This window comes from Microbacterium sp. NPDC079356 (genome assembly GCF_049545465.1).
GTDB classification, from domain to species: Bacteria; Actinomycetota; Actinomycetes; order Actinomycetales; family Microbacteriaceae; genus Microbacterium; species Microbacterium gawkjiense.
This window is the reverse complement of the sequence record NZ_JBMWDN010000001.1, coordinates 52,871-167,309: the sequence shown is the minus strand read 5'-3', so window position 1 is coordinate 167,309 and position 114,439 is coordinate 52,871. Positions and strand designations below refer to the sequence as shown.

The window sequence follows — 114,439 nt, the reverse complement described above, 5'->3', positions numbered from 1 at the left end:
GCTGATGCGGTGCAGCACCTTCGGGAGTGAGGACTTCATCCGTGTCCCCTGCCCGGCGGCGAGGATGACGACGGCGAGGCGGGGGTCGAGCGCGTTCTCGGTCATGCTCCGCCGCCAGGACTCGAACCTAGACCTCACAGCTCCAAAGGCTGTCGTGCTGCCATTACACCACGGCGGACCGCGGCGCTCCGGGGTCCGGTGGCCGCCCGACAAGTCTGCCATGCGCGCGGGCGGCCCACCTCGGACACGGGCGCCGCAGCCGCTCTGCGATGATGAGGGGATGGCTCCCGAACACGACGAGGTCGACCGGATCGTGAGCGCCTGGATCGCGCAGCGACCCGATCTGGACTTCTCGCCGCTCGAGGTGCTCTCGCGGGTGGACCGGCTGTCGCGCCACCTCGACCGCGCCCGTCGCGAGGCCTTCCAGCGCAGCGACCTGGAACCGTGGGAGTGGGACGTGCTCTCGGCCCTCCGCCGCGCGGGCGAGCCGTACACCCTCAGCCCCAAGCAGCTGCTGCAGCAGACGCTCGTCTCGAGCGGCACGATGACCAACCGCATCGACCGGCTCGTCGACCGCCGCCTCGTCGTGCGAGCGGCCGACCCCGGCGACGGCCGCGGTGTCTTAGTGACCCTCACCGAGGAGGGACGGGATCGGGTGGATGCCGCGATCACCCGCCTCGTCGACGCCGAGGCCGAGCTCCTTGGCCAGCTCTCGCGCGCCGACCGGGACCGGCTCGCGGCGCTCCTGCGCAAGCTGAGCCTCGGATTCGACGTCTGATCCGCGATGGCGATGCGCGCACCCCTTCCCGTCCGTGACGGGGTCGGTCCCACGCGTCTGCGCGTGCCGCGGACCGGGCCCTGGGCGACCATCGCGGACTACGTGACGGGCCGGTTCGCGCACATCGACTCGGAGATCCTCCTCAGCCGCTTCGACAGGGGCGACGTGGTCGCCTTCGACGGCACGCGGCTCACGCGGGAGACCCCGCTCGGGGCGGAGGACTTCATCTGGTACTACCGGGAGCCGCCCGACGAGCCCGACATCCCGTACGAGGTGACGGTGCGCCACCTCGACGACGATCTGCTCGTCGTGGACAAGCCGCACTTCCTCCCGACGACGCCCGGCGGCGGCTTCCTGCGCAACTCGGCGCTCGTCCGACTGCGACAGCGGTTCGACAACCCGGATCTCACGCCCATCCACCGCCTCGACCGTGCCACCGCCGGTCTCGTCATGTTCTCCGTGCGCCCCGCGACCCGCGGCGCTTACCAGACCCTGTTCGCCGACCGGGCCGTCGACAAGGTCTACGAGGCCGTCACCGCCGTCCCCGCCGGCGGGATGCCGGAGCTCCCCCTCGTCATCCGTTCGCACCTCACGAGCTCCCGCGGGAGCCTGCGGGCGATCGTGCACGAGGACCGTGAGCCGAACGCCGAGACGCGCGTCGAGGCGATTCGGGTCATCGCCGACCGTGCGCACCTGCGGCTGCATCCCCGGACCGGGCGCATGCATCAGCTCCGGTCGCACCTCGCCGGGATCGGTCTCGGGATCCTCGGCGACCGGTTCTACCCCGACCTGCTCGACGAGGCGCCCGACGACCCCGACCGCCCGCTGCAGCTCCTGGCACGCGAACTGCGCTTCGTTGACCCGCTGTCGGGCCGTCCGCGCGAGTTCACGACCGGGCTCCGCCTGCGCGAGGCGCCGCCCGCCTGATCAGCCGAGCTGCTCGCTCAGCTCGAACCAGCGCTCCTCGGCCTCGGCGACCTCGGCCTCCATCGCGGTGATGCGCTGCATCTTCTCGCCGAGCCCGACGTAGTCGGCCTGGTCGTGATCGGCCAGCGCCGTGCGGGCCGTAGCGATCTGATCGCTCAGTTTCGCGATGCGGCGCTCGAGGCTCGTGACCTCCTTCTCGGCCGCGCGTCGCTCGGCTCCGCTGAGAGCGGATGCCGGTGGTGCCGCGGCATCCGCCTGTCGTCCCGCCGTGGGCGCCGCGCCCGTCGCCTGCGGCTGAGCGGCCCGCAGGCGCAGGTACTCCTCGATCCCGCCGGGCAGGTGCCGGAGCGTGCCACCCATGACGGCGTACTGCTGATCGGTGACGCGCTCCATGAAGTAGCGGTCGTGCGAGACGACGATGAGGGTGCCCGCCCACGAGTCGAGGAGGTCCTCGATGGCGGCGAGCATGTCGGTGTCGAGGTCGTTCGTCGGCTCGTCGAGGATGAGGACGTTCGGCTGGTCGAGGAGGATCAGGAGGAGCTGGAGTCGGCGCTTCTGCCCGCCGGAGAGATCTCTGACCGGCGTGGAGAGCTGAGCCGACGAGAAGCCCATGCGCTCGAGCAGCTGACCCGGCGTGAGCTCCTGCGCCTTCGACCCGGCCCCGAACGTGTACGTCGTCCGCAGGCGCGAGACGACGACGCGGACGGGCTCGTCGAGATGCGGGTCGAGCTCGTCCATCCGCTGCGTGAGGGTGGCGACCTTGACCGTCTTGCCGTGCTTGACGCGTCCGGCGGTCGGCTGGACGGCACCGGAGACGAGGCCCAGGAGCGTCGACTTGCCGGCCCCGTTGACACCCAGGATGCCGGTGCGCTCCCCCGGCGCGATGCGCCACTCGACGTCGCGCAGGATCTCGCGGCCGTCGTAGCTGACCCCCGCGTCGAGCAGGTCCACGACGTCCTTGCCGAGCCGTGCGACGGCCAGCGATTGCAGCGAGACACGATCGCGGATCTCGGGGACGTCGGCGATGAGCTCGTTGGCGGCGTCGATGCGGAACTTCGGTTTGCTCGTGCGCGCGGGGGCACCCCGGCGCAGCCAGGCGAGCTCCTTGCGGGCGAGGTTCTGCCGGCGCGCCTCGATCGAGGCGGCCTGCCGGTCGCGCTCGACGCGCTGCAGGATGTAGGCCGCGTAGCCGCCGTCGAAAGGCTCGACGATGCGGTCGTGCACCTCCCACGTCTTCGTGCAGACCTCGTCGAGGAACCACCGGTCGTGGGTGACGACCATGAGCGCACCCGAGGCCGCCGACCACCGTCGCTTCAGGTGCTCGGCGAGCCAGGCGATGCCCTCGACGTCGAGGTGGTTCGTGGGTTCGTCGAGCGCCAGGACGTCCCAGTCACCGGTGAGCAACTGCGCGAGGGCGACACGACGGCGCTGACCGCCCGAGAGCGTGCCGATGGCGGCATCCCAGTCGAGGTCCGAGAGGAGACCCGCGATGACGTCGCGCACGCGCGGGTCGCCGGCCCACTCGTGCTCGGGTCCGTCGCCGACCACCGCGCGACCCACGGTGAGGTCGTCGGGCAGCACGTCGGTCTGCTCGAGCACACCGATCGTCACTCCGCCGCGCACCGTCACGCGGCCGGAGTCCGGCTCGCGCCGCCCCGCCAGCATCGCCATGAGGCTCGATTTGCCGTCGCCGTTGCGGCCGACGATGCCGATGCGGTCGCCCTCGTCGACGCCGAGCGAGACGCCGTCGAAGACGACCTTGGTCGGGTACTCCAGGTGCAGGGCCTCGGCCCCGAGAAGATGTGCCATCGCCTCCAGGCTACGCGGCGCGGGGTGGGTGCATGCTCAGTACCAGAAGCTCAGTCGCGGCGTGGTGGTCGAGGCGAACACGCGGGCGAGGCGGTGCGCGTCGTCGGTCCCGATGCGTCCCGCGCGGGCGAGGGTGACGGGCGAGACGCCGCCGAGCAGGATCGCCGACAGCTCTGCGACCCCCAGCGTCGCCCGCGGGACGCCGAGGGGCGCCTCGTCGACCACGTCGACGCCCGGCTCCTCCCCCGCCGACAGGACGAACGTGCCGTCGGCGATCCCGAGCGGATCGGTGACCTCGAGCGCCACCGCGTCGTCGACGTCGTACCCGCGGGCCGCGAGCACCGTCGGGACGTCGAGGATGCGCAGGTAGTGGTGGTCCGCGATGGTGATGCGGGCGGCGCGCTGGTCGGCGATCATCCACCAGAGCGGCTCGTCGATCGAGAGCTCGCTGGCCCGGACGGTACCGATGAGATCGAGCGAGAGGAGGAAGCGCCAGAGCCCGGCGTAGGCGGCATCGGTCACCGCCAGGAGCTGGTGCACCGTGGCGTTCGAGGCGGACCAGTCGTCGTCGTTCTCGCTGACCGAGTACAGCGCGACACCCTCGACCTCGCCCTCGGGTGAGCGGTACTGCACGGCGCGGAGTCGCTCCGGCTTCTCGGCGTCGGGCCGCGTACCGTACGTGCGGTCCCAGTGCCCGCCCGGCATCGCGATCTCGCCGGGCGAGGCGAGCCGCGTGCGCTCGTGCAGCGCGGCGGCGGCATCCCTCGCCTGCTCGCGCGTGACGTAGTCGAGCCGGCCCGGTGCGACAGGCCCGATCCACTCGGCGCGGCGCGTCCGGATCTCCCACGAGGTCGCCGCTGCGGCGGGGGCGAAGCCGAACCGGCCGTAGATGCCGGACTCGCTCACCGTCAGGCCCGCGATCGGCGCGCCCTGCGCCACGGCGGTGCGCAGCTCCCCCGCCATGACCCGCGAGAGCAGACGCCGGCGGCGGTGCGTGGGCGCGACGGTCACGGCGCTGATCGCGCACATCGGAATGGCGGCACCGCCGGGCACGGTGAGCTCGGCGATCCACGACGCGAACGTCGTGACCGGCTCGTCGGGCTGGACGGCGGCGGGGTCGTACACACCGATCTTGCGACGGTAGCGGCTGCGCGCGAAGGCCTCGCCACGCTGCAGGTCGTTGCGTTCGCCGTCGAGGAAGCCGCGGGCCACGGCATCCGTCCACCGGCCCGACGCGGCACGGTCGTCGTCGCCGACGCGGTCGATGCGGAGGCCGTCGGCCTCGATCGCCGCGCGGAGGGTCTCGTCGAGCGGAGCGGAGTGGAAGGCGTCGCCGAGGGAGGTCATGCGTCCCAGGCTACGGGGAGCCGCCGACGCGCGTCAGAGGATCCGCGTGCCGGCGACCGGTCCCGTGACCGCGTGGGAGGTGTGCCCCTGCTCGGCCAGACGGGCCGCGATCCCGTCCGCGTGCGCCTCGTCGGCCGCGAGGAACGCGACCGTCGGGCCCGATCCCGACACGAGTCCGCCCAGGGCCCCGGCGGCCAGGCCCGCGTCGAGCACGTCGGCGAGAGCCGGACGCAGGTGGACGGCGGCCCACTGGAGGTCGTTGCGGATCGCGGCGGCCAGGGCCGCGGCATCCCCCGACCGCAGGGCGCGCAGCACCGCGGGATCGACCTCCGGCATGAGGCGCCCGGGACGGATGTCGGCCGTCTCACGCAGCCGGTCGAGGGTGCCGTAGACCTCGGGGGTCGAGAGCCCGTCGCCGTCGGTGACGAGCACCCATGCGAAGCGGCCGCGGCCGAGCGCCGGGGCGAGCTCGTCGCCGCGCCCGGTGCCGACGGCGGTGCCGCCCAGCAGCGCGAAGGGCACGTCCGCGCCGAGTCGCGCGCCGAGCGCGTGGAGCTCGGCGGTCGACAGGCCGGCGTCGATCAGCTCGTTGACGGCGACGAGGGCGGCGGCGGCATCCGCCGACCCTCCGCCCATGCCGCCCGCCACCGGGACGCCCTTGTGGATCTGCAGACGGATGCCGCCCTCCCAGCCGACCGCCTCGGTCACGGCGCGCGCCGCGCGGAGCGCGAGGTTGCGCTCGTCGAGCGGGACGCCCGACACGTCGACGTCGCCGGTCACGGTGAGGTGGAAGCCGTCGTCATGCGAGGCCCAGAGGTCCTCGAACAGCGAGACCGCCTGGTAGACCGATGCGACCTCGTGGTAGCCGTCGTCGCCGACGGCTCCCACGTCGAAGAAGAGGTTGAGCTTGCCCGGCGCGCGCACGTGCACGCGCCGGGCCGGGTCGATGCTCAGGCTCACGCGTTCGCCGAGTCGGCCCACAGGTCGACGTCGATCGCACCCGAGAGCGCGTCGATACGAGCGAGCTCGTCGTCGTCGAACGGGGCGCCCTCGGTCGCGGCGAGGTTCTGATCCAGCTGCTCGGGCCGCGAGGCTCCGATGAGCGCCGACGTCACGACATCGTCGCGGAGGATCCACTGGATCGCCATCTGTGCGAGCGTCTGGCCGCGCTGCTGAGCGATGTCGTTGAGCCCGCGCAGGGTGTCGAGCGCCTTCTGGTTGAGCTGCCCGTCGGGCAGCGAGAATCGGCTCTGCGCCCGGTCGGCCGTGCCGTCGCCGAGGTACTTGTCGGTCAGCAGGCCCTGCGCGAGCGGCGTGAACGCGATCGCGCCCATACCGGCGGCGCGCAGCGAGTCGGTCAGACCGTCCTCGACCCAGCGGTTCAGGATCGAGTAGGAGGGCTGGTGGATGACCAGCGGCGTCCCGAGGTCCTTCGCGACGGCCACCGCCTCCTCGGTGCGCTCGGCGCTGTACGACGAGATCCCGACGTAGAGCGCCTTGCCCTGCCGGACGAGGGTGTCGAGGGCACCGATCGTCTCCTCGAGGGGAGTCACCGGGTCGGCGCGGTGCGAGTAGAAGATGTCGACGTAGTCGACGCCCATCCGCTTCAGCGACTGCTCGGCGCTCGCGATGAGGTACTTCCGCGAGCCGTTGTTGCCGTAGGGGCCCGGCCACATGTCGTATCCCGCCTTCGACGAGATGAGGATCTCGTCACGGTAGGGCGCGAAGTCCTCGCGCATCATGCGCCCGAAATTCGTCTCGGCGGACCCGAACGGCGGGCCGTAGTTGTTCGCCAGGTCGAAGTGGGTGACGCCCCGATCGAAGGCGTGGCGAAGCAGAGTACGCTGGTTGTCGAAGGGGATGTTGTCCCCGAAGTTCCACCACAGTCCCAGCGAGATCGCCGGCAGATACAGGCCGCTCGAGCCGACCTGGCGGAACGCCCCCGCATCGTAGCGGGAGGATGCCGCCTGATAGGGGCGGTGGGTGTCGCCGTTGCGCGACGAAGGGAAGCGGTCCGCGTAGTCGGTCATCCCCCCAGGCTATCGACGATGGGCACCCGAAACGTCGGTGAAACGACGGAGACCTAGTCTTGCCCGACCGGAGACGCACACAAAGGGAGAACATATGGCGCGACTGACTGCACTGCCGACCGAGGGTGGTTCCTGGACCGCTCTCCTCGAGCGCGAGGACATCGTCCTCATCGGAGGCATGCTGCACCTGCGCCATGACGACACCACCCCCGAGCAGGCCCGCATCGACGACCTGCTGCTGATCGCCGACACGCTGGCGGATGCCGGCATCCCGCACCTCCTCATCCGTCACTCGGGCTCCGTGCCGGGCCTCGTCGTCGACCTCGCCCACCGGGCTCGCGCCCTCGCCGCGCTCTCGGACCGTGCCGTCACCGAGCCGCTCTACGCGAAGGCGAAGGGCGGCACGCCGGTGCCGTTCGGCGAGCTCCGACTGCGCGCCTCGGGTCCCGCCTCGGTGCGGGTGTTCCGACCGCGCGTCGCCGGCGAGTTGCGCTACGGCGCCGGCTACGGCGTGCGCGTCGAGTTCTGGCGCTTCGGCGAGGAGCTCGTCGAAGCGCCCCACGCGAACGACCTCACGCGTCGCGTGTTCGCCGCCGAGGACGTCGAACCGGCCACGGTGGAGCGCTACGGGCGCACGTGGCAGACCCTGGACGGGATGTTCGACCCGCACCCGGGCGAGGTCACGCATGAGATCGACATGGTGTTCTCCTGGGTCGACGGGTCGTCGTCGGAGTTCCAGCGTCAGCGCGCCGCGCAGCTCTCGGAGTACGTCGTCGGCGACGGCGACGACGGTCCCGCCCGCTACCGCCACGTCGACGAGCTGCGCTACGCACTGCGGAGCGTCCACATGTACGCGCCGTGGGTGCGTCGCATCTTCATCGCGACCGACTCCCCCGCCCCGGCGTGGCTGCTCGACCACCCCAAGGTGACGATCGTCCGCAGCGAGGAGTTCTTCGAGGACCCCGCCGTGCTCCCGACGCACAACTCGCACGCCGTCGAGGCGCAGCTGCATCGCATCGAGGGCCTGTCGGAGCACTTCCTCTACTCCAACGACGACATGTTCTTCGGGCGGCCGCTCTCCCCGGAGCTCTTCTTCTCCCCCGCCGGCGTCTCGTCGTTCGTCGAGTGCGACGTCCGCATCGGCACGGGCCCGCGCCGCGTCGCCCGCAGCGGGCACGACAACGCGCTGCGCCTGAACCGCGAACTGCTGCAGGAGCGCTTCGGCCGCACGATCGTCCGCGACCTCGAGCACTGCGCCGCGCCCCTGCGCCGCAGCATCATGTTCGAGCTCGAGCGGGAGTTCCCCGAGGAGATCCGGCGGACGGCGGCATCCCGCTTCCGTTCCGCGACCGACGTCTCGGTGACCAACTGCCTGTATCACTACTACGCGCAGTTCACCGGCCGGGCGATCGCCTCGACGGCACCGCGGGTGCGGTACTTCCAGACCACGCAGGCGGCGTCGCTACGGCGCATGGAGAAGCTCGCCGAGCGCGGCGACGTCGACATGTTCTGCCTCAACGACGGCGGCGACCACGAGGTGCCCGAGCCCGTCCGGGTGCGGGCCGTGACGGGGCTGCTCGAGCGCCTCTTCCCGATCCGTGCGCCGTGGGAGGACCCGGCCGTCAGTGCAGCGCCGGCACGCCCGGTCGAGCTGCACGCGTGACCGACCCGCTGACACCGGCTTCCCGCAGACGACGCTGAGCCTCGTCCGGGTCGATGTACTCGAGCGGCGCGGAGGCGTCGATCGGGACCACCGAGTGGACGACGGTGTCGTCGTAGACGTGCACCATGTTGTACGCCTGGGCGCCGTCCTGCGGCCGCGTGCCGCCGACCGGGACCGTGAGGTCCTGCGCGTAGCACGTCGATGAGGCGACCGAGACGGGGATGCCGGCGAAGGTCGCGAACGTCGAGTAGTGCAGGTGGCCGGCGATGATCGCGCGCACGTCCGTGCCGCGCACGACCTCGGCGAGCCGGCGCTGGTCGCGCAGCTCGACGCTCGCCGCGAGCGGCAGCACGCTCGGGACGGGCGGGTGGTGCATCGCCAGCACGGTGCCGAGCGGCGCCGGGGTGGCGAGGACGTTCCGCAGCCAGCGCAGCTGGGCGGCGGAGAGCTCGCCGTGGTGGTGGCCGGGCACGCTCGTGTCGAGCGTCACGATGCGGAGGCCGTCGAGCTCGTCGACGCGGTCGTAGGGCGCCGTCGGGTCGGTGGGGGTGTCGTCGAGCAGTCGGGAACGGAACGCGCCCCGGTCGTCGTGGTTGCCCATGACCCAGAGCAGGCGGGCGCCCAAGCGCTCGGCGAAGGGCTCGACGAGGGCGCGGATCGCGTCGTACGCGGCGGCCTCGCCGAGGTCGACGAGGTCGCCGGTGAAGACGACGGCGTCGGGGGCGATGCCGCTGGACTCGATGGCCCGGAGGGCGGCGGTGAGCGAGGCCTCGCCGTCGACGCTGTCGAAAAGGCGGGGGCCGGGACCGCGCAGGTGCGTGTCACTGAGGTGGAGCAGGATCCGTTCGGCGGCCGGATGCTCGGCGCGGCGCATGGTCACTTCTTCCGTCGGTGCGGAGGCTCGGGTACCCCCGCCTTGCTCCGAAATGTTACCGGCATGTTTCGGGAACGCGCGGTGAACGACGCGCGAAGACCTCGCGACCGGATGCCGCCGGCTCAGGCGCGGGCGATGCGGACGAAGTCCTCGATCGTGAGTTCCTCGCCGCGCGCGGTGGGTGCCACGCCGGCGCGCTCGAGCACGTCGCTGGCCGCCGCGGAGGAACCGCCGAGGACGCCGGAGAGGGCCTGGCGGAGCATCTTGCGACGCTGCTGGAACGCGGCGTCGACGATGGCGAAGGTGCGGAGTCGCTCCTCCTCGGTGCCGCGGGCATCGGAGTCGCGCTCGAATCCGACGAGGACGCTGTCGACGTTGGGGACGGGCCAGAACACCTGACGCGAGACGGTGCCGGCGAGACGCCAGGTGCCGTACCAGGCGGCCTTGACGCTCGGGGCGCCGTAGACCTTCGAGCCCGACGGCGCCGCGAGGCGTTCGCCGACCTCGGCCTGCACCATGACGACGCCGCGCTGAATGGTCGGGAAGTGCTCCATGAAGTGCAGGAGCACGGGAACGCTCACGTTGTACGGCAGGTTCGCGACCAGGACGTCGGGGTCGCCGGGGAGCTCGCTCACGCGCAGGGCGTCCTCGGCGACGACGGTGAGCGCACCGTCGGGCACGCCGTGCGCCGCCGCGGTGGCGGGCAGACGCTCGGCGAGGCGGTGGTCGATCTCGACGGCGGTCACCGGCGCGCCGGTCTCGAGGATCGCGAGGGTCAGCGACCCGAGGCCCGGCCCGACCTCGACGACGCGGTCGGCGGAGGTGACCCGCGCGGCGGTGACGATCTTGCGCACCGTGTTCGCATCGACGACGAAGTTCTGCCCGAGCTTCTTCGTCGGGGTGACGTCGAGGTCGGCGGCGAGGGCGCGGATCTCGGCGGCTCCGAGGAGGGTGACGGGCATGGGTTCCAGCCTACCGGCGCCCCGTCCCGCCCCTCAGCCGGCCGCGGCCCGAGCGGCGGCCGGCAGCGCCTCGACGATCCGGCCGATCGCGGCGTCGTCGTGCGCGGCCGTGACGAACCACGCCTCGAACGCCGACGGCGGCAGCGAGACACCGCCCTCGAGCATCGCGTGGAAGAAGCGACCGTAGGCGTCGGCATCCTGCGACGTCGCCGTCGCGTAGTCGGGCACGCCGTTCACGACGGACTCGCCGAAGAAGATGCTGAAGAGGGTGCCCGCCCACTGCACGACGTGGGGCACCCCGGCATCCGTCAGAGCAGCGGATGCCGCGTCCGCGACGGTGTGCGCGACGGCGTCGAGCGTGCGGTACACCGCGTCGTCGGCGTGCGTGAGGGTCGCGAGGCCCGCGGCGACGGCGACCGGGTTCCCCGACAGCGTGCCCGCCTGGTAGACGGGACCGGTGGGCGCGAGGAGGTCCATGATCTCGGCGCGACCGGCGACCGCGGCGACGGGGAGGCCGCCGCCGATGACCTTGCCGAAGGCGATGAGGTCGGGCACGACGTGCTCCCCCGCCGCCTCCAGCACGCCCGCGTACCCCGAGCGCGACGAGCGGAACCCGGTGAGCACCTCATCACTGATGAGGAGCGCGCCATTCCGATGGGCGATCTCGGAGAGGAACGCCGTGAAGCCCGGCGCGGGCGGGACGACGCCCATGTTGGCGCCGGCGGCCTCGGTGATGATCGCGGCGATCCGGCCCTCGTGCGCGCGGAACACCTCTTCGACGGCGGCGCGGTCGTTGTAGCCGATGACGAGGGTCTGCGCGGCGATGGGCGCAGGCACGCCCGCGGACCCTGGCAGGGCGAGGGTCGCGAGGCCCGAGCCGGCCTGCGCGAGCAGGCCGTCGGAGTGCCCGTGGTAGTGCCCGGCGAACTTGATGAGCAGGTCGCGCCCGGTGGCGGCGCGGGCGAGACGGATCGCCGTCATCGTCGCCTCGGTGCCGGTCGAGACGAGCCGGATCTTCTCGGCGGCGGGGACGCGCGAGCGGATCTCCTCGGCGAGCTCGGTCTCGGCCGCCGTCGGCGCACCGAATGAGAGCCCGCGCCGGGCGGCCTGCACCACCGCGTCGATCACGGCAGGGTGCGAGTGACCCAGCAGGGCGGGCCCCCAGCTGGCGACGAGGTCGACGTAGTCGCGACCGTCGGCATCCGTCACGTAGGCGCCCTGCGCCGACACCATGAACCGGGGGGTCCCGCCGACCGACCCGTAGGCGCGGACCGGTGAGTCGACACCGCCGGGGATCACTCCGCGGGCGCGGTCGAACAGCTCCTGATTGCGGCTCATGCGAGTTCCTTCCCGGCGCGCAGCCAGTGCGCGACCTCGACGGCCCAGTAGGTGAGGATGACGTCGGCGCCGGCACGGCGGATGCCGACGAGGCTCTCGCCGATGGCGCGCTCGCGGTCGATGAGACCGGCAGCGGACGCGTGCTCGATCATCGCGTACTCCCCCGACACCTGGTACGCCCAGACCGGCACGTTCGAGCGGTCCGAGACCCGGGCGAGCACGTCGAGGTAGGGCATGGCGGGCTTGACCATGACGACGTCGGCACCCTCGGCGATGTCGACGAGCGCCTCCTCGACACCTTCGCGCGCGTTCGCGGGGTCCATCTGGTAGGTCCGGCGGTCGCCCTGGAGGGTCGACTCGACGGCGTCGCGGAAGGGACCGTAGAACGCCGAGGCGTACTTCGCCGAGTAGGCGAGGATCGCGACGTGCGCGAAGCCCGCGGCATCCAGTCCTGCGCGGACCGCGGCGACCTGGCCGTCCATCATCCCCGACAGTCCCAGCACGTCGGCGCCGGCGCGGGCCTGCGCGACACCCATCTCGGCGTAGACCTCGAGGGTCGCGTCATTGTCGACCGAGCCGTCGGCGGCCAGCAACCCGCAGTGACCGTGGTCGGTGAACTCGTCGAGGCAGAGGTCGGCCTGCACCGTGAGGCGTCCGGCGGCCGCGCGCGCGGCGACTGCGATCGCGCGGTTGAGGATCCCGCTCGGATCGGTGGCGCCGCTGCCGACCGCGTCGCGGACGGCGGGGACGCCGAAGAGCATGATCCCGCCGAGGCCTGCGGCCGCCGCCTCGTCGACGACGTCGGCGATCGCGTCGAGTGGATGCTGCGACACCCCCGGCATGCTCGCGATCGGCTGCGCCTCGGTGATGCCCTCCTTGACGAAGACCGGCAGCACGAGCTGCGAGGGCACGAGGTGGTGCTCGGTGGCGATGCGGCGCAGCGCCGGCGTGCCGCGCAGACGGCGCAGGCGACGGGTGGGGAACGAAGTCATGAGGACTCCTTGACGGGGAGGTGGGCGTCGAGCTCGGCGATCAGCGCGTCGATGCTCTGGGTCTGTGCGGTGTGCCCGACCGTGAATCCGAGGACGGCCGCGTCGCGCGACGTCCCCGGTCCGATCGAGGCGACGAGGGTGGATGCCGGGAGCCGCCCGACCTGACGGCGCAGCTCCCTGCCGACGCTCAGCGAGGTGAGCAGGACGACGTCGATGCCGCCGGAGCGGAGCGCGTCCGCGACCTCCGGTTCGAGGTCGACGCCGACGGTCCGGTAGGCGATGCAGACGTCGACGGCGAAGCCGCGCACCTCGAGCTCGTCGCTGACGACGGCCTGGGCGAGGTCGCTGCGCACGACGAGCGAACGCCCGGTCGCGGCGGGATCCCGGTCGGCGCACCACTGGGCGGCGAGGGCCGCGGCCGAGGACGCCCCGGCGGGGACGAAGTCCACCTCCCACCCGGCCTCGGTCAGGGCGCGCGCGGTGGCCCTGCCGACGGCGGCGATCCGGGTGGTGTCGGGGATCCGCACCCCGTGCTGCCGCAGCTGCTCGACGCTCGCCGCGCTGGTGACGAACAGCCAGGCGTACGCCCCGGCCGACAGCGCGGCGAAGGCGCGGTCGCGTGCGGCGGTGTCGCGTGGGGCGGCGGAGGAGATGAGCGGTGCGACGACGGCGTCCGCGCCACGGGCGTGCAGGTCGGCCGCGACGCGGTCACCCCAGGCCCCGCCCCGGGGGACGAGGACGCGGGTACCGCGGAGTCCTCCCGAGGTCATCGGGAGGTCCCCGCGAGGTCGGCGAGGTCGGCGGCACCGCCCTCGAGGAGCTCGGCGACGACGTCCGCCGCGGCCGCGTCGACGTCGACGTGCGGATCGAGGCGGCGCGAGGCGGCGACCGACCGCGAACCGTCCTCGGCGTAGACGTGCGCGACGAGCGTCACGACGTCGCCGCGATGCTCCGCGTCGATCGCGACGGGGGCGGCGCACCCCGCCTCGAGGCGGCGCAGAACGGCGCGCTCGAGGTGGGCGGCCAGGGCGGTGTCGGCGTGCTCGATGCGGCCGACGGCGTCCGCCACGACGGTGTCGCCGTCGCGGATCTCGACGGCGAGCGCCCCCTGGGCGGCCGAGGTCGGCCAGTCGAGCACCTCGGTGATGGCGCTGTCGCGACCGATGCGACGGAGCCCCGCCTCGGCGAGGACGATCGCGTCGTACTGCCCGTCGGCGACCTTGCGGAGCCGGCTGTCGACGTTGCCGCGGATGCCCTCGACCACGAGGTCGGGGCGGCGCGCCCGCAGCTGGGCGACACGACGCGGCGAACCGGTGCCGACGCGCGCGCCGGCCGGGAGCTCATCGAGGGCGAGGCCGTCGCGCGAGTGGAGGATGTCGCGCTGGGATGCCCGCACGGGGACGGCGCCCACGACGATGCCGGGGTACGGCGCGGTCGGCAGGTCCTTCATCGAGTGCACGAGGAAGTCGCACTCGTCCCGCAGGAGCGCGTCCCGCAGCGCCGTCGCGAACACGCCGGTGCCGCCCATTTGGGCGAGCGGCCCGGTGAGGACGTCGCCCTCACTGGTGATGGGCACGAGTTCGACGTCCCGCCCGGATGCCGCGGCCACCGCATCCGCCACATGCTGCGACTGGGTCGTCGCCAGCAGGCTCGCGCGGGTGCCGAGGCGCAGGGGGGCGCTCACGGCGCCACACCCGACAGTGCGGGCTGGAAGCCGAGTCGCTTGTTCTCGCAGCATCCCGGACGGCACACGTCGTACCAGGGACCGAGGTCGGTGACGGCGGGGCGCTCCGCGGCGGGGGTGCCCTTCAGGCGCTCCTCGACGAGGTCGACGAGACCCGCGACGTAGTCGGGGTGGGTGCTGGGGGTCGCGGTGCGGACCGCGACGAGTCCGAGCTCTTCCGCCGTCTCCATCGCCTCGGTGTCGAGGTCCCACATGACCTCCATGTGGTCGCTCACGAACCCGAGCGGCACGATGAGCACGGCCTTGCGGCCACGGCCCGGCAGCTCCTGCATCGCGTCGTTGATGTCGGGCTCGAGCCACGGCACCTGCGGCGGGCCGGACCGGCTCTGGAAGACGAGCTGCCACGCGCCCGGGAACCCGAGCCGCGAGACGATCTCCTCGCCGACCGCGAGGTGCTGCGCGACGTACGCGCCGCCGGGGCCGAAACCGCGCTCGGGCGGGCCGGAGCGGTCGGCGTCGGAGGTGGGGATGGAGTGCGTCGAGAACAGGATCTCCACTTCGTTCTCGAGGTCGGTGATCCCACGCTCGGCGAGTTCGGCGATGCCCGCACGGATGCCGTCGACGAAGGGCGCGACGAACCCGGGATGATCGAAGAACTGGCGCACCTTGTCGATGTGGATGTCGGTCTGGTGTCCGGTGGCCTCGACCGCGTCCGCGAGGTCCTCGCGGTACTGCCGGCACGACGAGTACGAGCTGTACGCGCTCGTCGCGATCGCCAGGAGCTTCCGCCGGCCGTCCGCGACGGCCGCGTCGATCGCGTCGGTGACGTACGGCATCCAGTTGCGGTTGCCCCAGTAGACCGGCAGGTCGAGTCCCCGTGCGGAGAGCTCGGCGTCGAGGGCGGCCTTCAGCTCGCGGTTGTGCTCGTTGATGGGCGACACCCCGCCGAAGTGGCGGTAGTGGTGCGCGACCTCCTCGAGGCGTTCGTCGGGGATGCCGCGACCCGCCGTGACGTTCCGCAGGAACGGGATCACGTCGTCCTGGCCTTCGGGACCGCCGAAACCGAGGAGGAGGATGCCGTCGTAGGCGACGGGGACGGTGGCGTGGGGCTCACCGGCGCACGTGCCCTCGGTCGCGTTCGGGATGACGCAGCCGTCGGCGACGACCACTCCCGATGCGCGGGGCGGCTTGGGACGGAACTCCGCGCCCGGGGACCCGATGTTCTGCGCGCTCATGAGAGCACCTCCGCCAGTTCGTCGATCTCCACGCGCCGCCCGGTGTAGAACGGCACCTCCTCGCGTACGTGACGCCGTGCGTCGGTCGCCCGCAGCTCGCGCATCATGTCGACGAGGCTGATCGGGTCGTCGCTCTCGAGCGGCAGCAGCCATTCGTAGTCGCTCAGGCCGAACGTCGACACGGTGTTCGCCACGACGTCGCGGAAGGCGGCGCCCTTGCGGCCGTGCTCGGCGAGCATGCGCGAGCGCTCGTCCTCGGGCAGCAGGTACCACTCGTAGCTGCGGACGAACGGGTACACGCAGAGCCAGCCGCGGGGGTGCTCGCCGCGCAGGTAGCCGGGGACGTGCCGCTTGTTGAACTCCGCCTCGCGGTGCACGCCCATCGCGCTCCACGCGTTCGTGAAGGCCGCGAGCACGGGGGTGCGGCGGAGCTCGCGGAGGGCTTTCTGGACGGCGGCCGGGTCCTCGCCGTGCAGCCACACCATGAGGTCGGCCTCGGCCCGCATCCCGGTGACGTCGTAGAACCCGCGGAGGGTCACCTCGGCGGCGGGCAACGCGTCGACGACCGCTCGCAGCGTGTCGATGTCCGCCGTGGAGGCGGCGGCGCGCGGACGGGGGCCGGCGAGGATCGCGAAGAGCGTGTAGCCGAGGCCGGGGGCTGACACATCGTCAGCGGACATGACGTACTCCTTCGGAGGGGGTGGGGTGGGACAGCAGTTCCGCCGCGAGGGCGCGAGCGTGAGGGATGACCGAGGCGAGGCCGGTGCCGGCGGCGACCGCCCCGATCAGACGGATGCCGCGCGAGGCGGCGGCGGTGCGGACGGCTGCCTGCACCTCCGGCGTCACGACCGCATCCGACCAGGAGACCGGCACGACCTCCCGCACGTCAGCGGTGTTGACAGCGACGCCCGTGAGGGTGCGGACGGCCGCCGCGACCTCGGCGGGGGTGTCGAGCCCGCCGGCGCCGGCATCCCGAGCTGACAGCCGGACGACGTGGACGCCAGCGGGCACGGCGGCCGCGGCCCACTCCCACTTCGCGTCGACGTGGGTGAGGGCCTTCGCGGCCGAGGGCACGTCGGGCGCGGCGATGACACCGGACCCGACCGGGTGACGATCGAGCGCAGCCGCCGCGACGGCGGCGACGACCAGGCGGACGGGAGCGGCCTCGGGCGCCGTGACGCCGAGCAGGCCCGCGGCGGACACGGGGCCGGTCGCGAGGACCACCTCGCCCGCCGTCAGCGTCTCGCCGTCGAGGACGACCTCGGCGCCCGCCGACGTCGGCCGGATCCCAAGGACGGGCGCACCGGTGCGGATGACGGCGCCCGCGCGGAGTGCCGCGATCTCGAGCTCGGCGGCGAGGCGCCACAGGCCTCCTTCGACGCCGCGCACAGCGGAGCCCGCCCGGGCCTGCGGCGCGAGGGTGTCGACGGCGGCGGTCAGCGACCCGAGCTCGCGGAATCGCTGCCAGAGGGCCGGGTTCAGGGCCGAGAGGGTGACCGCTCCCGCGCTCTGCGAGTAGACGCTCGCGCAGAGGGGTTCGACCAGACGGGCGGTGACGGCCGGTCCGAACCGGGCCGTCGCGAGCTCGGCCAGCGTCGGCTCGGTCCCCTCGAACATCCGCGGGTCGAGCGGGAGGTCGCGCTCCTGCGCCGCACGACGGGCACCGGCGCGACCGAGGACGCGGGTGACATCGGCCGCCGTGGGGTCCGCCGGCATCCCGATCACCGCCCGTCGGGGCAACGGTGCGCGTCCGACGCGCCCCATCCCCCGGCGGAACGCGACGTGCGCCCCGGCGGGCCGGGGCGGGGCGAACTGCACGGCCAGTCGGGCGTCGGCCGCGAGGTCGGCGACGCCGGTCGTGCGGGTCGCGAAGGACTCCGCGCCGAGGTCGAGCTCGACTCCCGCGACGACCCCGCGGCGCAGCATCCCGCCGACGGCGTCGCCGGCCTCGAGCACGACGACGTCGCGGCCGGCGCGGGCGAGCTCCCACGCCGTGGTCAGCGCGGCGACACCGCCGCCGACGATGACGACGTCGTGACGGCGGAGGGCTCTGGTCACGGCGCCCGCCAGTCGTGGACCGTCCGGACCACCGCCGAGATGGCGTCGGGGTCGGCCTCCATCGGCACGCCGTGACCGAGGTTGAACACGTGTGCGCGGGCGGCGAGACCGGCCTCGAGCACGCGGTGCACACCCGCCGTCCGCACCGGCTCGGGCGCGAACAGCAGTGCGGGGTCGAGGTTGCCCTGGATCGTCAGGTCGCGGCCGATGCGGCGACGCGCCTCGTCGAGCGGGACCCGGTAGTCGACGCCGAGCGCATCGATGTCGGGGGTCGCCATGTCGGCGAGGATCTCGCCCGTACCGACCCCGAAGTGCACGAGCGGCAGCCGGTCGACGCCCTCGGGCAGCGGCAGCGCCCGGGCGTGCGAGAGCGCGGCGACGGATGCCGGGAGCACCGACGCGCGGTAGTCGTCGGGGTTCAGCCCGCCCGCCCACGAGTCGAACAACTGCCCCGCGCTCGCGCCCGCCTCGATCTGGAGGGCGAGGAAGCGGCCGGTGACCTCGGCGAGCCACATCGTCAGGTCGTGCCACGCGGCCGGGTCCTCGTGGATGAGGCGTCGGGCGGCGAGGTGGTCCTTCGACGGGCCGCCCTCGACGAGGTAGGCCGCCAGGGTGAACGGCGCGCCGGCGAACCCGATGAGCGGCAGCGGCTCGCCGCGCTCCTCGGACAGGTCGGCGAGCATCGCGGTCGTGCGGCCCACGGCATCCGCGATGACCTCCCCGCGCTCGGTGACGAGGGCGGGGTCGATCGCGACGGTGCGCGCGATGTCGGCGGGCGTCCGCAGCGGCTGGGAGAAGACCGGACCGCGACCGGCGACGATCTCGACGTCGACGCCGATGAGGGCGAGCGGCACGATGATGTCGCTGAAGAAGATCGCCGCGTCCACGCCGTGACGGCGCACCGGCTGCATCGTGATCTCGCTCGCGAGCGCCGGGTCGAGGCATGCGTCGATCATCGATCCCTGCGAGCGGAGCGCGCGGTACTCGGGGAGGGATCGCCCCGCCTGCCGCATGAACCAGACGGGGGTCGTCTGAGGGCGATCGCCCAGCAGCGCGCGGACGAGACGGGACTCGCGGGTGCGCGCGGCGATGAGGGGGTGGCTGAGGCCGGGAATGATGGACTCCTCGAATCGGTTAATCGATATACTAATCGTGATCCAAGGGGGTTCTCCGCACCGTGCTCGTCTGCCTGACCGCGCATCAGCGCTCCACGCCGTTCGATTCCCTCGAGCGGCTCTCGACGGTCGGAGACGACCTCGCCGAGCGCCTGTCCGCGGTCCACGAGTCGGTCCGCGGGGCGGTCGTGCTCGCGACCTGCAACCGGTTCGAGGCGTACTTCGACCTCGCCGAGGAGCCCGACCTCGCCTCACCCGTCCCCGCGATGGATGCCGCGATGGAGGCGATCGCCGGCGCCGCCGACATGGACTACCGGTCCCTCCGCGAGAACGTCGACTTCGCCCACGGCAACCAGGTCGCCCACCACCTCTTCACGGTCGCGTCGGGACTCGACTCCGTCGCCGTCGGCGAGGACGAGATCGCCGGGCAGGTGCGACGCGCCCTCGAGGCCGCGCGCGGCCGCGGCCTGACGACCGCGCCGCTCGAGCACCTCTTCCAGCGCGCCACCGAGACCTCCCGCGCCGTCAAGAACACGACGCGGCTCGGTGAGTCCGGGCGTTCGCTCGTCCGTCTCGCTGTCGACCTCGTGAGCCCCCGCGTCGACTGGGCGACCGCCCGCGTCCTCCTCGTGGGCACGGGACGCTACGCCGCGGCGGCCCTCGCCGCCCTGCGAGCGGTCGGGGCCACCGACATCCGCGTGCACTCGCGGTCGGGGCGCCAGAAGTTCGCCAATCGCGAGCACCTCGTCCACGTCGGCGTCGACGATTACGCCGCCGAGGCCGCAGCCGCCGACATCGTCGTCACCTGCACGGCGACGACCGACACCTTCGCCCTCGACGCCTTCTCTCACGCGACCGCCCGCGCCGGGAGCACCCGCGCGCAGGTGATCATCGACCTGGGCCTGCCCCGCAACGTCGACCCCGAGGTGGCGCTGCTGCCCAGCGTCGAACTCCTCGACCTCGAGACCATCCGACTGCACGCCCCCGTCGACGAGGCCGAGACCGTCGGCCAGGCGCGCGAGATCGTCCAGGCCGCCGCCAAGCGGCACGCCGCCGCCCGGCGCGTGCACGAGGTGTCCCCCTCGGTCGTCGACCTCCGCCGGTTCGTGCACGGCGTGCTGGACGAGGAACTCACCCGCGCACGACGGCGCGGCGACTCGGCCGAGGTCGAGACGGCGCTCCGCCACTTCTCGGGCGTGCTGCTGCACCAGCTCATCGCACGCGGCCACACGCTCGCCTCCTCGGGCGCCGGTCCCGAGTGGGCCGAGGCGGTCCGCACCGTGCTGCCCGGGTCGCGCGAGGGCGCCTCACCGGACGAGGGCGAGCAGCCGTGAGCGCGAGCGTCACGCTGAAGGACATCGCGCGCGCCGCAGGCGTGTCGACGGCGGCCATCAGCCAGGCGCTCAACGATCGCGGCAGCATGCGACCCGAGACGCGGGAACGCATCAAGGCCATCGCCGCCGAACTCGGTTACGTCCCCAACCGCCACGCCGCGGCGCTGCGCAGCGGCCGGACGATGACGGTCGGGTTCGTCATGGGCGACGACCCCGACGACGACCGGCGCGGCGAGCTCCAGCGCGCGCGCAAGCTGACCTCGCTCGTCCGGGCCTCCGCGGCCCACGGTTTCACCGTGACCGTCCTCCCCGACTCGACCCCCGACCTCATCGCCGGCACGACGCTCGACGCGCTCTATGTGCCCGATGCGCGCGGCAACCGGGAACTCCTGCTCGCGGCCATCGCACGCGGCATCCCGATCGTCGCGGACGACCAGTTCGTCGACGGATCGCGCGGACTCAGCATCCGCACGGGGTACGACGTTGCCGTCCGGGCGGGACTCGACGAACTCGAACGCGCCGGCGCCCGCCGCATCGCCTTCCTCACCGAGGACGGCGGCGCCCCCCGCGACGAGATCGGACGCGCTGCGTACGAGATCTGGTGTTCGGTCCGCGGCCGCGAGCCGCTGGTGCGCGCCGTCGACGCCTCGCGGCGCACGCTGCCGCGCCTCATCACCGACGTCCTCGCCGACGGTGCGGACGCGATCTTCGCCGGAGCCGAGGACGGGCCCGACGTCTACCTGCAGCTCGAGGAGATGCGCCTCGTCATCCCCCGCGACGTCCAGCTCGTCGCGCTCTGCTCCACCGACTGCGCCGTCAACCGCCGCCTCGGCGTGACGCACGTCTGCATCCGTCCCGACCTCGCGGCCCAGGCGATGTTCGACACGCTCCCCGGCGCTCTGCTCGATGACGGCCCGCGGGTGGTCGACCTGCCGTGGGAACTCGTGCCGGGGTCGACGACGCGCCCGCCGATGGCCGTCGCGCTGCCTCAGTCCGTGAAGGCGCCGTAGACCTCGAGCGTGTTCTGCGCGAGCTGTGCGCACAGTTCCTCGAGGGGCATACCGAGGCCGGCGGCCAGGAACCGCACCGTCACCGGCACGAGGTACGGGGCGTTGGGGCGGCCGCGGTGCGGTGTCGGGGTGAGGAAGGGCGCATCCGTCTCGACGAGGATCCGCTCGCGCGGGGTCACGGCGAGAGCGTCCCGCAGGTTCTGCGCGTTCTTGAACGTGACGTTCCCGGCGAAGCTCAGCCAGTAGCCGCGGTCGGCGCAGTACCGGGCCATGTCGGCATCGCCCGAGAAGCAGTGGAAGACGGTGCGCTCCGGCGCGCCGACCCGCTCGAGGGTCTCGAGGACGGCCTGGTGCGCGTCGCGATCGTGGATCTGCATCGCGATCCCGTGCCGCTTCGCGATGTCGATGTGCGCCTCGAAGCTCGCGACCTGGGCGGGGATCCCGTCCTCGTCGGTCCGGAAGAAGTCGAGACCCGTCTCGCCGACCGCCCGCACGCGCGGCTGCGCGGCGAGCTCGTCGATGACGGCGATCGCCTCGTCCAGCCGCCCGGCGGCCGCGTACGCCGGCGCCTCGTTCGGGTGGATCGCGACGGCGGCCAGCACCGCGGGGTGGGATGCCGCGGCCCACGCCGACCAGCGCGAGGACTCGATGTCGCCCCCCGCCTGCACGACGCCCACGACGCCGACCTCCGCGGCGCGGGCGAGCTGCTCGTCCAGGCCGCGCGGCTCGTCGCCGTCCTCGATCTCGAGGTGCGCGTGGTTGTCGTAGACGGCGACCGGGAGGGGCTCCGGCGCATCCGGCCATCGAACGTCGCGCGCGGACTGCTCGCGCTGGCGGACGTAGGTGCTCGGGTCGTCCGTCATGCGCTCTGCTCGACGCGCGGGAACAGCGGCGCGAGCGTGCCGACGCGGGTACCCGCCGGCAGCTGCCCCCACGTGCCCGCCTCGCGCAGCGGCTGCGCCGTCAGCTCGCCCGGAGCGCCGAGCGCGCCCCAGAGGGTCGCCGTCGACTGCGGCATGACCGGCGAGAGGAGCACCGCGAGCGCGCGGAGCCCCTCGGCGGCCGTGTAGAGCACGGTCGACAGCCGCTCGCGCTTCGCCTCGTCCTTGGCGAGCGCCCACGGCTCGTTCTCGGTGATGTAGCCGTTGAGGTCATCGACGATCCGCCAGATGGCTGCGATCGCCTCGTCGGGACGGAACGCGGTCATCGCGGCGTCCGCGGCGGCCGCGGCATCCGCCACCGTCCGCTGCACCCGGAGGTCGATCTCGGTGGGCTCGCCGGCGGTCGGCACGAGGCCGTCGAAGTACCGGCCGATCATGGCGACGGTGCGCGAGGCGAGGTTGCCGAAGCCGTTCGCGAGCTCGGCCTGATAGCGCGCCGAGAGGTCCTCCCACGAGAACGAGCCGTCCTGGCCGAACGCGATCGCGGAGAGGAAGTAGAACCGGTAGGCGTCGGAACCGAAGACATCGGTGATCTCGGTCGGTGCGATGCCGGTGAGCTTCGACTTCGACATCTTCTCGCCGCCGACGAGCAGCCAGCCGTGGGCGAAGATCCCCTTTGGCACCTCGAGACCGGCGGCCATCAGCATGGCGGGCCAGATGACGGCGTGGAAGCGGAGGATGTCCTTGCCGACCACGTGGTAGGCCGGCCACCGCCGCTCGAACTCCGCCGGGTCGTCGCCGTAGCCGACGGCCGTCGCGTAGTTCAGGAGCGCGTCGACCCACACGTAGATGACGTGCGACTCGTCCCACGGCACCCGGATGCCCCAGTCGAACGCGGACCGCGAGATGGAGAGGTCCTTCAGCCCCGACCGCACGAACGAGACGACCTCGTTGCGGGCGGAATCGGGACGCACGAAGTCGGGCTGGCTCCGGTACAGCTCGAGCAGCCGGTCCTGGAACTCGCTGAGCTTGAAGAAGTAGTTCTTCTCCTGCAGCAGCTCCAACGGCTTCGAGTGGATGGCGCACACCTTGAGGCCCTCGAAGGGACCCGTGCCGTCGACGATCTCGGCCTCGGGCTTGAACTCCTCGCAGCCGACGCAGTACAGCGCCTCGTACTCGCCCGCGTAGATGTAGCCGCTGTCGTAGAGGGCCTGCACGAATTTCTTGACGCGCTCCTCGTGGCGCGGCTGCGTCGTGCGGATGAAGTCGTCGTTGACGACGTCGAGGGTCTTCAGCAGCGGGAACCACGACTCCTCGACGAGCTTGTCGACCCACTCCTGGGGGGTCACCCCGTTGGCCGTCGCGGCGCGGAGCATCTTCTGCCCGTGCTCGTCGGTGCCCGTCAGCATCCAGGTGTCATCGCCTGCCTGCCGGTGCCAGCGCGCGAGGGTGTCCACCGCCACCGACGTGTACCCGTGCCCGATGTGGGGCAGATCGCTCGGGTAGTAGATGGGGGTGGTGATGTAGAAGGAGCCGCCGGAAGTCACCTGGAGATTCTACGGGCGACACGGCGGGCCTCCGCCGATCATGACGGGCGCTCAGGCGCTGGCGCGGGGCACGAGGGTCGTCGGGAGGACGATCGACTCCCCCGCGCCGCCGTCGATGACCTCGAGCAGCACCTCGACCATCCGGCGCGAGATCTCCGTCCACGGCTGGCGCATCGTCGTGAGGGGCGGATCGGTGGTCGCCGCGAGCCCCGAGTCGTCGAAGCCCGCGACCGCGACGTCGTCGGGGACACGCCGGCCCGCCTTGCGCAAGGCGGCGATCGCGCCGACGGCCATGACGTCGGATGCCGCGAAGACCGCGTCGATGTCGGGGGCGCGCTGGAGCAGACGCGTCATGGCGGCCTCCCCGGCGTCGCTGGAGTACACGTCCTGCTCGACGAGCGCGGAGTCGAACCGCTCCCCCATCTCGTCGCGGAATCCGAGGAGGCGGTAGCGTCCGCCGGGGGTGTCGTCGGGGCCGGTGATGATCGCGATCCGCTCGTACCCGCGGTCGAGCAGGTGCCGGGTCATCGCCCGCGCGGAGGCCTCCTCGTCGACCGAGACGGTCGGGACGTGCGCACGGTCGCCGAGGGGCACGCCGGAGCAGACGGTGGGCACGCCCGCGCTCGTGAGGGCGGCCAGCAGCGGGTTGGACTCGTGCGAGGAGATGAGCAGGACGCCGTCGACGTGACCGGCGCGGACGTAGCGCTCGATGTTCGCGTACTGCGAGGGGTGCTCGGCGATGAGGAGCACGAGCGTCATGTCGCGGGCGGCGAGCGCCTCGGTCGCTCCGCGCAGCAGCAGGGCGAAGGTGGGGTCGGCGAACAGGAGGTGCTGAGGCTCGGTCAGGAGGAACGCGACGGAGTTCGCCCGGCCCGTCGCGAGCGCGCGGGCGGCGTGACTGACGGTGTAGCCCGTCGCCTGGATCGCCGCCTCGACCGCGATGCGCGAGGCCTCCGAGACCCACCGGCCGCCGTTGATGACCCGGGAGACGGTGCCGTGCGAGACACCGGCGACCTCGGCGACGTCGCGGATGGTGGGACGTCTGCGCTCGGAGGGGAGGACCACGCGCCGACTCTATACCCGGTGAGGCGCTCGCTCCGTCACGACCTGGGACCGGTCACAGTTCGGTAACGGGGCCGGGGTCGCGCGCGACGGCCGCATAGACTCCGAACGAACCTGTAACCGGTCCCAGACCCAATCCCTGGAGGCCGCGCCGTGACACGCCCGATCGATGAGGATGGCACCCGAGCATGACGAGCCCCGCCTGGCCGCGACTGGAGGGCATCGCCTACGGCGGTGACTACAACCCGGAGCAGTGGCCGCGCGAGGTCTGGAACGAGGACGTGCGCCTCATGCGCGAGGCGGGCGTGAACCTCGTCAGCATCGGGATCTTCTCGTGGGGGCTCCTCGAGATCCGCGAGGGCGAGTTCGACTTCGGGTGGCTCGACGACGTCATCGCCCTGCTCCACGCGAACGGCATCGCCGTCGACCTCGGCACCCCCACCGCCTCTCCCCCGGCCTGGTTCTTCGCGCAGTACCCGGACGCCCGCGCCGTCACGAAGGACGGCGTCCCGCTCGGCTTCGGGGCCCGCGGCATGGTCTCGCACTCCGCTCCCGAGTACCGCGCCGCGATCGCCCGCATCGCCGGCGCCCTCGCCGAGCGGTACGGCGACCACCCGGCCGTCGTCCTGTGGCACATCCACAACGAGTACGGCGTCCCCGTGGGCGAGGACTTCTCCCCTCACGCCGTCCGCACCTGGCGGCGGTGGCTGCAGGAGAAGTACGGCACGATCGCCGGGCTCAACGCCGCCTGGGGCACCGCCTTCTGGGGTCAGCACTACGAGGAGTGGGACCACGTCGGCGCCCCCGCCACCGCACCCTCGACGATCAACCCGGCACAGAAGCTCGACTGGGCCCGCTACACCGACGCGATGCTGCGCGAGTGCTTCCGCATCGAGAAGGACGCGATCCGCCGGCACGCGGCGCAGCCCATCACGACGAACTTCATGGCCAACCAGCACCACGGCGTCGACCTCTGGGCCTGGGCCGACGAGGTCGACATCGTCTCGGACGACCACTACCTGTGGGCCGCCGATGAGGAGGGCGAGATCGGACTCGCGATCGCCGCGGACCTGTCCCGCTCGGTCGGGGGCGGGAAGCCCTGGATCCTCATGGAGCACTCGACGTCGGCCGTCAACTGGCAGCCGCGGAACGTCGCGAAGCGTCCCGGCGAGATGGCCCGCAACTCGCTGAGCCACTTCGGCCGGGGGGCCGACGGCATCCTCTTCTTCCAATGGCGCGCCGGACGATCGGGCGCCGAGAAGTTCCACTCCGCGATGCTCCCCCACGCAGGCGTCGAGTCCCGCGTCTTCCGCGAGGTCGTCGACCTCGGCGCGAAGCTGGGGCGTCTCGCCGAGGTGCAGGGGGCGCGGGTCCACGCCGACGTCGCGGTCCTCTGGGACTTCGAGTCGTTCTGGGCGCAGGACCTGGAGTGGCGCCCGTCCGAGGACGTCAGCCACGACGAACGCATCCGGGCCTTCTACGAGCGGCTGTGGCGCGACGACCTCACGGTCGACTTCGCCCTCCCCGGTCACGACCTCTCGCGCTACCGCCTGGTCGTCGTGCCCTCGCAGTACCTGTTGACCGCCGCGGATGCCGCGAACCTCACCGCCTACGTCGCGCAGGGCGGCACGCTCGTCGTCTCGTTCTTCTCGGCCGTCGTCGACGAGAACGACGCCGTCCACCCGGGCGGGTACGGCGCCGTGCTGCAGGACGCCCTCGGCGTGCGCGTCGAGGAGCACCTGCCGCTGCGCCACGGCGACGTCGCCGGCATCCGCTTCGGGGACGAGGACTTCGCGGCCGACGTCTGGCAGGAGGACCTCGTGCTGGCCGGCGCCGAGGTCCGCGCCGTCTACACCGACGGACCCGCCGAGGGACGCCCGGCGGTCACCCGCCACGGGCACGGCGAGGGCGTGGGCTGGTACATCAGCACACGACCGGATGCCGAGGGCCTCCGCGCCATCATGCGCGAGGTCTACGCCGACGCCGGCATCGCGATCCCCGCCACCCCCGACGGCGTCGAGACGATCCTCCGCCGCGGCGACGCAGCGGACTACCTCGTCGCCATCAACCACGGCACCGACGAGGTGTCGCTCACGACTTCCGGAACCGACCTGCTCACGCAGGCCGAGATCCGGGACACGCTGGTGCTCCCCGGGGGCGACGTCGCCGTCGTCCGTGTGGCGCACACAGCTCCCCGGGGCGATCGATGACCGATCGTCCCGCGACGGGACACCGTCGAACGCACTGAGAGAAAACCCGTCGCGGCCACCCGGCTGCGGCGATCACACACCGGTCGTGACGGCGCGACCTCGCCAGAGGCCCGCCGGATCGACCACATCCGGAAGGAAGATCCATGCGCAAGATGGGTATCGGCCTCGCCGCACTGGCGGCGGGCTCCCTCCTGCTGGCCGGCTGCGCGAGCAGCACCGGCACCGCCCCGGCTCCCGCGGAGTCGGAGGCGCCGATCGACGCGAGCGGTGTCACCCTCACCGTCTGGACCGACGAGAACCGCAAGCCGGCGATCGAGGCGGCGGCGAAGACGTTCGAGGACGAGACCGGCGCGAAGATCGAACTCGTCCAGAAGAACTTCGAGGACATCCGTAACGACTTCACCAACCAGGTCCCCACCGGCGAGGGCCCCGACATCACGATCGGCGCGCACGACTGGCTGGGCAGCCTCGTCCAGGCCGGTGTCGTCTCGACGATCGACCTCGGCGAGTCCGCGGCGAACTTCGAGAAGGTCGCCACCGACGCGTTCACCTACGACGGCCAGACCTACGCACTGCCGTACTCGCTCGAGACGATCGCGCTCATCCAGAACACCGACCTCGTCGGTGAGGACGCCCCGGCGACCTTCGACGACATGATCGCCGCGGGCACCGAGTCGGGCGCCGAGCGTCCGTTCGTCATCAACACGGCGGGCCAGACCGGTGACGCGTACACGATGTACGGCCTGCAGACCTCGTTCGGTGCGCCGGTGTTCGTCCAGGACGACTCGGGCTCGTACACGAGCGAGATCGGCATGGGCGGCGAGGCCGGCACGGCGTTCGCAACCTGGCTCGGCGAGCACGGCGAGAAGGGCTCGGGCGAGATCTCGACCACGATCGACTACGACACCAACAACGAGCTCTTCGCCTCCGGCAAGGCCGCGTACACGATCCAGGGTCCCTGGGCCGTCGAGACGCTGACCGCGCAGGGCGCGAAGATCAAGGTCAACCCGATCCCCTCGGCCGGCGGCGAGACCGCATCGCCGTTCGTGGGCGTGCAGGGCTTCTACATCTCCGCCGAGAGCAAGAACGCCCTCGTCGCGCAGGAGTTCCTGACGAAGTACCTCGCCACGTACGACGCGCAGAAGGCCCTCTACGAGGCCGACCCGCGCATCCCGGCGTGGTCCGAGCTCGCCGAGGAGGTCTCCTCCGACCCCGTGATCGCCGGCTTCGTCGCGTCGTCGCAGAACGGCGTCCCCATGCCGAACATCCCGCAGATGGGTTCGGTCTGGGACCTGTGGAACGCCGCCCAGGTGCAGATCATCAAGGGCGCCGACCCCGCGGGGACGTGGACCAAGATGGTCTCCGACCTCGAGGCGACGATCGGCTGACATCCGTCCGGGGGCGGGGCGCATCACCCCCGCCCCCGGGCACCACTTTCCTCGAGAGGGAGACGACATGACGGCTCTGCAGAGCCCCGCCCCGCCGGAAGAGGCGTCCGCGCCCGCCGAGTCGCACGCCCGGCGCTGGTCCGGTCCCGGCTGGGGCTTCCTGGTCAAGCTGGTCCTGATGGGCCTCATCAACGCGGTGGGCCTGCTCGGCATCATCGCCGCGTTCCAGGCGGAGTCCTGGATCGTGTTCGGCGTCGCGGTCGCGCTGCTGCTCGCCGCCGACGTCGTGTACTTCACCAAGCGCGCGCTGCCGCTGAAGTACCTGCTCCCGGGACTGTCGTTCCTGCTCGTGTTCCAGGTCTTCATCTTCCTGTACACCGGCTACATCGCCTTCACGAACTACGGCGCGGGCCACATCGGCTCGCAGGAGCAGGCGGTCGCCGCCTCCCTCGCCCAGGGCGAGCGCCGTGTCGAGGGCGCGCCCACCCTCCCCCTCACCGTCGTCGAGCGCGGCGGCGAGCTCGGCTTCGCCGTCGTCGAGGACGGCGAGATCCTGGCGGGCTCCGCCGACGAGCCGCTCAGCGCGGTCGGCCCCGCCCCCGCCTCCGGCGCCGCGACCCAGGTGCCCGGCTGGAACGTCGTCCCGCGCAACCAGATCATCGGCGACCAGGCGACGCAGCAGGCGGTCGTCGACCTCCGCGTCCCCGTGTCCGACGACCCGAACGACGGGTCGATCCGCACACGCGACGGGTCGAGCGGCGCGGTGTACCTGTCGACGATGACGTGGGATGCCGAAGCGCAGACCATCACCGACAGCGCGACCGGCCTCGTCTACCACGCGACCCCCACCGGCAACTTCGTCGCCGACGACGGGACCGCCCTCCCGACCGGGTGGGTCGTGAACGTCGGGTTCGCGAACTTCGTCGAGCTGTTCACCAACCCGGCGATCCTGGAACCCCTGGGCCTCGTGACGGGGTGGACCTTCGCCTGGGCGGTCCTGTCGGTGCTCATCCCGTTCGCGATGGGCCTCGTCTTCGCCCTGATCTTCAACGATCCGCGGGTGCGGGGGCGGAAGGTCCTGCGGACGCTGTTCATCCTCCCGTACGCGTTCCCCGCCTTCATGTCCGCGCTGCTGTTCCGCGGCATGTTCAACGCGGAGTTCGGCGTCATCAACGAGTTCTTCTTCGGCGGCCAGAACATCGACTGGCTCGGCGACCCGTGGCTCGCCCGCGCCGCCGTGCTCTTCGTCAACGTCTGGCTGACCTACCCGTATTACTTCCTGGTGTGCACGGGTGCGCTGCAGGCGCTGCCGCAGGACGCGCTCGAAGCGGCCTCGATCGACGGCGCCGGCCGGTTCCGCCAGCTGCGCGCGATCATCCTGCCGCTCGTGCTCGTCTCGACGGCGCCGCTGCTGATCTCGTCCTTCGCGTTCAGTTTCAACAACTTCACGATCATCTACATGTTCAACAACGGCGGGCCGGCGATCCCCGGCGCACCGTACGCACTCGGCTACACCGACATCCTCATCTCCGCGATCTACGACATCTCCGGAGTCTCCGGCGGCGCGGCCGACTACGGCCTCGCGAGCGCCCTGTCGATCCTCGTGTTCCTCGTCGTGGGCGTCGTGTCGGCCCTCGCGTTCCGTCAGACCAAGAAGCTCGAGGAGTACCAGTGATGTCCGCTCCCTCCACCGCCGCCACCACCGCGGCGATCACGACCGGGTCCGCTCGCTCCGCCCATCCCGCCGCGCGGCGCCCCGGTCAGCGCAAGCGCTGGGTGCTCGAGGTCGGCTGGAAGTACCTCGTGGCCGCCGGCATCCTCTTCTACGCGATGTTCCCGCTCGTCTACGTCCTGTCGGCGTCGTTCAACCCGAACGGCACCCTCTCGGCGGCCAACGCGCTCTTCTCGGTCGTCGACATCGGCAACTACACGGCGCTCGGCGGCACGAGCTACTGGGCCTGGTACGGCAACACCCTGCTCGTGGGCGGCGCGTCCGCGGCGGGAGCCGTCCTCATGGGCGCGGCGGCGGCGTACGCGTTCTCACGGTTCCGCTTCGCGGGGCGGCGGGTGAGCCTGACGGCGCTGCTCATCGTGCAGATGTTCCCGCAGGCGCTCGCGTTCGTCGCGATCTTCCTCATGCTGCTGACCCTCGGCGAGGTGTTCCCGGTGCTCGGGCTCAACTCCAAGCTCTCCCTCATCTGCGTCTACCTCGGCGGCGCGCTGGGCGTGAACACGTTCCTCATGTACGGGTTCTTCAACACGATCCCGATGGAGATCGACGAGTCGGCGAAGATCGACGGCGCGACGCACGCGCAGATCTTCTGGCGCCTCATCATGCCGCTGGTGACTCCGATCCTCGCGGTCGTGGGGCTCCTCGCCTTCATCGCGGCGTTCGGCGACTACATCATCGCGAAGATCGTGCTCGTCTCGGAGGACAACTGGACACTCGCCGTCGGCATGTTCCAGTGGGTGTCGAACCAGCTCGCCAGCAACTGGGGACTGTTCGCCGCGGGGGCGATCCTCGCCTCGGTGCCGGTGCTCGCCCTGTTCCTGTCGCTGCAGCGCTACATCGTCGGCGGGCTGACCGCCGGGTCCGTCAAGGGCTGAGCGGCTTCTTCGCCGCGACGGCGGCCCGGTAGAGGTCTCGCGAGGGAAGTCCCGTCTCGCGCGAGACCTCGCCGGCGGCATCCTTCAACCGGATGCCGGAGGCCACGAGCGCCTGCACCTGGGCGAGTGCGTCGTCCTCGCTGACCGCGCGGACGCTCGCCCCCTCGACGACGACGACGATCTCGCCGCGGACGCCGGCGGCGGCCCACTCCGCCAGCTCACCGAGCGGACCGCGCACGACCTCCTCGTGCAGCTTCGTCAGCTCGCGGCAGACGGCGGCGCGACGGTCCGCGCCGAACGCCTCCGCCATCGCGGCGAGCGTGTCGGCCAGGCGGGACGGCGCCTCGAAGAAGACCATCGTGCGGGCCTCGGAGGCGAGCGCACCGAAGACCGTCCGCCGCTCCCCCGCCTTGCGCGGGGCGAACCCCTCGAACGTGAACCGGTCGGTCGGCAGCCCCGCGAGGGCGAGCGCCGTGATGACCGCGCTGGGACCGGGGAGCGCCGTCACATCGACGCCCTGCTCGACCGCCGCCGCCACGACCGCGTACCCGGGGTCGCTGACCGTCGGCATGCCGGCGTCGCTGAGCAGCAGGACGTCCTCGTCGGCGGCGAGTGCGACGAGTTCCGCGGCGCGCTGCTTCTCGTTGTGGTCGTGCAGGGCCACCAGGCGGGGGCGGTTGGCGATCCCGAGCGCCTGCAGCAGGCGCTGCGTCGTCCGGGTGTCCTCGGCGGCGACGATCGTCGCCTCCTCGAGGGCGGTGCGCAGCCGCCCCGTCGCGTCGCCCAGGTTGCCGATGGGGGTCGCGGCGAGGATCAGCACCGCCCCAGCATAGGCTGGTCGCCGTGAGCTCGACCGCGGAACCGCTCCTGCCCGCGATCCCCGCGCGGCAGCGGTTCGGCGTCCGTCTCGACGATGCCCGGCGGCGACTCGCGGCCGACGTGATGCTCCGTCGCCGACTGGCGTGGCTCGCCCCGCTGGCGGTCACCCTGCTCGCCGGCATCCTGCGCTTCTGGAACCTCGCCCACCCGCACGCGATCGTCTTCGACGAGACGTACTACGTGAAGGATGCCTGGAGTCAGTGGAACCTCGGGTACGCGGCCACCTGGCCAGACGGCGCCGACGCCCGGTTCACGGACGGCGAGACGGACATCTTCCTCGACGCGCCGAGCTTCGTCGTCCATCCCCCCCTCGGCAAATTCCTCATCGGGGCGGGGATGGCCCTGTTCGGCCCGACCTCATCGTTCGGGTGGCGGTTCGCCGTCGCCGTGGCCGGCACCCTCGCCGTCCTCGTCCTCTACCTCATCGCCTGGCAGCTGACCCGCTCGGTGCTCTTCAGCTCGGTCGCGGGCGGCCTGATGGCGATCGACGGGCTCGCGATCGTGATGAGCCGGGTGGCGATCCTCGACATCCTCCTCACCTTCTTCGTGCTGCTCTCGGTCTGGTTCGTGCTGATCGACCGCCGGCGTCACCTCGACCGGCTCGCCGAGGCGATGCGACGACGGGATGCCGCGGGCCGGGCCGCGTGGTGGGGCGCCGTACGGTGGGGGCGGCCGTGGCTGTTCGCCGCGGGGATCGCCGGCGGCGCGGCGTGCGGCGTCAAGTGGTCGGGCGCGTGGGTGCTGGCGGCGCTCGGACTCTACGTCGTCGTGAGCGACGCGCTGGCGCGGCGACGGCTCGGCATCCACTTCTGGCCGGCGGATGCCGTGCGGCAGGGAGCCGCGGCCTTCGTGATCCTCGTGCCGGTGGCGGTCCTCGTCTACCTCGCCTCGTGGACCACGTGGCTCACGACCGACGGCGGCTACGAGCGGCACGCCGTCGACGCGAACCCGGCCCGTGGGTTCTGGTCGTGGGTGCCGCTGCCGCTGCAGAACCTCTGGCACTACCACCGGACGATCTACACGGCGACGGCGGAGATCACCTCGTCGCACCCCTACGCGAGTCCGGCGTGGCAGTGGCCCCTGCTGCTGCGGCCGACGTCGATGTACGCGAACAGCACGGCCGACGGCGTCGCCGGGTGCGCGAGTGCACGCGGCTGCATCGAGATCCTCTACTCGATGCCGAACCCGCTGCTGTGGTGGCTCGGGGTGCTCGCCGTGCTGTGGCTCGCCGTGCACGGCGTCCGCACGCGCGACTGGCGCGCGGGGATCGTCCTCGTCGCCGTCGCTGCGACGTACGTGCCGTGGCTGTTCTACCCGAGCCGGACGATCTTCCAGTTCTACACGGTGCTGATCCTCCCCTTCCTGATCCTCGCGCTCGCCTTCGCGCTGCGGGAGATCGCCGGGTCGCCGCAGGCCGACCCCGACCGGCGGGCGGTCGGGCGCCGCACGGTGCTCGTCATCCTCGGCGTCATCGTCGCGGTCTCGGCGTTCTGGTACCCGCTGTGGTCGGCGATGCGCATCCCGTACGAGTTCTACTGGGTGCACAACTGGTTGCCGGGATGGGTCTGAGCACCACCCGTCAGTAGGCTGGGGGCGTGTTCCGCTACCCCACCCCGACGCTCGCCGCCGAGGCGGGGTACGCCATCGCGGGCGACCGCTTCGCGATCCTGCTCGGTTCCGGTGTCGCCGAGGGCGTCATCGCCCGGCTGTGGAACGCCGCCGCCGCCGACACCGCCGTCCTCGAGGACGTGCTGAGCGTGCTCGTCGCGGGCGGCATCCACGACCTGCCCGACTTCGCCGTCGCGGAGTTCCCCGACGACGGCGCGGATGCGGTGCGCGTCGCCGTGCGCGGTGCCGCGATCGTCGAGACCTCCGACCGCACGCGCGTCTCGGGCGCCGATGCGCGCACGTGGATCGAGACGGCGCTGGCGGGGGCCGTCGGCATCCGTCTGGCGCTCGGATCCGGACGCACCGGCGGCGACCTGCTGCCCCTGGGTCTCGGCGTCACGCGCGCCGACGAGCTGTCGTGGGGACGCCCCTTCCCCGCCGGGCGCGAGCCCGATGCCGACGTGACCCCGGCCGCCGCGGGCGAGGCGCCCCGCGGGACGGCGGCGCCCGTGACGGTCGCGATCCCGACCGTCGACCCCGCCGCGCCCGCCCCCCACGCCGCACCCGCGCGCGGCGAGGAGATCGACGTCCTGCAGACGATCTCGGTCGACCGCAGCCTGTTCGCGCGTCCGTTCGACGACGACGAGGAGTTGGAGCTCCCCGACTTCCTCCGCGAGGACGAGCGGCCGGCCGCCGTCGCCGACGCGCCCGACGACCGGACGCTGTTCGGGTCGCGACGCGGATCCGCTGCGACGGCGTACGCGCTGCGACTGCCGGGAGGGCGCAGCGTGCCGCTCGACCGTCCCGTCGTGCTCGGCCGCAGCCCGCGACCCGCACGCCACCCGGGTGCCCGGATCGAACCGGTACCCTCGCCGCGTAAGGAGATCTCGGGGACGCACCTCGAAGCGGTCCTGGACGGCGACACGCTCGTGGTGCGCGACCTGGACTCGACGAACGGCACGATCGTCCGGCCGCCGACGGGCGCTGCGGCGCTCCTGCGCGGCGGGGCGGCGTCGCGGGTGCCCCTCGGGACCGAACTCGACCTGGGTGACGGCGTGACGGCCGTGTTCGACACCGCCGGACCGCTGACGGCGGGATGACGCACGGCGTGTCCAGCAGGCTCCCCTCCACCCCGCCCGGACTGTCGGGCTTCACCTACGTGCGGCCGCTCGGCGCGGGCGGCTTCGCGGACGTGTTCCTGTTCGAGCAGAACCTGCCCCGCCGTCCCGTCGCCGTGAAGGTGCTGCTGGAGGACATCGTCGACGAGAACGTGCTGCGCATGTTCAACGCCGAGGCCGACGTCATGGCCCGCCTGAGCGCGCACCCCTCGATCCTCACGATCCACGAGGCCTCCGTCTCGGCCGACGGCCGTCCCTACCTCGTCATGGAGTACTGCCCCACGTCGCTGACCCACCGGTACCGCCGCGAGGAGATCCCCGTCGCGGAGGTGCTGCAGCTCGGCGTGAAGATCGGGTCGGCCCTCGAGACCGCCCACCGGGCGGGCCTGCTGCACCGCGACATCAAGCCCTCCAACATCCTCGTGACGGCGTTCGGGTCCCCCGTGCTCTCCGACTTCGGCATCGCGGCCGCCGTCGAGGGCAGGCCCGACACCGAGGAGGTCTTCGCGATGTCGGTGCCGTGGTCGGCGCCCGAGGTCGTCGACGAGCGGGTCTCCGGCTCCATCGCCGCGGAGGTGTGGAGTCTCGGGGCGACGGTCTACTCGCTCCTGGCCGGCCGCAGCCCCTTCGAGCGTCCCGGCCGCGGGCAGAACACCCGGGAGCAGTTGAAGGCCCGCATCCGCAAGGCGGTCTACACGCCGGTGAGCCGCGCCGACATGCCGCCCGAGCTCGACGCCGTCCTCGCGCGCGCCCTCAGCCGCGACCCCGCCGCGCGCCACCCCTCGGCGGCGGCCTTCGCGCACGACCTGCAGATGATCCAGCACCGGATGGGGCTCCCGCACACCCCGCTCGAGGTCGCCGTCGACGAGTGGGCGTCCGCGGGCGCCCACGTGGATTTCGCCGACGACCGTCCCCGCGGTCCCGTGCGGCCGACCGTCGCCCACGCGTCCGCGCGTCCCGAGCGCCGACGCGCCGCCTCGCCGCGACGCCCGGACGAGGGCACGGTGCTCGCGGGCGCCGAATCGGCCCCGCGGATGCGCCGCGGAACCGTCGTCGCCCTGGCGATCGGCGGGATCGTGCTGGCCGGCGCCGGCGCCGGGGTGACCTTCCTCCTCCTCGGCGGGGCGGGCTGAATGTCCTCACCCCAGCCCGACCGGCCTCGCGTGCGCCGATCGACGTGGATCGGCGCCGGTGCGGTCGCCGCGATCGTCGCGGTGGTCGGCACGCTCGCCGTCGTGTGGCCCGGCTACGACGCCCAGCAGACGCCCGTCGAGGACCCGACGGTCTGGGCGCTCCAGACCGGCGCCGGCAGCGGCTACGCCCGGGTGAACCTCGACCTCGCCGAGGTCGACACCGTCAAACAGGTCGTCAACGGCACCCAGGTCGCGCAGACCGCCGACCGGTTGTTCGTCTTCAGCGAGGGCGGCTCGGCGTTCGCCGACGTCGATCTCGCTCAGCCCGCCGACCTGACCGGTGAGGACGAGGACGCCTCCTCGCCGACACCCGCCGGCACAGTCGAGATCGTCTCCGCGGGCGACGCCCTCGTCTACCGCACGGAGGGCGGCGGCGTGTTCGGGGCGACGCTGTCGGGAGGCGGCGCCGCCTCGCCGATCGACCCGTACGCCGAGGTGGAACGAGAGCCCGGCGAGCAGGCGCCGCGCTTCGCGGCATCCGCCGTCGCGGTCGACGCCGACGGTGTCGTCTACGCCTACTCGGCGGCCGAGAGCGTGGTCGTGCGCGCCGAGGCGGCGACCGGTCGCATCCTGGGGCAGGACCCGACCCCGATCTCGCCCGTCGACGCACAGGTGAGCGCCGTCGACGGCCGCTGGGTGCTGTACGACGTCGCGACCGGCGAGGTCGCCGTGCAAGACCGCGACGACCTCGCCGACACGACGCCCGTGAGCGGCGCGGTGCTGCAGCGCGCCGCGACCTCGGGGGACGCCGTCGTCATCGCCGACCCCGGCGGCGTCACGCGGATCCCCCTCGGCGCGGGCGATCCCGAGCGCGTGCTGGACTCCCCCGGCCTCGGCACGCCGGCCGTCCCCGTGGCCTCGGACGGCGTCGTGCACGCCGCGTGGCTCGGAGACGGCGCCGGCGGCGGCACGCTGTGGTCGAGCAGCCGTCCGGCCGAGACGACGCCGCTCGACTACGCCGGCGCGGACATCGGCGACGGGGTCGACCCGGTCTTCATCGGCAACGGCTCGCGCCTGGCCCTGAACGATCGCGGCTCCGGCTGGGTGTGGCGTCTGCCCGACGGCGCGCTCATCCCGTCGTCTCAGCAGTGGCGGGTCGAGGACACCAGCGAGGCCGCGCCGCAGAACGACGATCCCGTCGAGCGGGTGCTCGACCCGAAACCCCCCGTCGCCGTCGACGACGCGTTCGGGGTGCGCGCCGGCTCGGTCGCTCTGCTCCCCGTCCTGCTGAACGATCACGACCCCAACGAGGACGTCCTCAGCATCGACGTCGGCGCCATCGAGGGGGTCGACGCGGCGTTCGGCTCCGTCGCCGTCACCGGCGCCGAGCAGCAGCTGGCGTTCCGCGTCGCGCCCGAGGCGACCGGGACCACGAGCTTCCGCTACCGCGTCACCGACGGCACGACCGCCGGCGGTCGGCTCTCCGAGTACGCGACCGTCACCCTGCGGGTCGTCGCGGAGGAGGACAACGCGGCGCCTGTCTGGTGCGGGGTGGAAGGATGCCTCGCCACCTGGCCCGCCCCGTCCGTGGCTCCCGGCGGCACGGTGTCGGCCGACCTGCTGCGCGGCTGGGTCGACCCCGACGGCGACCCCGTCTACCTCGCCGGGATCGAGGGCGCCCCCTCGGTCGGGACGGCCACGACCTCGCCCGAGGGCGAGTTCACCTACCAGCATCCCGATCCGAGTGCGACGGAGGCCGCCAGCATCCCCGTGTCGGTCGTCGTCTCGGACGCGCGCGGCGCGACGACGACGCAGGCCGTCACGATCCGCGTGACCCCGGCACCCGAGCTGCGCGCAGAGTCGTTCGCGGCGACGGGTGTCGTGGGCGAGCCGCTCGACATCGACCTCTCCCCCCACGTGAGCGGCGCCTCGGGCGCGCTGACGATCGGCTCGCTCGTCGCCCTCGACACCGCGCGCACGACCGTGACCCCGAACGCGTCGGCGTTGCGGATGACCTTCGACGCCCGCGAGGCGGGGTCCTACGTCGTCCAGTACTCCGTCCGCGACGGCGCGGGCGAAGCCTCCGCCCTGGCTCGCATCACGGTCCGCGACCCCGACGACACCGTCGTGACGACGCCCCCGTTGACGGCGTTCGTCCGCCCGGGCGAGGACACCACGATCGACGTGGCGTCGGCGGCATCCAATCCCGCCGGCGTCGTCCTGCTGCTCGAGGACATCCGCCCCGACAGCGACCCGACCGCCGCGCTCAGCGTCGACCTCGTCGGCCAGAGCCTGCTGCGGGTGAGCGGCACGACCGACGACGGCGGCCCGGGCCGCCTCGGCGTCGTGCGCTACGGGCTCACCGACGGCCGCGACGGCGGCGCTCCCCTGGCCGAGGGCGAGGTCACCGTCATCCTGCTGCCGGCGGGATCCGCCGAACCGCCCATCGCCGTCGACGACACGGTGACGGTGCGCGGCGGCACGCAGATCGACATCCCGGTGCTGGAGAACGACCACGCCCCCGCCGGCGCGCTCATCGCGATCGATCCGTCGTCGATCGTGAACGAGACCGGCGGCGGACTCGCCTTCGCCTCGGGGCGGATGCTGCGCTACCTGGCGCCCCGCGAGGCGGGCACCTACGCGCTGACCTACACGATCTACCGCCTCGGCTTCCCCGAGGTGGTCGACACCGCCCGGGTCACGGTGACGGTCACCGGCGGCGACGACAACCGCGACCCCGTCCCCCGCACCCTCGAGGGAAGGGTCGTCGCGGGCCAATCGGTCGCGATCGCGTTCGACCGGTACGGGGTCGACCCCGACGGCGACGACGTCGCGCTCGACGCCATCACGACCCAGCCCGCCGAAGGCTCGGCGACGATCTCGGCCGACGGCCGGTCGATCGTCTACACGAGCCGCGACGGCGCCGCGGGGCAGGTGCGGTTCCAGTACCGGGTGAAGGATGCCCGGGGTCGCACGGGTACCGGCGAGGTGCGCATCGGGGTCATCGCCCAGCAGAGCGACCCGAGCCCCGTCACGTTCAGCGACTACGTCCAGGTGCAGGCCGGAGCCGCCAGCACCGTCGTCATCCGCCCGGCCGACAACGACGTGGACCCGTTCGGGAGCACGCTCGACCTGACCGGCGTCACGCCGAACGCGCCCGAGGACAGTCCCGAGTACGCCGCGCTGGCCGAGCGCATCGCGGTCGCCGACGACGGCGCCGTGACCGTCGTGGCGGGGACGGCCCTCGGAACCTTCTCGTACTCGTACGAGGTGTCCAACGCCGACGGCGACACCGCGATCGGGCTGCTCGTGGTGAAGGTCGTCCGCGACCCCGTCCCCGATCATCCCGTGATCTCCGACACCGTCCTCTCGATCGAGGACCGCGACGGTTTCACCCGTGGCGTCGACGTCCTGAGCGGCCGGGTCGCCTGGAATGCGGGAGACCCGTCGGGACTGTCGCTGCGGCTGTGGGGCGAGCAGCGGGACCTCCGCGTGTCGGGCTGGCGGATCTCGGGGCCGCTCCCCGAGCGCACCCGGCTGATCCCCTTCACCGTCACGGGGACCGCGTACGACGGCACCGAGGTCACGACGTACGGCTTCCTGCGGGTGCCCGGGACGGACGACATCCGGGTGGCCCTGCGCGCGGACGTCGACCCGCTGCGCGTGCGCGAGGGCGAGAGCGTCGATACGGACGTCGCCGACCTCGTGGCGCTGCCGGCCGACGCCGTCCTCGTCGTGGACGCCGACGGCACGAAGGCCGGTGGGGCGCGCGCGGACGCCTCCTGCCGCGTCGTGTCGGGCACCGTCGTGCGGTATACGGCCGGGCGCGGCGCACCCTGGCGGGATTCCTGCATCGTGGCGGCCCGCGTGGCCGGCCAGGACCAGCCGACGTATCTCACGATCCCCGTCGAGGTCGAGGCGGAGATCCCGCAGCCGTCGCTGCGCAGCGCCTCGCTCGCCGTCCGTCCCGGCCAGACCCAGGCGTACGACCTCACCCGGATGGTGCGGTGGGCGGGCGTCGCCGACGAGGACGCCCTCGTCTTCGACGTCGCCTACCGCGGGGACCAGTTCGAGGTGGCCGCCGACGGCGCCGTCGTCTCGGTGACGGCCCTCGACGAGGCGCGTCCCGGCCGCGAGGAGCAGGTGCGGGTCTCGCTCCCGAGCCACCCCGACGCGAGCCCCGCGAGCCTCGTGCTCACCGTCGGCCCGTCCCCCTCGGCGCTCCCGCGCGGCGGATCGGCGGTGCAGACCTGCTCGCAGTCCGACGGGCGCTCCTCGTGCACGATCGAGGTGATCGGCGCCGACGGCGAGGTGAACCCGCTCCCGGGCACGCCCCTGCGCGTGGTCGCGGCGTCGAGCGCCGGCAACTGCGACGGGGTGAGCTTCGCTCCCGCGGGCGACCGCGCGGTGCGGGCGAGCTGGCGATCGGATGCCGAGGGGGCGGCGCGCTGCGCCGGGACCTTCGTCGTCGAGGACGCCCAGGGCCGCCAGTCCAGCGGCGATCGCAACGGGTCGGTCGTGCTCGACCTGCGGGGACTGCCCGCCGACCCCACCCGACTGGAATGGACCGCCTACACGGCGGATTCGGTGACCCTGCGGGTGACCTCGGATGCCGCCTCCTACCCGGCCGTCGAGGGGTACCGGATCACGACGGGCGGCCGCGACGTCGCCTCGTGCCCGGCCTCGGGCAGGTGCGAGCCCATCGCCGCGCCCGTGGGCGAGCAGCGGGTCTACGAGGTCCGGGCGGTCAACGCCGTGGGCACCTCCCGCGGGACGGCCCGCACCGAAGCGTGGTCGTACCGCCCCCCGGCGCGGCCGACCGGAGCGAGCTTCGACCCCGTGCCGAACGGCCGCGACGGCGGACGCGCGACCGTCACGATCACGGGGCTCGACGACACGACCGGGAGCGTGCGACTGCAGGGCGGCGTCGCCGGCAGCGCCACCCAGCCGGTGCGGGACGGCACGGCGGTCTTCACGGACTACCGCATCGGCTCGAACGAGGCGCAGACCCTGACGGCGACCCCGCTCACGGAGTTCGAACTGCCCCGCGTCGCCGGCGGGTCGAGCGAGGGGCGCTCCCTCGACCTGCGCGCCCACGGGGTCGGAGCCCCGACCGTGACCCTCACCCAGACGACGACCTCCGACTCCATGACCGTCACGGCGCAGGTCACCGCCGAGGGCGACGGCACCGAGCCGCTGTTCGGGTTCAGCGACGAGTCGGCCGCGGCCTGCACCCCCGACAGCCGCGAGTCCCGCCGGACCTTCCCGGCGGAGCCCTTCCGCTCCAAGACGGTCTACGCCTGCGTCACGAGCACGTATCAGGGCCGCGACGGCTTCGGGGTGACCACGGGCGAGATCACCGCCCGACCGACGGGAAACGTCAGCGCACCGGGTGAGCTCACCTACACCGTGTCGCCCACCCCGACCGGCGACCAGAGGTCGGGGTTCACCTATGCGGCGAGCGCCCACAGCGATCCGGGCGCGCCGCCGTTCGAGGACGCGCGCCTGCGGTACCTCCGCAACGGGCAGGTGGTCGACGCGTTCGCCCCGCGTCTGAACGAGCCCGGCGACCGGTGGACCGCGCAGTGGTGCGACACGTTCGTCGGCATCGAGGTCGAATGCTCCGACCCGACCCCCATCGTGCCCGCCCGCGGCAGCGCCGACTGGCCCGTGTTCGTCGCCACGAGCGACCTGCCGTCGTGCCGGTCCGACGAGGACACCCCGGACTGGTTCCCGAGCGGCATCGGCGGAGACGTGGCATCCGTCCGCAAGGATGTCACCGAGGGGGAATCCGGAGTGCAGCGGGTGGAGTACACGATCGTGTGGTCCGGAGCGCTCCGCGAACTCGATTCCGTGAGCGTCGGCGTGGACTGCGAGCAGATCCCGCCGCCCGCCGAACCTCCCCCCACGGACCCGGATCCCACCGACCCCACCGAAACCACGCCGCCGGGCACGGAGGGACCATGACCTCCCCCGCCACGCGACCCGAGAGGACCGAGATGACGATCACCCAGGAGCAGAGCGCCTGGTTCGCCGACACCTTCACGAAGCTCGTCGACAACGTCGAGCAGGTCGTGCTCGGCAAGCGCCACGTCATCGAGCTCGCCTTCACGGCGATGATCTCCGAGGGGCACCTGCTGCTCGAGGACTACCCGGGGACAGGCAAGACCTCGCTCGCCCGCGCGATGGGGCGCTCGGTGCAGGGCACGAGCTCCCGCATCCAGTTCACCCCCGACCTCCTCCCCGGCGACGTCACGGGCATCACCGTCTACGACCAGCGCCGCGGCGAGTTCGAGTTCCACCAGGGACCGATCTTCGCGAACGTCGTGCTGGCGGACGAGATCAACCGCGCCTCGCCCAAGACGCAGTCGGCGCTGCTCGAGGTGATGGAAGAGGGCCACGTCACCGTCGACGGCGTCACGCGCGGCGTCGGCGTCCCCTTCCTCGTCGTCGCCACCCAGAACCCTGTCGAGCAGGCCGGCACCTACCGGCTGCCCGAAGCGCAGCTCGACCGTTTCCTCATGAAGACCTCGCTCGGCTACCCCGACCGCGCCGCGACCATCCGGATCCTCGACGGGTCCGGCGACGGCCCGCGCGAGGTCGGCCCCGTCATCACGCCGCAGGGCGTCGTCAGCATGGCCGACATCGCCCGTGGTGGCTACCTCAACCCCCTCGTCCTGGACTACATCGCACGCATCGTCGAGGCCACCCGGCTCGCCCGCGAGGTGCGCCTGGGCGTGAGCGTGCGCGGCGCCCTCGCCCTCACGAAGGCGGCCCGCACGTGGGCGCTCGCGCACCGCCGGACCTACGTGACCCCGGACGACGTCAAGGCGCTCGCCGTCCCGGTGCTCGCGCACCGGTTGATCCTCGACCCCGAGGCGGAGTTCGACGGCGTCACCGCCGAGGCGGTCGTCGGCCAGGTGCTCCTGGACGTCGTGCCGCCCTCGCAGCAGGAGCGCGCCGACGACCGCGGTCAGCGAGAGAACGTGTGAGTTCGTCCACCGAGTCGCGACTGACCCGGACATCGGCGGCGACCGGGTACACCCGCACGGGCTTCGAGGCCGGACGGGGCACCACCGTCCTCGCCGTCCGGAGCCTGCACGGGTGGCGCCGACTGCTCCGCGCGGCCGCCCGTGTGGGGCGCTCCGTCGCTGACACCGTCTCGCCCGCGGGCTGGGTCGTCGTCGCCGTGGCGGTGATCGGACTCGCCGCCGGCCTCGCCTTCGGGCTGCTCGAGTTCGCCGTCGCGGGCGGGGCGGCGGCGCTCCTGCTGCTCCTGTCGGTGCCGTTCCTGTTCGGCGCGCGCGCCTACGAGGTGACCCTGCGCCTCGCCCACGACCGCGTCGTGGCGGGCACACCCGTCGAAGGGCAGCTCGTCGTGGCGAACGTGGGCCGCCGGACGGCCCTGCCCGGTCGCGTCGACCTCCCCGTCGGCGACGGGCTCGTCGACGTCCACGTCCCCCTGCTGCGACCCCGGCATGAGGTCGCCGAGACCGTCGTCATCCCGACGCGCCGACGGGGCATCGTGACGGTCGGCCCCGCGCGCACGGTCCGCGGAGACCCCCTCGGCATCCTCACCCGCGAAGCGACGTGGCAGGAGACGCACACGCTCTACGTGCACCCGGTGACGACGGCGCTGCGCAGCTCCGCGACCGGGCTCATCCGCGACCTGGAGGGAAGCCCCTCGCGGACGATCGTCGACGCCGACTTCTCCTTCCACGCGCTCCGCCCCTACGTCCCGGGCGACTCCCCCCGCCAGGTGCACTGGAAGTCGACCGCCAAGACGGGCGCCATGATGGTGCGCCAGTACGAGGAGACCCGCCGCTCCCGCATGATCCTCGTGGTCGGGCGCGGCGGCGACGAGTTCGCCGACGACGACGAGTTCGAGCTCGCGGTCAGCGCCGCGGCATCCATCGGCGTCCGCGGGATCCGCGACGGCCGCGACGTCGCCGTCGTCACCGGTGCCGAGATCCCCGAATTCGCGCGCGGCCGGATGCGGACCTTCCGAACGCTCACGACGATCTCGACCCGGACCCTGCTCGACGACTTCGCCGGGCTCGACCGCGGCGTGAACCCGAGTCCGCTGCGCGAGGTCGCCTCGCTCGCCTCGACGCGCCACGGCGACGCGTCGATCGCCTTCCTCGTCTGCGGATCGCCCCTCACCCCGACGCAGCTGCAGAGCGCCGCGCTCGCCTTCGGCCCCGAGGTGACCGTCGTCGCCCTCGTGTGCGCGCCGACGGCCGAGCCCGGCATCCGGCGGCTCGGCAGCATGACCGTCATCTCCATCGGGCTGCTCGACGACCTGCGTCAGCTGCTCGCGAAGGGCGCGCAGTCGTGACCGCCCCCGTCGAGGTCGTCCCGCCGCGCCGGGCCCGGCGGCGCCGGAACCCGTCGCGTGCGGGCTTCTTCGTCGGCCAGGCGCTCGTCCTCGATCTCGTCCTCGCCGTCGGGGCCGTCGCGACCTGGCCGATCTACCGCGGCACCGCCCTCGTCGTCGCCCTGACCTTCGGCATCGCCGCCGGTCACCTCGTGGCCGCCCTCGGCACCCGCTGGCGCTGGTCGGGCTGGTGGGTCGCCCTCGCCGCCCTCGGCGCGTACATCGCGCTCGGGGTGCCGGTGGCCGCGGCGGTGTCGCTCGCCTCGCCCGACGCCGCCGTGGACGCCCTCGTCGACGTCGCGACCGCCCCCGTCACGGGGTGGAAGGACCTGCTGACCCTCGAACTCCCGCTCGGGTCGTATCAGGCGACACTCGCCCCGGCCCTCTTCCTCTTCCTCGGCTGCACGGTCGCCGCGCTGTCGATCGCGTGGCGCAGTCGTCGGCGGTGGATGCCGGCGGTCACCCTCGCGCTCCTGCCCACCGTCTTCGGGGTCGCCTTCGGCGCGCGCTCGCTCGCCTCGCCCGTGCGGGTCGGCCCGGTCGCGGTGCAGCCCGAGACCCTGCTCGGTGTCGCCGCGATCGTCACGGCGCTCGTCGCGGTGGTGTGGCGGTCCGGTCACGACCGACGCCGGGCCCTCGCCACGGCGGCCGCCGCCTCCGGGGTGGCGCGCGGCCCGGGCGGCCGCCGGCGCGGGCTCGCGGCGCGCGTCGGGACCGCGACGGGCATGGTCGTCGTGGCCGCGGCGGTCGCCGCACTGTGGGGGCCGTGGGCGCTCGCGGACCAGCCGCGCGAGGTGGCGCGGAGCGTCGTCGACCCGGTGCTCGAGCTCGAACGCGCGCCGAGCCCGCTCGCCGCGTACCGCGCCTCGTTCGGCGACGACCGCTTCGACGAACCCCTCTTCACCGTCTCCCCCGCCGCCGGCGCCGAGCGGGTACGGCTCGCGACGCTCCCCTTCTACGACGGCCGGACGGTGCGCGCGGTCGACCCGCAGGCGGGCCTCACCGACCCGGCGACGGCGTTCACCCGCGTCCCGTCCCGGCTCGACCCGGCCGGCACCGGCGAGATCGCCGTGACGGTGCGCATCGACGCCGGCACGGGGATCTGGGTGCCGACCGTCGGCGACCTGCGCGCCGTGTCGTTCGATGGTCCCCGCGCGGCGGTGCTCGCGGACGGCTTCTTCCACAACGCCGCCACGGGTGCCGCGATCGAGATCGCGGGGGACGGTTTGCAGACCGGGGACGCCTACCGGCTCGCCGCATCCCCCTCCGAGGCGGCGGGACCGGTGGCATCCCTCACCCCGTCCCGCAGCGGGCCGTCCCTGCCGGCGGAGGTCGTCCCGGCCCCGCTGACGGAGTGGATGGAGAGCCAGGATGCCGGTACGGGCGGCGCGGCCCTCGAGACGCTCGTGGACCGCCTCCGCAGCCGCGGCTACTTGAGCCACGCGCTGCAGCTGCCGGGAGGCTCCGTCCCCGCCTGGATGCGGGAGCTCGGCGGGGCCGGCTTCCAGCCCTCCCGCGCCGGGCATTCGGCCGACCGCATCGGGACGCTGTTCACGCAGCTGCTCGAGCGCGAGGCGCAGGCTCCGGGCGGCACCGACGCCGACCTCGTGGCCGCCGTCGGCGACGACGAGCAGTTCGCGGTCGCGGCGATGCTCATCGCCGACCAGCTCGGGTTCGACGCCCGGGTCGTCGTGGGGACGCGGCTCGCTTCGGACGAGGACCTGCCCGTGTGCGACGAGGGACGGTGCCGCGGCGGCGATCTCGCCGCGTGGATCGAAGTGGCGGATGCCGCGGGGGGCTGGCTCCCCGTCGACGTGACCCCCCAGCACGAGAGCTTCCCGTCTCCCGATCTCGAGCAGCGGCGCGATCCCGAGAACCCGACCGAGGTGAGCCGGGAGGACGCCGAGCCGGTGCTCCCCGCCGACGCGTCGCCCTCCGACGGCGATCAGAGCGCCCCCGAGGCCGCTCCGCAGGAGCGAGACCTGTCGGCGCTGTGGGCCGCGGTGCGCATGGGCGGCGTCTCGCTGCTCGCGGTGATCGTCCTCGTCGGCCCGCTCGTCACGATCCTCGCCGTCAAGGCGCTGCGGCGGCGCGGCCGCCGGCGCGGCGACGTCGCCGCGCGCTTCACCGGCGGCTGGGACGAGTACGTCGACACGGCGGTCGACCACGGGTACCCGGCCCCCGCCCATCTGACGCGCCAGGAGCTCGCGCGCCTGTTCGCCGGCGACGCGGAGGAGGCGGCGGGCACCCGCCTGGCGACGTGGGCCGACCGGTCGGTCTTCGACGTGGTGCCGCCGACGGCGGCCGAGAACGAGGAGTTCTGGCGGATCGTCGCGGCCGAACGCGCGCGCTTCGCGGCGGAGAAGGGCTTCTGGGCGCGGCTGCGCGCGCGCCTGTCGCTGCGTTCCTTGCTCCCGCGCGGACGGGCCGCGCGCCGATAGGGTGTGCGGTGCGGGATCGACGGAATCGATGACGGAGGGCCAGGACGGATGCAGAGCATGACCACGGAGATCCCTCTCGCGACGACGGCTGCCGAGGCGGCCGGAGCCGCCGCCGGTCTCGCCGTCGCGTCGCTGCTGGTGGCGTTCGTCCAGCTCGTCCTCGCCGCCGGTGTCTACGTGTGGACCGCCCTCGCGCTGAGCGCCGTCTTCCGGAAGGTCGACCGACCCGCCGCGCGCGCCTGGATCCCGGTGCTGAACCTCTGGACCCTGTTCGAGGTGGCCGGGATGAAGGGATGGTGGGCGGCGGTCCTCGTCGGCGGGGGCCTGCTCACCACGATCCTCGCCTCGGTCCTCAACGCGGTGTTCGTCGCCTCGGCGCAGAACGCCGCGTTCGGCGGCTCGGGCGGCGACGCCGCCGGGGCTCTCCTCGGCGCGACGGTGGTGCCCCTCGTCCTCGTGCTCCTTTTCGCGGCGGGAGCGATCATCCTCCTCGTCCGAATGATGGGCCCCCTGAACCGCGGGTTCGAGCGGGGCGGCGGGTTCGTCGTGCTGGGCGTCCTCCTGTTCCCCGTCTGGGCCTCGGTCATCGGGTGGGGCTCGGCGCAGTGGCACGGCCTGCCACGCGCCGGACTGCCGCCGACGCCGTTCGCGGGCGACGCGCAGCCGGCGACGGCCGCGGCATCCGTCCCGTCGGACACGACCGCGTTCGCGCCGCCCTCGACGACCCCCTTCCCCGCCGCCGCACCGGTCACGCCGTGGTCGCCGCCGCCGCTCGCGCCGGCCCCCTCCGCGGCTCCCGCCGCCACGCCGGCGACCCCGGTGGCGCCGCTGCCGCCCGCCCCCGCCCCGGCGGCGACCGAGGTCGAGGAGCACACCGTGCTGGCGGCGCACCGACGCCCGAGCGCCGCGCTGCGGCTCCCGAACGGGCAGACGGTCCCGCTCACCGCCGATCTCGTCGTCCTCGGGCGCAATCCGACGCCCCCGGCGCAGGCGCCCGGTGCCCAGCCCGTCCCCGTCGACGACGCCACCCGCACGGTCTCGAAGACGCACGCGCTGCTGCGCCGCGGCGAGGACGGCTGGAGCATCACCGACCTGTCCTCGACCAACGGCGTGATCGTCGGCGACGGCGACGCCGAGATCGCGGTGGGCACGCCGGTCCCCGTCTCGGGGCGGTTCCTCCTCGGCGACGCGGAGCTGTTCCTCGACGTGGGAGCCCGATGACCTCCCCCCGCCCGCTGCACGTCGAGGTCATCAGCGGATCGCTCACCGACACCGGACTGCGGCGTCGGGTGAACGAGGACGCGCACCTCGCGAGCTTCCCCGTGTTCATCGTCGCCGACGGCATGGGCGGTCACGAGGCGGGTGACCGCGCCGCGGCCGCTGTCGTCGACGCCTTCCGGGGGTTCGTCGGCCGCAGCGACGTCGCGCCCGAGGAGGTCGCCGAGGCCGTCCACGCCGCCCACCGCGCCGTCGGCGCGATCGCCCGCGGCACCACCCGCGGCGCCGGGTCCACGCTCACCGGCGTCGTGGCCGTGCAGCAGGGCGGGGAGCCCCGGTGGCTCGTCGTCAACATCGGCGACTCCCGCGTGTACCGCCTGCTCTCCGAGCGCCTGGAGCAGGTGACCGTCGACCACTCCATCGCGCAGGAGATGGTGGATGCCGGGCGCCTGACCCGCGACGAGATGTCGACGTTCGAGGGACGCAACGTGATCACCCGCGCCGTCGGCGGCGAGCGCAGCCCCGCCGACTTCTGGCTGCTGCCGGTGGTCACCGGGGAGCGCATCCTCATCTGCTCCGACGGCCTCTCGGGCGAGATCACCGACGAGGCGATCCGGGCGGGCCTGCTGAGCGGCGCGTCCCCGGCGCAGACGACGGGGGCGCTCATCGCCCAGGCGCTCGCCCACGGCGGCCGCGACAACGTGACGGCGATCGTCGTCGACGTGGTGGGGGGCGGCATCCACCCCCGCCTCGAGGACACGACCGGCGGCCTCGTCACGAGCGAACCCGCGACCGGCACGATCGAGGTCGAGACGGTGCCGTCGCGGCGGAGACGCCATGACTGACCCGTTCGAGGACGAGACGCGCCTCGCGCCCCGCACGCGCCGCGAGCTGCGGGCCGAGCGCGACGACGACACCCGGCTCGTCGCACGTCGGGCCGAGACGGGTCCGGTCGCGGCACCGGAGGACACCGACGAGACGCTCCTCGCCGAGCGGCGCACCGACGAGGGCACCCGGGCGACGGCCCGACGCGTCGGGCCCACGACGACGGCGGGAACGTCCATCGCGCACGGACGCGCCGACACGCCGCGGACCGCGTCGGCGCCGGGCACGCTCGTGTCGCAGCCGGTCTACGCGCCTCGGCGCGGCGAGCCCGCCGCACGCGTCGTGCGGACCCCGGTCGCGCCCCCGGTGTCCCCGGCGCCCGCACCGGCGCGCCGGTCGCGCGCAGGGCTGCTGCTGCTCGTCGGCCTCGTCGGCACGGCGGTCGTCGCCGGTGCCGTCTGGGGCATCGTCGTGCTCGTTCAAGGGGGAATGTGATGACGGAGGACATCGAGATGACGGCCGAGACGGAGGCCGCCGAGCTCGGGATCGAGTTCTGCGGGGAGTGGTTCCACCCGACGCCGGGTGAGACCTTCTCCATCGGTCGCGACGCGGACCTCGTCATCGACACGAACCCGTACCTGCACCGCCGGCTGCTGGAGATCGAGTCGTCGCAGGGCATGTGGTGGCTCACCAACACGGGCCGGTCCATCTCGGTCGCGCTCGCCACGGCCGACGGCGCCTACCAGGCGATGCTCGGTCCGGGAACGCGCGTGCCGCTCGTGTTCCCCGAGCTCGTCGTCATGTTCACGGCGGGCGCGTACACGTACGAGTTCACGATCCGCAACGGCGCCGCCCGCTTCACGGGACGCACGTCCCCGCTCGAGGGCGACAGCACCGACGGCGGCACGACGATCGGCGCGGTCCCGCTGACGGCCAGCCAGCGACTGCTGCTCATCGCCCTGTGCGAGCCGATCCTGCGCGGCGGGATGATGGGATCGAGTCAGATCCCCACCTCGGCGAAGGCCGCCGAGCGCTTGGGCTGGCCGCTCACGACGTTCAACCGCAAGCTCGACAACGTGTGCGACAAGTTCGACCGCGAGGGGGTGCAGGGCCTGCGCGGCGGCGCCGGCAAGCTCGCGACGAACCGGCGTGCGCGCCTCGTCGAGCACGCCGTCCTCTCGCGCCTGGTCACGGCGGCCGACCTGCCGCTGCTGGACGCCCCGCAGACCGCCGACCGCTGAGCCGGGTCCGGCAGGCGGCGGGCGACCGCCGGCATCCGCCCGCGCGATAGCATCGAAGGCTGTGTCCGCACCCGCCCCCGTCCTCTCGTATCCCCCGGAGCTGCCCGTCAGCGCCGCGCGGGACGAGATCACGCGCGCCATCGCGGAGAACCAGGTCGTCATCGTCGCCGGCGCCACCGGATCGGGCAAGACGACGCAGCTGCCGAAGATGTGTCTCGAACTCGGCCGCACGCGCATCGCCCACACGCAGCCCCGCCGGATCGCCGCCCGCTCGATCGCCGAACGCCTCGCCCACGAGGTGCAGGTGCCGCTCGGTGGGGCGATCGGCTACAAGGTCCGCTTCACGGACGAGGTGACCGACGCCACGCAGGTCACGCTCATGACCGACGGCATCCTACTCAACGAGATCCACCGCGACCGTCTGCTGCACCGCTACGACACGATCATCGTCGACGAGGCGCACGAGCGCTCGCTCAACGTCGACTTCCTGCTGGGGTACCTCGCCCGCATCCTGCCCGAGCGTCCCGACCTGAAGGTGATCATCACCTCCGCGACGATCGACCCCGAGAGCTTTGCGGCGCACTTCGCCGCGACCGCGCCGGACGGCGAGCGCGTGCCCGCCCCGATCATCGAGGTCTCGGGCCGCACCTACCCCGTCGAGATCCGCTACCGCCCGCACGACACCGCGTCCGAGGACGACGTCGACGGGCTGCTCGCGGCCCTTCGAGAGCTCGACCGCGAGCCCGACGGCGACGTGCTCGTCTTCCTCCCCGGCGAGGCCGAGATCCGCGACGCGATGGACGCCGTCCGCGGCCTCTACGCGAAGGATGCGCGTCCCACCGAGGTGCTGCCCCTGTTCGGCCGGCTCAGCTCCGCCGAGCAGCACCGCGTGTTCGAGCCGTCCGCGGTCGCCGGGGTGCGGCGGCGGATCATCCTCGCCACGAACGTCGCCGAGACGAGCCTCACGGTCCCCGGCATCCGCTACGTCGTCGACGCCGGCACGGCGCGCATCTCGCGCTACAGCGTGCGGTCGAAGATCCAGCGCCTGCCGATCGAGGCGATCTCGCAGGCCTCGGCGCAGCAGCGCTCGGGGCGAGCCGGCCGCACCTCGGCGGGCATCGCGATCCGCCTCTACGGCGAGGACGACTTCACCGCGCGGCCGGAGTTCACCGAGCCCGAGATCCTCCGCACCTCGCTCGCGTCGGTCATCCTGCAGATGCTCTCGCTCGGGTTCGGCGACGTCACGGAGTTCCCGTTCCTCACGAAGCCCGACAGCCGCGGCGTGAAGGCCGCGGTCGAACTGCTCACCGAGCTCCGCGCCGTGACGGGGCGCGCGGGCGCGCTGCGGCTGACGGGCCTCGGCCGGCGGATCGCCCGTCTGCCGATCGACCCCCGCTTCGCGCGGATGCTGCTGGAGGCCGAGAAGCTCGGCGTCTCGCGCGACGTCCTCGCGATCGTCGCGGGTCTGTCGATCCAGGACGTCCGCGAACGCCCCGAGGAGCGCCGGGAGGAGGCCGACCGGCTGCACGCCCGGTTCGTCGACCCGACGAGCGACTTCCTCACCCTGCTGAACCTCTGGAACCATCTCCGCGAGCAGCAGCGCGAGCTGGGTTCGAGCGCGTTCCGGCGCCTGTGCCGCAGCGAGCACCTCAACTACGTGCGGGTGCGGGAGTGGTTCGACGTGCACCGCCAGCTGAGCACGCTGTCGCGCTCGGGCGCCCCGAAGGACGCGCCCCGCGGCACCGCCGGCGCCGCCGACCCCGATGCGCTGCACCGCGCGATCCTCTCCGGGCTCCTGTCGCACATCGGCATCCTCGACACGCGTTCGGTCACGACCGATCCCGCCAAGAAGAACGCCCGCAAGCCCCTCCCGCAGTACCGGGGTGCCCGCGGCGCCTCGTTCGCGATCTTCCCCGGTTCGGGCCTGCGCAAAGCCTCACCCGACGCCGTCATGGCCGCCGAGCTCGTCGAGACCTCGCGCCTGTTCGGCCGGACCGTCGCGGCGATCGACCCCGCGTGGGCCGAGGACCTCGCCGGCGATCTCGCGCACCGCAGTCTCAGCGACCCGCACTGGTCGAAGGATGCCGGTGCCGCCGTCGCGGCCGAGAAGGTGACGCTCTTCGGGGTCGAGATCATCCCGCGCCGGCGCGTGCAGCTCGCCCGCCGCGACCGGGACCTGGCGCGCGAACTGTTCCTGCGCCACGCGCTCGTCGAGGGCGAGTGGAACAGCCAGCACCTCGACAAGCGGCTCACCGCGTTCGAGCGCCGCAACGGCGAGCTCCGCCGCCAGCTCGAGCGCATCGAGGAGCGGGAGCGCCGCCGCGACATCCTCGTCGGCGACGAGGCCGTGTACGCCTTCTACGACGCGCGCGTGCCGCACGACGTGTTCGACGTCCGCTCGTTCGAGGCGTGGTGGCGCGAGACGCAGCCGCGCACCCCGAAGCTGCTCGACATGACCGAGGCCGACCTCCTCGGCGAGTCCGCCCGCACCGACGAGCGCGACTTCCCGGCGCGCTGGCGTCAGGGCGACCAGGTGCTGTCGGTCGCCTACCGGTTCGAGCCGGGCGCCCCCGACGACGGCGTCAGCATCGTCGTGCCGCTGGCCCTCCTCGCGCAGCTGCGCCCCGACGGTTTCGACTGGCAGGTGCCCGGGATGCGGGACGAGCTCGTCACGGCGCTCATCAAAGCGCTCCCGAAGGCGATCCGGCGCCACGTCGTCCCGGCCGCGGACTGGGCGGCGACCCTCGGCGACGAGCTGCGCGGCTCGGGGCCGGAGGACACCGACGGACTCCCGGCATCCACCCTGCGCGCGGCGCTCGCCGCACGCATCCAGCGCGTCGCGCACCAGCCGGTGACCGAGCGCGACTTCGACCTCGAGCGCGTGCCCGCCCACCTGACCGTCTCGTTCCGCGCCGTCGACCAGCGCGGGCGCACGGTGGGGTCGTCCCGCGATCTGCGCGAGCTGCAGGGCCGCCTCGCCGGTCGCGCCCGCGAGTCGGTCGCCCGGTCGCTCAGCCCGAAGAGAGGGCCGCAGCCCTCGGCACCCCCCGCCGCGGCCGTCGCGGCCGCGAGCGCGCCGATCGAACGCACGGGCATCACGACGTGGGACGTGGGCGACCTGCCGGCCGTCGTCGACACGAAGGTCGCCGGCGGTGTCGTCCGCGGCTACCCCGCCCTCGTCGACACGAAGGACGCCGTGTCGCTGCGGATCGAGGCGACCGCCGAGCGCGCGGCCGAGCTGACCCGCGCGGGCGCGCGGCGCCTGCTGCTGCTCGCCGTCCCCTCCCCCACGGCCTACGTCATGGACCACCTGACCGCACCCGAGAAGCTGGCCCTCGCGGCGTCGCCGTACCCCTCGGCGAAGGCGCTGATCGAGGACGCCCGGGTCGCCGTGGCCGACGCCGTCATGGGCGACGCCGTCATCCGCACCGAGGCCGCGTTCACGGCCGCCCGCGACGCGTTCTCGAGCCGCGTCGTCGACGAGCTCTTCCAGGCGGTGTCGCTCGCCGCCCGCATCCTCACCCTGCAGCGCGACGTCGAACGCGCCGTCAAGAACCAGAACTCGATGACGCTGCTCGCCGCCCTCGGCGACGTGAAGGGTCAGCTCGCGGCGCTCCTGCACCCGGGCTTCCTCTCCCGCGCCGGCACCGCCCGTCTCGCGCACCTGCCGCGTTACCTGCAGGGGGCGAAGGACCGCGTCGACGCCCTCTCCGACAACCCCGGCCGCGACCGCCAACGGATGACCGAGTACGAGCGCGCCGCAGCCCTATTCGCGGATGCCGGGGGCACCCTCCCGCTCCCCACCGGCGCTCCCGCGCACCTGGTCCACGCGCGGTGGCTCCTCGAGGAGTTCCGCGTGAGCCTGTTCGCGCAGCGCCTCGGCACCGCCGAGCCGGTGTCGCTGCAGCGGATCTCGAAGGCGCTCGCCGAGCGCGGCTGAACTCAGCCGGCCCGCAGCAGGTCGCGGTAGAACTCGATCCCCCGCAGCCACGACCCCACGCGGATGCGCTCGTTGTGCGAGTGCAGGGCCTCCCGCTCGCCGCGCGTCAGGTGGAACGGCGTGAACCGATACACGTGATCGCTGATCGCGGTGAACCACCGGCTGTCGCTGGCGCCGAGCTGGATGTAGGGCGTCGGGAGGACGTCCTCCCCGAGCGCCGACGCGGTGGCGGCGACGAGGCGGTCCCACGCGGGTCCCGTCCACGGCGACACCGGCGAGGGCTCCGAGGCCGACGCGACCTCGACCTCGACGTGGCGGTCGGCGATGACACGACGGATGCGGGCGGCCGCCGACGCGGCCGTGTCGCCGGGCAGCAGCCTGACGTTCACGCTCGCCCGGGCGGAGGTGGCGAGGACGTTCGCCCCCGCGGCGCCGGCGAGCTCGGTCACCACCGCCGTCGTCCGCACGAGGGCGTTCAGCTCGGGACCGAGCCGCGGGAAGACCTTCGCGAGCAGCCGTCCCGTCACGCCGATGCTCGCGAAGACGGGCCGCAGCGGGCCGGTCGTGTGCGGGGCGACGGTCTCGAACATCGCGCGCACGGGCGGCACGAGACGCGTCGGAAACGGCCGGCGGTGCAGCCGCAGCACCGCCCGCGCGAGCCGCGCGGTGGCAGGGTCGCGCGGCGGGGTCGAGGCGTGCCCGCCGAGCTCCCGCGCGGTGAGGTGCACGGTCATGACGCCGCGCTCGGCGACGCCGATCACGGCGGTGGGCACGTGCACCCCGGGGATCGCGCCCTCGACGACCGCGCCGCCCTCGTCGAGCACGAGCGAGGGCCGCACGCCGCGCTGCCGCAGGACCTCGACGATGGCCTGGGCGCCGTCGCCGGCGACCTCCTCATTGTGGCCGAAGGCGAGGTAGACGTCCCGCTGCGGCGTGAACCCCTCGGTGACGAGGGCGTCGACGGCTTCGAGGATCGCGACGAGAGCACCCTTGTCGTCGACCGCGCCGCGCGCGTGGATCTCGGCGTCGTCGCCCGCCCCGACCGTCTCGGCGCCGAACGGGTCGCGGTCCCACTCGTCCGCGACGACCGGCACGACGTCGATGTGCGCCATGAGGACGAGGGGAGCCGCGGCATCCGCTCCGCGCCAGCGGTAGAGCAGCGAGTATCCGCCGACGACCTCGCGCTCGAGCCCGCCGTGGAGCGCGGGGTAGAGCCGCTCGACGGCGTCCCGGAAGCGGACGAACGGTGCACCGTCGGCATCCGGTTCCCCCGGCGGCATCGACACCGTCGGGATCCGCAGCAGCTCGCGGAACCGGTCGAGGGCGGCGGCGTCGGGACGGGTCACGATCCGACTCTAGATCCGGTGCGCACGCTGCGCCGATAGGCTCGGGCGATGACCTCTCTTCGCTGGGGAATCCTGGCCACCGGCGGCATCGCGCACGCCTTCACCTCGGACCTGAAGACGGCGGGGCGCACCGTCACCGCCGTCGGCTCGCGCCGGCTCGACTCCGCGCAGGCGTTCGCGGAGCAGTACGGGATCCCCCACGCCCACGGATCGTACGAGGATCTCGTCGCCGACCCCGAGGTGGACATCGTCTACATCGCGACCCCGCACAGCCACCACCTCGCGGGCGCCGCGCTCGCCCTCGAGCACGGCAAGCACGTCCTCATCGAGAAGCCCCTCACGCTCGACGCCGACCAGGCCGTCGCGATCCGCGACCTCGCCGCCGATCACGGTCTGCTCGCGATGGAGGCGATGTGGACCCGCTACCTCCCCCACATGGTGCGCCTGCGCGAGATCCTCGCCGACGGCGTGATCGGCGAGGTCCGCCTCGTGAGCGCCGACCACACCCAGAACATCACCGACGACCCGAGCCACCGTCTCAACGACCTCGCGCTCGGCGGGGGCGCGCTGCTCGACCTCGGCATCTACCCGGTTTCGTTCGCCTGGGACGTCCTCGGCGCACCGGCAGAGATCCGCGCCACGGCGCAGCTGGCCGCGACCGGGGCCGACACCGACGTCGCGATCGCGATGGTGCACGCGAACGGCGGCGTGTCCTCGCTCCTCACCTCCTCGCGCGCGGCGGGCGCCAACGCCGCCCAGGTCGTCGGGACGAAGGGGCGCATCGAGATCGACGGCGTCTTCTACGCGCCGACCACGTTCCGCGTGTTCGGGGCGGACGGGGCGCTCGTCGAGGAGTTCCGCACCGAGATCGACGGCCGCGGCATGCAGTTCCAGGCCCTCCACGCCGAGCAGCTCGTCGCGCAGGGGCGCACCGACGGCGACATCCTCCCGATCGACGAGAGCGTCGCGATCATGGGCACGCTCGACGAGATCCGCCGGCAGATCGGCGTCGTCTACCCGCGCGGCTGACGCCGCGGCTCAGGCCGGGTCGCCGAGCTCACGGCGACGCCGGGCGAGTTCCGCGCGCAGCCGCTCCTCCTCGATCTCGCGCTCGAGGTCGGCGAGCTGCTGCTCGGTCGAGCGGGACTCGTGCGCGCGCACCGGCGGCGGGGCGGGTTCGCTCGCCCAGGGGGCGAACTGCGGCGGACGGCTGACCTCGCGCCGCGGGTACTCGCGCCCGATCGCGAACCACAGCACCGTCCCGAGGAACGGCAGCAGAATGACGACGAAGAGCCAGACCGTCTTGGGCATGTGCTTCACGAGGCTCTGATCGCGCGTGATGATGTCGACCAGCGCGAAGATCATCCCGGCCAGTACGACGAGCGAGACCAGATAGGGCATGCGCCCGAGCCTATGAGTCAGCGGTGAACGACCGCATCCCCTCCTCCGCGTCGGGAAGAGGGGATGCGGTGGGCCGGGTTCAGCCGGTGGTCAGGGCACCGACGAGGCCGCTCACGACCATGTAGAGACCCACGGCGCCGCCGCAGATCCACATCGTGATCCGCGCGGTCGTCGGACCGGGTCGGTCGAGGTCGCCCGTGGGCAGATTCTTCGCCATCTCAGTGGCCTGCCCGACGCTTGTTGTAGACGTCGAAGGCGACGGCGAACAGCAGCACGAGACCCTTCACGGCCTGCTGCCAGTCGATGCCGATGCCCATGATCGACATGCCGTTGTTCAGGACACCGATGATGAGACCACCGATGATCGCGCCGCCGATCGTGCCGACACCGCCCTGCACCGCTGCGCCGCCGATGAAGGCCGCCGAGATCGCCTCGAGCTCGAAGCCCTCACCCGCCTTGGGACCGGCGAGGTTGAGGCGCGCGGTGAAGATGAGGCCCGCCAGTGCGGCGAGGACACCCATGTTCACGAAGAGCCAGAAGTCCACCCGACGCGTCTTGATGCCCGACAGCTCCGCCGCGTGGCGGTTGCCGCCGATGGCGTAGATGTGACGGCCGAAGACCGTGCGGTTCATCACGATGCCGTAGACGAGCACGAGGACGGCGAGCACGATCAGGGTGACCGGGATGCCCTTGTACGAGGCCAGCGCGAGGGTGAACCAGCCGATGACGACCGCGACGAGCGCGAGCTTGGCGATGAACCAGATGAGCGGATCGACGTCCTGGTCGTACTTCTGGCGGCCGAGGCGCGTGCGGACCTGCTGCACCGCGAGGGCGACGATGGCGACCGCACCGATGACGAGGGTGAACAGGTCGGGGTCGGACTCGCCGAACAGCCCCGCGAGGAAGCCGTTGCCGAGCGCGCGGTACTCCGTCGGGAACGAGCCGATGTTCTGGTTGCCGAGCACCACGAGCGCGAGGCCGCGGAAGATCAGCATGCCCGCGAGGGTCACGATGAAGGCGGGGATGCCGACGTACGCGACCCAGAAGCCCTGCCAGGCGCCGACGAGGGCACCGATCAGGAGCGACAGGATGATCGCGACGCCCCAGGGCAGTCCCATGTCGACCGCCAGCACACCCGACACGGCGCCGATGAAGGCTGCGACGGACCCGACGGACAGGTCGATGTGGCCGGCGATGATGATCATCACCATTCCGATCGCCAGCACGAGGATGTACCCGTTCTGGACGACCAGGTTCGACAGGTTCTGCGGACGCAGCAGGATGCCGTCGGTGAGGATCGCGAACAGGACGACGACCGCGATCAGGGCGATGAAGATGCCGTTGCGGCCGAGGTCGGACAGGACCGTCGCCAGCCAGCGGGTGACGCGGTTGTCGGACGGATGGATGCCGCCGCCGGCGGCGGTCTCCGTGGAAGTGGTGTTGGACATGTGTGTCTCCTGCCCCGTCAGCGGGGCTTCTCCATGGTCATGAGTTTGAGGACGTGTTCGGGGGTGGCCTCGCTGATCGGCATCTCACCGGTGATCCGACCCTCCGACAGCGCGTACACGCGGTCGGAGATGCCGAGGAGTTCGGGGAGCTCCGACGAGATGACGATGACGCCCTTCCCGGCGGCGGCGAGCTTGTTGATGATCGTGTAGATCTCGTACTTCGCTCCGACGTCGATGCCGCGGGTGGGCTCGTCGAGGATGAGCACCTCGGGGTCGGAGTAGATCCACTTCGACAGGACGACCTTCTGCTGGTTGCCGCCCGAGAGCTTCCCGGTCTTGGCGAGCACGGTCGGCGCCTTGATGTTCATGCTCTTGCGGTACTGGTTGGCGACGGCGAACTCCTCGTTGTCGTCGACCAGCCCCGCCTTCTCGAGCTTCTTCAGCGACGCCATCGAGATGTTCCGCTTGATGTCGTCGATGAGGTTCAGTCCGTAGGTCTTGCGGTCCTCGGTGGCGTACGCGAGGCCGTTGGCGATCGCCTCCGACACCGTGCGCGTGCGGATCTCCTGGCCGCGCATGAAGACCTTGCCTGAGATGCGGGTGCCGTAGCTGTGGCCGAACAGGCTCATCGCGAACTCGGTGCGGCCGGCGCCCATGAGGCCGGCGATCCCGACGATCTCGCCCGCACGAACCGTGATCGACACGTCGTCGACGACGACACGGGTCGGGTCCTGCGGGTGGTGCGCGGTCCAGTTCTCGACACGCAGCAGCTCGTCGCCGATCTGCGGTTCGTGGTCGGGGTAGCGGTGCTCGAGGTCGCGACCCACCATGTCCTTGATGATGCGGTCCTCGGTGACGTCGGACTTCGCGATCGTCTCGATCGTCTTGCCGTCGCGGATGACCGTGACGGCGTCGGCGACCTTCTTGATCTCGTTCAGCTTGTGGCTGATGATGATCGACGTGATCCCCTCCTCGCGGAGGCTGAGGATCAGATCGAGCAGGTGATCGGAGTCCTCGTCGTTCAGCGCGGCGGTCGGCTCGTCGAGGATGAGGAGCTTGACCTCCTTCGAGAGCGCCTTGGCGATCTCGACGAGCTGCTGCTTGCCGACACCGAGCTGGTTGACCTTCGTGGTGGGGTTCTCGCGCAGTCCGACGCGCTTGAGCAGCTCCGCCGCCTCGAAGTTGGTCTTGTTCCAGTCGATGAGACCGCCGGCGCCCGTGCGCTCGTTGTTGAGGAAGATGTTCTCGGCGATCGAGAGGTAGGGGCTGAGGGCGAGCTCCTGGTGGATGATGACGATGCCGCGCGCTTCGCTGTCGCGCAGGCTCTTGAACTCGACGACGTCGCCGGCGTAGTGGATCTCGCCGTCGTAGGTGCCGTGCGGGTAGACACCCGACAGCACCTTCATGAGCGTCGACTTGCCGGCGCCGTTCTCGCCGCAGATGGCGTGGATCTCGCCGCGCTGGACGGCGAAGTTGACGTTCGACAGCGCCTTCACGCCAGGGAACGTCTTGGTGATGCCGCGCATCTCGAGGATGGTCTCGGTCACGATCTCCGACTTCCGTGAGGGATGGATGGGGGTGCGTCGGCGGCGAGGCGAACCTCGCCGCCGACGCGGATGGTCAGTGGCGGACCCGGGTCAGAGACCCAGCTCCTCCGCCGTCCAGTAGCCCGTGTCGACGAGCGCCGACTGGACGTTGTCCTTGACGACCGGGACCGGGGCCAGCAGGTACGACGGGACGACCTTGACGTCGTTGTCGTACGTGGTGGTGTCGTTGGTCTCGGGCTCTTCGTCGTTGAGCACGGCGACGGCCATGTCCGCGGCGACCTTGGCCAGCTCGCGGGTGTCCTTGAAGATCGTCGCGTACTGCTCGCCGCTCAGGATGGCCTTGACCGAGTCGACCTCGGCGTCCTGACCGGAGATGATCGGCCACTCCTCACCGACGGAGTAGCCGGCGTCGGCGAGAGCCGAGATGATGCCGCGCGAGATGCCGTCGTAGGGCGACAGGACGGCGTCGACCTGCGTGCCGTCGCTGTAGTTGGCCGTGAGGATGTCCTCCATGCGGCTCTGCGCGGTCTCGCCGTCCCAGCGGAGCGTCGCTGCCTGCTCGATGCTCGTCTGGCCCGACTTGACGACGAGCGTGCCGTCCTCGATGTAGGGCTTCAGCACGTCCATCGCGCCGTTGAAGAAGAAGAACGCGTTGTTGTCGTCCAGCGAGCCGGCGAACAGCTCGATGTTGAACGGCCCCTTGGGCGCGTCGTCCAGCTTGTTGCCCTCGAGGTCGGTCAGGCCGAGACCGTTGAGGACCGTCCATGCCTGCTGGTTGCCGACGAGCTCGTTGTCGAACGTCGCGTAGTAGTCGACGTTCTCGGTGCCCTTGATGAGGCGGTCGTAGGCGATGACGGGGATGTCGGCATCCGCCGCGTTCTGCAGGGCCTCGGTCAGCGTCGTGCCGTCGATCGAGGCGACGATCAGCGCCTCGGCGCCCTTGGTGATCATGTTCTCGATCTGCGAGACCTGGGTGGGGATGTCGTCCTCGGCGTACTGCAGGTCGACCTTGTAGCCCTGGTCCTCCAGTGCCTTCTTGACGGCGTCGCCGTCCTGGATCCAGCGCTCGGAGCTCTTGGTCGGCATCGCGACGCCGATCAGGCCGCCGTCCCCGCCGCCCTCGTTGCCGCCGCCGCTGGTGCCACCGCCGTTGCCGCCGGCGCATGCCGTGAGTGCGAGGGCGCCGGCTGCGAGGCCGACGAAGATGATCCTCTTGAGTTTCACTGTGATTCCTTTCCCGTTGACTTCGGTGTCGTGGTGTTCGGTTGGTGCATGACCCCTGCCGGGGTCCTGTGGGTGGTGGCCGCGCCCGGTATCGGGCTACCGGCGGCCGTCGGTGATCGGTTCCCGCAGGTCGCGAGCGCGGCCGGAGAGGTCCGCGATCGTCTCGGGCGAGAGGGGCTCGGTGGGTCCGCCGACCGCGGCGAGTGCAGCGGTGCGGGCGACGCCTTCGAGCACCTGCGCGACACGGGCCGCCTCGCGGGCGGAGCCGGCCGCGCAGAAGGCGCCGAGACCTGCGACGAGGACGACGGAGGCGCCGTCGCCGCGGAGCGCCTCGACGAGCGCCGCCGGGTCGACGCGGGGCCCGGCGAGGACAGGCACCGTGCCGCCGAACTCGCGGGCGGACTGGGCGGTGACGCAGGGGATCTCCTGCCCGCGTGCCGCCCAGGCGGCCGCGTGGCCGGTCTCGAGGTGGACGAGGGCCATCGTGTCCGGGAGCTCGCGGAGCACCGTCGCGTAGAGCGCGACGTCGGCGGGGCGCGCGCCGCCCTCGCCGGGCGTCCCGGCCACGGGGGTGCCGGCGAGGGTGAGGACCATCATCCGCTCGGGCGCGAGGTCGTCGTCCGCGTCCGCGGGTCGGGTGACGAAGAAATCCGCGTCGGGGACGCGCTCGCACAGCGTGGCCGAGACCAGGCCACGGCGGGACAGGTCGACCAGGAGGGATGCCACTCGCTCGCGGATGCGGGCGACGGCCACCTCGGTCTTCACCCCGCTCACGTAGCGCTCGTCCTTCGACGCCATTGCCGACTCCCTTGTCCTGCGCGGTCCGATTCACTCGGCCGGGTGACGGCCATGTGACCGTTCACATCGGAGACTATGCACCCAAGGCCGCGGTGATGTCAAACACGACGCGCCGAAGGGGTCAGAGTCGGGCGACCGCCGCCGTCGACGACCGGACGACGAGCTCCGGCGTGAGCATGGGAAGCGCTGCGGACCCCGCCTCGTCGAGCAGGATCTCGACGCACCGGCGGCCGAGTTCGGCGAAGTCCTGACGCACCGTCGTAAGCGGCGGCCAGAAGTGGCCCGCCTCGGGGATGTCGTCGAACCCGACGATGCTGATGTCGCGCGGACAGTCCAGGCCCTCGTCGCGCACGGCGTGCAGGAGCCCCAGCGCCATCTGGTCGTTGGAGGAGAAGATCGCCGTGAAGTCGCGGTATCGCAGCAACTCGCGCCCGGCGTAATAGCCGAAGTCGGCGGTCCAGTCCCCCAGGATCGGCGCGGTCGTGGCGATGTCCCACGCGCTGATCTCCTCGAGGAAGCCCGTCATGCGGGCCTCCGCCTCCATCCAGTCCTGCGGCCCCGCGAGGTGGTAGATCGAGCGATGGCCCAGTTCGATCAGGTGGCGTGTGGCCAATCGGGCGCCCGCGACCTGGTCGACGGCGACGGAGTGGCCCGCGTCGGGATCGGTGGACTGCAGCGTCACGAACGGCACGTCGACGGCGTGGGCGGCGATGGCCCGGATGACGCGCACCTGGGGCGCGATCACGACGAGGCCCTCGACGGACTGGGCCATGAGGTGCGAGATGCCGTCGGGGATGGACTGGGGGTCGCCGGGGTCGATGTTCGCCGTCGACACCCAGTAGCCCCGCGCCTGCGCGGCCGCTTCGATCGCGGCGATGGAGGAGGCCGGGCCGTACTGCGTCGCCGACGCCGCGAGCACGCCGATGGTCCGCGATCGGCTCGTCACCAGCGCACGGGCCGCGCGGTTCGGGCTGTACGAGAGGTCCCGCATCGCCGCCAGAACCCGGTCCCGCGTCTCCGGCCGGATGCTGGGGTGGTCGTTCAGGACGCGGGACACCGTCTGGTGCGAGACCTCCGCGAGGCGCGCGACATCGCGGATACTCGGTCTCCGGCCGGCGGCATCGTCGCTCATCGGGCCCCTCGCTGGATGTTCACGGTCACATCGATTCGACGCCATTATGCACGTCCCGACCTCCAGGGCACCCTACTCCCCTGTCGTGACGGGGCCTCGCGTGTGACAAGGCGGCCTGTCACATCGCACCCGCCGCCGCCTAAGCTGACCGCATGTCCGACCTCTCGCGCCACCTGCCCCTCAGCAACCGGGAGCGCACGGACGAGTCCGCGGTGACGGGCGACTGGAGAGTGGCGCTCGCCGACGTCGTCGTGCTCGCAGCGGGCCTCGCGCGATCTCAGGACGACGCCGACCGTTTCCTCGCCGAGGCCGCTCTGGGATCCTCCGCGGGGACACCGCTCCCCGAGGTGGCGGCGGAGATCCGCGGCGGCCGGCGCCGCCGCATCCGCTCCCTCGTCGACGCGACACGCGCCCTGCTCGTCCTCGCGGGCGATCGCCCGATCACGCTCCCGCCCACCCTGAGCGGGGCCGTCGCGCTGTATGCCGTCACACGCATGCCCTTCGAGCGGCGCGCCGCCGTCGCCGGGTCGACTCTCTCCGCGGACGACGCCGGGTGGGCGCTCGGGCGCGGTCCGGTGCGGACGGCGTCGGCCCGCGACATCCTCGACTTCGTCCTCGGTCTCAGCGACACGGTTCCCGGAACACCTGGCGGCCCCAAGCTGTAAGACTGGGGGGATGCCGGATTCCTCCACTCCTCGCGTCGCGGTCTACCTCGACTTCGACAACATCGTCATGAGTTGGTACGACCGGGTGCACGGTCGCAACAGCTACTCGCGGGACCGGCAGCGGATCGCCGCGGACCCCGACGAGAAGGAGATCGCCGACCGTCTCGCGGCGGCGATGATCGACGTCGGCGCGATCATGGACTACGCCGCCTCGTTCGGCACCCTCGTGCTCACCCGGGCCTACGCGGACTGGTCGTCGCCGGTGAACTCCCTCTACCGGCAGCAGCTCGTCGCCCGCGCGGTCGACCTCGTGCAGCTGTTCCCGGCGGCGGCGTACGCGAAGAACGGTGCCGACATCCGCCTCGCCGTCGACACCGTCGAGGACCTGTTCCGCCTCGAGGACCTCACCCACGTCGTCATCGTCGCCGGCGACAGCGACTACGTTCCGCTCGCGCAACGGTGCAAGCGCCTCGGTCGCTTCGTCGTCGCCGTCGGGGTCGCCGGCTCCACGGCCAAGTCGCTCGCCGCCGCGTGCGACCAGTTCGACGCGTACGACGCGCTCCCGGGTGTGACCCTCGCCCTCCCCGAGCCCGCACCCGAGGCCGCGCCCAGCGCGGGTCGGCGCCGGCGCAAGACGGTCGACCCCGTCGAGCAGCTCCTCTCCCGCGCGCTGCGGCTCGAGCACGAGCGCACCGACGAGGAGTGGGTCCATCTCTCGGCCGTCAAGAATTTGCTGAAGCGCATGGATCCCTCCTTCAGCGAGAAGGCGCTCGGCCACCGCTCCTTCTCTGACTTCGTGAAGGATCACCCGAAGGTCGCCGAGCTCGACGAGACCACCAACATCGTCCGCGTGCGCCTCATCGACGCCGCCTGACCCGCCCGGGGCCGGTCGCGCGCCCCGCGCGGTAGGGTGTCCCCGTGGCTCGCCGGTCAACACCGCCCGGCTCGCAGTCCTCGCTGCGAGAAGCGAATCGTGCACGTCTGCTCGATTCGCTCAAGCGGCATGGGCGCCTGACGCAGATCGAGCTCGCGGGCGCGACCGGCCTCTCCCCCGCGACGGTGTCGAACATCGTCAAGGAGCTGACCGCGACGGGCGTCCTCCACACGTCCTTCACCTCGCGGAGCGGGCGGCGGGCGACCCTCGTCTCGCTCGCCCGCCAAGTCGGCCTCGTCGCCGGTGCGCACTTCTCCACCCGCAAGCTGCACGTCGCGATCGCGGATGCCACGCGGTCGGTCGTCGCGGAGACCTCGCTGCCGCTGGCTCCCGACCACCGGCACGACGCCGAGCTCGACCGGCTGAGCCTGCTCCTGGGCGACATGGTCGAGGGCCTCGGCGGCTCCCTCTCCGACCTCTTGGCCGTGGGCCTGGCGCTCCCGGCACCCGTCGATCCGCGCACCTCCGTCATCTCGACTCCGGGGCTGCTCCCGGGGTGGGACGGCGTCGACATCGCCCGCAGCCTGTCGGCCCGCATCGGCCGGCCCGTGCACGTCGACAGCGAGGCCAATCTCGGCGCGCTCGCCGAGGCGCGGGAGGGCGCTGCCCGCGGCGCCTCCTCCTCGGTCTACATCACCGTCGGGCACGCCATCAGCGCGGGACTGCTCGTCGACGGCGACCTCTTCCGCGGGGTGAGCGGCCGCACCGGCCAGATCGGCCACATGACGATCGACGAGAACGGTGCCCGCTGCCGCTGCGGCAACCGGGGCTGCCTCGAGACCGTGGCGGCCGGCCCGGCGCTGCTCGCGGGCTTCAGCGAAGCCGACGGCATCCATCGCCTCCGTGACCTCGTGACGGCGGCGGGCGACGGCGTCGCGGCGGCGCAGCGGACGATCGCGGATGCCGGGCGTCACATCGGCATCGCCGCGGCGAGCCTGTGCAACCTCATCGACCCCGAACGCATCGTCGTAGGCGGCGAGCTCGCGCGGGCAGGAGAGATCCTCCTCGCACCGCTGCGCCACTCGCTCGAGCGCTCCATCCTCGGCGGCGGAGTGCCCGAGATCGTGGCGTCCGACTTCGCGGAGTGGGCCGAGACCCGCGGGGCCATCGCGCTCGCGCTCGATCACGTCGCCGTCGACGCCGAACTGGTCGCGTTCCCCGCATGAGACGGCTACTCGCCGCCCTTGTCGTCGTGGGGGCCACGGCCGCCGCACTCTCGGGATGCGCGCTCCCCGACAGCGCGTCCGGCCGCACCACGATCGCCCTGCTCCTGCCCGACAAGAAGACCGCCCGCTACGAGACGTTCGACCGACCGGTGTTCGAGGAGCGCATCGCCGAATCGGGCGACGCGCAGGTGCTGTACACGAACGCGGATCAGGATGCCGCGCGGCAGCAGCAGCAGGCGGAGTCCGCGCTGGCGGCGGGTGCCGCCGTCCTCGTCCTCGACCCGGTCGACGGTCGCGCGGCGGCGTCGATCCTCGCGGCGGCGACCGCCGAGGGCGTGCCGGTCGTCTCCTACGACCGGATGATCGTCGGCGGCGGGAAGCCGGCGTACTACGTCTCCTTCGACAACGAGCGCGTCGGCGAGCTGCAGGCCGACGCTCTCGTGGCGGGCCTCGAGCGCGAGGGTCGTACGGACGGCGGCATCCTCATGGTCCACGGCTCGCCGACCGACAGCAACGCCGCGCAGTTCCGCGAGGGCGCGCGCCGGGTCATCGCCGACGCGGGGCTCCGGATCCTCGCCGAGTACGACACTCCCGACTGGAGTCCCGACAAGGCGCAGGCCTGGGTGGCGGGGCAGATCGCCCAGTACGGCGACGAGATCGTCGCGGTGTACGCCGCCAACGACGGCACCGCGAGCGGCGCGATCGCGGCCCTCCGCGCCGCCGACGTCTCGCCCTTCCCGCTGGTGACCGGTCAGGACGCCGAGCTCACGGCGCTCCAGCGCATCGTCTCGGGCGACCAGTACATGACCGTCTACAAAGCCCTGCGGACCCAGGCGACGATCGCCGCCGACGTCGCGCTGCAGCTCGCGAGCGGTGAGCGCCCGGCGGGCGACACGACCGTCGACGGCATCCCCGCGACCCTCCTCACCCCGGTCGCCGTCACCGTCGACGACATCGCCGACACCGTCGTCGCCGACGGGTTCTGGACCGTGCAGGACATCTGCACCCCCGCCTATGCCGAGGCCTGCGCTGCGGCGGGGCTGGAATGAGAGCACCCGCGTGAGCGTCTCCTCCCGTCGCACCGGCGACCACGTCCTCACGATGCGCGGCATCGACAAGCGCTTCGGCGCCGTGCGTGCGCTCAACGGGGTGGACTTCCGCGTCCGCGAGGGCGAGGTGGTCGCCCTCGTCGGCGACAACGGCGCCGGCAAGTCGACGCTCGTGAAGGTCCTCGCCGGTGTGCACCCCGCCGATGCGGGCACGATCGAGCTCGACGGCGACGTCGTGCAGCTCTCCACCCCCGCCGACGCGCAGGACCTCGGGATCGCGACGGTGTTCCAGGACCTCGCCCTCTGCGAGAACCTCGACGTCGTCGCGAACCTGTGGCTCGGTCGTGAGCTCCTCGAACGCGGTCGCCTCGACGAGGTCGGCATGGAGGAGCGGACCTGGATGCTGCTGCGCGAGCTCGCCGCGAAGATCCCCTCCGTGCGGGTCCCCGTCTCCACCCTGTCGGGGGGCCAACGGCAGACGGTCGCGATCGCGCGGTCGCTCATCGGCGAGCCGCGCATCGTCATCCTCGACGAACCGACCGCCGCCCTGGGTGTCGCCCAGACCGCGGAGGTGCTGAACCTGATCGAGCGCCTGCGCGACCGTGGTCACGGCGTGGTGCTCATCAGCCACAACCTGACCGACGTGCTCGCCGTCGCCGACCGCATCGTCGTGCTGCGCCTCGGGCGCAACAACGGCGAGTTCGACGCCGAGGAGGCCACGAGCGAGGTCCTCATCGCCGCGATCACGGGCGCCCTCGACGTCGCGAGGCCCGCGCCGCTCCCCGACGAGCCCCGCGCCCCCGTGATCCCGCTGTCCGGGGCGCGGCGCCGGACGGACGGCGACCGGTGAACCGCGACGCGGGGGTGATCGCCCTGACGCTCGCCCGGGTGCGGTCCGGCGACGTGGGGCGGATGCCGGTGGTCCTCGCCCTCGTCGTCATCGCGGTCGTGTTCCAGACGCTGAACCCGGTCTTCCTCACGAGCCGGCATCTCAGCGATCTGCTGATGCAGTGCGCGGCGATCGGCACGATCTCGCTGGGCATCGTGCTCGTGCTCCTCATCGGCGAGATCGACCTGTCGGTGGGTTCGATGTCGGGTGTGGCCGCCGCGATCCTCGCCGTGGGCGCGGTCCAACTGCAGTGGCCCCTCCCCCTCGCGATCGGTGCGGCGATCGCCGCGGGGTGCGTCGTGGGGGTCTGCTACGGGGCGCTCCGTACGAAGCTCGGCCTGCCGAGCTTCGTCGTCACGCTCGCGGGCCTGCTCGGTCTCCTCGGCGTCCAGCTCTGGGTGCTGGGCGACGCGGGGTCCATCAACCTCCCGTTCGATTCGTGGATCGTGCAGTTCGCCCAGCAGATGTACCTGCCGCACTGGCTGGCGTACCTCCTCGCCGTGGGGACCGCGCTCGCCTACACGGCGACCCTGCTGCGCCGCGCACGGCGCCGCGCCGCGGCGGAGCTCGAGAGCGAGCGGACGCTCACGATCGTCGTGCGCGGAGCGCTGCTGCTGATCGGTCTCGTCGGCGCGTCCTGGTATCTGGGACTCTCGCGCGGCGTCGGCGTCATGTTCGTGGTGTTCGTCGTCTTGGTCGTGGCCGCCCACCTCGCCCTCACCCGCACCCGGTGGGGGCGGTCGGTCTTCGCGGTGGGCGGATCGATCGAGGCCGCCCGCCGCGCCGGCATCCGCGTCGACCGCGTCGTCGTCTCGGTGTTCGTGCTCTGCTCGGCCCTCGCCGCGACGGGCGGGGTGCTCGCGGCCGCGCGGCTCGCCGCCGCGAACCAGAGCACCGGCGCGGCCGACACGAACCTCAACGCGATCGCCGCCGCCATCATCGGCGGCGCGTCCCTCTTCGGCGGCCGCGGCTCGGCCTTCGCCGCGCTGCTCGGCGTCGTCGTCATCCAGGCGATCTCGTCGGGGCTGACCCTCGTGAACCTGAGCTCAGCCGTGCAGTTCATGGTCACCGGGGCGGTCCTGGTCTTCGCGGTCGCCCTCGACGCGGTGACCCGCCGCTCGCGGCTCGGATCCGGCGCCGGATAGCGCGTCGCACGCGCGCCGCGGGTCGCTGTCGGGCCGCCGCTCATCGGGTCGTCGGCGGTGACGAAAGCGTTATGTTCACATCTTGACTTCATTTCGTGAACGCATCAAGATCATCGTCAAGCGCGATGCCGCGCTCGTTTGATTTCACTGTCGAAAGGCGAACGATGAAGAAGTCCCTGTCCGTCGCAGCAGTCCTGGGGGCCGCTGCACTCCTGCTCGCCGGCTGTTCGTCCGCGAGCACCCCGGCACCCGCGGGCTCGAGCGGCGGGGCCGAACCGGCCGAAGCCGGCCGTGCGTGCGTCATCCTCCCCGACGCGGCGTCCTCGCCCCGCTGGGAGAACTTCGACCGCAAGTACCTGGATGAGGGCCTCAAGGCCGCCGGCTTCGACGTCGACATCCAGAACGCGCAGGGCGACACCTCGAAGTACGCGACCATCGGCGACCAGCAGCTCACCCAGGGCTGCGGCGTGATGTTGCTCGTCGACTACAACGGCGCCGCCGTGGGTGTGGCCACGAAGGCGAAGTCCCAGGGCATCCCCGTCATCGCCTACGACCGTCCGTTCCAGGGCGCCGACTACTACGTCTCGTTCGACAACGTCGAGGTCGGCAGGCTCGAAGGGCAGACGGTCCTCGACGGCCTCGAGGCCGCGGGCAAGGACCCGGCGACCGCGGCCGTCTACTACATGGGCGGCGACCCGACCGACGGCAACGCGGCGATGTTCAAGAAGGGCGCCGTCGAGGTCATGGAAGCAGCCGGCATCAAGCCGGTCGCGGAGCCCCCGGGAGTCTGGGACGGCGCGAAGACGCAGACCAACTTCGAGCAGGCGCTCACCGCCAACGGCGGCAAGGTCGACGGCGTCTGGGCCGCCAACGACACCAACGCGGACGGCGTCATCAAGGTGCTCCAGGACCGCGACCTCACGGGTGTCGCCGTCTCGGGTCAGGACGCGAACGTCGAGGGCCTGCGCAACATCCTCACCGGGTGGCAGACCGCCACGGTCTACAAGCCGGTCAAGGATGAGGCCGAGGCCGCGATCAAGGTCGCGACCGACCTCCTCCAGGGATCGACGCCCAGCGCCGACCAGAAGCTCGAGGACGGCACGCCGTACATCGCGGTGACGCCGCAGCTCGTCGGGCCCGACGAGGTCAAGGACGTCGTCGCCGCCGGTGACGCCTCGGCCTCGGACGTCTGCTCCGGCGAGATCGCCGGCGTCAGCCTCGCCGACAAGTGCGCCGAGTTCGGCGTCGAGTGATCTGACGAGGGTGGGGATGCCGCGACCCGCGGCATCCCCACCCTCCCTGTCTGCGCGACACCCCGACCTCTCAGGAGAACCCGCATGAGCGAACCCATCATCGAACTCCGGCGCGTGACGAAGTCCTTCGGCCCGGTCAGCGTCCTCAAGGGCGTCGACCTCACGGTCCGACCGGGCATGGTCACCGCCCTCGTCGGCGACAACGGCGCCGGCAAATCCACCCTCATCAAGGGCCTCGCCGGTGTGCAGCCCTACGACACCGGCGAGATCCTCGTCGACGGTCAGGAGCAGTCGCTCCGGACCCCGCGCGAAGCCGGTGCGCTGGGCATCGAGGTCGTCTACCAGGACCTCGCGCTCTGCGACAACCTCGACATCGTCCAGAACATGTTCCTCGGCCGCGAGGAGGTCATCGGCGGGACGTTCGACGAGGGCCGAATGGAGAAGGAGGCCTCCGACACCCTCCGCTCCCTCTCGGTGCGCACCGTCAAGAGCGTGCGGCAGAAGGTGTCGAGCCTGTCCGGCGGTCAGCGGCAGACCGTCGCGATCGCCCGCGCTGTGCTGAAGAAGGCGCGGGTGGTCATCCTCGACGAGCCCACGGCCGCCCTCGGCGTCGCGCAGACCGAACAGGTCCTGAACCTCGTCCGCCGCCTCGCCGACCAGGGTGTCGCGGTGGTCCTCATCAGCCACAACCTGGCCGACGTCTTCGCGGTCGCCGACGACATCGCGGTCCTCTACCTCGGCCAGATGGTCGCGCAGGTCGCCACCACCGAGACCACCCGCGACGACATCGTCGGCTACATCACCGGAACCAAGGTCCCCCCGGGCGTGCAGCTCGTCGGGACGTCCACGATCCCCGTCGGAGGCGACGCATGAGCACCAGCACCCGGACCGCGGCGGCACCCGACCCCGTCGTGAGCGACCTCATCGGCAGCGGCGTCGAAGGCGGCGTCGGCGACCAGGTACGCGCCTGGCTGCAGCGGGTGCGCGGCGGCGAGATGGGCGCGCTCCCCGCCGTCGGCGGCCTCGTCCTCCTCGTCATCCTCTTCAGCATCCTCAGCCGGTTCTTCTTCACCCCGGTGAACTTCGCGAACCTCATGAGCCAGGCGGCATCCCTCGTCGTCCTCGGCATGGCGCTCGTGTTCGTGCTGCTGCTCGGCGAGATCGACCTGTCGGCCGGTGTCACCGGCGGCGTGGGCATCGCGTCCTTCGTCGTCCTCAACGTCAAACTCGACATCCCCTGGCCGATCGCGCTCGGGCTCGGCCTGCTCATCGGCCTGGCGACGGGAGCCCTGATCGGCTTCCTCGTGGCGAGGATCGGCATCCCGTCCTTCGTCGTCACGCTGGGCCTGTTCCTCGGGTATCAGGGCCTCGCCCTCCTCATCATCGGCGCGGGTGGTCTCTACCCGATCGAGGCTCCCGAGCTGCTGGCCCTGCAGAACGGCCGGCTCCCGGTCTGGGGCGGCTGGGTCATGCTCGGCGTCATGGTGCTCATCTCGGGCGGACTGTCGTTCTGGGACCGGCGCCGCCGGACCCGGGCGGGCGTCCCCAACCGGCCGATCGCGCTCGTGTGGGCCAAGCTCGCGGTGCTCCTGATCCTCGGCGGGGCCGCGGTGTTCGTCCTGAACCTCAACCGGTCGCAGTCGATCATCCCCATCGAGGGGGTGCCGATCATCGTGCCGGTCGTCCTCACGATCCTGTTCATCGGCACGTTCGTGCTCGACCGCACCACGTTCGGACGGTACGTCTACGCGATCGGCGGCAACGCCGAGGCCGCGCGTCGCGCCGGCATCAAGGTCCGCTGGGTGAAGTGGTGGTGCTTCGTGATCGCCTCGGGCCTGTCGGTCGTCTCGCTGCTGTTCAACCAGACGCGTGTCGGCTCGGTCGACGGCGCGGTCGGACGCGACATCGTCCTCTCGGGTGTCGCGGCGGCCGTCGTCGGCGGTGTGAGCCTGTTCGGCGGTCGCGGACGGCTGATCCACGCGGCGATCGGTGCGCTCGTCATCGCGATCATCATCAACGGGCTCGGCCTGCTGCAGATGGATGCCGGCTTCAACCTGCTGGTCACGGGCGGCGTCCTGATCCTCGCCGCCACCGTCGATGCGCTGTCGCGTCTGCGGACCGGAGGCGTCCGCACCTGACGCCCCCCTGCGCGAAGGAGGCCCCCGTCCGCGCGGACGGGGGCCTCTCTCGTCTCAGCCGCGTGCGGACCCCTCATCCCGCGTCGACCACAGCGCCCAGGCGACGAGGACGGGCTGGAACAGCAGCCGTGCCCAGCGCGCCTTGTCGCTGTCGAGGCGGAAGCCGTCGCGCTTCCCCAGGGCCTGACCGATGTTGCCGGGGAAGATCGCGACGAAGAACGCCGCGAGAATGGCCCCGACGCGGCGCCGCTCCTTCGGGAGCGCGACGAGAGCCGCGCCCAGCATCATCTCGACGGCACCCGAGGCGACGACGACGCCGTCCTTGTCGATCGGCAGCACCTCGGTGACGAGGTCCGGCACCTGCGCCTGGAACTCCTTCCGAGCCCAGAACAGGTGGCTGAGGCCGGCGAACACCATGGCGCCGGCGAGTACCCAGCGTGCGAGAGTCTTCATCGTCCGAGTATCCCCCGGGTGAGGGATGCCGCGGCCCGGCGATACGCTCGACGGGTGACCTCCGCCGCGCCGTTCCCGTTCGCGCGCCTGTCCCGCCTCCCGGATCTCGAGGCTCCGGGGCTCGTCGCCGCCGACGCCGCCGACCGGCTGATCCTCGACGAGTCCGCCGACGCGCGCGCCGCCGCGGCCGCCGGGGATATCGCGGTCATCGGCGACGCCTACGGCGCCCTGGCCCTCGGTGCGGCATGGGACGGGGGCACCGGCATCCGCGTCCATCAGGACGCCCTCGTGGGCGAATGCGCACTCGCCCGCAACGCCGCGGCGCTGGGCCTCACCGGGCACGTGTCGTCGCTCCCGTTGAGCGCGGGGCTCGTCTCGGGGGCGCGGGTCGTGCTGCTGCGCCTGCCGCGGTCCCTCGACGCGCTGGACGACATCGCCGCGCTCATCGCAGCCCATGCCCACCCGGACGTCGTCGTCTGGGCGGGCGGACGCCTGAAGCACATGAGCCTCGCGATGAACGACGTCCTCGCCCGATCCTTCGACCGGCTCGACGTGACGCCGGCGCGCCAGAAGTCGCGCGTGCTCGTCGCCCGCGGGCCGCACGACGGCCACGACCCCGTGCCGGCGGAGGGCGACGCCGACGGCCTCGCCCTCCGCGCGTTCGGCGGCGCGTTCGCGGGCGCGCGGCTCGACATCGGCACGCGGCTGCTGCTCGCGCGCCTGCCGCAGGACCCGGCCGGCGGCAGCGCCTCAGACCCGCTCATCGACTTCGCGTGCGGCACGGGCGCCGTCGCCGCGCACCTCGCCCTCGCTCACCCCGGGCGGCACGTCTACGCGTCCGATCAGTCCGCCGCCGCGGTGGCCTCGGCGCGCGCGACGGCCGCGGCGAACGGTGTGGACGACCGCGTCGAGGTGGCGCGCGACGACCTGCTGCAGGCACGGGCGGATGCCTCGGCATCCTTCATCGCGCTGAACCCGCCCTTCCACAGCGGGGCCGCCGTGACCGACCGCCTCGCACCGCGGATGTTCGCCGACGCGGCGCGCGTCCTGCGGCCCGGCGGCGAACTCTGGTGCGTATGGAACTCCGGACTGCGCTACCGCAGCGCGCTCGAGCGGATCGTCGGTCCCACGCGGCAGGCGGCGCGCGACGCGAAGTTCACCGTGACGGTCTCGACGCGGCGCTGACCCCCGGGATCACCGTCCGCCCGGCGGCCCGACGATGAGCAGCACGACGTAGAGCGCGACGACGGCGACGACGATCAGCGCCACGAGGACGCCGGCGTGGCGCAGGAACCACCGCAGCAGCCGGTCGATCGGCCGCCGGTCACGCGGGTCGGCGGTCTCCTCGAGCCGCCAGTGCCCGTCGAGGCGCCCCGTTCGGCGCAGCCACATCTCCATCGGCAGGGTGGCGTAGGGGACGATCGCCGATCCCACCGCGAGCAACGCCACGCCGAGGTGCCACCGGTTGTTGAGGGCGACCAGGATGGCCGTCGCCCCGTAGGAGAGGAAGACGAACCCGTGGATGCCGCCGCCGATCGTGACGGCGACGGCCGGACCGCCGACCGCGCGGATGATGAGGCCGGCGATCAAGAGGGTCCAGGAGAACAGCTCGGCGATGGCGAGCACGCGATACAGGGAGGCAGGGGTGCGGAACACGCCTTCAGCCTAGCTGAAGGACCCCGCGCCACCTGTGCGCGCGCTGTGACGGCTCCGCACGGTGACCACTCAGCGACGTGTCGACCAGAGCGCCCACGCGACCAGGAGCGGCTGCAGGAACAGGCGAGCGAACCTCTTGGCGTCGGAGTCGAGCCCCGGCACGTCGCGTCCGGTGCGCCAATGGTGCACGTTGCCGGGGAAGACCGCGACGAACAGAGCGGCGACCGCGACGCCCACGCGCCGGCGCTCGCGCGGGAGCACGAGGAGCGCAACGCCGAGCAGCGCCTCGACGACACCCGACACGACGACGATGGTGTCCTTGTCGGTGCGCAGCAGCCGGGTCGCCCAGTCCGGCACCGCGATGCGGAACCCGCGGCGGAGGACGGTGAGGTGACCGACGCCGGCGGCGACGAGGAGAGCGGCCAGCGCCGAGCGCGCCGCCGTGCGGAGCGGGTCCCGCGGTGCCGCGCGCGTCATTCGACGACGCCGGCGCGGATGCCGTCGAGCGACTCCGCGACCCTCGGATGCGCCTGTGCCAGCGCGCGGTCGAGGGCGGCGAGGCGTTCCTGCGCGTCCTGCAGGACCTTCGCACCGCGGGGCGTCACGCTCAGGTCGCTGGCCGCGCCGGCCTGCGCCGTCGCGTCCGCCACGAGGCCGTCGTCGACGAGGGCGTGCACGGCGGCGTGCGCCGACTGGACGGTGATGCGGGAGCGACGTGCGAGCTCCGAGAAGGAGATGCCGGGCTCGGCGCCGATGTGCCCGAGCAGACCGAACTTGCGGGTCGAGATGCCGAGGTCGCGCAGCTCCGCGGCGAGCTGTGCCTCCCACGAGGCGGAGACGGCGAGCAACGCGATCACCGGGCTGAAACGCGGAGCGTCCACGGTCGGGGTATCTGCCACGCGAGCAGTCTATGAGTCGAGAGAGCGGCCGTCCGTGATTGGCGTGGCCGGGAGCGGTCCCGGCTGCCAATACAATCAGCGCTATGATGCGCGCGAACGCCCATCCCACCGCAGCCCTGGCCGCTGCGGCGATGGCGTTCGCCCTGGTGAGCCCCGTAGCCCCGGTGGCGCAGGCATCCGCCGCAGCGCCGACCCCGGATCACCACCGGACGCACCTCAGCGTCTCGGCCACCCTGGCCGAGCTGGCCTCCCTCGATCGCGACGGCGTGACGGCGCTGCTGGACCGCACGCCCGGGCTCATCGCGACGCTGCTCACGCAGACCTCCGCTGCCGACGCCGCGATCTGGTGGGTCGAGATGGATGCCGCGCGCCGCGACGACCTCATCCGCACGGTGCCCGTGCTCGTCGGCTCGCTCGACGGGATCGACGCCGCCGACCGTGTCCGCGCCAACCGGTACGCGGCGCGGGCGCGCCTGGCGCGGGTCGACGAGCGGTTGCAGCAGGTGACTAGCCGGGGCGCGGAGGAAGACGCGGCACTGCTCGGCGACCTGTTGCTCGAGCGCCGGTACCTCACGAAGGTCGTCGCCGGGCAGGTGCGCCTCTACCTCTACTCCCCCGAACGCGGCGCGATGATCGAGATGGCGGGCGATCCGTCGACCGCTGCCGGCATCCTGCTCGTCGTCCCGGGGACGAACGCGTCGGTGCGCAGCTTCATGGTGGACGACCCGGTCACCTCGTTCGCCGACTGGCAGGTCGCCAACGCCGACCCGGGCGCCCCCGTCGTGGCCTTCACGGTGCTCGCCGCCCCCATGCCGCAGATCTCCCTGAATCTCGCGTCGGGCCCGCAGAACAACACGATCGCCACGGCCGCGGGTGCGGACTACGCTCGCATCGTGAAGGGAATCGAGGTCGCTCTCCCCGGGCTCCCGACGCTCAGCTACGAGCACAGCGCCGGGTCGCAGGTCGGCAGTTCGGCCGAGATGCACGGTGCCCGTTTCGACGTGCGGTTCCTCGCTGGCGGCGTGGGGGCCACCGACGGCTACCGCCCGGTCTTCGGAACGACCTACTACGCGGCGCAGGCCGCGGAGGACGTCAACCGGTACTACGCGGGCTTCCAGGTGGGCGACATCGGCTACGGCGTCGGCCCTGAGGAGATCCCCGGGGTCATCGTGCTGGACCCCGGGTACACCGAGGAGCAGGCGACGGGCTCGGTCGGCGCGATGCTCATGCAGGGACTCGATCTGCACAACCGACTGTTCAGCGGCGACGGTCAGAGGAACGGAACCGTCCTCAAGGACGTGCGCCTGCTCCTGGCCTCGCTGGCCCGCGGAAGCAGCGGCTGATGCGCGCCCGGTCCGGCGCAGCGACGGTGCTGCTCGTGACCTTCCTCACCGGTCTCACCGCCTGCTCCGCGGGAGCGGGGCCGTCGTACGCGGACGTGCGCGCCCAGGCCGAGGACGCGGTCGCCGAGATCGTCGCCGTCCTCCCCGACGGCGCCGAGTTCGTCCCCGACGGCGGGGCGAGCGCGCAGTCGTGCGATTCGGAGGTCAGCCCGGGCGGCCCGTCGACGGGCGAGTTCGCGACGATCCACGGCGCCGTCGCGCTGCCGGAGGGGACGGATGCCGCCGCGACCGTCACGGAGCTCCCCGTCGCCCTCGGCGACGGCTGGGCGCTCGAACCGGCCGGCGTCGACCTCGACATCGCGACCGTGCGGCTCAGTCGCGCCGAGACGAACGTGTCGGTCGACGTCACGGAGTCGACGGTGCAGGGGCGCCCCGGACTCGACCTGCTCGCCGTGTCGGAGTGCGGCAGCGAGGGCTGACGCCGCTCAGGCGGGCGGCGGCGCCGTGGACCTTCGCACCTGGAGGGACGGGACGTCGACCGCGGCGGACGAGGAGGCGCCCGAACCGCCGATCTTCTCGAGCATGGCGGAGACGATCTGGCGCCCCCGGGCGGCGAAGTCCACGCGCAGGGTGGTCAGCGGCGGGTCGAAGAAGGCCGCCTCGGGGATGTCGTCCACGCCCGTCACACTGACGTCCGCGGGAACGCGTAGACCCCGTTCCTTGAGCGCGAGCATCGCCCCGAGGGCCATCTGGTCGTTCGAGGCAACATAGGCGGATGCCGGGGGCAGCTCGTCGAGTGAGGCGAGCGCGGCATGCGCCGAGGCCGCCGACCAGTCGCCCCGGAGTTCGGCGACCACCTCGAGTCCGTGGGCGGCGGCCGCGTCGGCCACGGCGCGGCTGCGGTTGCGACTGGCCGCCCAGTTCGGCGCACCGGCGATGTGCGCGATGCGACGGTGCCCCAGTTCGGCGAGGTGTGCGATGACGGCCGGGACGCCTGTCGCGCGGACGCCGGAGGCGTCGTCGGCTTCGGAGTGCACGTGCAGGGGGACCGAGAAGTCCGCGCCGGCGAAGACGCGGTTCATCTCGTCGGTGGACGAGAGGGCGAGCACACCGGCGAGCGTCTGCTGGCTGAGCACCCGCAGGGTCTCCTCGATCGCCCGCGGGTTGTGGACGTCGAGGGTGACGAGGTCGAGGACGTAGCCGGCCTCGCGCGCCGCGGCCGCGGCTCCCTCGGCGACGCGAGCCGGGCCGACCTGGTCGAGTTCGTGCGTGAGGGCCGCGATGATGTGGGAGCGGCCGAGCTTGAGGCCCCTAGCGCTGAGGTTGGGGCGGTACTCGAGCTCGTCGAGCGCGCGCTCGACGCGCTCCCTCGTCCCGGGACGGATGCCCTGGAAACCTGCGAGATAACGACTGACCGTCTGGTGGGACACGCCGGCGGCCTCCGCGACGTCATAGATCGTCGCGGCCTTGGCGGTGCGCCCGGCCATCGTCCCTCGTTTCCGGATTGTTGCTTGACAACCCGATGTTATCGGAAACATCATGGTGCGCATCGGAAATGTTTCCGACAACATCCAGCTGACGACGGAGTCCACGCATGCCCGCGACCCTGCCCCCGCACCTGCTGTTCGGAGCCGCGTACTACGCCGAGTACCACTGGACGGATCGCACCGCTCTCGACCTGGACCTCATGAAGGAAGCGGGCTTCACCGTCATCCGCGTCGGTGAATCCGTCTGGTCGACGTGGGAGCCCCGCGACGGGGAGTTCGACCTCGAGTGGCTGCTGCCGGTGCTCGACGGAGCGCACGAGCGCGGCATCGCCGTGATCCTCGGAACGCCCACCTACGCGATCCCGCCGTGGCTGCAAGTCGCCCACCCGGAGATCGCCGCCGAAGTGGGCACCGGCCGCCCGCATCCGTGGGGCGCCCGTCAGGAAGTCGACTACTCGCACCCGGCGTTCCGTCATCACGCGGAGCGCATCATCCGGGCCGTCGTCGGACGCTATGCCGACCACCCCGCGATCATCGGCTACCAGGTCGACAACGAACCCGGCATGCTGCTCCCCCACAACCGGAGCACGTTCCAGCGCTTCGTCCGTCGGCTGGCGGCGACCTACGGCGACGTCGACACGCTCAACCGCGAGTGGGGTCTCACCTACTGGTCGCACCGCATCGCGGACTGGTCAGAGCTCTGGACGCCCGACGGCAACAGCCTGCCGCAGTACGACCTCGCCTGGCGGCGCTACCAGGCCGACCTCACCACCGAGTTCATCGCGTGGCAGGCCGACATCGTGCGCGAGTACGCCACCGCCGACCAGTTCGTGACGACGTGCATCGCCTACCCCCGCCCCGCCCTCGACGACGCGAGCCTCTCCCGCGCACTCGACGTCACGGCGGGGAACCCCTACTACGCGATGCAGGACCACCTCGACGCGTCGGAGGAGCTCACGGCCGTCACCGCCTGGACGACCTCCGGGGTGAGCAGCATGTTCCGTCAGGCAGACCGCACCTTCTCCTCGAAGCAGGAGCGGTTCCTCATCACCGAGACCGACGCGCAATCGATCGGCGGGTCCGCCTTCAACCTGCCGCCCTACCCTGGCCAGCTGACCCAGGCCGCGTTCGCCTTCGTCGCGCGCGGCGCGGCCATGATCGAGTACTGGCACTGGCACACGCTGCCGTACGGCACCGAGACCTACTGGGGCGGCATCCTCCCCCACAGCCTCGAGCCGGGACGCGTCTACCGCGAGCTGTCCGAGGTCGGTGCCGCCTTCGGTGCGATCGGCACGACCCTCGACGGCTTTGAGCCCGACGCGGACGTCGCGCTGCTCTGGTCGACCGACAGCAGGTTCGCCTTCGACTTCTTCCCCCCGCTCATGGACGACGCGGGCGAGCCCGCCGCGGCATCCTACGAGCGGATCTTCGACGCCTACTACCGGGGCGTCTTCGACGCCGGCGCCCAGGCACGCATCCTCCACGTCGAGCAGGCCCGCGGCCTCGGCGCCACCGAACTCGCCGCACGCTTCCCCGTGCTCGTCGCGGCGGGGCTGTACGTCGCCGACGACGAGACCCTGGAGTTCTTCCGGGACTATGCGGATGCCGGTGGTCACCTCGTCGTCGGGATCCGCACCGGCTACGGCGACCACGAGGCGCGCGCCCGCATCGAGGTCGCACCGGCCCGTCTCGCGGAGCCGGCCGGCGTCTCCTACGAGGAGTTCTCGAACCTGCAGAAGCCGGTGCCCGCGCTCGGCGTGGGATCGTTCGCGGTCACCGCGGGCGCCACCGCGGAGGCCTGGGCCGACGGGCTGCTGCCCACCGATGCCAAGACGCTCGTGACCTACGACCACCCGCGCTTCCGGGACTTCGCCGCCGTCACGACCCGGCCCCACGGTGCCGGGCGGATCACCGTCGTCGGGACGCTGCCCTCCCCCGCCCTCGCGGCCGACCTGATCCGGTGGACCACCCCCGACCCCGTGTCCGCCGGACTGCTCCGGGGCGCGACCCTGCCCGTATCGGTCGCGTCGGGATCGCTCCCCGACGGCCGCCGGGCCTGGTTCGTCTTCAACTGGGGCTGGTCGCCGCAGACCGTCGACCTCGCCGTCTCGGCCCGGGACGCCGTCACGGGCGACGAGTTCAGCGCGGGCGACCGCATCCCCCTCGCAGCGTGGGCGACGCGCTGCTTCCTCAGCTCCACCTCCACCGATTGAACACCCACCCACCACGAAGGAAGATCACATGAGAACGGCACGCAAGACAGCAGCGGCGCTGGCAGTCGGCGTCATGTCCATCGGCGGGCTCGCGGCCTGCGCCCCGGCATCCTCCGAAGGACCGTCGCAGGAGACGGTCACGCAGGATCAGATCGACGAGGCGATGGACACCCCCACGAAGCTCACGTTCTGGACGTGGGTCCCCGACATCGAGAAGGAGGTGGCGCTCTTCGAGAAGAAGTACCCGAAGATCGACGTCACCGTCGAGAACGTCGGCCAGGGCCTCCCCCACTACCAGAAGCTCCGAAGCGCCATCGAGGCGGGGCAGGGCGCACCCGATGTCGCCCAGATCGAGTACCAGTACATCCCGTCGTTCGTGCTGGCGGACTCGCTCCTCGACCTCGCGCCCTACGGCGCCGACGACCTCTCGGGCGACTACGTCGAGTGGGCATGGAACCAGGTCTCGCCCGGCGACGAGGTGTGGGCGATCCCGCAGGACGTCGGCCCCATGGGCAACCTCTACCGCGAGGACATCCTCGCGAAGGCCGGCATCACCGAGGCGCCCACGACGTGGGAGGAGTACGCGACGGCGGCGGAGGCCGTGAAGTCCAAGACGGGCTCCTACATCTCGAACCTCGGCGCGACGCAGGCCGGGCAGCTGATCGGCTTCTTCTGGCAGCGCGGCATCAAGCCGTTCGGCTACGACGGCAAGGAGACCGTGTCGATCGACGTCAACAGCGCCGAGGCGAAGGAGGTCGCCTCCTACTGGACCGACCTCATCCAGCGCGACCTCGTCTCGACCGACGTCGACTTCAACGACCAGTGGTACCAGGGTCTCGCCAGCGGCAAGTACGCCGGATGGCTGACCGCGGCCTGGGGTCCCGTGTTCCTGCAGGGCACCGCCGAGGGCACGTCGGGCCTCTGGCGCGCCGCGCCGCTGCCGCAGTGGGATGCCGGTTCGCAGGTCTCCGGCAACTGGGGCGGCTCCTCGGATGCCGTGCTCGCGAGCTCGGAGAACAAGATCGCGGCCGCGGAACTCGCGAAGTTCATCAACCACGACGAGGAGTCGGCGATGATGCTCGCGACCGAGCAGTTCTTCTTCCCGCCGCAGAACTCGGTGCTCGAGAACCCCGCGTTCCTCGACGCGACGTCGGAGTTCTACGGCGGCCAGCAGGTGAACAAGCTGTTCGCCGACATCTCCCAGACGGTCGACACCGACTTCCAGTGGCTCCCCTTCATGGAGTACGTGTACTCCAGCTACGAGGAGACCCTCGGGACTGTCATCGCCGACAAGGGCGACATCGCCGCCGCGCTGGACACCTGGCAGGACCAGCTCGTGTCCTACGCCGAGGACCAGGGCTTCACCGTCAAGTGAGCCGGATCGGGGCGCCCCGCCGGGGCGCCCCGATCCCATCCGCACTCGATCCGAGGAGGATCCGTGACCACCACCTCGACGCTCAGAGCAGAGCGTTCCCCCGCCGCCTCGCGCCGACGCAGCGGCTCGAACCGGCGCCGACAGAACGTCGCCGCCTACCTGTTCATCCTCCCGTTCTTCGTCGTGTTCGTCGCGATGCTGATCGTCCCCCTCGTGTACTCGGGCTACCTCTCCCTCTTCCAGAGCAAGCTCATCGGCGGGGACGTGTTCGCCGGCCTCGCGAACTACGTCCGCGCTCTCCAGGACTCGGCATTCCTCGCCAGCATCGGACGGATGGGGCTGTTCCTCGTCGTCCAGGTGCCGATCATGCTCGGCCTCGCCCTCTTCCTCGCGCTCGCCCTCGACAGCGGTCGCATCCGCGGCTCGCGCAGCGTCCGGCTGCTCGTCTTCATGCCGTACGCGGTCCCGGCGGTCGTCGCGACGCTCATGTGGGGCTACCTGTACGGCCCCGACTTCGGCCCCCTCGCGCAGATCGCCCGCGGCCTCGGCTGGGGCACCCCCGAGTTCCTCTCGCCCGGCAGCATCCTCGGTTCGATGATGAACATCGTCACGTGGGAGTTCGTCGGCTACAACATGATCATCATGTACGCGGCGCTGCGCGCCATCCCCGCCGACCTCTTCGAAGCCGCCGAGATCGACGGTGCGGGGCAGTTCCGCGTCGCGTGGAGCATCAAGATCCCCGCCATCCGACCGGCCATCCTGCTGACCGTCATCTTCTCGATCATCGGGACGTTCCAGCTCTTCGCGGAGCCGAGCCTGCTCAACAACATCGCGCCGGGAGTGATTACGAACTCGTACACGCCGAACTACTACGCGTACAACCTCGCCTTCATCAACCAGGAGCTGAACTACGCGGCCGCGATCGCCTTCCTCCTCGGTCTGTTCATCGCGATCGTCTCGTACGTCGTCCAGCTCGCCAGCCAGCGCAGCGAACGCCGCGACCGGAAGGACGTCCGATGACCGCCCTCGAAACCCGTGCCGTCGTCACCGGCAAGCCCGCCCGCCGTGCGGGGAGGAGCCGCACCTACGACCGCGGGCGTCAACGGAATGTGCCGCTGACGGTCCTGCTGTGGCTGTGCGCCGCCTACTTCGTGCTCCCGCTGTGGTGGCTGATCGTCTCGGCCACGAAGGACAACTCCGACCTGTTCGCCACCTTCGGGCTCTGGTTCAGCGGGGACTTCCACCTGTGGGACAACCTCACCACCCTGTTCACTGTGCGCGGCGGGATCTTCTTCCGCTGGCTCGTCAACACCGTGCTGTACGCCGTTGTGTCGGCTGCGGGGGCGACGCTGCTGTCGGCGATGGCCGGGTACGCGTTCGCGAAGTACGACTTCCCGGGCAAGAAGGCGCTGTTCAGTGCGACCCTCGGCGCGATCATGATCCCGCTCACGGCCCTCGCGCTGCCGACGTACCTGCTGTTCTCGAACGCCGGTCTGACGGACACGCCCTGGGCCATCATCGTGCCGTCGCTCGTGAGCCCGTTCGGCGTGTACCTCATGCGGGTCTACGCCGCGGATTCCATCCCGACGGAACTCATGGAAGCGGCACGGGTGGACGGCTCGGGCGAGTTCCGGATCTTCTGGCAGGTCGGGCTGCGCCTGCTCGGCCCCGGCCTCGTGACGGTCTTCCTGTTCTCGCTCGTCGCGACCTGGAACAACTACTTCCTGCCGCTCATCATGCTGAACACGTCGGAGCTCTACCCCGTCACGGTCGGCCTCGCACAGCTGCAATCCGCCGCGTCCGCCGGCGGCGGCGCCCAGGCACTGTTCTCCACCGTGATCACCGGGTCGCTCGTCTCGATCCTGCCCCTCATCATCGCGTTCCTCTTCCTGCAGCGGTACTGGCAGAGCGGGCTCGCGACCGGCAGCGTGAAGGGCTGACCCCACTCGGTCCGGGCCCGCGCGGGTCCGCTCGCGGATGCAATGGATCCGACACGACACGCCGCGCACACGCCCGATGTGCCGGCGTGTCGTCGCGGATCCATTGCATCCGTGAACACCCCGCAGCCGCGGACGGCGGACCCCCGGCATCCGCTCGTTGCGACCGCGCGCCAGAGATCCGGCGGCCGAGCGCGGTCCCCTCGTGTACCGCTTGGCACAATGGTGCGCAACCCCGGTACGACTTGCTCGACCCGCTCGCACAGTGGCGCTCCCAGGACAGGAGTCCTCGAGCAAGGGAGCAACTATGTCAGTCGGATATGGACCCACGGGTACCGGTGGCGCCGACGCCGGGTCGGGGAAGACCGAGACCGTGAAGGATGAGGCATCCGCCGTCACCGGCACCGCGACCGACGCGGCGAAGGATGTCGCACACACCGCCAAGGATGAGGCGGCGTCCGTGGCGGGCGAGGCGAAGTCGCAACTGAAGGACCTCTACGCGCAGAGCCGCACCGAGTTCTCGGACCAGGCGGCGCAGCAGCAGGAGCGAGTCGCGAGCGGGCTGAAGGCCGCAGGCGAGGAGCTCGGATCGATGGCCCGCAACGCGGAAGGCGGCGGCATCGCCACCGACCTCGTGCAGCAGGTCTCCGACCGCCTCACCGGCGCGGCTGCGTGGTTGGGTGACCGTGACCCCGCCGCCCTCCTCGACGAGGTGAAGCGGTTCGCGCGGCGCCGTCCCCTCGTCTTCATCGCCGGCGCGGCCGTCGTGGGGATCGTCGCCGGGCGACTCGTCCGGGCGATGGCGTCCCACGACGACAGCGGCCCGTCGACCTCGCGCACGGCGCTTGCACCCGCCCCGGCAGCGGCGGCGGTCCCGGCATCCGCGCCCGCCACACCCGTCGACGGACGGGACCCGGCCTACATCGACCCGATCGCGGCCGACACGACCGGTGAACTGCCGCCGTCGGACACGCCGCTCTACGACGAGTCGGCCGGTTTCCGCGGCGGCGCAGACGAGAGGGTCACGGATGAGCGACGCGACACCTTCTGAGCGCAAGGCCGCGTCGACCTCGCTCGGCGACCTGCTCGGCGAGGTGACACGCGATCTGTCGACGCTGATGCGGCAGGAGATCGCGCTCGCGAAGGCGGAGCTGAAGCAGTCGGCCACGACCTCCGCCAAAGGCGCCGGGCTTCTCGGCGGTGCCGGGTACGCGGCATCCATGGTCGTCCTCTTCCTGTCCCTCGCCTTGTGGGCCGCCCTCGCGACCCTCGTCGGGTGGGGCTGGTCGGGCGTGATCGTGGCGGTCCTGTGGGCGATCATCGCGGCGATCCTGTACGCGGTCGGCCGCAAGCAACTGAAAGAGGTGCAGGGCGCGCCGCAGACCGTCGAGACCCTGCAGGAGATCCCAGAGACATTCAAGAGAAACGAGGAGAACCGATGAGCGATTCACCTGACGCGATCCGCGCCGACATCGAGCGCACCCGCGCCGAACTCGGAACCGACGTCGACGCGCTGGCCGACAAGGTCAACCCGTCGAAGATCGTCGACCGCCAGACGAGCAAGATCAAGGGCGCGGTCGGCTCCGTCCGCGACCGGATCATGGGCGCCGCCGACGACGCCGGCTCGTCCGCGCACGACCTCGCCGGGTCCGCGCACGGCGTCGCCCACGATGTGAAGGCCAAGGCGGAGGGCAATCCGCTCGCCGTGGGCCTGATCGCCTTCGGCGCGGGGCTGCTCGCCGCATCCCTCATCCCCGCCTCGGCGAAGGAGAAGGAGCTCGCCGAGACGGCGAAGGAGCAGGCGCAGCCGCTCATCGACGAGCTCGGGGAGGTGGCGAAGGATGCCGCGAGCCACCTGAAGGAGCCGGCTCAGGATGCCGCGACCGCCGTCAAGGAGCGTACCCAGGAGGCCGTGCAGACGGTGAAGGACGAGGGTTCCGACGCCGCCGGGACCGTGACCGACCGCGCACAGGAGGCGCGGAGCAACATCAGCGAGCACTGAGAGGAGACATCATGAGCGATCCCATCGCGGACAAGCCGACTCAAGCCGAGGGCGACATCGGCGACGACGACATCACGAAGGACGAGCAGGAGTCCGACGAACAGGACGACTGACTGCACGGGCCACCGCGCAGCGAACGACGAAGGCCCCCGGCATCCGCTCATGCGAGCAGTGCCGGGGGCCTTCGTCAGTGACTCAGAAGTCCCAGTCGTCGTCCTCGGTCGCGACGGCCTTGCCGATGACGTACGACGATCCCGACCCACTGAAGAAGTCGTGGTTCTCGTCGGCGTTCGGCGACAGGGCCGACAGGATCGCCGGGTTCACATTCGTGACCGTGGCGGGGAACATCGCCTCGTAGCCGAGGTTCATGAGCGCCTTGTTGGCGTTGTAGTGCAGGAATTTCTTGACGTCCTCGGTCTGGCCGATGCCGTCGTAGAGGTCCTGCGTGTACTGCACCTCGTTGTCGTAGAGCTCGTAGAGCAGCGAGAACGTGTAGTCCTTGAGCTCGTCGCGCTCGGCCTGGCCGAGGGTCTCGAGCCCGCGCTGGAACTTGTAGCCGATGTAGTAGCCGTGCACGGCCTCGTCGCGGATGATGAGGCGAATGATGTCGGCCGTGTTCGTCAGCTTCGCCTTCGACGACCAGTACAGCGGCAGGTAGAACCCCGAGTAGAAGAGGAAGGACTCGAGCAGGGTCGAGGCGACCTTGCGCTTGAGCGGCTCATCGCCACGGTAGTAGTCCATGACGATGCGGGCCTTCTTCTGAAGGTTCTCGTTCTCGACCGACCAACGGAACGCGTCGTCGATCTCGGGCGTCGAGGCGAGCGTCGAGAAGATCGACGAGTAGCTCTTCGCGTGCACCGACTCCATGAACGCGATGTTCGTGTAGACGGCCTCCTCGTGCGGGGTGATCGCGTCGGGGATCAGCGAGACGGCGCCGACGGTGCCCTGGATCGTGTCGAGCAGCGTCAGGCCGGTGAACACGCGCATCGTGGTCTGCTGCTCCTCGGGGGTGAGCGTCGCCCACGACTGGATGTCGTTGGACAGCGGCACCTTCTCGGGCAGCCAGAAGTTGTTCACGAGGCGGTTCCACACCTCGAGGTCCTTGTCGTCCTGGATGCGGTTCCAGTTGATCGCCTGGACCGAGCCGAGGAGCTTCAGGGGTTCGGGGGTCATGTCTTCTTCCTCTATCGAATCTCGGCCGGTCAGAGCATGCAGGAGACGCACTCGGTCATGTCGGTGCCTTCGAGCGCCATCTGACGGAGACGGATGTAGTAGATCGTCTTGATGCCCTTGCGCCAGGCGTAGATCTGCGCCTTGTTGATGTCGCGCGTGGTGGCGGTGTCCTTGAAGAACAGCGTCAGCGACAGGCCTTGGTCGACGTGCTGGGTGGCGGCGGCGTAGGTGTCGATGACCTTCTCGTAGCCGATCTCGTACGCGTCCTCGTAGTACTCGAGGTTGTCGTTCGTCATGAACGGCGCCGGGTAGTAGACGCGGCCGATCTTGCCTTCCTTGCGGATCTCGATCTTCGACGCGATCGGGTGGATCGAGCTCGTCGAGTTGTTGATGTACGAGATCGAGCCCGTCGGCGGGACGGCCTGCAGGTTCTGGTTGTAGATGCCGTGCTTCTGGATGGATGCCTTCAGCTCGAGCCAGTCCTGCTGGGTCGGGATGTGGATGCCCTCGAAGAGCTCCTCGACCCGGGCCGTCGCCGGCTTCCACTCCTGCTCGGTGTACTTGTCGAAGAACTCGCCCGAGGCGTACTTCGAGTCCCAGAAGCCGTCGAAGACCTGACCGCGCTCGATGGCGATCTTGTTCGAGGCCTGCAGCGCGTGGAACAGCACCGTGTAGAAGTAGATGTTCGTGAAGTCGACACCCTCCTCCGAGCCGTAGTGGACGTGCTCGCGGGCGAGGTAGCCGTGCAGGTTCATCTGGCCGAGGCCGATGGCGTGCGACTTGTCGTTGCCGTCCTCGATGGAGCGGACCGAGCGGATGTGGCTCTGGTCGCTGACCGCGCTGAGGGCACGGATGCTGGTCTCCACCGTTCCGGCGAGGTCGCGGCCGTCCATCGCGAGGGCGATGTTCATCGAGCCGAGGTTGCAGGAGATGTCCTTGCCGATCTGGTCGTACGAGAGGTCCTCGTTGAACGTCGTCGGCGTGTTGACCTGCAGGATCTCCGAGCAGAGGTTGGACATGTTGATCCGACCCTTGATCGGGTTGGCCTTGTTCACCGTGTCCTCGAACATGATGTACGGGTAGCCCGACTCGAACTGGATCTCGGCGAGGGTCTGGAAGAACTCGCGCGCCTTGATCTTGGTCTTCTTGATGCGCGCGTCGTCGACCATCTCGCGGTACTTCTCGGTGACGGAGATGTCGCCGAAGGGCACACCGTAGACCCGCTCGACGTCGTACGGCGAGAAGAGGTACATGTCCTCGTCGTTCTTCGCGAGCTCGAACGTGATGTCGGGGACGACGACACCCAGCGACAGCGTCTTGATGCGGATCTTCTCGTCCGCGTTCTCGCGCTTGGTGTCGAGGAACTTCATGATGTCGGGGTGGTGAGCCGAGAGGTACACGGCACCGGCGCCCTGACGTGCACCCAGCTGGTTCGCGTAGCTGAAGCTGTCTTCGAGCAGCTTCATGACGGGGATGATGCCCGAGGACTGGTTCTCGATCTGCTTGATCGGGGCGCCCGCCTCGCGGATGTTCGAGAGGAGCAGGGCCACGCCGCCGCCGCGCTTGGACAGCTGCAGCGCGGAGTTGATGCCGCGGGCGATCGACTCCATGTTGTCCTCGATGCGCAGGAGGAAGCAGGAGACGAGTTCGCCGCGCTGCGCCTTGCCGGCGTTGAGGAAGGTGGGGGTGGCGGGCTGGAAGCGGCCCGACAGGATCTCGTCGACGAGCTTCGTGGCGAGGTCCTGGTCACCGGCGGCGAGGGCGAGAGCGGTCATCACGACGCGGTCCTCGAAGCGCTCGAGGTAGCGCTTGCCGTCGAAGGTCTTGAGCGTGTAGCTCGTGTAGTACTTGAACGCGCCGAGGAACGTGTCGAAACGGAACTTCTGCGCGTAGGCGTGGTCGTTGAGCCACTGGATGAACTCGAACGGGTACGCGTCGATGACGGCGCCCTCGTAGTACTCCTTCTCGACCAGGTAGTCGAGCTTCTCCTTCAGCGAGTGGAAGAAGACGGTGTTCTGGTTCACGTGCTGCAGGAAGTACTCCCGCGCCGCGCGCTTGTCGGCGTCGAACTGGATCTTCCCGTCCTCGCCGTAGAGGTTCAGCATCGCGTTCAGGGCGTGGTAGTCCATGCCCTCGAAGCGCGCCTCCGTCTTGAAGGCCATATCGGTCACTGCAGCTTCCACCAGTCTTCCAATCCGCCGCTCACGCGGTCGACGTCCTCGGGCGTGCCGAATACTTCCAGCCGGTACAAGTGCGGCACCTGACACTTGCGGCTGATGATGTCCCCGGCGAGGCAGAACGACTCGCCGAAATTGCTGTTTCCTGCGGAGATGACTCCGCGGAGCAGGCTCCGATTGCCCTCGTCGTTGAGGAAGCGGATGACCTGCTTGGGAACCGCGCCCTTCTCTTCTCCTCGGCCCTGGCCGCCCCCGTAGGTGGGGGTGACCAGGACGTAGGGCTCCTCGACGCGGAGCACGGGTTCGGAGGAGTGGAGCGGGATGCGGCGTGCCGGCATCCCGAGCTTCTCGATGAAACGTGCGGTGTTACCCGACACGCTCGAGAAGTAGACGAGCAGCGGCACGTTCGTCACGACGGCCGCGCTCATCGCTCAGACCAGGCGCGAGGCGAGCTCGTCGATCTTGTCGGGACGGAAGCCCGACCAGTGGTCCTCGTCGGTCACGACGACGGGGGCCTGCAGGTAGCCGAGCGACTTGACGTGCTCGAGCGCCGCCGGGTCCTCGGAGAGGTCGAGGACCTCGTAGTCGATGCCCTTGGAGTCCAGCGCGCGGTACGTCGCGTTGCACTGCACGCAGGACGGCTTCGTGTACACAGTGATCGCCATTCGTCGAACCTCTCTCGTCCTCCGGAACCCGTCGCGCGGGGTCCATCTCGTGTGAAATCTGGGGGTGAATCCATTGGCCGGAAGGCTGGGAGCCCGCCGGGAGCTCAATACTACATATGGGTACGGACACCGGGAAGCACCACAAGGGGTAGTAGTTACATCCGTGTAGTTTTTCCGCCGTCCTCCACAGGTACAACACAAGTTCTCCACCGTTTCATCCCCAATCCGGCAGGTCCGGAAGGGGGTCGAAAAGGCCAGGATTCCGGCCGAAACCCTCCCGGGTTCGGACGGTTGTCCACAGGTCGCACGCTAGAGCGGGCCACCGACATCCGATTCCGGGACCGGTCGGCGTGTCGGGCGTGTCGCGGCGTGTCGCACCGGCCCCGCACCCCCGTCGGACGTCGTCGGCGGTCGGTACGATGAAGGGGTGGCGGGATACTCGGAACTCCTGCGCGTCCCGGGTGTCGCGCGCATCATCGCGGCACAGTTGACGGCACGGTTCCCGAGCGGGATGACGAGCCTCGCCGTCCTCCTCCACGTCGAGCAGTCGACCGGGTCGTACGGCGCCGCCGGCATCGTCCTCGCCGCTCTGTCGATCGGCCAGGCGATCTCCGGCCCGGTGACCAGCCGGTGGATGGGTGTCTGGGGGATGCGGCGCGTCCTCACCCTCACCGCCGTCGTCTGCGCCGCCGCCGTGTTCGCCCTCGCCCTCAATCCGTTCGGGATGCCGGGGTTCATCGTGTTCGGCTTCATCGCCGGCATCGCCAACCCGCCCGTGCAGCCGGCCGTCCGCACGATCTACCCGAAGATCGTCACCTCGCGGCAGCTGACGCCCCTCTTCTCGCTGGATGCGAGCCTGCAGGAGATCATCTGGATCTTCGCGCCCGTCGTCATCACCCTCGTCGCGACCCAGGTCGGCACCGTCCCCGCGCTCCTGCTGATCGTCGTCATCCTCATCGGTGGGTGCGCCTGGTTCATCGCCTCGCCCGAGGTGGGGCGCGTCCGCATCCCCCGCAGCCGCCGCGGCTTCGGTCGCGTCCTCGGCAAGCCCGTCGTGCTGCTCTCGACCGTGACCGGCTTCCTCCTCGTGGGGGCGTGCGCTGCGGTCGAGGCGGGCGTTGTCGCGACCTTCGGGCACGAGGGCATCGAGGCGGGTCTCGTGCTCGCCGTCTTCGCCGTCGGCAGCCTCGCGGGCGGCCTCGGGTTCGGGCACATCCCGATCGGCCGCTGGGCGATGGCCCGCCGCCTCACGATCGTGGCCGTCGGGGTCACTTTCGTCATCATCAGCCTGAACGCCTGGTGGATGGGCGCCTCGCTCTTCGTCGCGGGCCTCGGCATCGCCCCGGCCCTCGCCGTCATGTTCGCCATCACGAGCGCGAGCGTCCGCTTCAGCGAGACCGCCGAGGCCTACGGCTGGATCGGCACCGGCCAGCTCATCGGCGCCGCGGCCGGCTCGGCCGTCGCGGGGTTCCTCATCGACGGCATGGGGGCGGTCGGCGCCTTCTTCGCCGCATCGGCGTTCGCCGTCGCGGGCGCGCTCGTGGCGGCGGTCTTCGTGCGCGGGTTCCCCGACCTCCGCGGCCGCGACGCGAGCCCGATCCCCGACACCGAGCCGGTCCCCCTCGTCACCTGAGCGCGGTCAGCGGATCCGCCCGAGCAGGAACAGCAGGGCCTGACCGTAGGCGTCGGCGGGTTCGGGATGCCGGAAGCGGTGGGGCGCGGCATCCACGTCGATCTCGACCTCGTAAGTGTCGGGCAGGCGCCGCAACGCGCGGAACGTCCCCCGCAGCAGCTCGCGCAGCTGCGCCTCGGAGGGCAGCCACAGGGCGTCCTCGAGCGCGACCGAGTCGAGCGCCCACTCGGTCGTGCCGTTGAAGGCGAGCAGGTCGCCGGTCGGATAGCTGCGCGCCTCGACGGTCATCTCGCTGACGGTGTAGACGTCGGCCTCGAACTCGGGCTCGTCGAGCTGGAACCGGTCGCCGGAGCGGGGACGCCAGGTCAGGCCGCTCGCGCGCAGCTCGCGTGCCAGGTCGGTGGAGATCATGCCCCCATCCTGGCCCGGCACCGGGGCCCGGGGCCCGTCCTAGGCTGAGAGCATGCCGTCACCCGTCACCCTCCCCCGCCTCGGTTGGGGCGACCCGCGCGCGCCGCGGCACGCCCTCCTCGTCCACGGTCTGGGCTCGAACGGCGCGCTCATGTGGCGCTACGCCGTCGCCCTCGCCGACGCCGGCTGGCACGTCGAGGCCGTCGACCTGCGCGGGCACGGCACCGCCCCGCGCGCGCTCGACTACTCGATCGCGGCGTACGCGACCGACCTCGTCCACACCCGTCCCACCGACGACGGGACGTGGGACCTCGTCCTCGGCCACTCCCTCGGCGGCGCCGCCGCGACCGTCGCTGCGGCCGACGCGCCGACGTGGACCCGCCATCTCGTGCTCGTCGACCCCGCCATCCACCTCTCCGACGAGGACCGTGAGAGCGTCCGCGCGAGCCAGGAGCAGGCGTTCGCCGACACCTCGATCGCCGCCGTCCGCGCCGCCCACCCCGGGTGGCTCGAGGTGGACGTCGAGCTGAAGGCGATCGCCGCCGCGCAAGCGAGCCGTTCGGCCGTCGAGGCGACGGGCACGCAGAACACCCCGTGGGATGTGCGGGAGGCGGCATCCCGTCTCACCGTGCCGACCCACGTCATCGCCGGCGATCCCGCGGTGTACTCCATCTTCACGGGGGCGCTCGCGGACGAGGTGCAGCAGAACCCGCTCGTGTCGATGGCCGTCGTGCCGGGCACGGGGCACTCGCCCCACCGCGATGCTCCGGATGCCGCCGCGCGGGCCCTGCTCGACGCGGTCGCCGCCTGGGGGCGGGGCGCATGAGCTTCGACGTCGCCACGCACCTGCCCGACGATCTGCTCGCGCGCATCCGCTCGCGCGCGGCCGCCGTCGACGCCGAGAACGTGTTCCCCGAGGAGGACCTCGCCGACCTCCGGGCGGCGGGTTACCTCGCGATCCTCGTGCCGACCGAGCTCGGCGGCGCGGGACTGGGCCTGCGTGAGGCATCCGTCCTGCAGCAGCGGCTCGCGGGCGCGGCCCCCGCGACGGCGCTCGCGATCAACATGCACCTCGTCTGGACCGGTGTCGCGAAGGTGATGTCCGACCGGGGCGACGACGCCCTGCGCTTCCTGCAGGAGGGCGCCGCCCGGGGCGAGGTGTTCGCCTTCGGCATCAGCGAGGCGGGCAACGACCTCGTGCTGTTCGGCAGCGACACGGATGCCGCGCCCCGGCCCGACGGCTCGTACGCCTTCACGGGCACCAAGATCTTCACATCGCTCGCGCCGGTGTGGACGCACCTCGGGCTCCACGGCCTGGACGCGTCCGACCCCGACGACCCGCGGCTCGTGTTCGGCTTCGTCCCGCGCAGCGACGCCGTCGTCACGCGCGACGATTGGGACACGCTCGGCATGCGCGGCACGCAGTCCCGGACGACCGAGCTGCACGGCGCCGTCGCCCCGGCGGACCGGATCGTCCGCCGGCTGCCGGTCGGTCCGAGTCCCGACCCGCTCGTCTTCGGCATCTTCAGCGCTTTCGAGATCCTGCTGGCCTCGGTCTACACCGGCATCGCGCGGCGTGCCCTCGACCTCGCGGTCGAGACCGCGCGCGCCCGGACCTCGAAGAAGACGGGCCGTTCCTACAGCCAGGACCCCGACATCCGGTGGCGGGTCGCCGACATGGCCCTCGCCTACGACGCCCTGCCCGTGCAGGTCGAGACCCTCGCCGCCGACATCGACGGCCTCGTCGACCACGGCGCGATGTGGTTCCCGAAGCTGTCGGCGATCAAGCACCGCGCGGCGGTGACGGCGAAGCAGGTCGTCGACGAGGCGATGCTCGTCGCGGGCGGCTCGTCGTTCTTCACCCGGAACGAACTGAGCCGGCTCTACCGCGACGTGCTGGCCGGTCTGTTCCACCCGTCCGACCCCGAGTCGGTGCACAGCGCGCTCGCGAACGCGTGGCTGGGTCCGCTCGAGCCGTGAGTCGCCCCGGCGCGTGAGGGGCGCCGTGGCAGGATGGCCGAATGGCCCGCATCCCGTACGGCTCGCTGAGCACCGCTGATCAGCAGCGGTATCGCGGGCTCCGCACCATGAAGGCGGTCGCGCTCGGCGCCCTGCTGTTCATGGCGATCGTCTTCGTCATCGCGTTCATCCTCGAGAAGGACCTCTCGGGCTGGGGGTACGTGCGCGCGGCGGCCGAGGGCGGCATGGTCGGCGCGCTCGCGGACTGGTTCGCGGTGACGGCGCTGTTCCGGCATCCGCTCGGCATCCCGATCCCGCACACGGCGATCATCCCGCGCCGGAAGGACGAGATCGGTCGCACGCTCGGCGAGTTCGTCGAGACCAACTTCCTCGAGGGCGGCGTCGTCCGCCAGAAGCTCGAGTCCACGCACATCGCGCGGACCGCGGGCACCTGGCTGCAGGACCCCGCCCACGCGAAGACCGTCGCGGCCGAGGCGTCGACGATGGCCAGCGGCATCCTGACGGCGCTGAGCGACGACGAGGTGCAGGACCTCATCAGCGACCTCGCCCACGAGCACCTGCTGAGCCCGTCGTGGGGTCCGTCGCTCGGGACGTGGCTCTCGCGGGTGGTGGATGCCGACGCCCACCGCGGCGCGGTCGACCTGGGCGTCGACAGCATCGCCCGCTGGCTCGACGCGAACCGCGAGGCGTTCGACGGCCTCGTCTCCCGCCGTCTGCCATCCTGGGTGCCGTCGGTGGCGATGCGGCTCGTGGACGACACCGTGTACCACGAGGCGACGAAGTTCGTCGCGGCCGTGCAGCGCGACCCCGAGCACCCGGCGCGCAAGGCGCTCGACCAGTACCTTGAGCGCCTCGCCGACAACCTGCAACACGACCCCGAGACCATCGGCCGACTCGAGGGCGCGAAGAGCGCCGTCTTCGACAGCCCGCGGGTGCGCGCCCTCGCCGCCGACGCGTGGAACACCGCGAAGGCCGGCCTGCTGCGCTCCCTCGCCGACGAGGACAGCCCGCTCCGCCGTCGCGTGACCGCCGCACTCGGCGACCTCGGCGACCGGCTCGCGACCGACACGGCCCTGCAGGAACGCGTCGACAAGCGCATCGCGGATGCCGCCGTCTTCCTCGTCGATCGCTACCGCCACGACATCGCGTCGATCATCACCGACACCGTGGAGCGCTGGGACGCCGACGAGACGAGCCAGAAGATCGAGCTGCAGGTCGGCCGCGACCTGCAGTACATCCGCCTCAACGGCACGATCGTGGGTGCCCTCGCCGGCCTCGTGATTTTCACCGTCGCCCACCTGCTGCTCCCCTGACCATGGCGCTCTCCGTCGATCCGCTCTGGCCGCGCGCCGGGGACTGGCCGGCTCCGGACGGGCGGGTGGATGCCGCGATCCTCGGCCTGCCCGCCTTCCGCACGTCGCTGTCCCCCACCGGGGCGCACGCGACACCCGCCGCCGTGCGCGAGGCGCTACGCCGGTTCAGCCCGACCCTGCTCGGCCCTCCCCCCGTCGACCTGAACGAGGCGCTCCGGATCGCGGACGCCGGTGACGTCGCCGACCCCGACGGACCCGAGGGCGAGGCGCGCGTGCGCGAGCGCGTCCGCGGGCTGCGCGCGGCATCCGGTCTCGTGATCGCCCTCGGCGGCGACAACTCCGTCACCTACGCGGCCGCACAGGGAGCGGGGGTGTCGGGCCTCATCACCCTCGACGCGCACTTCGACCTGCGCGACGGGGTGTCGAACGGCTCCCCCGTGCGCCGCCTCGTCGAGGACGGTCTCGACCCGCGGCGCATCGTGCAGATCGGCATCGCGGACTTCGCCAACTCGGTCGCGTACGCCGAGCGCGCCGCCGACCTCGGCATCACGGTCATCACCCTCGACGAGGTGCGCCGCCGCGGCGCCGAGGACGTCATGATCCAGGCCCTGTCGATCGCGGGCACCGCCGGTGACGTGCACCTCGACATCGACGTGGACGTCTGCGACCGCTCCGTCGCGCCGGGGTGCCCGGCATCCGTCCCCGGCGGACTCGAGGCGTGGGAGCTGCGCGCCCTCGTCCGCGCGGCGGCCGGGGATCGTCGCGTCGTCAGCGCCGACGTCGTCGAGGTGGACGCGACGGCGGATGCCGCGGACGGCCGCACCGTCAGACTCGCGGCGCTCTGCGTCCTGGAACTGCTCGCCGGAAGGGCCCTCGCATGATCACCCTCATCCTCGTCCGTCACGCCAAGAGCGACTGGGGCACCGGACTCGACGACCACGAACGTCCGCTGAACGACCGCGGGCAGCGGGATGCCCCGGTCATGGCGCGACGGCTCGCCGCGACCGGCGTGCGACCGGCCCGCATCCTGTCGTCGACCGCCGTGCGCGCGCGGACGACGGCGCAGACGTTCGCAGACGCCCTCGGCGTTTCGGTCGAGACCGATGAGGGCCTGTACGGTGCCCCGGGCTCGCGGCTGCTCGCGACCGCCGCCGCGAGCGGCGTCACCGACGTCATGGTCGTCGCGCACGACCCGGGGATGACGGTGCTCGCCGAGCAGCTGTCGGACGGCGGGATCGGCGCGATGCCGACGTGCGCCGTCGCGACCTTCGTCTGGGACACCGGCGATTGGGACGTCGCGACCGCCGTCCCGCCGGCGCGCTGGAATCTCGACACCCCGCGGGACGTCAGCGGGGACTGATCACCTCGCCGCCGCGGTACACGCGGTGGACGAGCGGCACCCCCGGCCGGTAGGCCAGGTGCCGCCGACTCGGTGCGTCGAGGACGACGAGGTCCGCGCGCACACCCACGCCGAGGTGGCCGACGTCGCTGCGGCGCAGCGCCAGCGCTCCCCCGGCGGTCGCCGCCCACACTGCCTCGCCGACGGTCATCCCCATCTCGCGCACGGCGAGGGCGATCATGAGCGGCATCGAGCTCGTGAACGACGAGCCCGGGTTGCAGTCGCTCGCGAGCGCCACCGTCACGCCCGCGTCGATCAGCCGACGCGCGTCGGGGTACGGCTGGCGCGTCGAGAACTCGACGCCCGGGAGGAGCGTCGCGACCGTGTCCGACGCAGCGAGGGCCGCGATGTCGGCATCCGTCAGATGGGTGCAGTGGTCGACGGATGCCGCGCCCAGCCGCACCGCGAGCTGCACCCCCGGCCCCTCGCCGAGCTGATTGCCGTGCACGCGGACGCCGAGCCCGGACGCCGCACCGGCGCGGAGGATGCGCTCGCTTTCGGCCTCGGTGAACGCACCCCGCTCGCAGAACACGTCCACCCACCGCGCGTGCGGGCGGACCGCGGCCAGCATGGCGTCACACACGAGGTCGACGTACGCCTCGCGGGCGGCTCCCTCGGGGACGACATGCGCCCCGAGGTACGTGACCTCGTCGGTGACCTCGGCGGCCAGCCGGGCGAGACGTTCCTCGCCGTCGAGAGTGAGGGCGTACCCGGTCTTGACCTCGAACGTCGTCGTCCCCTGCGCGTGCAGCTCAGCCACGAGCGCGGCGAGACGTGCCCGCAGCTCGTCGTCCGTCGCCTCCCGGGTGGCGGCGACGGTGCGGCGGATGCCGCCCGCGGCATACGGGACGCCCGTCATCCGCGCCTCGAACTCGTCGGCTCGGTCGCCGGCGAACACGAGGTGCGTGTGACTGTCCACGAAACCCGGGATCACCGCCCGCCCGCCGAGGTCGACGCGCGTGACCCCTGACCGCGAGACAGCATGCGCAGCACGAGACGTCGACGACGGACCGCTGTCTCGGGTTGCCGCTGCAGTCTCGGCGTCGGAGGCGGCGCCCGCCCACGCGACCCGGCCCTCGTCGACGAGGAGGGCGGCGTCGGCGATGGTCGCCGTGGGGGCCGCGGCATCCGCGTTCGTCGTCAGCTCGGCGATGCCGGTGAAGAGGGTCGCCATCATGCGTCCAGCATGGGGACGGTCAGGCCGCGCTCGCGGGCGACCTCCTTCGCACGGTCGTACCCGGCGTCGACGTGGCGCATGACGCCCGTGCCGGGGTCGTTGACCAGGACCCGCGCGAGCTTCTCGGCGGCGAGGGCGGAACCGTCGGCGACGGTGACCTGCCCGGCGTGGATCGAGCGGCCGATGCCGACGCCGCCACCGTGGTGGATCGACACCCAGGCCGCCCCCGACGCTGTGTTCAGCAGCGCGTTGAGCAGCGGCCAGTCGGCGATCGCGTCCGAACCGTCGGCCATCGCCTCGGTCTCGCGGTAGGGGCTCGCCACCGACCCCGCGTCGAGGTGGTCGCGGCCGATCACGATCGGACCCGACAGCTCACCCGAGGCGACCATCTCATTGAACTTCAGGCCCGCGAGGTGGCGCTCCTTGTAGCCCAGCCAGCAGATGCGCGCGGGCAGGCCCTCGAAATGCACCTTCTCACCGGCCTTCTCGAGCCAGCGGTGCAGCGCGGTGTCGTCGGGGAAGAGCTCCGCGACGGCGCGGTCGGTCTTCGCGATGTCCTCCGGGTCGCCCGAGAGCGCCACCCACCGGAACGGTCCCTTCCCCTCCGCGAACAGCGGCCGGATGTAGGCGGGGACGAACCCGGGGAACGCGAACGCGCGGTCGTAGCCGCCGAGCTCGGCTTCGCGGCGGATCGAGTTGCCGTAGTCGAAGACCGCGGCCCCGGCATCCTGGAACCCGACCATCGCCTCCACGTGCCGCGCCATCGAGGCTCGCGACCGCTCGGTGAACCCCTCGGGATCGGCGGAGGCCTGCGCCTTCCACTCCTCGAACGCGACGCCCGAGGGCAGGTACGCGAGCGGGTCGTGCGCGCTCGTCTGGTCCGTCACGATGTCGATCGGGATGCCGCGGCGCAGCAGCTCCGGGAACACGTCCGCCGCGTTCCCCACGACGCCGATCGAGCGCGCCTCCCCCGCCGCCTTCGCCGCGAGCGCCCGCTCGACGGCCGCATCGAGATCGGCGGTGTGCTCGTCGAGGTAGCCGTGCTCCACGCGTCGGCGCAGGCGCGACTCGTCGACGTCGACGACGAGGACCGCTCCCCCGTTCATCGTGACGGCGAGCGGCTGCGCGCCGCCCATGCCGCCCGCGCCGCCCGTGAGGGTGAGCGTCCCGGCGAGCGAGTCGCGGCCGAGCGAGCGCGCGACGGCGGCGAACGTCTCGTACGTGCCCTGCAGGATGCCCTGCGTGCCGATGTAGATCCACGACCCCGCCGTCATCTGGCCGTACATCGTCAGGCCCAGGTGCTCGAGCCGGCGGAACTCGGGCCACGTCGCCCAATCGCCGACGAGGTTCGAGTTGGCGATGAGCACCCGCGGCGCCCACTCGTGCGTGCGGAACACGCCGACCGGCTTGCCGGACTGCACGAGCAGCGTCTCGTCGGGCTCCAGCTCGTCGAGCGTGCGGACGATCGCGTCGTACGCCTCCCACGTGCGGGCGGCCTTGCCCGTCCCGCCGTAGACGACGAGGTCCTCCGGGTGCTCGGCGACCTCGGGGTCGAGGTTGTTCATCAGCATCCGCTTGGCCGCCTCGGCGCCCCAGCTCTTCGCGGTGCGTTCGGCGCCTCGCGCCGCGCGGACGGTGCGGGTCGTGGTCGTGTCGGTCATGCCTGTTCTCCTTCGAACGGTGCGGCACTCGAGCGGAGATCTGCGCTCGAGCGGACGGTTTCGGGGGGATTCGTCCGCGCGACGGCGGATGTCCGCCCGACGGCTGGTCCGAATGCGGTGCGGGCGATCTCGCCCGACACCACGAGCTGCGTCACGGCCTCGAGGTCGGGGGCGACGAAGCGGTCGGGTCCCGGTCCCTCGACGACCGTGCGGACGAGGTCGCGCACGGCGCCGGTGACCGGCGCGGGCTGCAAAGGAGCGCGCAGGTCGAGGGCGCGGCATCCCGTCACCACCTCGATCGCGAGGACGCGGGCGAGCCCGTCGATCGCGCGACGCAGCTTGCGGGCGGCGGCCCAGCCCATCGACACGTGGTCCTCCTGCATCGCCGACGACGGGATCGAGTCGACGGATGCCGGCACGGCGAGGCGCTTGAGCTCCGAGACGATCCCCGCCGCGGCGTACTGCGCGATCATGAGGCCGCTGTCGACGCCCACCTCGTCGGCGAGGAACGGCGGCAGCCCGTTGCTGCGCGAGCGGTCGAGCGCGCGGTCGGTGCGGCGCTCCGAGATCGAGGCCACATCGGCGACCGCGATCGCGAGGAAGTCGAGGACGTAGGCGACGGGCGCGCCGTGGAAGTTGCCGTTCGACTCGACCCGGCCATCGGGGGTCACGACGGGGTTGTCGACGGCCGACGCGAGCTCGCGTTCGGCCACGGTGCGGGCGTGGTCGAGGGTGTCACGGGCGGCGCCGTGCACCTGCGGCGAGCAGCGCAGCGAGTAGGCGTCCTGCACGCGGGTGCAGACGGCCGGGTCGCGGTGGCTCGCGACGATCGGCGAGTCGGCGAGTGCGTGCCGTAGGTGCGCGGCCGAGACCGCCTGCCCCGACTGCGGGCGGAGCGCCATGAGGTCGGCCGCGAAGACGGCATCCGTCCCCAACTGGCTCTCGACCGAGAGAGCGGCGGCGAGGTCGGCGGTCGCGAGCAGGGTGTCGAGATCGGCGAGGGCGAGCGCCAGCATCCCGAGCATGCCGTCGGTGCCGTTGATGAGGGCGAGACCCTCCTTCTCCTCGAGGACGAGGGGACGGATGCCGGCGGCCGCCAGTGCCTCGGCGGCATCCGTCCGCGTGCCGTCCGCCGTGCGGACCGGTCCCTCGCCGAGCGCGGCGAGCGCGATGTGCGAAAGCGGGGCGAGGTCGCCCGAGCAGCCGAGCGAGCCGTACTCGTGCACGATCGGGGTGATGCCGGCGTTGAGCATCGCCGCGTACGTGTCGACGACGACCGGGCGGACGCCGGTGCGACCGGTCGCGAGGGTCTGCAGGCGCAGCAGCTGAAGCGCCCGGACGACCTCGCGCTCGACCTCGGGTCCCGTTCCCGCCGCGTGCGAGCGGATGAGGCTCGCCTGCAGCTGGCGGCGCCGGTCGGGGGCGATGAACGTCGTCGCGAGCGCGCCGAAGCCGGTCGAGATGCCGTAGTGCGGCTGCGGGTCGTCGGCGAGGCGCTCGATGAGGGCGCGGGTCTCGGCCGTGCGGGCGAGCGCGGCGTCGGAGACCGCGACGCGCGCGTCGTGCCGGGCGACGGCGACGACCTCGGCGGGTGTGAGCGGGGCGTCGCCGAGGGTGACGGTGGTGAGGACGGGCATGGTCCGATTCCATCGGCTGCGCCGCCCCGGCAGGTGGCGCGCGTGGCATCCTGTGTCTGTGATCTCAGACAAGCCGCGGGCGCCGATCCCAGACACACCGCCGACCCCAGACAAGCCGCAGGTCCCCGCCGCGGATCAGACGCTCCGCATCCTGAGCTTCCTGGCGCACCAGCGCGGGCCGGTGGCGGCGCAGACGATCGCGAGCCATCTCGGCATCCCGCGGTCGAGCATCTACCACCTGCTCGCGGCGATGACCGCGCACGGGTTCGTCGTGCACCTCGAGGGCGACCGGCGCTGGGGACTCGGCACCGCCGCGTTCGAGCTCGCCGGCGGGTACGCGCGGCAGGAGCCCCTCGCCCGCCTCGGCCGACCGATCGTCGCGCAGCTCGCCGACCGCGCCGGCGAGAGTGCGCACCTCGCCGTCATGACGGGCCGCGACGTCCTTTACATCGTCGAGGAGCGCGCACCGCGACGGCCCGCGCTCATCACCGATGTGGGCGTCCGCCTCCCCGCGCACCTCACCGCGACCGGGCGCGCCATGCTCGCCGCGCTCCCCCGCGAGCAGGTCCGCGCGCTGTTCCCGGATGCGGCATCCCTCTCGGTCCAACGCACCGGCCGCGGACCGGGTCGGCCCGGCGAGCTGCGGGAACTCCTGCGGCAGGCCCGAGCCGACGGCTACGCGACTGAGGACGGCGAGGTCACGCTCGGGTTCCGCTCGGTCGGCGTCGCGGTCCGCGATCACGCGGACTGGCCCGCCGCCGCCCTCGCCATCACCTGGCCTGACGGTGCCGACGTCGATCCCGACCGCCTCGCCGCGCTCGCGACGGACGCGGCGGCCGACCTCTCCCGCCGCATCGGCCGGCGGTAACCGCCGCCCGCTCCCCCGCCCGGCCCGGCATCAACCGAGGACAGATCCTCCCAACTGGCCGGACCCACCGCTATCCCCGCCCCCACAGACCGATCCTCCGCGGTAGGTGCCGCCACGTCCGTCTGATCACCGCCCCAGCCGGTGCCGTCCGTCCGGACTCCCTCACTTCTCTGCTCGGCTACAACCGCGGAGAAATCGGTGCGGGTGGGCCGAAACCGTCCGGAATCCGATGCCGGTGGGCGGAAACTCCTCGGCTGGTGCCGGGCAAGCCGGTAGCCCGCCCGACCCGCCTCAGCGGACGACGAGGCGCGGCTGGACCAGCACGTGCCCCTCGCCGTCCCCCGCGGCGCGGCGCTCGATGCGGCCACCGCTGCCCATGAGCAGGTCGAGGGTGCCCGCGGCGACCAGCTCGGGCAGCTGCTCGACGCTCGACAGGCCCAGGGCCTCGACCGCGGGGGTGTTGTCGAACCCGATGATGAGCACGTCCGGCCGCTGCGCCGCGACGGCGGCGACGTGCGCGCCGACGGCGAGGGTGTCGCTCGCACACACGATCGCGTCGACTGCCGTCGTCGCCAGCAACTCCGCGACCTGCTCCCGCGCCTCGGCGACCCGCTCCTCCGCCGACAGGCGCAGGTCGGGGCGGGCACCGGCATCCGTCATCGCCTCGCGCCACCCCCGCTCCCGGTCATCACCCGTCGGCGACCCCGCGGGCCAGCCGAGGAACGCGACGCGCGGCCCGACGGTGAGGGCGTGCTCGGTCGCGGCGCGCGTGCCCGAGGCGCCGTCGACGTCCACCCAGAGGTGCGCGCTGTCCTCGGGCGAGGCGACGTCCCACGGGCGGCCGAACGACACGAACGGCACACCGCGCTCGGTCAGCCACGCCAGCCGGCGGTCGCCGTATCGGGTGCCGGTCACGACGACGGCCTCGACGTCGCCGGCGTCGACGAGCTCCGACATCCGTCGGATCTCCTCGTCCTGATCGGATGCCGCGTACACGAGCACCCGCAGGCCCCGGTCGCCGGCGCGCTCGGTCAGCGCGTGCACGAAGCGGTCGAGCACGACGCCCGAGATGCCGCCCGCATAGGGATCGAGGTGGATGCCGATGGTCGCGCTGCGGCGCGTGCGCAGCCGACGCGCGGAGGCGTGCGGCGAGTAGCCGAGACGGGTGATGGCGTCCTGCACCCGCTCACGCGTCGCGGTCCTGACGATCGCGGGAGTGTTCAGGACGTTGCTCACGGTCTGCCGCGAGACACCCGCGAGGGCCGCGACGTCCTCGATCGTGATCGACTTCTCACTCACAAGCGCACCCCCTTGACATGGACGGACCCACCCTCTTACGTTGGGCATCATTCCACAATTTGATCGTTCAAAGTCGACCGAGATCAGCACGGTCGGAACGATCGACGGCACCGGGATCGAAGGAGATACGGACATGCGACACAGCAGATGGATGGCGCTCGGCGGCATCGGGATCGCGGCGACACTGGCCCTCGCCGGATGCGGCGGCTCGGGCTTCGACGACGGTCCCGCCGCCTCGGGAGAACCGACCGACGCGGGCGGGCTCACCTCGTCCGACGACGCGCTCACGATCATGATCGGCTCGTCCGGCGACGCCGAGACCACGGCGGTCAAGGACGCCGTCGCCGCGTGGTCGGAGGAATCCGGCGTCGACGCCGAGGTCGTGGCGGCGACCGACCTCACGCAGCAGCTCTCGCAGGGCTTCGCCGGCGGCAACCCGCCGGACCTGTTCTACCTCGCGACCGAGCTCCTGGCGGGCTACGCCGACAACGGCTCGGTCATCGCCTACGGGGACATGCTCGAGAACAAGGACGACTTCTACCCGTCGCTCGTGCAGAACTTCACGTACAACGACCAGTTCTACTGCGCACCGAAGGACTTCTCGACGCTGCAGCTGATCATCAACAAGAACCTGTGGGACCAGGCGGGACTGACGGATGCCGACGTCCCGACCGACTGGGATTCGCTCGCCGCCGCGGCGGAGAAGCTCACCTCGGGCGACACGACGGGCCTCGTCTTCAGCGGCGAGTACCAGCGGGTGGGCGCCTTCATGGCCGAAGCCGGCGGACGGCTCGTCTCGGAGGACGGCACGTCCGCCGTCGCCGACAGCCAGGAGAACATCGACGCCCTCACCTACGTGAAGGAGCACCTGGCCGACGGCACGTTCGCCTACGCCGCCGATGTGGGCGCGGGCTGGGGCGGTGAGGCGTTCGGCAAGCAGCTGGGCGCCATGACGATCGAGGGCAACTGGATCACCGGTGCGCTCGGCGACTACCCCGACGTCGACCCGCTCGTCGTCGAGCTTCCCGCCGGCCCCGCCGGCAAGGGCACCCTGCAGTTCACGAACTGCTGGGGGATGGCCGCCGACAGCCCCAACCAGCAGGCCGCGCTCGACCTCGTCGAGTACCTGACGAGCGCAGACCAGCAGCTCGCCTTCTCGAAGGCGTTCGGCCCGATGCCGTCGGTGCAGTCGGCCGCCGACCAGTGGACGACCGACAACCCGGACCTCGCCGCGTTCCTCGCCGGTGCGGACTACGCCCAGGGCGTGCCGACCAACGACGGCGTCTCGGACGTGTTCACCGACTTCAACGCGCAGCTCGCGACGCTGAAGGACGGGGACCCGGCGACGATCCTGCAGTCGGTCCAGTCCAACCTCGAGGCGATCGTCGGCTGACATGTCGACGCCCGTCGCCACCGAACGGGCACCCGAGAAGCTCCCTCGCCGCGACCACCGCTCCCGCGGTCTGCGTCGCGGCGAGGGAGTCGCCGGGTGGCTCTTCGTCTCCCCCGTCGTCGTGATCCTCGGGGTGTTCCTCTTCCTCCCCGCCCTCATGGCGCTCTGGGTGAGCGTCTCGGACTGGGGCGGCCGGGGCAGCCCCCTCTCCCCCAACGTCAACTTCGTCGGACTCGACAACTACGCCGAGCTGACCTCGGGCCAGGGGCTGCGCAGCCGCGACTTCGGCACGGCGCTGCGGAACAACGCCTGGTACGTCTTCCTCGTCGTGCCGCTGCAGACCGCGCTGTCGCTGTTCCTCGCGGTGCTGGTCAGCCGGCGGATGATGAAGGCGCGCGGCTTCTTCCGCACCGCCTTCTACTTCCCGTCGGTGACGAGCTCGGTCGCCATCACGGTGCTGTGGATCTTCCTCTTCAGCGCCGCCGGCCCCGTCAACGCCCTCATCGCCGCCGTCACCGGCGGCGAGGGGCCGAACTGGTTCAACGACCCCCGCGGCATCGTGCACCTGTTCCTCGGCCTCTTCGGGGTGGATGCCGCGCCCGCCGCGATCTCGCAGCCCGGCTTTCTCGGCCTGTCGGGGTGGGATTGGATCGCCGGACCCTCGGTCGCGATGAGCGCCTTCATCCTCATGGCCGTCTTCACGACGAGCGGCACGTTCATGCTGCTGTTCATCGCCGCCCTCCAGAACGTCGGCTTCGAGCTGACGGAGGCGGGGATGATGGACGGCGCGAACGCGTGGCAGCGGTTCTGGCGCATCACGCTGCCGCAGCTGCGGCCCACCCTCTTCACCGTCATCACGCTGGGCCTCATCGGCTGCTGGCAGGTGTTCGACCAGATCTACACGGGCACGAAGGGGCAGCCGGGAAAGACGACGATCACCCCCGCCTACCTGTCGTACACGTCGGCCTTCAGCAACCAGGACTGGGGCATCGGCGCGGCGATCGCGTTCATCCTGTTCCTCATCATCATCGCGTTCACGCTCTTCCAGCGCTGGATCCTGAGGGAGCGGCCCGTCTCGAAGCGACGCATCCGTGCGTACACCCCGAAGGGAGCACGGTCGTGACCGACAGCCGGACCCTCGCCCGCACGAAGACGCTGACCGATGCGCCGGTCGACGCCACACCGTCCCGACGCCGGCGCCTCACCCCTCGCTCGGTGACCGGTCAGGTGCTGCTGTACGCGGTACTCGCCGGGCTGGCGCTCGTGTACATCTACCCGTTCCTCGTTCAGGTGGCGACCTCGTTCAAGAGCGAGCAGGAGGCGGCATCCAATCCAATCTCGCTGATCCCGCAGACCTTCACGACCGCCGCCTACGAGCGGCTGTTCCTGAACAGCGACTTCCCGCTCTGGTTCGCGAACTCGGCGGTCGTGACGATCCTCGTGACCCTCGGACGCGTGTTCTTCGTGTCGCTCGCCGGGTACGCCCTCGCACGGTTGACGTTCCGGGGCCGCGGCGTCATCTTCGCGCTCGTCGTCGCCGTGATGGCCGTGCCGGCGGTCGTGCTCCTCATCCCCCGCTTCCTCGTCCTGAACCAGCTCGGGATGTACGACTCGTACGCGGGCATGGTGCTGCCCCTCCTCGTCGACGCGGCGGGGGTGTTCATCATGAAGAACTTCTTCGAGTCGATCCCGCCGTCCGTCGAGGAACAGGCGCGCATCGACGGAGCCGGCACGTTCCGGGTGTACTGGTCGGTCGTCCTGCCGATGGCGCGCCCCGCGCTCATCACGATCGTGATCCTCTCGTTCCAGGGATCATGGAATGAGCTGACTCACTTCATCGTGTCGGTGCAGGACCCGGACCTGTTCACCCTCACCCGCGGGGTGGCGAGCCTGTCGTCCGGTCAGCTGAGCCAGGGCACGCAGTACCCGTTGAAGCTCGCGGCCGCGGCGCTCATGACGATCCCCGTCGCCGTCGTCTTCTTCCTCTTCCAGAAGCGCATCATGAACACCTCCGAAGGAGCAGTCAAGGGATGACCGCAGGCCTCCAGCCCTTCCTGTCCGACGCCGTCGTGGCCCTCCGCGCCCCCACCCAGGTGTGGTCGCGGGCCGACGGCGAGCTCGGCAGCGGCGCGATCGACGGCGTCTTCCACGGCGATACCCGGTTCGTCCGCGCGACCCGGGTGCGCTACGGGACGGATGCCGCGACGCACGCGCCGGAATGGATCTCACGGTCGGCGGATGCGGCATCCGATCTGCGCTTCGAAGCGCTGCTGCGACGCCTGGACGACCGCACGCCCGACCCGAAGATCCGGCTGACGCGGCGCCGCATCGTCGCGGACGGCCGCGTGACGGAGGAGTTCACGCTCGTGTCGCACCTCGACGAGCGGGTGCCGCTCGTCCTCGAGGTCGCCGTCACCCCCGACGCGACCTCGATGCAGGACGTCAAGTCGGGAGCCGCGCCGGCCGCGGCGGTCGACCGGGCCCTCGCGGGCGACGCCGTCGAGATCACGGCCGGGGACGCGTCGATGCGGCTGTCGGCTCCCGGAGCGGAGGTCGCGGCATCCGAGGACGACATCGTCCTCACCTGGCACCTGGAGTGCCCGCCGCGGGCCCGGATGACCGTCTCGTGGCGCCTCGACCTCGACGACCCGTCCCTCGTCGTGCGCGGGACGTCGCGCGCTGCCGGCTGGGCGGTGCCCGAGGCTCCCGGCGCCGATCCCCGCCTGCACCGCTGGCTGCGGCAGGCCCTCGACGACCTCGATGCCCTGCGGCTGACGCTGCCCGGCAGCGCGGACGAGTTCTTCGCCGCCGGCGCACCCTGGTTCTTCACGCTCTTCGGGCGCGACTCGCTGTGGGCGGCGCGGCTGTTCCTGCCCGTGGACCGGGGCATGGCGGCATCCACTCTGCGCGTCCTCGGTCGCCTGCAGGGCAGCACGGCCGACCCCGCGACGGCCGAGGAACCTGGCAAGATCGCGCACGAGCTGCGGGCCGGCACGCTCACGATGCCCGGCGAGGGCATCTCGCTGCCGCCGCTCTACTACGGCACGGTCGACGCGACCCCGCTGTGGGTGACGCTCCTCGCCGAGGCGCACGCCGCCGGGATGCCGGTGGCCGAGGTGCGGGATCTGCTCCCGACGATGCACGACGCGCTCGACTGGATGATCGCCGCAGCCAACGCCGACGGCTTCCTCGACTACGTCGACGAGACCGGCCACGGCCTCTCCAACCAGGGGTGGAAGGACTCCGGCGACTCGATCCAGTGGCGGGACGGTTCCCTCGCCGCCGGGCCGATCGCCCTCTCCGAGGTGCAGGGTTACGCCTACGAGGCGGCGACGAAGGCGGCCGACCTGCTCGACGCGCTGGAGGAGGACGGGGCTGAGCGGCTGCGCGCCTGGGCGGCGGAGCTGCGCCGCAGGTTCCGCGAGCGCTTCTGGGTCGAGACCCCCGAGGGCCGCTACCCGGCGATCGCGCTCGACCGCGACGGTCGGGCGGTCGACACGCTGACCTCGAACGCGGGCCACCTGCTGGGCACCGGCATCCTCGACCCGGAAGAGGAACGCGCCGTCGCCGATCTGCTCGTCGGACCGTCGATGTCGTCCGGTTTCGGCCTGCGGACCATGTCGACGGATGCCGGTGGCTACTGGCCGCTCAGCTATCACGGCGGGAGTGTGTGGGCGCACGACACGGCCATCGTCGCGCGCGGCATGGCGCGGGCGGGGCTCCGGTCGCACGCGGACGTGCTCGTCGACGGAATGCTCGCGGCCGCCGAGGCGTTCGGCTACCGCATGCCGGAGCTGCACGCCGGCGACGCCGCGAGCGACGTCACCGTGCCGGCCCCGTATCCGGCGGCGTGCCGACCGCAGGCGTGGTCGGCGGCAGCGGCCGTGGTGTGTCACGAAATCGTCACGCGCACCGGCTGACAGCTCCCCCGGCTCGGGTGGAGACTGAGGTCCGACTCGAACCCCGGAGGATGCATGGCGCGAAAACTCGCCTCGATCGCGGACCACATCGGCAGGATGGGACGCGCCCGGACGGGCGCACTGCTGCTGCTCATCGCGACGGCCGCCGCCATCGTGTGGGCCAACCTGTCGTCCGGGACCTACCACGGCTTTTGGGAGACGCACCTGTCGATCGGGCTCGGTGACATCCGACTCGACTTCACGCTGCACGCGCTCGTGAACGACGCCCTGATGGCGATCTTCTTCTTCACGGTCGGCCTCGAGGTGCGGCGCGAGTTCGCGATCGGTGAGCTGACCAGCTGGTCGCGCGCCGTCGTGCCCGTCGTCGCCGCCGTCGCCGGCCTCGCCCTGCCCGCGCTGCTGTTCGTCCTCATCGCCGGCCCCACGGGGAACGCGGATGCCTGGGGCGTCGTCATCTCGACCGACACCGCGTTCCTGGTCGGCGCCCTCGCGCTCATCGGGCCGCGGGGGTCGGGGCGCCTGCGCGTGTTCCTGCTCGCCCTGGCCGTCGTCGACGACATCGGGGCGCTCAGCATCATCGCCCTCGTCTACACCGACACCTTCACCCCGATGCCGCTGCTCGTCGCCGCCGTCGGCCTCGTCGGCATCTACTTCGTCCGGTACCTCCGCGGCGGGCGCGGGCCGATCTACGCGACCCTCGCGATCGTCGTGTGGCTCGCCTTCCTCGCCTCGGGTGTGCACCCGACGCTCGCCGGTGTCGCCATCGCGCTGCTCGTCCCCGTCTACCGCCCCGACCGCCGCGACGTCGAGCACGCGCTCGAGCTCGCCCGCACGTTCCGGCAGTCGCCGAGCACCGAGTACGCCCGCGCGGCGGCGAACAGCCTCCGCGAGTCGATCTCGATCAACGAGCGGCTGCAGACCGCGTACGCGCCGTACGTCGCCTACGTGATCCTGCCACTGTTCGCCCTCGCGAACGCGGGCGTGACGCTCAGCCCCGAGATCCTCGCAGCGGCCGCGATGTCGCCGCTCACATGGGGCATCGTCGTCGGCCTCGTCGTCGGCAAGTTCGCGGGCATCTGGGGGTCGACCGCCGTCCTGAAGGCCCTCCGCATCGGCGACTTCGGTCCCGGGCTCTCGCTCGACCGCATCGCGGGCGGCGCGGCCCTCGCCGGCATCGGCTTCACCATCTCGCTGTTCATCGTCGACCTCGCGATCGAGGACCCCGACGCGCAGAACGAGGCGCGCGTGGGGGTGCTCGCGGCATCCGTCCTGGCCTTCGCCCTCGGCGCACTGGTCTTCCGCGTCGCGGATGCGCGCCACCCCGAGGAGGAGGTCGGGCAGACCCTCGTCCGCCCGGTCGACCCGCGGCGCGATCACATCTTCGGCCCTCTCGACGCGTCCTACGAGATCGTCGAGTACGGCGACTTCCAGTGCGGCTTCTGCCTCAAGGCGTCGGGGTCGATCCAGGAGGTCATGGCCGAGCTCGGCCCGAAGCTGCGCTACGTGTGGCGGCACGCACCGCTCACCGAGCAGCACCCCAACGCGCTCGCGGGCGCCGAGGCGTCGGAGGCGGCGGCGAAGCAGGGCAAGTTCTTCGAGTTCGAGCGGGGCCTGTTCGCCGACCAGGACAACCAGCTGCCCTCCGACATCGTGCGGCTGGCTGCCACGCTGGGGCTCGACGTCCCGAGGTTCGAACGCGACCTGACCGCGCCGGACGTCGCGAGCCGCGTCCGCGACGACATGTTCGACGCCGAGGCGATGAACATCCGCTCGGTGCCGACCTTCTTCGTGAACGGCCGCCGGCACACCGGACCGTACGACGCGCAGTCGCTCATCCGCGCCGTGCAATCGAACGCCGACGAGCCGGTCGCACCGGCGGGTCGGTAGGTTGATCGGCATGGCCGAAGAAACCGCTCCCACCGCGATGGACGCCATGATGTCGCCCGACCTGTCGGACGCGCACTGGCGCCGACTGATCGCGGCAGCCGTCCCGCAGGACGTCGAGGTCGGCGACTACGTCTTCCGCACCGGCGAGGCGGGATACGACCTGATCTTCGTCGAGAGCGGCGAGGTCGAGATCGTCCGCGACGCCCTCCGATGGGTCGGCGAAGCGGTGATCACGACGGTCGGTCCCGGTCGTTTCGCCGGCGAGCTCGGCATCCTCAACGGTCAGAGCGCGTTCCTGTCGGCGCGGGTGACGCAGGCGGGTCGCGTGCACCGGCTCTCGCGCGCCGCCCTGCGCGAGATCATGAGCGAGGACGACGAGCTCTGCGACGTGATCCTGCACGCGCTGTGGGCCCGGCGGGAATCCCTGCGCACGGGTCCGGCCGCGATGACCCTGAAGTTCGTCGGGACGACGACCTCGAACGACTTCCTGTCGCTCCGGCGCTTCGCCGAACGCCTCGACCTCGTCCACAAGGCGGTCACCCTGGCGCCCGACGAGCTGCCAACGCTCGACGGTCACGACGTGTCCCCCGAAGACCTGCCGGTCGCCTACGTCCAGGGCGAGCCGATCCCCCGCGCCACCCCCGGCCTCGTCGCCGAGCGCCTCGGACTCAGCTACCAGGCCGAGTCCGACGAGATCGTGGACCTCGTCGTCGTGGGCGGCGGGCCCGCGGGACTGGCCGCCGCGATCTACGGCGCCTCCGAGGGCCTCAGCACGGTCCTCCTCGACGCCGTCGCCCCGGGCGGGCAGGCGGCATCCACGTCGCGCATCGAGAACTTCCTCGGGTTCCCCTTCGGTGTGAGCGGCGGCGACCTCATCGGGCAGGCGGTGCTGCAGGCGCTGAAGTTCGGCGTGCGGGTGTACGCACCGTGCGAGGCGGTCGCCCTCGACCAGGTCGGTGCGGATCTGCTCGATGTGACCCTCGCCGACGGCCGCGTGATCCGCGCGCGGAGCGCGATCGTCACCTCCGGCGCCGCGTACCGGCGGCTGGCCCTCGACCGCTGGGAGGACTTCGAGCGCTCGGGCGTCTACTACGCCGCGACACCCCTCGAGCTCCGGCAGGTGCAGGGCAAGCCGGTGGTCGTGGTCGGCGGGGCGAACTCGGCGGGTCAGGCGGCCCTTTATCTCGCCGCGCACGGGTCGCCGGTGCACCTCGTCGTGCGCGGTGGCGACCTGCGCGCGCGCATGTCGAGCTACCTCGCCGACCGGCTGGCCGAGGATCCGCGCGTGCGGGTGCACACGGCATCCCACGTCACCGGACTCGACGGCGACGGGACGCTCGAATCGGTCACGATCGACTCGGCCGGCGCGGTCGATGCCCGCGGCCTGTTCTGCTTCATCGGGGCGGACCCGGCCACCTCGTGGCTGCCGACGCTCGATCGCGACACCGACGGCTTCATCCGCACCGGGACCGACGTCGCCGTGCAGGCCATCGCGCAGTGGCGGGACCTCGGGCGGGAGCCGTTCCCGTTCGAGACGTCGGCACCGCGGGTGTTCGCGGCCGGCGACGTCCGCCGCGGATCCATGAAGCGCGTCGCCGCCGCGGTCGGCGAGGGGTCGAGCGCCGTCGCCTCCGTCCACCGCGCTCTCGCCTACTGACCGGAAGGAACCGGATGAGCTCCGACATCGACACCAACGCCGCCCCGTCGGGGAGCGGCTGCCGGGAGTGCGACGAGCACGAGGGCTTCTGGGTGCACCTGCGCCGCTGCGCGTCGTGCGGGCACGTGGGATGCTGCGACACGTCGCCCGGGCAGCACGCGACGGCGCACTTCCGCGAGACCGGGCACCGGCTCGTGCAGAGCTTCGAGCCCGGCGAGGACTGGTACTGGGACTACGTCGACGAGGCGATGTTCGAGGGTCCCGAGTTGGCGCCGCCGACCAGCCACCCCGCCGACCAGCCCTCCCCCGGTCCCCGCGGCCGCGTGCCGCTGAACTGGCGCGAGCTCATCCACACCTGAGCTCGCCGTCGACCGTCAGACGACGGAGACGACCCGGCCGCCGGTGAGGCGCACGAGCTCGTCGAACGTCATCGGGAAGACCGTGTGCGGGGTGCCGCCGGCCGCCCAGATCTGCGGGTAGCGGGCGAGGTCCTCGTCGACGAGGGTCTCGAGCGGCGCGGGGTGCCCGGTGGGCGCGACGCCGCCGATGGCCTGGCCGGTCGCCTCGCGCACCTGGTCGGGCGTCGCCCGGCTGATCCTCCCTCGCCCGAGGCGCGCGGCGAGGGCGGCGGTGTCGACGCGGTGGGCGCCGCTGGTCATGACGAGCAGGGGCGCACCGTCGCACTGGAACACGAGGCTGTTGGCGATCGCGCCGACCTCGACCCCGAGGGCGGCGGCGGCGAGCGCCGCGGTGGAAGCGGCGTCGGGCAGGACGACGATCTCCCCCGGGATGCCGGCGGCTCGCAGGGCGTCGTGCACGAGGCGGCTGCGCGAGCTGAGGTTGTCGGTCACGGGGTCAGCCTCTCGCCAGGATCTCGCCGTGGGGCATGAGCAGCCAGCCGTCCTCGGACGCGGCCCACTCGCGCCATCCCGCCGAGATGCGTTCGAGGTCGGCACGGTCGGCGATGCCCTGCTCGAGCGCGTGGTCGGCGTATGAGGAGTGCAGGGCGCGGTCGGCCCACGATCCGCCCCACCAGGCCCGCTGCTCGTCGGTCTCGAACAGCCAGGTCGACGCGCTCACGGCGACGTCGGCGAACCCGGCCGCGCGCGCCCACGCCTTGAGGCGTCGTCCCGCCGACGGCTCACCGCCGTTGGTGCGCCCCATCCGCAGCAGCAGGTCGAGCCAGTCGTCGAGCGCGGGGATGTGGGGGTGAATGATGATGCCCGCGTAGTCGACCTCGCGCGCGGCGACGAGCCCGTCCGGCCCCGCGACGCGACGGAACTCGTGCAGGGCGTCGACGGGACGTGCGAGGTGCTGCAGCAGCTGGTGCGTGTGCACGATGTCGAAGGATCCGTCTGCGGCGTCGAGGCGGTAGGCGTCGGCGGTCGCGAAGGTGACGTTCGTGACGCCCTCGGCCGCGGCATGGGCCCGCGCCTGGGCGACGACGTCGGCCGACGCGTCGACGCCGACGACCCGGCCGGGGGCGAGGCGACGCGCCAGGTCGACGGTGATCGTGCCCGGGCCCGCGCCGACGTCGAGGAGCGAGGCGCCGGGCCGCAGGTGCGGCAGCAGGTACCCGACCGAGTTCTCCGCCGTCCGCCAGGTGTGCGCCCGCAGCACGCTCTCGTGGTGGCCGTGGGAGTACCGCTCGGTCTGCATGGTCGACAGCCTAGGCGTCGAGCGATATGCGAGGCAGAATGATGACGGATGCCGCACATCGGCGGCATCCGCACCGCAGCGCCCACAAGGCCCGCCGAGAAGGAATGCAATGACGCACACCCTGCCCCTGCCCGATCTCACCCACGAACGCGTGGAGGTGATCACGGGTCGGCGCAGCGGACTCGTCGTCACCGTCGCCCTGCACTCCTCGGCGCTCGGCCCCGCCCTCGGCGGCGCCCGCCTGTGGCGTTACCCGCACTGGTCCGATGCGATGGGCGACGCGCTGCGACTGTCGGCCGCGATGACGCTCAAGAACGCGACCGCGGGGCTGGATGCCGGGGGCGGCAAGTCGGTCATCGCGCTGCGCGAAGGCGACACCCTCGACGCCGAGCGTCGACGCGCGGCCTTCCTCGACCTCGGCGACGCCGTCGAGTCCTTCGGCGGCCTGTACCGGACGGCGGAGGACGTGGGCTCGACGACGGAGGACATGCTCGTCGTCAGCGAGCGCACGGCGCACGTCGTGGGCCTGCCCGACTCGGTCGGGGGCTCGGGCGAGCCTGCCGGTCCCACGAGCCGCGGTGTGTACGCCGCCCTCCGTGCGACGCTCGAGCGCATCGCGGGGTCACCCGAGGTGGCCGGCCGCCGCATCACGATCTCGGGCCTCGGCCAGGTCGGCAGCCGGCTCGCCGTGCGTCTGTCGGGCGAGGGCGCGCTCCTCACGGTCACCGACGTGAACCCCGCGAAGATGTCGCTCGCGGCGGAGCTCGGCGCGACGTGGGTCGAGCCCGGCACCGAGCACCTCGTGGCGGCGGACGTGTTCGTCCCGGCCGGCATCGGCGGCGTCCTCGACGACGACGTCATCGACGCGCTCGCGGCGAAGGCCGTCTGCGGACCCGCGAACAACCCGCTCGCCGACCGCTCGGGCGCCGCACGCCTGGCCGACCGCGGCATCCTCTACGCCCCCGACTTCGTCGCGAACGCCGGCGGCGTCATCTACCTCGACGTCGAGGCGCGGACACCCGGCCATCGCGACGAGATCGCCACCCGCATCGACGGCATCGGCGACACCCTGCGCCGGCTGTTCGACGACGCCGCCGCACGCGGGGTCACCCCGCTCGACGCGGCCGAGGCCTACGCGGCCGAGCGGCTGGCGGCCGGCCGGCGCGAGCCCGCGGCGGTCTGATCGCGCGCCCGGGGCCCGCTGCGGCGGGTACCGGGTCGCTCGGGCCGGGACGGCGGGCATCGGCATCCCGCGTCGCATCTCGACGGCGCACCCGATGAGCGCGATGGCCGCGACGGCGGTCAGCAGATGCACGGCGACGGCGATGACGCCGAGGAACACGGCGAGTCCGGCGACGCCGATGACGGCGAGGACCACGGCGAGCACCTCCACTCCCGC

General features: G+C 71.9%; 100 protein-coding genes and 1 tRNA gene (2 of these 101 cut by a window edge). 57 read left to right on the top strand and 44 right to left on the bottom strand.

Features of this window, described 5'->3' with window-relative positions:
- Together glmU and ACPEH0_RS00810 are read right to left on the bottom strand one after the other, a co-directional pair.
- On the bottom strand, window positions 1-105 hold the start of the coding sequence (gene glmU / locus ACPEH0_RS00815; protein ID WP_366213279.1) for a bifunctional UDP-N-acetylglucosamine diphosphorylase/glucosamine-1-phosphate N-acetyltransferase GlmU. 1,371 nt of this gene lie to the left of the window's left edge; 105 of the gene's 1,476 nt are visible here — the first part of the coding sequence; it begins with the start codon at window positions 103-105; the stop codon falls past the left edge of the window.
- Between the two features lies 1 nt (window position 106).
- A tRNA-Gln gene (locus tag ACPEH0_RS00810) sits at window positions 107-178 on the bottom strand.
- 102 nt (window positions 179-280) lie between these two features.
- Between ACPEH0_RS00810 and ACPEH0_RS00805 the strand changes: the two genes are divergently transcribed.
- Window positions 281-778 carry a MarR family winged helix-turn-helix transcriptional regulator gene (locus ACPEH0_RS00805; RefSeq protein ID WP_366213280.1) on the top strand — a complete coding sequence of 166 codons (498 nt, stop codon included), beginning with the start codon at window positions 281-283 and terminating at the stop codon, window positions 776-778.
- Between the two features lie 12 nt (window positions 779-790).
- Window positions 791-1,705 carry a pseudouridine synthase gene (locus ACPEH0_RS00800; protein WP_366213417.1) on the top strand — a complete coding sequence of 305 codons (915 nt, stop codon included), beginning with the start codon at window positions 791-793 and terminating at the stop codon, window positions 1,703-1,705.
- Here ACPEH0_RS00800 and ACPEH0_RS00795 read toward each other — a convergent pair whose 3' ends face one another.
- The 4 genes from ACPEH0_RS00795 to mgrA are packed head-to-tail and all read right to left on the bottom strand — an operon-like array spanning window position 1,706 to window position 6,891.
- On the bottom strand, window positions 1,706-3,514 hold the full coding sequence (locus ACPEH0_RS00795; RefSeq protein ID WP_366213282.1) for an ABC-F family ATP-binding cassette domain-containing protein: 1,809 nt from the start codon (window positions 3,512-3,514) through the stop codon (window positions 1,706-1,708). It abuts the gene before it with no gap.
- 36 nt (window positions 3,515-3,550) lie between these two features.
- The gene (locus tag ACPEH0_RS00790; RefSeq protein WP_366213283.1) at window positions 3,551-4,861 is read right to left on the bottom strand and encodes a GNAT family N-acetyltransferase; all 1,311 of its coding nucleotides are present in this window, start codon (window positions 4,859-4,861) and stop codon (window positions 3,551-3,553) included.
- 33 nt (window positions 4,862-4,894) lie between these two features.
- The gene (locus ACPEH0_RS00785; RefSeq protein WP_366213284.1) at window positions 4,895-5,821 is read right to left on the bottom strand and encodes a 4-(cytidine 5'-diphospho)-2-C-methyl-D-erythritol kinase; all 927 of its coding nucleotides are present in this window, start codon (window positions 5,819-5,821) and stop codon (window positions 4,895-4,897) included.
- Window positions 5,818-6,891 carry an L-glyceraldehyde 3-phosphate reductase gene (mgrA, locus tag ACPEH0_RS00780; protein WP_359917246.1) on the bottom strand — a complete coding sequence of 358 codons (1,074 nt, stop codon included), beginning with the start codon at window positions 6,889-6,891 and terminating at the stop codon, window positions 5,818-5,820. The genes ACPEH0_RS00785 and mgrA overlap by 4 nt, the downstream gene beginning before the upstream one ends.
- A gap of 94 nt (window positions 6,892-6,985) precedes the next feature.
- On the opposite strand from mgrA, the gene ACPEH0_RS00775 reads away from it, so the two are divergent.
- Window positions 6,986-8,554: a stealth conserved region 3 domain-containing protein gene (locus ACPEH0_RS00775; RefSeq protein WP_366213285.1), complete on the top strand. Its 1,569-nt coding sequence runs from the start codon at window positions 6,986-6,988 to the stop codon at window positions 8,552-8,554.
- On the opposite strand, the gene ACPEH0_RS00770 is transcribed toward ACPEH0_RS00775, so the two are convergent.
- From ACPEH0_RS00770 to hemE, 10 genes are all read right to left on the bottom strand, one after another.
- On the bottom strand, window positions 8,514-9,428 hold the full coding sequence (locus tag ACPEH0_RS00770) for a phosphodiesterase (RefSeq protein ID WP_359917240.1): 915 nt from the start codon (window positions 9,426-9,428) through the stop codon (window positions 8,514-8,516). The genes ACPEH0_RS00775 and ACPEH0_RS00770 overlap by 41 nt on opposite strands.
- Window positions 9,429-9,550: 122 nt before the next feature.
- Window positions 9,551-10,390: a 16S rRNA (adenine(1518)-N(6)/adenine(1519)-N(6))-dimethyltransferase RsmA gene (gene rsmA, locus ACPEH0_RS00765; RefSeq protein WP_359917238.1), complete on the bottom strand. Its 840-nt coding sequence runs from the start codon at window positions 10,388-10,390 to the stop codon at window positions 9,551-9,553.
- A 33-nt stretch (window positions 10,391-10,423) separates the two neighbouring features.
- Window positions 10,424-11,728, bottom strand: coding sequence for a glutamate-1-semialdehyde 2,1-aminomutase (hemL, locus tag ACPEH0_RS00760; protein WP_366213286.1), 1,305 nt, complete (start codon window positions 11,726-11,728; stop codon window positions 10,424-10,426).
- Window positions 11,725-12,720, bottom strand: coding sequence for a porphobilinogen synthase (gene hemB, locus ACPEH0_RS00755; protein WP_366213287.1), 996 nt, complete (start codon window positions 12,718-12,720; stop codon window positions 11,725-11,727). Before hemB ends, hemL begins: the two co-directional genes overlap by 4 nt.
- Entirely contained in the window at window positions 12,717-13,490 is a 774-nt protein-coding gene (locus ACPEH0_RS00750; protein ID WP_366213289.1) for a uroporphyrinogen-III synthase, read from the bottom strand. Before ACPEH0_RS00750 ends, hemB begins: the two co-directional genes overlap by 4 nt.
- Window positions 13,487-14,404, bottom strand: a complete 918-nt coding sequence (hemC, locus tag ACPEH0_RS00745; RefSeq protein ID WP_366213290.1) for a hydroxymethylbilane synthase — start codon at window positions 14,402-14,404, stop codon at window positions 13,487-13,489. The genes ACPEH0_RS00750 and hemC overlap by 4 nt, the downstream gene beginning before the upstream one ends.
- Complete coding sequence (locus ACPEH0_RS00740; protein ID WP_366213291.1) at window positions 14,401-15,639, bottom strand: ferrochelatase; 1,239 nt, start codon at window positions 15,637-15,639, stop codon at window positions 14,401-14,403. Before ACPEH0_RS00740 ends, hemC begins: the two co-directional genes overlap by 4 nt.
- Complete coding sequence (gene hemQ / locus ACPEH0_RS00735) at window positions 15,636-16,319, bottom strand: hydrogen peroxide-dependent heme synthase (RefSeq protein WP_366213293.1); 684 nt, start codon at window positions 16,317-16,319, stop codon at window positions 15,636-15,638. The genes ACPEH0_RS00740 and hemQ overlap by 4 nt, the downstream gene beginning before the upstream one ends.
- A complete protein-coding gene (locus ACPEH0_RS00730) occupies window positions 16,309-17,697 on the bottom strand; it encodes a protoporphyrinogen/coproporphyrinogen oxidase (RefSeq protein WP_366213294.1) in 1,389 nt (462 codons plus the stop codon). Before ACPEH0_RS00730 ends, hemQ begins: the two co-directional genes overlap by 11 nt.
- Entirely contained in the window at window positions 17,694-18,815 is a 1,122-nt protein-coding gene (hemE, locus tag ACPEH0_RS00725; RefSeq protein WP_423719412.1) for a uroporphyrinogen decarboxylase, read from the bottom strand. Before hemE ends, ACPEH0_RS00730 begins: the two co-directional genes overlap by 4 nt.
- 59 nt (window positions 18,816-18,874) lie before the next feature.
- Between hemE and ACPEH0_RS00720 the strand changes: the two genes are divergently transcribed.
- On the top strand, window positions 18,875-20,146 hold the full coding sequence (locus ACPEH0_RS00720) for a glutamyl-tRNA reductase (RefSeq protein ID WP_363378193.1): 1,272 nt from the start codon (window positions 18,875-18,877) through the stop codon (window positions 20,144-20,146).
- On the top strand, window positions 20,143-21,156 hold the full coding sequence (locus ACPEH0_RS00715; RefSeq protein WP_359917214.1) for a LacI family DNA-binding transcriptional regulator: 1,014 nt from the start codon (window positions 20,143-20,145) through the stop codon (window positions 21,154-21,156). Before ACPEH0_RS00720 ends, ACPEH0_RS00715 begins: the two co-directional genes overlap by 4 nt.
- On the opposite strand, the gene ACPEH0_RS00710 is transcribed toward ACPEH0_RS00715, so the two are convergent.
- Genes ACPEH0_RS00710 through ACPEH0_RS00700 form a run of 3 tightly spaced genes read right to left on the bottom strand, consistent with a single transcriptional unit; the run spans window position 21,135 to window position 24,649 of the window.
- Entirely contained in the window at window positions 21,135-22,019 is an 885-nt protein-coding gene (locus ACPEH0_RS00710) for a TatD family hydrolase (RefSeq protein ID WP_366213296.1), read from the bottom strand. The two genes, ACPEH0_RS00715 and ACPEH0_RS00710, sit on opposite strands and share 22 nt — an antisense overlap.
- On the bottom strand, window positions 22,016-23,584 hold the full coding sequence (gene metG / locus ACPEH0_RS00705) for a methionine--tRNA ligase (protein ID WP_366213297.1): 1,569 nt from the start codon (window positions 23,582-23,584) through the stop codon (window positions 22,016-22,018). The genes ACPEH0_RS00710 and metG overlap by 4 nt, the downstream gene beginning before the upstream one ends.
- A gap of 51 nt (window positions 23,585-23,635) precedes the next feature.
- Window positions 23,636-24,649, bottom strand: coding sequence for a LacI family DNA-binding transcriptional regulator (locus ACPEH0_RS00700; protein ID WP_366213298.1), 1,014 nt, complete (start codon window positions 24,647-24,649; stop codon window positions 23,636-23,638).
- Between the two features lie 185 nt (window positions 24,650-24,834).
- Between ACPEH0_RS00700 and ACPEH0_RS00695 the strand changes: the two genes are divergently transcribed.
- The 4 genes from ACPEH0_RS00695 (at window position 24,835) to ACPEH0_RS00680 (ending at window position 30,851) form a co-directional block, all read left to right on the top strand.
- Window positions 24,835-26,856 (top strand): beta-galactosidase, encoded by a 2,022-nt coding sequence (locus ACPEH0_RS00695; RefSeq protein WP_366213299.1) that lies wholly within the window; start codon window positions 24,835-24,837, stop codon window positions 26,854-26,856.
- 143 nt (window positions 26,857-26,999) lie between these two features.
- The gene (locus tag ACPEH0_RS00690) at window positions 27,000-28,244 is read left to right on the top strand and encodes a sugar ABC transporter substrate-binding protein (RefSeq protein ID WP_366213300.1); all 1,245 of its coding nucleotides are present in this window, start codon (window positions 27,000-27,002) and stop codon (window positions 28,242-28,244) included.
- A 67-nt stretch (window positions 28,245-28,311) separates the two neighbouring features.
- Window positions 28,312-29,919 carry an ABC transporter permease subunit gene (locus ACPEH0_RS00685; protein WP_366213301.1) on the top strand — a complete coding sequence of 536 codons (1,608 nt, stop codon included), beginning with the start codon at window positions 28,312-28,314 and terminating at the stop codon, window positions 29,917-29,919.
- Window positions 29,919-30,851 carry a sugar ABC transporter permease gene (locus tag ACPEH0_RS00680; RefSeq protein WP_366213302.1) on the top strand — a complete coding sequence of 311 codons (933 nt, stop codon included), beginning with the start codon at window positions 29,919-29,921 and terminating at the stop codon, window positions 30,849-30,851. Before ACPEH0_RS00685 ends, ACPEH0_RS00680 begins: the two co-directional genes overlap by 1 nt.
- Here the strand turns inward: ACPEH0_RS00680 and rsmI are convergent.
- Window positions 30,841-31,671 carry a 16S rRNA (cytidine(1402)-2'-O)-methyltransferase gene (gene rsmI, locus ACPEH0_RS00675; RefSeq protein ID WP_064001703.1) on the bottom strand — a complete coding sequence of 277 codons (831 nt, stop codon included), beginning with the start codon at window positions 31,669-31,671 and terminating at the stop codon, window positions 30,841-30,843. The two genes, ACPEH0_RS00680 and rsmI, sit on opposite strands and share 11 nt — an antisense overlap.
- A 23-nt stretch (window positions 31,672-31,694) precedes the next feature.
- On the opposite strand from rsmI, the gene ACPEH0_RS00670 reads away from it, so the two are divergent.
- The 12 genes from ACPEH0_RS00670 (at window position 31,695) to hrpA (ending at window position 53,631) form a co-directional block, all read left to right on the top strand.
- Window positions 31,695-33,299, top strand: a complete 1,605-nt coding sequence (locus ACPEH0_RS00670) for a dolichyl-phosphate-mannose--protein mannosyltransferase (protein WP_366213303.1) — start codon at window positions 31,695-31,697, stop codon at window positions 33,297-33,299.
- 26 nt (window positions 33,300-33,325) lie between these two features.
- Window positions 33,326-34,438: an FHA domain-containing protein gene (locus ACPEH0_RS00665; RefSeq protein ID WP_363378200.1), complete on the top strand. Its 1,113-nt coding sequence runs from the start codon at window positions 33,326-33,328 to the stop codon at window positions 34,436-34,438.
- On the top strand, window positions 34,435-35,589 hold the full coding sequence (locus tag ACPEH0_RS00660) for a serine/threonine-protein kinase (protein WP_366213304.1): 1,155 nt from the start codon (window positions 34,435-34,437) through the stop codon (window positions 35,587-35,589). Before ACPEH0_RS00665 ends, ACPEH0_RS00660 begins: the two co-directional genes overlap by 4 nt.
- The gene (locus ACPEH0_RS00655) at window positions 35,590-41,556 is read left to right on the top strand and encodes an Ig-like domain-containing protein (RefSeq protein WP_366213305.1); all 5,967 of its coding nucleotides are present in this window, start codon (window positions 35,590-35,592) and stop codon (window positions 41,554-41,556) included.
- Between the two features lie 32 nt (window positions 41,557-41,588).
- Entirely contained in the window at window positions 41,589-42,581 is a 993-nt protein-coding gene (locus tag ACPEH0_RS00650) for an AAA family ATPase (protein ID WP_064001698.1), read from the top strand.
- Window positions 42,578-43,927 carry a DUF58 domain-containing protein gene (locus ACPEH0_RS00645; RefSeq protein ID WP_366213306.1) on the top strand — a complete coding sequence of 450 codons (1,350 nt, stop codon included), beginning with the start codon at window positions 42,578-42,580 and terminating at the stop codon, window positions 43,925-43,927. The genes ACPEH0_RS00650 and ACPEH0_RS00645 overlap by 4 nt, the downstream gene beginning before the upstream one ends.
- The gene (locus tag ACPEH0_RS00640; protein WP_366213307.1) at window positions 43,924-46,407 is read left to right on the top strand and encodes a transglutaminase-like domain-containing protein; all 2,484 of its coding nucleotides are present in this window, start codon (window positions 43,924-43,926) and stop codon (window positions 46,405-46,407) included. Before ACPEH0_RS00645 ends, ACPEH0_RS00640 begins: the two co-directional genes overlap by 4 nt.
- Window positions 46,408-46,464: 57 nt before the next feature.
- The gene (locus ACPEH0_RS00635) at window positions 46,465-47,628 is read left to right on the top strand and encodes an FHA domain-containing protein (RefSeq protein WP_366213309.1); all 1,164 of its coding nucleotides are present in this window, start codon (window positions 46,465-46,467) and stop codon (window positions 47,626-47,628) included.
- Window positions 47,625-48,470 (top strand): PP2C family protein-serine/threonine phosphatase, encoded by an 846-nt coding sequence (locus ACPEH0_RS00630; RefSeq protein ID WP_366213310.1) that lies wholly within the window; start codon window positions 47,625-47,627, stop codon window positions 48,468-48,470. Before ACPEH0_RS00635 ends, ACPEH0_RS00630 begins: the two co-directional genes overlap by 4 nt.
- Complete coding sequence (locus ACPEH0_RS00625; protein WP_366213311.1) at window positions 48,463-48,945, top strand: hypothetical protein; 483 nt, start codon at window positions 48,463-48,465, stop codon at window positions 48,943-48,945. Before ACPEH0_RS00630 ends, ACPEH0_RS00625 begins: the two co-directional genes overlap by 8 nt.
- A gap of 17 nt (window positions 48,946-48,962) precedes the next feature.
- A complete protein-coding gene (locus ACPEH0_RS00620) occupies window positions 48,963-49,691 on the top strand; it encodes a hypothetical protein (RefSeq protein ID WP_253036194.1) in 729 nt (242 codons plus the stop codon).
- 61 nt (window positions 49,692-49,752) lie between these two features.
- Window positions 49,753-53,631, top strand: a complete 3,879-nt coding sequence (gene hrpA / locus ACPEH0_RS00615; RefSeq protein ID WP_366213312.1) for an ATP-dependent RNA helicase HrpA — start codon at window positions 49,753-49,755, stop codon at window positions 53,629-53,631.
- 2 nt (window positions 53,632-53,633) lie between these two features.
- On the opposite strand, the gene ACPEH0_RS00610 is transcribed toward hrpA, so the two are convergent.
- Window positions 53,634-54,977: a M20/M25/M40 family metallo-hydrolase gene (locus tag ACPEH0_RS00610; protein WP_366213313.1), complete on the bottom strand. Its 1,344-nt coding sequence runs from the start codon at window positions 54,975-54,977 to the stop codon at window positions 53,634-53,636.
- A 48-nt stretch (window positions 54,978-55,025) separates the two neighbouring features.
- Between ACPEH0_RS00610 and ACPEH0_RS00605 the strand changes: the two genes are divergently transcribed.
- Window positions 55,026-56,006: a Gfo/Idh/MocA family protein gene (locus tag ACPEH0_RS00605; protein WP_366213314.1), complete on the top strand. Its 981-nt coding sequence runs from the start codon at window positions 55,026-55,028 to the stop codon at window positions 56,004-56,006.
- A gap of 9 nt (window positions 56,007-56,015) precedes the next feature.
- Here the strand turns inward: ACPEH0_RS00605 and ACPEH0_RS00600 are convergent, their stop codons facing one another.
- The 7 genes from ACPEH0_RS00600 to ACPEH0_RS00570 form a co-directional block, all read right to left on the bottom strand.
- Complete coding sequence (locus tag ACPEH0_RS00600) at window positions 56,016-56,378, bottom strand: PLD nuclease N-terminal domain-containing protein (RefSeq protein ID WP_217530491.1); 363 nt, start codon at window positions 56,376-56,378, stop codon at window positions 56,016-56,018.
- A 79-nt stretch (window positions 56,379-56,457) separates the two neighbouring features.
- Window positions 56,458-56,595, bottom strand: a complete 138-nt coding sequence (locus ACPEH0_RS00595) for a hypothetical protein (protein WP_217530493.1) — start codon at window positions 56,593-56,595, stop codon at window positions 56,458-56,460.
- Between the two features lies 1 nt (window position 56,596).
- A complete protein-coding gene (mmsB, locus tag ACPEH0_RS00590) occupies window positions 56,597-57,826 on the bottom strand; it encodes a multiple monosaccharide ABC transporter permease (RefSeq protein WP_254631954.1) in 1,230 nt (409 codons plus the stop codon).
- Between the two features lie 17 nt (window positions 57,827-57,843).
- Window positions 57,844-59,373, bottom strand: coding sequence for a multiple monosaccharide ABC transporter ATP-binding protein (gene mmsA, locus ACPEH0_RS00585; protein WP_217530495.1), 1,530 nt, complete (start codon window positions 59,371-59,373; stop codon window positions 57,844-57,846).
- A 90-nt stretch (window positions 59,374-59,463) separates the two neighbouring features.
- On the bottom strand, window positions 59,464-60,597 hold the full coding sequence (gene chvE, locus ACPEH0_RS00580; protein WP_064001686.1) for a multiple monosaccharide ABC transporter substrate-binding protein: 1,134 nt from the start codon (window positions 60,595-60,597) through the stop codon (window positions 59,464-59,466).
- A gap of 96 nt (window positions 60,598-60,693) precedes the next feature.
- Complete coding sequence (locus ACPEH0_RS00575) at window positions 60,694-61,395, bottom strand: class II aldolase/adducin family protein (protein ID WP_366213316.1); 702 nt, start codon at window positions 61,393-61,395, stop codon at window positions 60,694-60,696.
- Window positions 61,396-61,516: 121 nt separating this feature from the next.
- Complete coding sequence (locus ACPEH0_RS00570; RefSeq protein WP_217530499.1) at window positions 61,517-62,527, bottom strand: LacI family DNA-binding transcriptional regulator; 1,011 nt, start codon at window positions 62,525-62,527, stop codon at window positions 61,517-61,519.
- Between the two features lie 152 nt (window positions 62,528-62,679).
- On the opposite strand from ACPEH0_RS00570, the gene ACPEH0_RS00565 reads away from it, so the two are divergent.
- From ACPEH0_RS00565 to ACPEH0_RS00525, 9 genes are all read left to right on the top strand, one after another.
- Window positions 62,680-63,192: a hypothetical protein gene (locus ACPEH0_RS00565; RefSeq protein ID WP_366213317.1), complete on the top strand. Its 513-nt coding sequence runs from the start codon at window positions 62,680-62,682 to the stop codon at window positions 63,190-63,192.
- Window positions 63,193-63,202: 10 nt separating this feature from the next.
- Window positions 63,203-64,066, top strand: a complete 864-nt coding sequence (locus ACPEH0_RS00560; protein ID WP_311862573.1) for an NYN domain-containing protein — start codon at window positions 63,203-63,205, stop codon at window positions 64,064-64,066.
- Between the two features lie 44 nt (window positions 64,067-64,110).
- Window positions 64,111-65,292, top strand: a complete 1,182-nt coding sequence (locus ACPEH0_RS00555; RefSeq protein WP_217530505.1) for an ROK family transcriptional regulator — start codon at window positions 64,111-64,113, stop codon at window positions 65,290-65,292.
- Window positions 65,289-66,341, top strand: a complete 1,053-nt coding sequence (locus tag ACPEH0_RS00550) for a substrate-binding domain-containing protein (protein ID WP_366213319.1) — start codon at window positions 65,289-65,291, stop codon at window positions 66,339-66,341. Before ACPEH0_RS00555 ends, ACPEH0_RS00550 begins: the two co-directional genes overlap by 4 nt.
- 10 nt (window positions 66,342-66,351) lie before the next feature.
- Entirely contained in the window at window positions 66,352-67,191 is an 840-nt protein-coding gene (locus ACPEH0_RS00545) for an ATP-binding cassette domain-containing protein (protein WP_064001680.1), read from the top strand.
- Complete coding sequence (locus ACPEH0_RS00540; RefSeq protein WP_366213320.1) at window positions 67,188-68,375, top strand: ABC transporter permease subunit; 1,188 nt, start codon at window positions 67,188-67,190, stop codon at window positions 68,373-68,375. The genes ACPEH0_RS00545 and ACPEH0_RS00540 overlap by 4 nt, the downstream gene beginning before the upstream one ends.
- Window positions 68,376-68,539: 164 nt before the next feature.
- Window positions 68,540-69,628, top strand: coding sequence for a sugar ABC transporter substrate-binding protein (locus tag ACPEH0_RS00535; RefSeq protein ID WP_366213321.1), 1,089 nt, complete (start codon window positions 68,540-68,542; stop codon window positions 69,626-69,628).
- An 84-nt stretch (window positions 69,629-69,712) separates the two neighbouring features.
- Window positions 69,713-70,501: an ATP-binding cassette domain-containing protein gene (locus tag ACPEH0_RS00530; protein WP_217530515.1), complete on the top strand. Its 789-nt coding sequence runs from the start codon at window positions 69,713-69,715 to the stop codon at window positions 70,499-70,501.
- Window positions 70,498-71,766, top strand: coding sequence for a sugar ABC transporter permease (locus ACPEH0_RS00525; RefSeq protein WP_366213322.1), 1,269 nt, complete (start codon window positions 70,498-70,500; stop codon window positions 71,764-71,766). Before ACPEH0_RS00530 ends, ACPEH0_RS00525 begins: the two co-directional genes overlap by 4 nt.
- A gap of 54 nt (window positions 71,767-71,820) precedes the next feature.
- Here ACPEH0_RS00525 and ACPEH0_RS00520 read toward each other — a convergent pair whose 3' ends face one another.
- Complete coding sequence (locus ACPEH0_RS00520) at window positions 71,821-72,219, bottom strand: DoxX family protein (protein ID WP_217530519.1); 399 nt, start codon at window positions 72,217-72,219, stop codon at window positions 71,821-71,823.
- Window positions 72,220-72,273: 54 nt separating this feature from the next.
- Between ACPEH0_RS00520 and ACPEH0_RS00515 the strand changes: the two genes are divergently transcribed.
- Complete coding sequence (locus ACPEH0_RS00515; protein WP_366213323.1) at window positions 72,274-73,404, top strand: class I SAM-dependent methyltransferase; 1,131 nt, start codon at window positions 72,274-72,276, stop codon at window positions 73,402-73,404.
- A gap of 9 nt (window positions 73,405-73,413) precedes the next feature.
- Here the strand turns inward: ACPEH0_RS00515 and ACPEH0_RS00510 are convergent, their stop codons facing one another.
- The 3 genes from ACPEH0_RS00510 to ACPEH0_RS00500 all read right to left on the bottom strand — a co-directional run bounded on the left by ACPEH0_RS00510 (window position 73,414) and on the right by ACPEH0_RS00500 (window position 74,774).
- Complete coding sequence (locus ACPEH0_RS00510; RefSeq protein WP_359917126.1) at window positions 73,414-73,875, bottom strand: DUF3817 domain-containing protein; 462 nt, start codon at window positions 73,873-73,875, stop codon at window positions 73,414-73,416.
- 69 nt (window positions 73,876-73,944) lie between these two features.
- Entirely contained in the window at window positions 73,945-74,352 is a 408-nt protein-coding gene (locus ACPEH0_RS00505) for a DoxX family protein (RefSeq protein WP_253034054.1), read from the bottom strand.
- Window positions 74,349-74,774: a MarR family winged helix-turn-helix transcriptional regulator gene (locus tag ACPEH0_RS00500; protein ID WP_366213324.1), complete on the bottom strand. Its 426-nt coding sequence runs from the start codon at window positions 74,772-74,774 to the stop codon at window positions 74,349-74,351. The genes ACPEH0_RS00505 and ACPEH0_RS00500 overlap by 4 nt, the downstream gene beginning before the upstream one ends.
- 83 nt (window positions 74,775-74,857) lie before the next feature.
- On the opposite strand from ACPEH0_RS00500, the gene ACPEH0_RS00495 reads away from it, so the two are divergent.
- Both ACPEH0_RS00495 and ACPEH0_RS00490 read left to right on the top strand, forming a co-directional pair.
- A complete protein-coding gene (locus ACPEH0_RS00495; protein ID WP_366213325.1) occupies window positions 74,858-76,117 on the top strand; it encodes a hypothetical protein in 1,260 nt (419 codons plus the stop codon).
- The gene (locus ACPEH0_RS00490; protein WP_366213326.1) at window positions 76,117-76,596 is read left to right on the top strand and encodes a hypothetical protein; all 480 of its coding nucleotides are present in this window, start codon (window positions 76,117-76,119) and stop codon (window positions 76,594-76,596) included. The genes ACPEH0_RS00495 and ACPEH0_RS00490 overlap by 1 nt, the downstream gene beginning before the upstream one ends.
- Before the next feature lie 6 nt (window positions 76,597-76,602).
- Here ACPEH0_RS00490 and ACPEH0_RS00485 read toward each other — a convergent pair whose 3' ends face one another.
- Window positions 76,603-77,604 carry a LacI family DNA-binding transcriptional regulator gene (locus ACPEH0_RS00485; RefSeq protein ID WP_366213327.1) on the bottom strand — a complete coding sequence of 334 codons (1,002 nt, stop codon included), beginning with the start codon at window positions 77,602-77,604 and terminating at the stop codon, window positions 76,603-76,605.
- A 107-nt stretch (window positions 77,605-77,711) separates the two neighbouring features.
- On the opposite strand from ACPEH0_RS00485, the gene ACPEH0_RS00480 reads away from it, so the two are divergent.
- The 7 genes from ACPEH0_RS00480 to ACPEH0_RS00450 all read left to right on the top strand — a co-directional run bounded on the left by ACPEH0_RS00480 (window position 77,712) and on the right by ACPEH0_RS00450 (window position 85,131).
- Window positions 77,712-79,817, top strand: coding sequence for a beta-galactosidase (locus ACPEH0_RS00480; RefSeq protein ID WP_366213328.1), 2,106 nt, complete (start codon window positions 77,712-77,714; stop codon window positions 79,815-79,817).
- Window positions 79,818-79,845: 28 nt separating this feature from the next.
- Entirely contained in the window at window positions 79,846-81,192 is a 1,347-nt protein-coding gene (locus ACPEH0_RS00475; RefSeq protein ID WP_366213329.1) for an ABC transporter substrate-binding protein, read from the top strand.
- A 63-nt stretch (window positions 81,193-81,255) separates the two neighbouring features.
- A complete protein-coding gene (locus ACPEH0_RS00470; protein ID WP_366213330.1) occupies window positions 81,256-82,212 on the top strand; it encodes a carbohydrate ABC transporter permease in 957 nt (318 codons plus the stop codon).
- Entirely contained in the window at window positions 82,209-83,132 is a 924-nt protein-coding gene (locus tag ACPEH0_RS00465) for a carbohydrate ABC transporter permease (protein ID WP_366213331.1), read from the top strand. Before ACPEH0_RS00470 ends, ACPEH0_RS00465 begins: the two co-directional genes overlap by 4 nt.
- Window positions 83,133-83,436: 304 nt before the next feature.
- Window positions 83,437-84,180: a hypothetical protein gene (locus tag ACPEH0_RS00460; protein WP_366213332.1), complete on the top strand. Its 744-nt coding sequence runs from the start codon at window positions 83,437-83,439 to the stop codon at window positions 84,178-84,180.
- A complete protein-coding gene (locus ACPEH0_RS00455; protein WP_311284067.1) occupies window positions 84,158-84,571 on the top strand; it encodes a phage holin family protein in 414 nt (137 codons plus the stop codon). Before ACPEH0_RS00460 ends, ACPEH0_RS00455 begins: the two co-directional genes overlap by 23 nt.
- Window positions 84,568-85,131 (top strand): DUF3618 domain-containing protein, encoded by a 564-nt coding sequence (locus tag ACPEH0_RS00450; protein ID WP_366213334.1) that lies wholly within the window; start codon window positions 84,568-84,570, stop codon window positions 85,129-85,131. The genes ACPEH0_RS00455 and ACPEH0_RS00450 overlap by 4 nt, the downstream gene beginning before the upstream one ends.
- Before the next feature lie 195 nt (window positions 85,132-85,326).
- On the opposite strand, the gene nrdF is transcribed toward ACPEH0_RS00450, so the two are convergent.
- The 4 genes from nrdF to nrdH are packed head-to-tail and all read right to left on the bottom strand — an operon-like array spanning window position 85,327 to window position 89,146.
- Window positions 85,327-86,304: a class 1b ribonucleoside-diphosphate reductase subunit beta gene (gene nrdF / locus ACPEH0_RS00445; RefSeq protein ID WP_064001665.1), complete on the bottom strand. Its 978-nt coding sequence runs from the start codon at window positions 86,302-86,304 to the stop codon at window positions 85,327-85,329.
- A 29-nt stretch (window positions 86,305-86,333) separates the two neighbouring features.
- The gene (nrdE, locus tag ACPEH0_RS00440) at window positions 86,334-88,466 is read right to left on the bottom strand and encodes a class 1b ribonucleoside-diphosphate reductase subunit alpha (RefSeq protein ID WP_217532303.1); all 2,133 of its coding nucleotides are present in this window, start codon (window positions 88,464-88,466) and stop codon (window positions 86,334-86,336) included.
- Between the two features lie 5 nt (window positions 88,467-88,471).
- The gene (gene nrdI / locus ACPEH0_RS00435) at window positions 88,472-88,909 is read right to left on the bottom strand and encodes a class Ib ribonucleoside-diphosphate reductase assembly flavoprotein NrdI (protein WP_253034060.1); all 438 of its coding nucleotides are present in this window, start codon (window positions 88,907-88,909) and stop codon (window positions 88,472-88,474) included.
- Between the two features lie 3 nt (window positions 88,910-88,912).
- A complete protein-coding gene (gene nrdH, locus ACPEH0_RS00430; RefSeq protein ID WP_018188439.1) occupies window positions 88,913-89,146 on the bottom strand; it encodes a glutaredoxin-like protein NrdH in 234 nt (77 codons plus the stop codon).
- Window positions 89,147-89,573: 427 nt separating this feature from the next.
- On the opposite strand from nrdH, the gene ACPEH0_RS00425 reads away from it, so the two are divergent.
- The gene (locus ACPEH0_RS00425) at window positions 89,574-90,779 is read left to right on the top strand and encodes an MFS transporter (RefSeq protein WP_366213335.1); all 1,206 of its coding nucleotides are present in this window, start codon (window positions 89,574-89,576) and stop codon (window positions 90,777-90,779) included.
- 6 nt (window positions 90,780-90,785) lie between these two features.
- On the opposite strand, the gene ACPEH0_RS00420 is transcribed toward ACPEH0_RS00425, so the two are convergent.
- Window positions 90,786-91,190 carry a pilus assembly protein CpaE gene (locus ACPEH0_RS00420; protein WP_366213336.1) on the bottom strand — a complete coding sequence of 135 codons (405 nt, stop codon included), beginning with the start codon at window positions 91,188-91,190 and terminating at the stop codon, window positions 90,786-90,788.
- A gap of 52 nt (window positions 91,191-91,242) precedes the next feature.
- On the opposite strand from ACPEH0_RS00420, the gene ACPEH0_RS00415 reads away from it, so the two are divergent.
- The 5 genes from ACPEH0_RS00415 to ACPEH0_RS00395 are packed head-to-tail and all read left to right on the top strand — an operon-like array spanning window position 91,243 to window position 95,843.
- Window positions 91,243-92,016, top strand: a complete 774-nt coding sequence (locus tag ACPEH0_RS00415; protein ID WP_366213337.1) for an alpha/beta fold hydrolase — start codon at window positions 91,243-91,245, stop codon at window positions 92,014-92,016.
- Window positions 92,013-93,170, top strand: coding sequence for an acyl-CoA dehydrogenase family protein (locus tag ACPEH0_RS00410; protein WP_366213338.1), 1,158 nt, complete (start codon window positions 92,013-92,015; stop codon window positions 93,168-93,170). The genes ACPEH0_RS00415 and ACPEH0_RS00410 overlap by 4 nt, the downstream gene beginning before the upstream one ends.
- Window positions 93,171-93,211: 41 nt before the next feature.
- On the top strand, window positions 93,212-94,483 hold the full coding sequence (locus ACPEH0_RS00405; RefSeq protein ID WP_253034065.1) for a DUF445 domain-containing protein: 1,272 nt from the start codon (window positions 93,212-93,214) through the stop codon (window positions 94,481-94,483).
- Between the two features lie 2 nt (window positions 94,484-94,485).
- Complete coding sequence (locus ACPEH0_RS00400) at window positions 94,486-95,364, top strand: agmatinase family protein (protein ID WP_366213339.1); 879 nt, start codon at window positions 94,486-94,488, stop codon at window positions 95,362-95,364.
- Window positions 95,361-95,843: a SixA phosphatase family protein gene (locus tag ACPEH0_RS00395; RefSeq protein WP_366213340.1), complete on the top strand. Its 483-nt coding sequence runs from the start codon at window positions 95,361-95,363 to the stop codon at window positions 95,841-95,843. The genes ACPEH0_RS00400 and ACPEH0_RS00395 overlap by 4 nt, the downstream gene beginning before the upstream one ends.
- On the opposite strand, the gene hutI is transcribed toward ACPEH0_RS00395, so the two are convergent.
- From hutI to hutH, 3 genes are read right to left on the bottom strand one after another with little or no spacing between them, the layout of a single operon-like run.
- Window positions 95,830-97,059, bottom strand: a complete 1,230-nt coding sequence (hutI, locus tag ACPEH0_RS00390) for an imidazolonepropionase (protein WP_366213341.1) — start codon at window positions 97,057-97,059, stop codon at window positions 95,830-95,832. The two genes, ACPEH0_RS00395 and hutI, sit on opposite strands and share 14 nt — an antisense overlap.
- Window positions 97,056-98,720 (bottom strand): urocanate hydratase, encoded by a 1,665-nt coding sequence (gene hutU, locus ACPEH0_RS00385; RefSeq protein WP_366213342.1) that lies wholly within the window; start codon window positions 98,718-98,720, stop codon window positions 97,056-97,058. The genes hutI and hutU overlap by 4 nt, the downstream gene beginning before the upstream one ends.
- A complete protein-coding gene (hutH, locus tag ACPEH0_RS00380) occupies window positions 98,717-100,357 on the bottom strand; it encodes a histidine ammonia-lyase (RefSeq protein ID WP_366213343.1) in 1,641 nt (546 codons plus the stop codon). The genes hutU and hutH overlap by 4 nt, the downstream gene beginning before the upstream one ends.
- 52 nt (window positions 100,358-100,409) lie before the next feature.
- Here hutH and ACPEH0_RS00375 point away from each other — a divergent pair, with 52 nt between their 5' ends.
- Complete coding sequence (locus tag ACPEH0_RS00375) at window positions 100,410-101,225, top strand: IclR family transcriptional regulator (RefSeq protein WP_423719401.1); 816 nt, start codon at window positions 100,410-100,412, stop codon at window positions 101,223-101,225.
- A gap of 291 nt (window positions 101,226-101,516) precedes the next feature.
- On the opposite strand, the gene ACPEH0_RS00370 is transcribed toward ACPEH0_RS00375, so the two are convergent.
- Window positions 101,517-102,524 carry a LacI family DNA-binding transcriptional regulator gene (locus tag ACPEH0_RS00370; RefSeq protein ID WP_064001652.1) on the bottom strand — a complete coding sequence of 336 codons (1,008 nt, stop codon included), beginning with the start codon at window positions 102,522-102,524 and terminating at the stop codon, window positions 101,517-101,519.
- A gap of 133 nt (window positions 102,525-102,657) precedes the next feature.
- On the opposite strand from ACPEH0_RS00370, the gene ACPEH0_RS00365 reads away from it, so the two are divergent.
- From ACPEH0_RS00365 to ACPEH0_RS00335, 7 genes are read left to right on the top strand one after another with little or no spacing between them, the layout of a single operon-like run.
- Window positions 102,658-103,917, top strand: coding sequence for a sugar ABC transporter substrate-binding protein (locus ACPEH0_RS00365; protein ID WP_254632336.1), 1,260 nt, complete (start codon window positions 102,658-102,660; stop codon window positions 103,915-103,917).
- A 1-nt stretch (window position 103,918) separates the two neighbouring features.
- On the top strand, window positions 103,919-105,040 hold the full coding sequence (locus ACPEH0_RS00360; protein WP_366213345.1) for a carbohydrate ABC transporter permease: 1,122 nt from the start codon (window positions 103,919-103,921) through the stop codon (window positions 105,038-105,040).
- Window positions 105,037-105,951: a carbohydrate ABC transporter permease gene (locus tag ACPEH0_RS00355; RefSeq protein WP_366213346.1), complete on the top strand. Its 915-nt coding sequence runs from the start codon at window positions 105,037-105,039 to the stop codon at window positions 105,949-105,951. The genes ACPEH0_RS00360 and ACPEH0_RS00355 overlap by 4 nt, the downstream gene beginning before the upstream one ends.
- Window positions 105,948-107,837, top strand: a complete 1,890-nt coding sequence (locus ACPEH0_RS00350; protein ID WP_366213347.1) for a glycogen debranching N-terminal domain-containing protein — start codon at window positions 105,948-105,950, stop codon at window positions 107,835-107,837. The genes ACPEH0_RS00355 and ACPEH0_RS00350 overlap by 4 nt, the downstream gene beginning before the upstream one ends.
- 54 nt (window positions 107,838-107,891) lie before the next feature.
- Window positions 107,892-109,724, top strand: a complete 1,833-nt coding sequence (gene nhaA / locus ACPEH0_RS00345; protein ID WP_366213348.1) for a Na+/H+ antiporter NhaA — start codon at window positions 107,892-107,894, stop codon at window positions 109,722-109,724.
- A gap of 10 nt (window positions 109,725-109,734) precedes the next feature.
- On the top strand, window positions 109,735-111,381 hold the full coding sequence (locus ACPEH0_RS00340) for an FAD-dependent oxidoreductase (protein ID WP_254632335.1): 1,647 nt from the start codon (window positions 109,735-109,737) through the stop codon (window positions 111,379-111,381).
- A gap of 14 nt (window positions 111,382-111,395) precedes the next feature.
- Window positions 111,396-111,740 carry a UBP-type zinc finger domain-containing protein gene (locus ACPEH0_RS00335; RefSeq protein ID WP_064001646.1) on the top strand — a complete coding sequence of 115 codons (345 nt, stop codon included), beginning with the start codon at window positions 111,396-111,398 and terminating at the stop codon, window positions 111,738-111,740.
- A 15-nt stretch (window positions 111,741-111,755) separates the two neighbouring features.
- Here the strand turns inward: ACPEH0_RS00335 and ACPEH0_RS00330 are convergent, their stop codons facing one another.
- Together ACPEH0_RS00330 and ACPEH0_RS00325 are read right to left on the bottom strand one after the other, a co-directional pair.
- Window positions 111,756-112,232: a YbaK/EbsC family protein gene (locus tag ACPEH0_RS00330; protein WP_366213349.1), complete on the bottom strand. Its 477-nt coding sequence runs from the start codon at window positions 112,230-112,232 to the stop codon at window positions 111,756-111,758.
- Window positions 112,233-112,236: 4 nt separating this feature from the next.
- Entirely contained in the window at window positions 112,237-113,040 is an 804-nt protein-coding gene (locus ACPEH0_RS00325; protein ID WP_366213350.1) for a methyltransferase domain-containing protein, read from the bottom strand.
- 109 nt (window positions 113,041-113,149) lie between these two features.
- Between ACPEH0_RS00325 and ACPEH0_RS00320 the strand changes: the two genes are divergently transcribed.
- Both ACPEH0_RS00320 and ACPEH0_RS00315 read left to right on the top strand, forming a co-directional pair.
- The gene (locus ACPEH0_RS00320; RefSeq protein ID WP_366213351.1) at window positions 113,150-114,223 is read left to right on the top strand and encodes a Glu/Leu/Phe/Val dehydrogenase family protein; all 1,074 of its coding nucleotides are present in this window, start codon (window positions 113,150-113,152) and stop codon (window positions 114,221-114,223) included.
- 126 nt (window positions 114,224-114,349) lie between these two features.
- Window positions 114,350-114,439 carry the beginning of a hypothetical protein gene (locus ACPEH0_RS00315; RefSeq protein ID WP_366213352.1) on the top strand. It continues 324 nt past the right edge of the window, so the window shows 90 of its 414 coding nt (coding positions 1-90); it begins with the start codon at window positions 114,350-114,352; the stop codon falls past the right edge of the window.

Bases quoted from the DNA above. Each gene is read 5' to 3' on its own strand.
- ACPEH0_RS00805 (WP_366213280.1), top strand. From the start codon at position 281: ATGGCTCCCGAACACGACGAGGTCGACCGGATCGTGAGCGCCTGGATC.
- ACPEH0_RS00800 (WP_366213417.1), top strand. From the start codon at position 791: ATGCGCGCACCCCTTCCCGTCCGTGACGGGGTCGGTCCCACGCGTCTG.
- ACPEH0_RS00795 (WP_366213282.1), bottom strand. From the start codon at position 3,514: ATGGCACATCTTCTCGGGGCCGAGGCCCTGCACCTGGAGTACCCGACC.
- ACPEH0_RS00790 (WP_366213283.1), bottom strand. From the start codon at position 4,861: ATGACCTCCCTCGGCGACGCCTTCCACTCCGCTCCGCTCGACGAGACC.
- mgrA (WP_359917246.1), bottom strand. From the start codon at position 6,891: ATGACCGACTACGCGGACCGCTTCCCTTCGTCGCGCAACGGCGACACC.
- ACPEH0_RS00775 (WP_366213285.1), top strand. From the start codon at position 6,986: ATGGCGCGACTGACTGCACTGCCGACCGAGGGTGGTTCCTGGACCGCT.
- ACPEH0_RS00770 (WP_359917240.1), bottom strand. From the start codon at position 9,428: ATGCGCCGCGCCGAGCATCCGGCCGCCGAACGGATCCTGCTCCACCTC.
- rsmA (WP_359917238.1), bottom strand. From the start codon at position 10,390: ATGCCCGTCACCCTCCTCGGAGCCGCCGAGATCCGCGCCCTCGCCGCC.
- hemL (WP_366213286.1), bottom strand. From the start codon at position 11,728: ATGAGCCGCAATCAGGAGCTGTTCGACCGCGCCCGCGGAGTGATCCCC.
- hemB (WP_366213287.1), bottom strand. From the start codon at position 12,720: ATGACTTCGTTCCCCACCCGTCGCCTGCGCCGTCTGCGCGGCACGCCG.
- ACPEH0_RS00750 (WP_366213289.1), bottom strand. From the start codon at position 13,490: ATGACCTCGGGAGGACTCCGCGGTACCCGCGTCCTCGTCCCCCGGGGC.
- ACPEH0_RS00740 (WP_366213291.1), bottom strand. From the start codon at position 15,639: ATGAGCGCGCAGAACATCGGGTCCCCGGGCGCGGAGTTCCGTCCCAAG.
- hemQ (WP_366213293.1), bottom strand. From the start codon at position 16,319: ATGTCCGCTGACGATGTGTCAGCCCCCGGCCTCGGCTACACGCTCTTC.
- ACPEH0_RS00710 (WP_366213296.1), bottom strand. From the start codon at position 22,019: ATGACGGACGACCCGAGCACCTACGTCCGCCAGCGCGAGCAGTCCGCG.
- ACPEH0_RS00695 (WP_366213299.1), top strand. From the start codon at position 24,835: ATGACGAGCCCCGCCTGGCCGCGACTGGAGGGCATCGCCTACGGCGGT.
- ACPEH0_RS00690 (WP_366213300.1), top strand. From the start codon at position 27,000: ATGCGCAAGATGGGTATCGGCCTCGCCGCACTGGCGGCGGGCTCCCTC.
- ACPEH0_RS00685 (WP_366213301.1), top strand. From the start codon at position 28,312: ATGACGGCTCTGCAGAGCCCCGCCCCGCCGGAAGAGGCGTCCGCGCCC.
- ACPEH0_RS00680 (WP_366213302.1), top strand. From the start codon at position 29,919: ATGTCCGCTCCCTCCACCGCCGCCACCACCGCGGCGATCACGACCGGG.
- ACPEH0_RS00660 (WP_366213304.1), top strand. From the start codon at position 34,435: ATGACGCACGGCGTGTCCAGCAGGCTCCCCTCCACCCCGCCCGGACTG.
- ACPEH0_RS00655 (WP_366213305.1), top strand. From the start codon at position 35,590: ATGTCCTCACCCCAGCCCGACCGGCCTCGCGTGCGCCGATCGACGTGG.
- ACPEH0_RS00650 (WP_064001698.1), top strand. From the start codon at position 41,589: ATGACGATCACCCAGGAGCAGAGCGCCTGGTTCGCCGACACCTTCACG.
- ACPEH0_RS00635 (WP_366213309.1), top strand. From the start codon at position 46,465: ATGACCACGGAGATCCCTCTCGCGACGACGGCTGCCGAGGCGGCCGGA.
- ACPEH0_RS00630 (WP_366213310.1), top strand. From the start codon at position 47,625: ATGACCTCCCCCCGCCCGCTGCACGTCGAGGTCATCAGCGGATCGCTC.
- ACPEH0_RS00625 (WP_366213311.1), top strand. From the start codon at position 48,463: ATGACTGACCCGTTCGAGGACGAGACGCGCCTCGCGCCCCGCACGCGC.
- ACPEH0_RS00620 (WP_253036194.1), top strand. From the start codon at position 48,963: ATGACGGCCGAGACGGAGGCCGCCGAGCTCGGGATCGAGTTCTGCGGG.
- ACPEH0_RS00605 (WP_366213314.1), top strand. From the start codon at position 55,026: ATGACCTCTCTTCGCTGGGGAATCCTGGCCACCGGCGGCATCGCGCAC.
- ACPEH0_RS00600 (WP_217530491.1), bottom strand. From the start codon at position 56,378: ATGCCCTATCTGGTCTCGCTCGTCGTACTGGCCGGGATGATCTTCGCG.
- ACPEH0_RS00595 (WP_217530493.1), bottom strand. From the start codon at position 56,595: ATGGCGAAGAATCTGCCCACGGGCGACCTCGACCGACCCGGTCCGACG.
- mmsB (WP_254631954.1), bottom strand. From the start codon at position 57,826: ATGTCCAACACCACTTCCACGGAGACCGCCGCCGGCGGCGGCATCCAT.
- ACPEH0_RS00575 (WP_366213316.1), bottom strand. From the start codon at position 61,395: ATGGCGTCGAAGGACGAGCGCTACGTGAGCGGGGTGAAGACCGAGGTG.
- ACPEH0_RS00570 (WP_217530499.1), bottom strand. From the start codon at position 62,527: ATGAGCGACGATGCCGCCGGCCGGAGACCGAGTATCCGCGATGTCGCG.
- ACPEH0_RS00565 (WP_366213317.1), top strand. From the start codon at position 62,680: ATGTCCGACCTCTCGCGCCACCTGCCCCTCAGCAACCGGGAGCGCACG.
- ACPEH0_RS00560 (WP_311862573.1), top strand. From the start codon at position 63,203: ATGCCGGATTCCTCCACTCCTCGCGTCGCGGTCTACCTCGACTTCGAC.
- ACPEH0_RS00550 (WP_366213319.1), top strand. From the start codon at position 65,289: ATGAGACGGCTACTCGCCGCCCTTGTCGTCGTGGGGGCCACGGCCGCC.
- ACPEH0_RS00535 (WP_366213321.1), top strand. From the start codon at position 68,540: ATGAAGAAGTCCCTGTCCGTCGCAGCAGTCCTGGGGGCCGCTGCACTC.
- ACPEH0_RS00530 (WP_217530515.1), top strand. From the start codon at position 69,713: ATGAGCGAACCCATCATCGAACTCCGGCGCGTGACGAAGTCCTTCGGC.
- ACPEH0_RS00525 (WP_366213322.1), top strand. From the start codon at position 70,498: ATGAGCACCAGCACCCGGACCGCGGCGGCACCCGACCCCGTCGTGAGC.
- ACPEH0_RS00520 (WP_217530519.1), bottom strand. From the start codon at position 72,219: ATGAAGACTCTCGCACGCTGGGTACTCGCCGGCGCCATGGTGTTCGCC.
- ACPEH0_RS00505 (WP_253034054.1), bottom strand. From the start codon at position 74,352: ATGACGCGCGCGGCACCGCGGGACCCGCTCCGCACGGCGGCGCGCTCG.
- ACPEH0_RS00495 (WP_366213325.1), top strand. From the start codon at position 74,858: ATGATGCGCGCGAACGCCCATCCCACCGCAGCCCTGGCCGCTGCGGCG.
- ACPEH0_RS00490 (WP_366213326.1), top strand. From the start codon at position 76,117: ATGCGCGCCCGGTCCGGCGCAGCGACGGTGCTGCTCGTGACCTTCCTC.
- ACPEH0_RS00485 (WP_366213327.1), bottom strand. From the start codon at position 77,604: ATGGCCGGGCGCACCGCCAAGGCCGCGACGATCTATGACGTCGCGGAG.
- ACPEH0_RS00480 (WP_366213328.1), top strand. From the start codon at position 77,712: ATGCCCGCGACCCTGCCCCCGCACCTGCTGTTCGGAGCCGCGTACTAC.
- ACPEH0_RS00475 (WP_366213329.1), top strand. From the start codon at position 79,846: ATGAGAACGGCACGCAAGACAGCAGCGGCGCTGGCAGTCGGCGTCATG.
- ACPEH0_RS00465 (WP_366213331.1), top strand. From the start codon at position 82,209: ATGACCGCCCTCGAAACCCGTGCCGTCGTCACCGGCAAGCCCGCCCGC.
- ACPEH0_RS00460 (WP_366213332.1), top strand. From the start codon at position 83,437: ATGTCAGTCGGATATGGACCCACGGGTACCGGTGGCGCCGACGCCGGG.
- ACPEH0_RS00455 (WP_311284067.1), top strand. From the start codon at position 84,158: ATGAGCGACGCGACACCTTCTGAGCGCAAGGCCGCGTCGACCTCGCTC.
- ACPEH0_RS00450 (WP_366213334.1), top strand. From the start codon at position 84,568: ATGAGCGATTCACCTGACGCGATCCGCGCCGACATCGAGCGCACCCGC.
- nrdF (WP_064001665.1), bottom strand. From the start codon at position 86,304: ATGACCCCCGAACCCCTGAAGCTCCTCGGCTCGGTCCAGGCGATCAAC.
- nrdE (WP_217532303.1), bottom strand. From the start codon at position 88,466: ATGGCCTTCAAGACGGAGGCGCGCTTCGAGGGCATGGACTACCACGCC.
- nrdI (WP_253034060.1), bottom strand. From the start codon at position 88,909: ATGAGCGCGGCCGTCGTGACGAACGTGCCGCTGCTCGTCTACTTCTCG.
- nrdH (WP_018188439.1), bottom strand. From the start codon at position 89,146: ATGGCGATCACTGTGTACACGAAGCCGTCCTGCGTGCAGTGCAACGCG.
- ACPEH0_RS00420 (WP_366213336.1), bottom strand. From the start codon at position 91,190: ATGATCTCCACCGACCTGGCACGCGAGCTGCGCGCGAGCGGCCTGACC.
- ACPEH0_RS00415 (WP_366213337.1), top strand. From the start codon at position 91,243: ATGCCGTCACCCGTCACCCTCCCCCGCCTCGGTTGGGGCGACCCGCGC.
- ACPEH0_RS00410 (WP_366213338.1), top strand. From the start codon at position 92,013: ATGAGCTTCGACGTCGCCACGCACCTGCCCGACGATCTGCTCGCGCGC.
- ACPEH0_RS00405 (WP_253034065.1), top strand. From the start codon at position 93,212: ATGGCCCGCATCCCGTACGGCTCGCTGAGCACCGCTGATCAGCAGCGG.
- ACPEH0_RS00400 (WP_366213339.1), top strand. From the start codon at position 94,486: ATGGCGCTCTCCGTCGATCCGCTCTGGCCGCGCGCCGGGGACTGGCCG.
- ACPEH0_RS00395 (WP_366213340.1), top strand. From the start codon at position 95,361: ATGATCACCCTCATCCTCGTCCGTCACGCCAAGAGCGACTGGGGCACC.
- hutI (WP_366213341.1), bottom strand. From the start codon at position 97,059: ATGATGGCGACCCTCTTCACCGGCATCGCCGAGCTGACGACGAACGCG.
- hutU (WP_366213342.1), bottom strand. From the start codon at position 98,720: ATGACCGACACGACCACGACCCGCACCGTCCGCGCGGCGCGAGGCGCC.
- hutH (WP_366213343.1), bottom strand. From the start codon at position 100,357: ATGCCCGTCCTCACCACCGTCACCCTCGGCGACGCCCCGCTCACACCC.
- ACPEH0_RS00365 (WP_254632336.1), top strand. From the start codon at position 102,658: ATGCGACACAGCAGATGGATGGCGCTCGGCGGCATCGGGATCGCGGCG.
- ACPEH0_RS00360 (WP_366213345.1), top strand. From the start codon at position 103,919: ATGTCGACGCCCGTCGCCACCGAACGGGCACCCGAGAAGCTCCCTCGC.
- ACPEH0_RS00350 (WP_366213347.1), top strand. From the start codon at position 105,948: ATGACCGCAGGCCTCCAGCCCTTCCTGTCCGACGCCGTCGTGGCCCTC.
- nhaA (WP_366213348.1), top strand. From the start codon at position 107,892: ATGGCGCGAAAACTCGCCTCGATCGCGGACCACATCGGCAGGATGGGA.
- ACPEH0_RS00340 (WP_254632335.1), top strand. From the start codon at position 109,735: ATGGCCGAAGAAACCGCTCCCACCGCGATGGACGCCATGATGTCGCCC.
- ACPEH0_RS00335 (WP_064001646.1), top strand. From the start codon at position 111,396: ATGAGCTCCGACATCGACACCAACGCCGCCCCGTCGGGGAGCGGCTGC.
- ACPEH0_RS00325 (WP_366213350.1), bottom strand. From the start codon at position 113,040: ATGCAGACCGAGCGGTACTCCCACGGCCACCACGAGAGCGTGCTGCGG.
- ACPEH0_RS00320 (WP_366213351.1), top strand. From the start codon at position 113,150: ATGACGCACACCCTGCCCCTGCCCGATCTCACCCACGAACGCGTGGAG.